This is a genomic window from Bacteroidales bacterium, assembly GCA_012519055.1.
Classification (GTDB): domain Bacteria; phylum Bacteroidota; class Bacteroidia; order Bacteroidales; family Salinivirgaceae; genus JAAYQU01.
Map to the genome: position 1 here is coordinate 1 of JAAYQU010000035.1, position 91,198 is coordinate 91,198.

Annotated in this window: 71 protein-coding genes, 1 tRNA gene and 1 pseudogene; 48 read left to right on the forward strand and 25 right to left on the reverse strand. The window is 34.3% G+C overall.

The window, feature by feature from the left end; translation table 11 throughout:
* Positions 1–97 (reverse strand): annotated as a pseudogene (locus GX311_06165) (bclB domain-containing protein).
* Between the two features lie 798 nt (positions 98–895).
* Entirely contained in the window at positions 896–1,897 is a 1,002-nt protein-coding gene (locus tag GX311_06170; protein ID NLK15963.1) for a 5-methyltetrahydrofolate--homocysteine methyltransferase, read from the reverse strand.
* Positions 1,898–2,096: 199 nt separating this feature from the next.
* Here GX311_06170 and GX311_06175 point away from each other — a divergent pair, with 199 nt between their 5' ends.
* The 21 genes from GX311_06175 to typA all read left to right on the forward strand — a co-directional run bounded on the left by GX311_06175 (position 2,097) and on the right by typA (position 27,187).
* The gene (locus GX311_06175; GenBank protein ID NLK15964.1) at positions 2,097–3,407 is read left to right on the forward strand and encodes a glycosyltransferase family 4 protein; all 1,311 of its coding nucleotides are present in this window, start codon (positions 2,097–2,099) and stop codon (positions 3,405–3,407) included.
* Positions 3,404–4,588, forward strand: a complete 1,185-nt coding sequence (locus GX311_06180; GenBank protein ID NLK15965.1) for a DUF4271 domain-containing protein — start codon at positions 3,404–3,406, stop codon at positions 4,586–4,588. Before GX311_06175 ends, GX311_06180 begins: the two co-directional genes overlap by 4 nt.
* Positions 4,589–4,623: 35 nt before the next feature.
* On the forward strand, positions 4,624–5,373 hold the full coding sequence (locus GX311_06185; protein NLK15966.1) for a uroporphyrinogen-III synthase: 750 nt from the start codon (positions 4,624–4,626) through the stop codon (positions 5,371–5,373).
* A 294-nt stretch (positions 5,374–5,667) separates the two neighbouring features.
* Positions 5,668–6,447, forward strand: a complete 780-nt coding sequence (locus GX311_06190) for a cell division protein FtsX (GenBank protein ID NLK15967.1) — start codon at positions 5,668–5,670, stop codon at positions 6,445–6,447.
* 19 nt (positions 6,448–6,466) lie between these two features.
* Positions 6,467–6,724, forward strand: coding sequence for a DUF3098 domain-containing protein (locus GX311_06195; GenBank protein ID NLK15968.1), 258 nt, complete (start codon positions 6,467–6,469; stop codon positions 6,722–6,724).
* Between the two features lies 1 nt (position 6,725).
* Positions 6,726–7,508: an undecaprenyl-diphosphate phosphatase gene (locus GX311_06200; GenBank protein ID NLK15969.1), complete on the forward strand. Its 783-nt coding sequence runs from the start codon at positions 6,726–6,728 to the stop codon at positions 7,506–7,508.
* A gap of 51 nt (positions 7,509–7,559) precedes the next feature.
* Positions 7,560–8,285 (forward strand): tRNA pseudouridine(55) synthase TruB, encoded by a 726-nt coding sequence (gene truB, locus GX311_06205; protein ID NLK15970.1) that lies wholly within the window; start codon positions 7,560–7,562, stop codon positions 8,283–8,285.
* Positions 8,286–8,327: 42 nt separating this feature from the next.
* On the forward strand, positions 8,328–9,377 hold the full coding sequence (queA, locus tag GX311_06210; protein ID NLK15971.1) for a tRNA preQ1(34) S-adenosylmethionine ribosyltransferase-isomerase QueA: 1,050 nt from the start codon (positions 8,328–8,330) through the stop codon (positions 9,375–9,377).
* 83 nt (positions 9,378–9,460) lie between these two features.
* Complete coding sequence (locus GX311_06215; protein ID NLK15972.1) at positions 9,461–10,159, forward strand: hypothetical protein; 699 nt, start codon at positions 9,461–9,463, stop codon at positions 10,157–10,159.
* A gap of 433 nt (positions 10,160–10,592) precedes the next feature.
* Complete coding sequence (nadA, locus tag GX311_06220) at positions 10,593–11,570, forward strand: quinolinate synthase NadA (GenBank protein NLK15973.1); 978 nt, start codon at positions 10,593–10,595, stop codon at positions 11,568–11,570.
* Between the two features lie 10 nt (positions 11,571–11,580).
* The gene (locus tag GX311_06225; protein NLK15974.1) at positions 11,581–13,074 is read left to right on the forward strand and encodes an oligosaccharide flippase family protein; all 1,494 of its coding nucleotides are present in this window, start codon (positions 11,581–11,583) and stop codon (positions 13,072–13,074) included.
* A complete protein-coding gene (dut, locus tag GX311_06230; GenBank protein NLK15975.1) occupies positions 13,046–13,483 on the forward strand; it encodes a dUTP diphosphatase in 438 nt (145 codons plus the stop codon). Before GX311_06225 ends, dut begins: the two co-directional genes overlap by 29 nt.
* Positions 13,484–13,493: 10 nt before the next feature.
* Complete coding sequence (locus GX311_06235; protein ID NLK15976.1) at positions 13,494–15,230, forward strand: tetratricopeptide repeat protein; 1,737 nt, start codon at positions 13,494–13,496, stop codon at positions 15,228–15,230.
* Between the two features lie 153 nt (positions 15,231–15,383).
* Entirely contained in the window at positions 15,384–16,025 is a 642-nt protein-coding gene (locus GX311_06240; GenBank protein NLK15977.1) for a DUF4292 domain-containing protein, read from the forward strand.
* Between the two features lie 11 nt (positions 16,026–16,036).
* Positions 16,037–17,236 (forward strand): peptidoglycan DD-metalloendopeptidase family protein, encoded by a 1,200-nt coding sequence (locus GX311_06245; GenBank protein NLK15978.1) that lies wholly within the window; start codon positions 16,037–16,039, stop codon positions 17,234–17,236.
* Entirely contained in the window at positions 17,215–20,451 is a 3,237-nt protein-coding gene (locus GX311_06250) for a hypothetical protein (GenBank protein ID NLK15979.1), read from the forward strand. The genes GX311_06245 and GX311_06250 overlap by 22 nt, the downstream gene beginning before the upstream one ends.
* Positions 20,452–20,610: 159 nt before the next feature.
* Entirely contained in the window at positions 20,611–21,018 is a 408-nt protein-coding gene (locus GX311_06255; protein ID NLK15980.1) for an ATP-binding protein, read from the forward strand.
* Positions 21,015–21,431 (forward strand): rRNA maturation RNase YbeY, encoded by a 417-nt coding sequence (gene ybeY, locus GX311_06260; GenBank protein ID NLK15981.1) that lies wholly within the window; start codon positions 21,015–21,017, stop codon positions 21,429–21,431. Before GX311_06255 ends, ybeY begins: the two co-directional genes overlap by 4 nt.
* A complete protein-coding gene (gene mnmG / locus GX311_06265; GenBank protein NLK15982.1) occupies positions 21,431–23,284 on the forward strand; it encodes a tRNA uridine-5-carboxymethylaminomethyl(34) synthesis enzyme MnmG in 1,854 nt (617 codons plus the stop codon). Before ybeY ends, mnmG begins: the two co-directional genes overlap by 1 nt.
* Before the next feature lie 89 nt (positions 23,285–23,373).
* The gene (ade, locus tag GX311_06270; protein ID NLK15983.1) at positions 23,374–24,996 is read left to right on the forward strand and encodes an adenine deaminase; all 1,623 of its coding nucleotides are present in this window, start codon (positions 23,374–23,376) and stop codon (positions 24,994–24,996) included.
* 385 nt (positions 24,997–25,381) lie between these two features.
* On the forward strand, positions 25,382–27,187 hold the full coding sequence (gene typA / locus GX311_06275; GenBank protein ID NLK15984.1) for a translational GTPase TypA: 1,806 nt from the start codon (positions 25,382–25,384) through the stop codon (positions 27,185–27,187).
* A gap of 195 nt (positions 27,188–27,382) precedes the next feature.
* Here the strand turns inward: typA and GX311_06280 are convergent.
* Positions 27,383–27,457 (reverse strand) — tRNA-Ile (locus GX311_06280).
* 67 nt (positions 27,458–27,524) lie between these two features.
* Positions 27,525–28,205 carry a hypothetical protein gene (locus tag GX311_06285; GenBank protein ID NLK15985.1) on the reverse strand — a complete coding sequence of 227 codons (681 nt, stop codon included), beginning with the start codon at positions 28,203–28,205 and terminating at the stop codon, positions 27,525–27,527.
* 470 nt (positions 28,206–28,675) lie between these two features.
* Here GX311_06285 and GX311_06290 point away from each other — a divergent pair, with 470 nt between their 5' ends.
* Positions 28,676–29,566 (forward strand): hypothetical protein, encoded by an 891-nt coding sequence (locus GX311_06290; GenBank protein ID NLK15986.1) that lies wholly within the window; start codon positions 28,676–28,678, stop codon positions 29,564–29,566.
* A 79-nt stretch (positions 29,567–29,645) separates the two neighbouring features.
* On the opposite strand, the gene GX311_06295 is transcribed toward GX311_06290, so the two are convergent.
* The 5 genes from GX311_06295 to GX311_06315 all read right to left on the reverse strand — a co-directional run bounded on the left by GX311_06295 (position 29,646) and on the right by GX311_06315 (position 34,122).
* Positions 29,646–30,788, reverse strand: coding sequence for a glycosyltransferase family 4 protein (locus GX311_06295; protein ID NLK15987.1), 1,143 nt, complete (start codon positions 30,786–30,788; stop codon positions 29,646–29,648).
* Positions 30,789–30,792: 4 nt separating this feature from the next.
* The gene (locus GX311_06300; GenBank protein ID NLK15988.1) at positions 30,793–31,611 is read right to left on the reverse strand and encodes a radical SAM protein; all 819 of its coding nucleotides are present in this window, start codon (positions 31,609–31,611) and stop codon (positions 30,793–30,795) included.
* A 58-nt stretch (positions 31,612–31,669) separates the two neighbouring features.
* On the reverse strand, positions 31,670–32,587 hold the full coding sequence (gene deoC, locus GX311_06305; protein NLK15989.1) for a deoxyribose-phosphate aldolase: 918 nt from the start codon (positions 32,585–32,587) through the stop codon (positions 31,670–31,672).
* Positions 32,588–32,663: 76 nt separating this feature from the next.
* Positions 32,664–33,203, reverse strand: a complete 540-nt coding sequence (locus GX311_06310) for a hypothetical protein (protein ID NLK15990.1) — start codon at positions 33,201–33,203, stop codon at positions 32,664–32,666.
* A 106-nt stretch (positions 33,204–33,309) separates the two neighbouring features.
* The gene (locus GX311_06315; GenBank protein NLK15991.1) at positions 33,310–34,122 is read right to left on the reverse strand and encodes a universal stress protein; all 813 of its coding nucleotides are present in this window, start codon (positions 34,120–34,122) and stop codon (positions 33,310–33,312) included.
* 429 nt (positions 34,123–34,551) lie between these two features.
* Here GX311_06315 and GX311_06320 point away from each other — a divergent pair, with 429 nt between their 5' ends.
* Positions 34,552–35,775: an alanine dehydrogenase gene (locus GX311_06320; protein NLK15992.1), complete on the forward strand. Its 1,224-nt coding sequence runs from the start codon at positions 34,552–34,554 to the stop codon at positions 35,773–35,775.
* Positions 35,776–36,087: 312 nt separating this feature from the next.
* Here the strand turns inward: GX311_06320 and GX311_06325 are convergent, their stop codons facing one another.
* Complete coding sequence (locus GX311_06325) at positions 36,088–37,146, reverse strand: hypothetical protein (protein NLK15993.1); 1,059 nt, start codon at positions 37,144–37,146, stop codon at positions 36,088–36,090.
* 166 nt (positions 37,147–37,312) lie between these two features.
* Here GX311_06325 and GX311_06330 point away from each other — a divergent pair, with 166 nt between their 5' ends.
* Positions 37,313–41,287, forward strand: coding sequence for a response regulator (locus GX311_06330; protein ID NLK15994.1), 3,975 nt, complete (start codon positions 37,313–37,315; stop codon positions 41,285–41,287).
* A gap of 114 nt (positions 41,288–41,401) precedes the next feature.
* On the opposite strand, the gene GX311_06335 is transcribed toward GX311_06330, so the two are convergent.
* Positions 41,402–42,841 carry a T9SS type A sorting domain-containing protein gene (locus GX311_06335; protein ID NLK15995.1) on the reverse strand — a complete coding sequence of 480 codons (1,440 nt, stop codon included), beginning with the start codon at positions 42,839–42,841 and terminating at the stop codon, positions 41,402–41,404.
* A gap of 365 nt (positions 42,842–43,206) precedes the next feature.
* Here GX311_06335 and polA point away from each other — a divergent pair, with 365 nt between their 5' ends.
* From polA to GX311_06355, 4 genes are all read left to right on the forward strand, one after another.
* Complete coding sequence (gene polA / locus GX311_06340) at positions 43,207–45,972, forward strand: DNA polymerase I (protein NLK15996.1); 2,766 nt, start codon at positions 43,207–43,209, stop codon at positions 45,970–45,972.
* A 145-nt stretch (positions 45,973–46,117) separates the two neighbouring features.
* Entirely contained in the window at positions 46,118–46,771 is a 654-nt protein-coding gene (locus GX311_06345) for a hypothetical protein (protein ID NLK15997.1), read from the forward strand.
* Positions 46,768–47,496, forward strand: coding sequence for a tRNA threonylcarbamoyladenosine dehydratase (locus GX311_06350; protein NLK15998.1), 729 nt, complete (start codon positions 46,768–46,770; stop codon positions 47,494–47,496). Before GX311_06345 ends, GX311_06350 begins: the two co-directional genes overlap by 4 nt.
* A complete protein-coding gene (locus GX311_06355; GenBank protein NLK15999.1) occupies positions 47,493–47,945 on the forward strand; it encodes a D-tyrosyl-tRNA(Tyr) deacylase in 453 nt (150 codons plus the stop codon). Before GX311_06350 ends, GX311_06355 begins: the two co-directional genes overlap by 4 nt.
* Positions 47,946–48,135: 190 nt before the next feature.
* On the opposite strand, the gene GX311_06360 is transcribed toward GX311_06355, so the two are convergent.
* Positions 48,136–50,475, reverse strand: coding sequence for a TonB-dependent receptor plug domain-containing protein (locus GX311_06360; protein NLK16000.1), 2,340 nt, complete (start codon positions 50,473–50,475; stop codon positions 48,136–48,138).
* Positions 50,476–50,747: 272 nt separating this feature from the next.
* Between GX311_06360 and GX311_06365 the strand changes: the two genes are divergently transcribed.
* Positions 50,748–51,467 (forward strand): UMP kinase, encoded by a 720-nt coding sequence (locus GX311_06365; protein ID NLK16001.1) that lies wholly within the window; start codon positions 50,748–50,750, stop codon positions 51,465–51,467.
* A gap of 361 nt (positions 51,468–51,828) precedes the next feature.
* On the opposite strand, the gene GX311_06370 is transcribed toward GX311_06365, so the two are convergent.
* Together GX311_06370 and GX311_06375 are read right to left on the reverse strand one after the other, a co-directional pair.
* Positions 51,829–52,527 (reverse strand): hypothetical protein, encoded by a 699-nt coding sequence (locus GX311_06370; protein NLK16002.1) that lies wholly within the window; start codon positions 52,525–52,527, stop codon positions 51,829–51,831.
* A 128-nt stretch (positions 52,528–52,655) separates the two neighbouring features.
* Positions 52,656–53,402, reverse strand: a complete 747-nt coding sequence (locus GX311_06375) for a hypothetical protein (protein NLK16003.1) — start codon at positions 53,400–53,402, stop codon at positions 52,656–52,658.
* Between the two features lie 138 nt (positions 53,403–53,540).
* Here GX311_06375 and GX311_06380 point away from each other — a divergent pair, with 138 nt between their 5' ends.
* The 7 genes from GX311_06380 (at position 53,541) to GX311_06410 (ending at position 60,368) form a co-directional block, all read left to right on the forward strand.
* The gene (locus GX311_06380; GenBank protein NLK16004.1) at positions 53,541–54,005 is read left to right on the forward strand and encodes a hypothetical protein; all 465 of its coding nucleotides are present in this window, start codon (positions 53,541–53,543) and stop codon (positions 54,003–54,005) included.
* A complete protein-coding gene (locus tag GX311_06385) occupies positions 53,993–55,249 on the forward strand; it encodes a Y-family DNA polymerase (GenBank protein ID NLK16005.1) in 1,257 nt (418 codons plus the stop codon). The genes GX311_06380 and GX311_06385 overlap by 13 nt, the downstream gene beginning before the upstream one ends.
* 215 nt (positions 55,250–55,464) lie before the next feature.
* On the forward strand, positions 55,465–56,379 hold the full coding sequence (gldA, locus tag GX311_06390) for a gliding motility-associated ABC transporter ATP-binding subunit GldA (protein ID NLK16006.1): 915 nt from the start codon (positions 55,465–55,467) through the stop codon (positions 56,377–56,379).
* 19 nt (positions 56,380–56,398) lie between these two features.
* Positions 56,399–57,706 carry a methionine adenosyltransferase gene (locus GX311_06395; protein ID NLK16007.1) on the forward strand — a complete coding sequence of 436 codons (1,308 nt, stop codon included), beginning with the start codon at positions 56,399–56,401 and terminating at the stop codon, positions 57,704–57,706.
* A 65-nt stretch (positions 57,707–57,771) separates the two neighbouring features.
* Positions 57,772–59,163, forward strand: a complete 1,392-nt coding sequence (locus tag GX311_06400) for an aminopeptidase P family protein (GenBank protein NLK16008.1) — start codon at positions 57,772–57,774, stop codon at positions 59,161–59,163.
* A 180-nt stretch (positions 59,164–59,343) separates the two neighbouring features.
* On the forward strand, positions 59,344–59,841 hold the full coding sequence (locus tag GX311_06405; GenBank protein ID NLK16009.1) for a hypothetical protein: 498 nt from the start codon (positions 59,344–59,346) through the stop codon (positions 59,839–59,841).
* A complete protein-coding gene (locus GX311_06410) occupies positions 59,838–60,368 on the forward strand; it encodes a hypothetical protein (protein ID NLK16010.1) in 531 nt (176 codons plus the stop codon). Before GX311_06405 ends, GX311_06410 begins: the two co-directional genes overlap by 4 nt.
* A gap of 90 nt (positions 60,369–60,458) precedes the next feature.
* On the opposite strand, the gene GX311_06415 is transcribed toward GX311_06410, so the two are convergent.
* Positions 60,459–61,859 (reverse strand): T9SS type A sorting domain-containing protein, encoded by a 1,401-nt coding sequence (locus GX311_06415; protein NLK16011.1) that lies wholly within the window; start codon positions 61,857–61,859, stop codon positions 60,459–60,461.
* 323 nt (positions 61,860–62,182) lie between these two features.
* On the opposite strand from GX311_06415, the gene GX311_06420 reads away from it, so the two are divergent.
* Positions 62,183–62,656 carry a hypothetical protein gene (locus GX311_06420; GenBank protein NLK16012.1) on the forward strand — a complete coding sequence of 158 codons (474 nt, stop codon included), beginning with the start codon at positions 62,183–62,185 and terminating at the stop codon, positions 62,654–62,656.
* Positions 62,657–62,807: 151 nt separating this feature from the next.
* Here the strand turns inward: GX311_06420 and GX311_06425 are convergent, their stop codons facing one another.
* The 4 genes from GX311_06425 to bcp all read right to left on the reverse strand — a co-directional run bounded on the left by GX311_06425 (position 62,808) and on the right by bcp (position 67,582).
* The gene (locus GX311_06425) at positions 62,808–64,904 is read right to left on the reverse strand and encodes a S9 family peptidase (GenBank protein NLK16013.1); all 2,097 of its coding nucleotides are present in this window, start codon (positions 64,902–64,904) and stop codon (positions 62,808–62,810) included.
* Positions 64,905–64,944: 40 nt separating this feature from the next.
* Positions 64,945–65,976, reverse strand: a complete 1,032-nt coding sequence (locus GX311_06430) for a tetratricopeptide repeat protein (protein NLK16014.1) — start codon at positions 65,974–65,976, stop codon at positions 64,945–64,947.
* A 25-nt stretch (positions 65,977–66,001) separates the two neighbouring features.
* Positions 66,002–67,033 carry a recombinase RecA gene (gene recA, locus GX311_06435; GenBank protein NLK16015.1) on the reverse strand — a complete coding sequence of 344 codons (1,032 nt, stop codon included), beginning with the start codon at positions 67,031–67,033 and terminating at the stop codon, positions 66,002–66,004.
* Positions 67,034–67,111: 78 nt separating this feature from the next.
* Positions 67,112–67,582, reverse strand: a complete 471-nt coding sequence (gene bcp, locus GX311_06440) for a thioredoxin-dependent thiol peroxidase (GenBank protein ID NLK16016.1) — start codon at positions 67,580–67,582, stop codon at positions 67,112–67,114.
* Between the two features lie 265 nt (positions 67,583–67,847).
* On the opposite strand from bcp, the gene GX311_06445 reads away from it, so the two are divergent.
* Positions 67,848–70,430, forward strand: coding sequence for a S9 family peptidase (locus GX311_06445; protein NLK16017.1), 2,583 nt, complete (start codon positions 67,848–67,850; stop codon positions 70,428–70,430).
* A 35-nt stretch (positions 70,431–70,465) separates the two neighbouring features.
* Complete coding sequence (locus tag GX311_06450) at positions 70,466–71,440, forward strand: polyprenyl synthetase family protein (protein ID NLK16018.1); 975 nt, start codon at positions 70,466–70,468, stop codon at positions 71,438–71,440.
* Positions 71,441–71,660: 220 nt separating this feature from the next.
* On the opposite strand, the gene GX311_06455 is transcribed toward GX311_06450, so the two are convergent.
* Positions 71,661–73,553 (reverse strand): ABC-F family ATP-binding cassette domain-containing protein, encoded by a 1,893-nt coding sequence (locus GX311_06455; protein NLK16019.1) that lies wholly within the window; start codon positions 73,551–73,553, stop codon positions 71,661–71,663.
* A gap of 213 nt (positions 73,554–73,766) precedes the next feature.
* Between GX311_06455 and GX311_06460 the strand changes: the two genes are divergently transcribed.
* From GX311_06460 to GX311_06475, 4 genes are all read left to right on the forward strand, one after another.
* Positions 73,767–74,207 carry a dCMP deaminase family protein gene (locus tag GX311_06460; GenBank protein ID NLK16020.1) on the forward strand — a complete coding sequence of 147 codons (441 nt, stop codon included), beginning with the start codon at positions 73,767–73,769 and terminating at the stop codon, positions 74,205–74,207.
* Between the two features lie 31 nt (positions 74,208–74,238).
* Positions 74,239–75,831: a S41 family peptidase gene (locus GX311_06465; GenBank protein ID NLK16021.1), complete on the forward strand. Its 1,593-nt coding sequence runs from the start codon at positions 74,239–74,241 to the stop codon at positions 75,829–75,831.
* Between the two features lie 14 nt (positions 75,832–75,845).
* Positions 75,846–77,264 (forward strand): adenosylhomocysteinase, encoded by a 1,419-nt coding sequence (locus tag GX311_06470; GenBank protein ID NLK16022.1) that lies wholly within the window; start codon positions 75,846–75,848, stop codon positions 77,262–77,264.
* A gap of 163 nt (positions 77,265–77,427) precedes the next feature.
* Positions 77,428–78,807, forward strand: a complete 1,380-nt coding sequence (locus GX311_06475) for an MFS transporter (protein NLK16023.1) — start codon at positions 77,428–77,430, stop codon at positions 78,805–78,807.
* A gap of 121 nt (positions 78,808–78,928) precedes the next feature.
* On the opposite strand, the gene GX311_06480 is transcribed toward GX311_06475, so the two are convergent.
* Positions 78,929–79,387 (reverse strand): 6-carboxytetrahydropterin synthase, encoded by a 459-nt coding sequence (locus tag GX311_06480; protein ID NLK16024.1) that lies wholly within the window; start codon positions 79,385–79,387, stop codon positions 78,929–78,931.
* Between the two features lie 312 nt (positions 79,388–79,699).
* Here GX311_06480 and GX311_06485 point away from each other — a divergent pair, with 312 nt between their 5' ends.
* Both GX311_06485 and GX311_06490 read left to right on the forward strand, forming a co-directional pair.
* Positions 79,700–81,661 (forward strand): tetratricopeptide repeat protein, encoded by a 1,962-nt coding sequence (locus GX311_06485; GenBank protein ID NLK16025.1) that lies wholly within the window; start codon positions 79,700–79,702, stop codon positions 81,659–81,661.
* A complete protein-coding gene (locus tag GX311_06490; protein ID NLK16026.1) occupies positions 81,585–82,184 on the forward strand; it encodes a SpoIIE family protein phosphatase in 600 nt (199 codons plus the stop codon). Before GX311_06485 ends, GX311_06490 begins: the two co-directional genes overlap by 77 nt.
* A 4-nt stretch (positions 82,185–82,188) precedes the next feature.
* Here GX311_06490 and GX311_06495 read toward each other — a convergent pair whose 3' ends face one another.
* The 4 genes from GX311_06495 to GX311_06510 form a co-directional block, all read right to left on the reverse strand.
* Positions 82,189–83,388: a DUF2029 domain-containing protein gene (locus GX311_06495; protein NLK16027.1), complete on the reverse strand. Its 1,200-nt coding sequence runs from the start codon at positions 83,386–83,388 to the stop codon at positions 82,189–82,191.
* A 160-nt stretch (positions 83,389–83,548) separates the two neighbouring features.
* Positions 83,549–84,421, reverse strand: a complete 873-nt coding sequence (locus GX311_06500) for a DUF3575 domain-containing protein (protein ID NLK16028.1) — start codon at positions 84,419–84,421, stop codon at positions 83,549–83,551.
* Entirely contained in the window at positions 84,418–85,134 is a 717-nt protein-coding gene (locus GX311_06505) for a hypothetical protein (GenBank protein NLK16029.1), read from the reverse strand. The genes GX311_06500 and GX311_06505 overlap by 4 nt, the downstream gene beginning before the upstream one ends.
* A 226-nt stretch (positions 85,135–85,360) precedes the next feature.
* On the reverse strand, positions 85,361–87,790 hold the full coding sequence (locus GX311_06510) for a TonB-dependent receptor (GenBank protein NLK16030.1): 2,430 nt from the start codon (positions 87,788–87,790) through the stop codon (positions 85,361–85,363).
* A 238-nt stretch (positions 87,791–88,028) separates the two neighbouring features.
* On the opposite strand from GX311_06510, the gene thiL reads away from it, so the two are divergent.
* From thiL to GX311_06525, 3 genes are all read left to right on the forward strand, one after another.
* Complete coding sequence (gene thiL, locus GX311_06515) at positions 88,029–89,081, forward strand: thiamine-phosphate kinase (protein ID NLK16031.1); 1,053 nt, start codon at positions 88,029–88,031, stop codon at positions 89,079–89,081.
* Positions 89,082–89,132: 51 nt separating this feature from the next.
* Positions 89,133–90,926 (forward strand): excinuclease ABC subunit C, encoded by a 1,794-nt coding sequence (locus GX311_06520; GenBank protein NLK16032.1) that lies wholly within the window; start codon positions 89,133–89,135, stop codon positions 90,924–90,926.
* Positions 90,927–91,033: 107 nt separating this feature from the next.
* Positions 91,034–91,198 (forward strand): hypothetical protein (locus GX311_06525; GenBank protein ID NLK16033.1); only part of this gene is annotated, 165 nt, incomplete at its 3' end.

Below are 91,198 nucleotides of genomic sequence, written 5' to 3' on the forward strand. Positions count from 1 at the left end.
CTTGTTGCCCAGCAGGTCCAGTAGGTCCCTGAGGTCCTTGTTCGCCTTGTGGTCCAGTTGGTCCAATAGGTCCTTCTGGTCCTTGATTACCTGTTGCTGCGTACATGGCGTATGGTACAGACATAACTGGGGATGTTCCCATATGAACGTAATCGTTGTTACTAGCTTTTAATTCAATTTTTATCAGTACTACTTCACTGCCCCAGGGAATATCTGCGAAATTGCCAGATAGTATTTGGCCTTGTCCTATTGTTAAGTTAACAATACCTAGATTGTTAGTTGTACTGTTGTGTGTTTCAGAGTAATAAACGGAGTTGTTTTGAGCAATCAGACTTATCCGTAAATTAACCTCTTTGTTTTGAATCATTGTGCCATCTTGTTTTTGTATGGCGGCTTGATAGTTAAAGCCTTGTTGTTGTGCGCTAGCTGATACAAATACAGCTATGCACAATAAAATCGAGAATAAATATCGTTTCATAACACTTGACTTTTAATTAATTATATGTTTTCAATTTTCCGCAATGTAAATTAAAACAAAATAAATTAAAAATGCAATAGGTGTTTTTATAAAATGGGGTAGTTGTTTTTCATCGTATTTATAATGCGGTGATTATTGACGACGCATGTTGTATATATTGGCGAAAGTGAATGACAATTACTTTTAAAAATTAGAAATTAAGTTTAAAAGCACTCTATATTTTCTCTCATTTTTTGCAAATAATAAACAATAAAAACCTTTTGTAAAGGTCTGAGAAACAGAATTTCTATAATAGCAAAACGACAAAAGCGCCAAGACTAATAAGTTGTTTTGTTTCCAAACAGAGTAAGAAAATATTGAAGACAACACCCTTTCCCACCTCTCGAGAACCTTTGCAAAGAATTAACAGAAAGACAATTAATATTTAAACACTTTTCTCGGTTTATATTTAGCAGTCATATTAGCAATAGCCGCAATATATTCGGGTGTTGTTCCGCAACACCCGCCTACAATATTTACCAACCCTGCACCACATAGCTCCTCAATAATGTTTGCCATCTCAGTAGCTGATTGAGCGTACTGACCAAATTCATTTGGCAATCCTGCATTGGGATAAACAGTTATAAATGTTGATGATATTTTTGAGAGTAGTTTGACATAAGGCTTTAAATACTCGGCTCCGAAAGCGCAATTTAAACCAAAACTCAAAGCTTCTGAATACTTGAGAGAAACATAAAAGTCTTCTAGCGTTTGACCAGATAAAATGCGACCTGCTTTGTCTATTGTCGCCGACAAAATTATAGGCATTTCGTTTTCTGTTTGGCTATACAATCTTTTTATAGCAGATATTGCAGCCTTGGCATTTTGAATATCGCAAATTGTCTCTATAAGAAAAATATTTATCCCGCCATCATACAAACCCCTTACCTGATCGTAATATGAATCAACTAGCATATCAAATGTAATCCCTTTGGAGATAGGATTGTTAACAACTATAGAATAACTCAACATTTGACTAGTAGGACCTATACTGCCAGCAACAAATCGAGGTTTCGCTGGAGTATTATATTCTGCGGCAACAGAACATGCAAGCTTTGCTCCCTTATAATTGATCTCATAAATATGATTTTCTAAACCGTAATTTGTCTGTGATATTGAGTTTGCGTTAAATGTATTTGTTGTAATAATATCAGCACCTGCCTCAAGATATTGTTTATAAATATTTTTAACAATTTCTGGCTGATATAAATTCAAAATATCATAATTTCCCTTAATATTCTGGGAATGACTTACAAACAGATCTCCACGAAACTCCTTCTCAACAAGATTTAATTGCTGTATCATGGTTCCTATTGCTCCGTCAAGAATAAGAATTTTTTGTTCTAACTGTTTGATAAGCAATTGACTTCTACTACTCATGTCACTCAATAATAGATGCAAAATTCTACTAATGTAATCTAAATTTTTCAACAAAAAGTCACACAAAACATATGTGTCTGACAACCAACCACTTATACGTCTGTTTAATTTTGATACATTCGTTTCTTATTTGATTATTAACTCCTTTAAATCTATAATTGCTATTTTTGCCTTTTAATTCAAGGGCAAAATCTGACAAATGGATTTAAAAGAGAAAAAGAAAGTTCTAATAATAACATATTATTGGCCCCCTTCAGGTGGTGTTGGTGTCCATCGTTGCTTAAAGTTTGCTAAATATCTACGTGACTTTGGGTGGGAACCTGTGGTTTATACTGCTGAAAATGCTCACTATCCATATTTTGATGATACAAACTTTGTTCACATCCCGGAAGGAATAACAATATTAAAGCAACCTATTTGGGAGCCCTACAATATGTTTAAATTAGCGTCTGGACGTAAGCCTTCAAGTGCAATGAACAATCCTGTTCATGTCAGAGACAAACGCACGTGGGTTGATAACCTTGCTATTTGGATACGTGGTAACTTTTTTATACCAGATGCCCGTAAATTTTGGATTAAACCTTCGGTAAAATATCTCTCTAAATGGTTAAAAGAGAACCATATAGATGCTATTTTAAGCGATGGTCCTCCACACACAAATACTGTGATAGCCTGTCGGTTATCTAAAACATTCAATATCCCTTGGTTAGCTGACTACCAAGACCCCTGGACACAAGTAGATTACTATAAGCTGCTGAAACTCACACGTTGGGCACATAAAAAACATGTAAGAATGGAGCAAGAAGCCTTTAATACCGCAGCTAAAACCACCATTGCAAGTCCTACATGGAAAAAGGATTTGGAATCGATTGGCGCAAAAAATGTAGATGTGATATTCTGGGGCTACGACGAACAAGAGTTCCAGGCAGTAACATCTAACTTAGATGCCAAATTTTCAATAACACACGCTGGCATGCTTGGCTTTGATCGTTTACCTGAAACTTTTTTTAAGGTTTTAGGTGATATGAAAAAAGAGACAGAAAGTTTTTCAGAAAATTTAAGCATTCAATTCCCCGGAATGGTCGATTACAGTATTGTTGAAGAATTAAGAAAGAATAACCTTTTAGAAAATTGTTGGTTACCCGGCACCATTAGTCGTACCGATGCCATTGAACGTACATTTAACAGTCAGGTTCTGTTTCTTCCATTAAATAAAGCAGAAAACGCACAAGGACGTATTCCCGGCAAGCTGTTTGAATGTTTAAGAGCACGTCGCCCTATTTTAGTATTGGGTCCTAACAACTCTGACGTCAAAAAAATTGTTGAACAAAACTTCTCTGGAAATAGTTTTGAGTATGATGATTATAAAGGAATACGTACCTTTGTCGAAAATAGATACAATCTGTTCTTAAATAACAACAACAGTGTTCAATCCGCTAATATTGAACAATATTCGGTAAAAAATCAAGTTGGCAAAGTGGCTGAGTATCTAAATGAAATTAGCAAATGATTATGCCCCAAACAGACCTAAATATTAATCCAACCGATTCGGTAAAACCTGCCGAAAACAATGATACAGTCGATAATTTGCTGACACAACCATCAGACATTCCTGTTTATGATGTTTTAGCAAAAAAACAGTTTGCTTCACCCGAAAAAATCGAACTTATTAAAGAATCATTTATATTAACACCTTTAAAAACAGTAAACAAAAGAGCCTCTTTTAAAGAGTACGACCCTATTACAAATAAAATAGTTGTATCAGGAAGTAAACAAATTGAAGATATTAAGTCCCCAAAAATAACTCCTCGAGAGAAAATTACGACCCCTACGGAAACAATATCAGACATTGAAAAAACTGATACAGTCAAGTTAACAGAAAAAACTCAGTTTACTTTTGATATATTTTCAAACAAAATTATCAAAGAAGGCGACACACCGCAATATACTATTTTCCCTATTGTAGAGCCTATACAAAAAGCAGACACTCACCTTATTAGCGGACAACTCATTAACAGACGACCCAAATCTGAGATAAAACAGTTTACCAATATTGATTGGGTTACAGGATTTAATATCATTATTCTTATTCTTATAGTGTATACCAGAGTTGTTTTCGGCAAGTTTTTTAAACCTATGTTCCAATCCACGTTTGTGTATAACCTATCAGTTCGTATTTTTAACGAAAAAAACTTAGTTTTCAACCGATTCTTTAATATTTTAAACATACTTTTTTTACTTTCTTTACCAGCCTTTATAACACTTTCTTTAGATTTTTATGGGTTCAGAATTTATAATTTTAATTTTTGGCAACACTATTTAATTTTTTTAGCTCTACACCTTGTTATAATATTTATTAAAAAGTCTATAAATTTATTTATAGGTTCATTATTTCGCATAAACAATATTATTGCAGAATACACTTTTCAGGGAAATCTGTTCCTTAAAATTTCTGGATTACTAATAATTCCAATAATTATCATTATTCCTTACTTGCCTGAAAAAATCGTTGAATTTTTTATTATAGCCATTGTTACAGTTTTATTGCTGTTATATTTTATACGAATTCTTCGTCTTTTTTTAATTACAATTCGCAAAGGATTTTCTATTTTCTATTTGATTTTGTATTTTTGCACCCTAGAAATTGGTCCCTGCTTAATTATTTTTAAAATTCTTAACAAATCAATTTAAAAACGGCTGGACATTAAACTTAAAAAACTAAGGCCTTGAAAATCAAACGAATTTTAGTCTCGCAGCCAGCTCCCGAGACAGAAAAAAATCCATACTCTGAGCTTGCAGAAAAACATGGAGTAGCATTCGAATTTCGACAATTTATCCGCGTTCAGGGCGTTTCTGCCAGAGATTTTCGCAAGGAACGTATAAATTTTCAAGATTATGGAGCCATAATTTTCACATCTCGTGTAGCAGTGGATCACTATTTTCGTTTGTGCGAAGAGTTGCGGTTCTCTGTACCCGATTCAATGAAATATATGTGTATTTCGGAATCAGTAGCTGTATATCTGCAAAAATATATTGTTTATAGAAAACGAAAAATCTCTTTCGGAAACGGACAATTTGAAGATTTAATTAAAACTATACAAAAAAATAAAAACGAAAACTTTTTAGTTCCACTATCCGATATACACAACCAGGAAATACCAAACCGACTTAAGGAAGAAAAAATAAAATTTCAACCTGCTGTATTATACCATACTGTTTCAAGCAATTTATCAGACATTAATTTGGACGACTACGACGCCATAATATTCTTCTCTCCCGGAGGAATAGCCTCATTGTTTGAAAACTTTCCCGATTTTGTTCAAAACAATAAAATTCTCGGAGCATTTGGACCAACTACACATGCAGCAATGCGTGAAGCAGGATTGACACTTAACATTGAAGCACCAACACCAGAAGCTCCTTCAATGATTATGGCAATCGACCATTATATTACAGAAGTTAATAAAAAGAAGTAGAGACAGCACATATCTCTTCTTTATAATCCCTTGTATTCAAGGTTGTTGGACATAATTCGATGTTATTTTGTTAATAATTGCTGATTGTTAATTGAACACAACTATTGCTTTTTGCTGTAAAAAGCACTATTTTTGTAGCTTCTGATAGTTATTTTTAATACTATTTGGAGATAATATTTAATAACTTTATTTGTTATCGGGGTGAGAGAAGATAAACAATCTGTAAGGCGATTACAAACATCATATATAACCACGATAGTTTCCATAACTTTAGTTCTTCTCTTGTTAGGAATAATGGGCTTTTTAATCATCAACGCCCGTAAAATTAGTGTACACGTAAAAGAAAACATAGGAATAAGCATAATTTTACATGAAAATGTAAAAGAGGCCGATATTTTACGAATGCAAAAGGGCTTTGAAACACAATCGTATGTACGCTCAACTCGATACATAAGCAAAGAACAAGCTGCTAAAGAATTACAGGAAGATTTGGGTGAAGATTTTGTTCAATTTATTGGTCACAATCCTCTGCCAGTTTCAATAGAAATTAAGCTTACAGCAGAATATGCAAACAATGATTCAATAAAAGCCATTGAAAACAGGTTAAAAAAATCTGATCAAATAAAAGAGGTATGGTATCAAAAAAATCTGATTGCCTTAGTTAATGACAATATTCACAAAATCAGTCTCATAATTTTAGGATTTGCATTGGTACTGTTTTTTATATCATTAGTACTGATTAATAATACGATACATTTGGCAATCTACTCAAAACGGTTTTTAATTAAAACCATGGAATTGGTCGGTGCTACTAAACAATTTATACTAGCGCCTTTTATTAGAACTGGAGTTTTTCACGGTATAATTAGTGGACTTATTGCAATAATACTACTTAGTGGTATTATATACGTAGGAAATAATCAATTCCCTGAATTACATATATTTGATAATTTTACAGCAATATCAATATTATACGTATTTGTAATAATTCTAGGTGTAATTATTAGCTTGTTTTCTACTTTGTTTGCAGTTAATAAATATCTAAAAATCAACACGGATAAATTATATTTTTAACATATAAAACTAAAAACATATGAAAGAAGAAGATTTTGCTATCTCACGTAAAAATGCACGTCTTTTACTGTTAGGATTTGGCATAGTTGTTTTAGGATTTATTTTAATGATAGGGGGTGCTCCCTCATCACCAGAAGTTTGGTATCCAAACAACGATCCTAGTCAAACTCCCGAGATGTTTTCGTTCGTTAGAATTACCCTTGCTCCAATTATTGTTATAGCTGGATTTGTTTTCAATATTTGGGTAATAATGCGAGATCAAACAGCAACAAAATAGTATGGATATTTTAAAGGCTATTATTTTGGGTGCAATTCAGGGAATTACTGAATTTTTACCCATATCAAGCTCTGGGCACTTAATGATAGGCGAAACTTTGCTTAACACAAAAGGCGAAGATAGTTTACTGTTTACCGTTTTAGTACATGGAGCAACGGTTTTAAGTACATTAGTGGTTTTTAGAAAGGAAATTTTAGAAATTTTTAAAGGACTTTTAAAATTTCGATGGAACGAAGAAACCAAATACACTGTAAAAATTTTTATATCCATGATTCCGATTGCTATTGTGGGGTTGTTTTTTAAAGATTATGTGGAAAATATTTTTGCAAGCAAGAGTATCGCTTTTATTGGATATATGTTGTTAATTACAGCAGCATTACTATTTTTTGCATGGCTAAATAAAAGTAATAATAAAAAGGATGTTGGATTTTTCAATGCATTTATAATAGGAATTGCACAAGCAATTGCAGTTATACCTGGTATCAGCCGAAGTGGTGCAACTATTTCAACAGCACTTATTTTAAAAATAGATAGAGCTAAAGCTGCAAAATTCTCTTTCCTTATGGTAATAATTCCAATACTTGGCGAAAATTTCTTAGATCTAATGAAAGGAAATATTACAGCAGCAACACCAACATCATCACTTATTGCAGGATTTATTACAGCATTTGTAGTTGGACTATTCGCCTGTAAGTTCATGATAAAAATGGTAACAAATGGACGATTGCACTATTTTGCAATATATTGTGCCATAGTTGGTCTTTCTGTAATACTATTTTTGTAATCTATTTAATTTAAAAACCTGTTATTTACTTTTCTTAATAATTTGGGCTTAATGTATAACACTGATATTAATACAGTAAAAACCAATTTAATAAGTGGAGAAATTCTTCTTTTCGACAAACCATACAAATGGACCTCTTTTGATGTTGTCAACAAAGTTAAATGGACTGTAAGCAGATCTCTTAAACTAAAAAAACTTAAAATAGGTCATGCCGGCACGTTGGACCCTTTAGCAACAGGATTATTAATATTATGCACCGGACAAAAAACAAAAAATATTGAAGCGATTCAAAATCAACCTAAAAGATATATTGCAACTATAAGTCTTGGAAACACAACACCATCTTATGATTTAGAAACACAAATAACCCAAACTTGGTCTGTTGATAATATTTCCGAAATTGATGTACTTTCGGTATTAAAAAAACTAACAGGAACTATTTTGCAAGAACCCCCTTTATTCTCAGCAAAATGGGTAAACGGCATAAGAGCTTATGATTTAGCACGAAATGGCGACTCAAAAAAACTCGAACCTGTTGAAGTCAATATTTATGAAAACAAACTCTTAGAATATTCACAAAACGAGATAAAATTAGAGATACTTTGTTCCAAAGGAACTTATATAAGAGCAATAGCTCGCGATATTGGTACAATGCTTAACAATGGAGCATATCTTAAAGAACTTCAACGAGTTGAAATAGGAGATTTTAAATTAAGTAACGCTCAAGATGTTGAATCTTATTGTGACAAAATTAAACAACTTGCAAACACACAATAAAAAAATATCATTACTGTTAATAATTCTTAAAACATATATAGTATGAAGTTATCGCAGTTTCAATACAGCTTACCTGACAAACTGATTGCTTTAAACCCAACTCATAACCGTGATGAATCACGATTAATGGTGGTAAATAGAGCTACCGGTGAGATTGAACACAAAATTTTTCGCGAAATTTTGGATTATTTCAAAGAAAATGATCTCTTAGTGTTTAACGATACTAAAGTATTTCCCGCCCGATTACACGGAACCAAAGAGAAAACTGGCGCAGACATTGAAGTTTTTCTCTTACGCGAACTAAACCGTGATCAACGATTATGGGACGTTTTAGTCGATCCTGCACGTAAAATTCGGATAGGAAATAAACTCTATTTCGGTAAAGATAGCGAACTAGTTGCCGAAGTTATTGATAACACCACTTCACGCGGTCGTACATTACGTTTTTTATTTGACGGTACACACGAGGAGTTTAAAAAAATTCTGTATAAACTCGGAGAAACTCCTCTTCCAAAGTTTATCAACAGACAAGTAGAACCCGAAGATTCAGAAAGATATCAAACAATATTTGCAACTCACGAAGGCGCTGTTGCTGCTCCAACAGCAGGAATGCATTTTAGCAGAGAACTGTTAAAACGTTTTGAAATACTTGGGGCTAAACGAACATTTATTACCCTACATGCAGGCTTAGGAAACTTTAGAGAGGTTGAAGTAGAAGACCTTACTAGACACAAAATGGACTCTGAACAAATAGTAGTAAGCAATGAAACTGTAGAAATGGTTTGCGAAGCACACAAAAATAGAAATAGTATTTGTGCAGTAGGAACAACCGTTCTTAAAACTCTTGAAACTGTTACAACAACGACTGGTAATATCAAACCTTTCGAAGGATGGACAAATAAATTTATTTTCCCTCCATATGAAGTTACTATTGTTGACAAGCTGATATCAAACTTTCATCTCCCAAAATCAACATTATTGATGATGGTGGCTGCTTTTGGCGGTTACGATATTATTATGAATGCTTATAACGAAGCAATTAAAGAGAAATATAGATTTGGTTCATACGGAGACGCTATGCTGATTATATAATTGTAACGTCATAAAATAAATGGTTGTCTCAGTTTTGAGACAACCTCGCTTTTATTTTAAATACATATATCTAATATTTTGAAATGACTAGAGAATATATGCAAATTAATACTTTAATAATTATAATATTTAACTTATTGTTCTTTACATTTCCATTAGGCGCTCAAGAAGTTGATAATATCTCAATAGATAATAATCTATATTTTCCTGATAAGTTTTTTATTGACACAATAAACCCTGAAGCAGATGGTACAATACAAGGTAATGAATTTTACGAAAGACGAAAATATGCAGCTAATTACATAAACTTTATTCTCTCAATGGAACTTTCAAAGCTGAATGAACCAAAGCTGCATCATGAATATCCCTATGAAGTTTATAGATTTACATGGTCAGCCTATTTAAAAAATGCTCATAATCCATTAACGATAAGAATAGAAAATGACGGGAAAAAGGCTTATTTAATAGCAAAATACATACGTTATAATAGATTCTCCAATAAAGATAAATTGATAATAAAAGATACGATAACTATCGACAAAAATAAGTGGGTAGAGTTTAAAAACATAATTAACAGCATAAATTTTTGGAATATATCTCCTATCGAAAAAACGAGTATTGTTGTTTTCGACGGTTCAACTTGGATTTTAGAAGGAAGTATTGATAAATCTTATCATATGGTTCATCGCAAAATGGCAAAACATAAAGAAATAGGAGAAGTGTGTCTATATCTCTTAAAATTAAGCGGAATTAAGGTTAAAGAGAACGAATTTAATCCTTAAAATTATACTTTTGCTACAATTGTATTGTGTAACATTTATTGTTAAGTTTTTAATAATAAATTGTTAAGTTTTTGTGAATAAAAAATTAAAAAGTTAATTTGTGTTTTTCCAAAACTTATATATCACAAACACTTTTTTGTAAAGCAAAATATTTATTATCTATTTATTTAATTTTATCAACCAATTTTTAATGATTTTGGAACTAAAAAATATACCTTAACGTAAAAAGTATAAAAAAACTAATTTTATTAACAGTTGTGAATATAAATATTAAATCATTAGTTTTAAGAGATTTTACAAATCACCAACTGTTAATATCCTTTTAATAAAATATTAGAACGATATTTGCAACATATTTTTATAAAAATTATCAACGTTATTAACACTACATAATCATCATCATAATATTAAAATTAAAAAAATTATTCTTTTTATGATATATAATGAAATGTTTAAAAATGGATTTATAGAAGAGGAAATTCCGCATGGAATTAATTTAGTTAATGAGATTAATAAACTTAAAAAAGAAAAAAATGCAATTATATTAGGGCATTATTATCTTTCTCCTGACGTTCAAAATATATCTGATTTTCTTGGCGATAGCCTTGCACTTGCACAAGAAGCACAAAAAACCGAAGCTGACATTATTTTGTTTGCCGGTATTGTTTTTATGGCAGAAACAGCTAAAATATTAAACCCCTCTAAAAAGGTTTTAATTCCTGATTTAAATGCAGGTTGTTCATTATCTGATAGTTGTAATCCAAAAGACTTTAAAGAGTTTATTTCAAAATACCCCGATCATAAAGTTATTACTTATATAAATAGCTCAACACAAGTAAAAATTTTATCAGATATTATTTGTACGAGTAGCAATGCAGTAAAAATAGTCCAAAGCATTCCTAAAAGTCAAAAGATAATTTTTGCTCCGGACGAAAATTTGGGTAAATACGTGGAAATGATGTCAGGTAGAAAAATGGTTTTATGGAAAGGTGCTTGTCACGTTCATAAGAGATTTAGTTTACCGAAAATTTTACAACTGAAAAAAGATAATCCTGATGCATTAATAATTTCACATCCAGAATGTCAGCAAGATATAATACAACATTCTGATTTTGTAGGAAGTACATCAGCACTTCTAAATTATGTTACAACACATTCAGCACAGAAATTTATTATTGTAACAGAGCCGGGTATTATTCATCAAATGAAATTGAAAAACAAAAATAAGATATTTATTTCTGCACCTCCTGAGAATTCAGACCGTGTTTGCAATGAATGTAACTATATGAAATTAAATAATTTAAAGAAAATTTATTTGACTCTTAAATATGAACTTCCTGAGATAAATTTTTCTGAAGATATAAGGTTAAAAGCCTCGAAACCATTAGAAGAGATGATTAAATTGAGTTAATAACTATTGAATGAATCAATTTAAAAAGTTGGCTGGACAAACCGTAATTTACGGATTAGGTTCAGTTATACCAAGAATATTAAATTATATTCTTTTAACACCCTTTTATACACGTGTTCTACATTCGGTTGCCGATTATGGAACACACTCTTATCTTTATTCTTTTAGTGCTTTCATTATTATCCTCTTAACTTTTGGAATGGAGACAACCTTTTTCCGATATGCCAAAAATAGGGGAATAGAGAATGTATTTACAACATCATATTATTTTCTTCTCGCTAATGCTTTAGCTTTTAGTTTGTTAGTTTTAATTTTTCAAGTAGATATTGCTAAAGCTATTGGAATTAATAATATTAAATATCTATGGTATTTTATTGGAATTATATTTTTCGACGTTGTTACTGCAATACCATTTTCTGCGTTAAGATATAATGAGAAAGCAAAAACTTTTGCTCTTTTAAAGATTGTTAATATTATAATTAACATTGTTATTAATTTGATTTACTTGTGGTTAATACCTCTCTTAATAAACAAGTATGGATTTAATTTTGATAGAATCTTTTCCCAAGATAATCTACTTGAATATACATTTAGAGCAAATCTAATAGCTAGTTTTTGTACATTTCTTTTGCTAATCCCGCACACAAAATCATATTTTAAAAAGTTTCAATTACCTCTGTTCAAAGAGATGATTGTTTACTCGTTTCCTATAATGATTAGTGGTATTTTAGGTATGATTAATGAAGTGGCAGATAAAATCTTACTTAAATATTTGTTACCCAAAGATGTATCAGCTTTCGAACAAATTGGGATTTATGCAGCTAATTATAAATTAGCTGCATTGATAACAATTTTTAATTCAATGTTTAGATATGCGCTCGAACCCTTTTTCTTTAAAGTATATGGTAATAAAGATAGTAAAGATATATATGCCTTAATTTCAAAGTATTATTTGATTTTTGGTGCCTTCGTTCTTTTAGTAATAGTTTTGTATATAGATATTTTTAAATTTTTTATTGGGTCAAAATATCATGAAGGATTACATATTGTTCCTATCATTTTATTTTCTAATTTAATTTTTGGTTTATACTACACTATGGGTGTTTGGTATAAGGTTATTGATAAAACATATTTTTCTGCGTATTTTTCATTGGTAGGAGCAGTTTTAACAATTCTTGGTAACTATCTATTAATTCCAATTTTTGGTTATACGGGTTCTGCTTTAGCCACTTTGATTTGTTATAGTGCAATGTTATTTCTTACAATTTACTATGAGCGAATCTATTATAGAATAAATTATGATTATAAGTTTATGATTAACCTTATCTTAATTACGGTGTTAATTGTTATATTAAGTTATTTTGTTAAAACAGATAACCTTTATATAAAACTTCTGTTTAGTTCTATTTTAATAGTAGGTTATGTTATATTTGTAGTTTTGTCAAACAAAGAGATTAAAGATATCGTTTCGAATTATGTTAGAGGTAAAAATTCAAATAAGTGATGGCGCAATTTTGCCTGAATACAAAACTAGTGGTAGTTCTGGAATGGATTTATGTGCTTATCTTCCCGATGGTAGCGTTTGTATCAATCCAAATGAGGTTAAATTGATAAAAACAGGCGTTTTTATCGAACTTCCTGATGGTTATGAGGCACAAGTCCGTCCACGTAGCGGTTTGGCTTTAAAACAAGGTATAACAGTCTTAAATTCACCAGGAACTATTGACACCGATTATCGAGGTGAAATAGGTGTAATTTTAATTAATCACTCTAACAATATTTTTACTGTTAATAACGGAGATAGAATAGCACAAATAGTTTTTTCTAAGTTTGAGAAAGCTAAATTCAATGTTGTCGATTCTTTAAATTCGACTGAAAGAAACGACGGAGGTTTTGGTCACACGGGTATTTAAATAGCAATTAATGAACAAGATAAATTCAAATATTTATAAAGTTATTTTATATAGTTTTGTCTTTCTTTTTTCTTGTACTTCATCCAAGAAAAGTAGTAAAGAAATAGTTCATACTCCCGATCCTAAATTTAAAAGCTATATAATTGATTCCAAGATTAAAAACCTTTATGGTGATTTATCAAAAGCTAAAGATGCTTTAAATACCGTTATTACAGCTGATTCTTGTCATGCTACAGCACATTACGAAATAGCTAAAATATTATTATTCGAGAAAGATTACGAAAAGGCTCTTTTTCACGCTACAAAATCTTATGAACTAGATTCAGAAAACATTTGGTTCACAAAACTATATATCAATGTTTTAGAGTTAAATAACAAAACAAAAGATATTCCAAATATTTACGAAAATTTATTAAAGAAAGATTATTCTAATTTAGAAACATGGTATGAATACTTTTCCTTTTTAGATAGACAAGAAAAGTATAAAGAGTTAACACAAAAGCTCATACAATTCGAAAAGTATTTTGGTCTCAGTGATGAAATTATTATTAATCGCTATCAAACACTACTTAAACAAAAAAAGTTTAAGGAGATACCCAAATACCTGAATTCTATTTTATCAAAAGATCCTAATAATCATATTGCAAATTTGTTATTTGCAAATTTCTATTTCGTTGATAGAAAATTAGAAAAATCAAACGAGTATTATAAGAAAATTCTGGAAACAAATCCCAATGATGAGCAAGCTTTAATTGGCCTTTTGAGTAATCAAATACAATTGGGCAATGCCAAAGAGATTTTGGCTCTGGCTAAGGATATTATTAGCAATAGTGCTATTGAGTTAAATTTTAAACTTGGCTTTATTTTCGAGGTATTGGAAAAAATTAACCAACCAAATACAAAATCAGATTATCAGTTAGAAGAATTAGTTCAAATTCTCAAACTTCAATATCCCGAAAATCCAGATGTTCTAAATATTTATGGCAATTTACTTTTTAGAAAAGGTGAAAATGACCAAGCGTTAAAAGTGTTTTCAAAAGCTTTAAGTTTAGACCCTTCCAACCTACAATCTTGGGTCTTTACCCTGTATATATTAGAACAAGAAAAGAACTATTCAAGAATAATATCTGTTGCCGATTCAGCCTTAGTCTATTTTCCAAATCAAAAGGATCTGTTTTTATTCCGCGGGTTCGCCAATATGCAATTAGATAATAATGAAACAAGTTATCAAGATTTTCTTTTTGCTTTAAAACTAACAGGAGCTTTAGACGAAGATAGAACCCAAATTTTACATTTTCTTGCTGAAATTTGCCAAAAATTAAATAAATCAGAAGAGACTTATAAGTACTACGAAGAGATATTAAAATCAAATCAAAATGATTTAGTCGCTTTAAACAATTATGCTTATTATTTGTCACTTGAGAAGAAAGAACTAAATAAGGCATTAGAAATGAGTGCTAAAACTATTAAAGTTGAAGGTAAAAATTCAACCTATCTAGATACTTACGCTTATATTCTTTTTGAGTTAGAACGTTATGCTGATGCATTAAAATACATTGAATTGGCTATTTTAAACGGTGGTGGAAGCAACGGTGTAATATTAGAACATTACGGCGATATTCTTTATAAAAATGGTCAAACAGATTTAGCTATAACTACGTGGAAAGAAGCCTTAGAAAACGGTCAAGATACTGAAATTTTAAGGTATAAAATTGATAATAAAACCTATATAGATCAAATAGAATAGAGATTTTGGGAAATGAGAAATTTTAACTTTGTCATAATACTTTTATCCGTAATCATCGTCGTTTCTTGTAAATCTACCTCTAAAACCAGGGTAAATTTAAGGAAAATAGAGAAAAAAGAGTTAATTTCTATAGTAACTAATAATCATCCAGTATTGAATACAGTAAGTATTAAAAGCAATGTTACTTTTCAGCGAAGAGATGTCACAAATTCCTTTAATGCCAACATTCGCATCGATAATGACAGCTTGATATGGATCAGTATAACCGCACCGCTCGGGATAGAATTAGTTAGAGGATTGTTTGAACGTGATTCTTTCGCTATAATTAATTATCATGAAAAAACATATTATCAGGGAAGTTATTCAACAATAAAAAAATATACTAGCAGTGATCTGAATTTCAATTTTTTACAAAATATTCTTACCTCAAGTTTCATAAGTGAATATCAAAATAATTTTGATTCGTTACAAGATACGCTTTTCGTAAACGATGATGAAGAGTATGTTATGGAAAGTAAAATTGATGATTTTAATACAACTATAAAAATAGATGCTAAATCTTTTAAAATTAGTGAATTAAATATTTCAAAAGCCTTAAAAATTGTTCTAGAAATATGTTATGAAAAATATGTAAAAATAGATGGCTTTTTATTTCCTCACAAAATTATTGTTAGCAATAATAATGCTTCGAATCCTATCTCACTAACAATAAATTACAATAATGTTGTGTTCAACAAAGAGGTAAAAACTCCTTTTAGAATACCAAAGAAATTTGAGCCTGTAAAACTTAAATAATATCACACTAAATGTTCAAAGTAAGATACATTGTTTTATTATTGTTCCTTATCATACCGCTTTGCGATGTTTTATCTCAAAATCGTAAAGATCTTGAAGATGAAAGGAAAAAGACTCAAGACGAGATTGAATACACTAATAATTTACTTAAGTTAACTCAACAGAAAAGACAAAAATCTGTACAAGAATTTATTTTAACAAATAAGAAAATTGAATCTAGAAAAACAAATATCAGACAGATTAACAATGAAATAAACAAAATTGATACCGACATTGGTAAAGAACAAGAAGCGATAAACACTCTGCAAAATGATCTTGTCAAGCTTAGAAAAGAGTACGAAAAACTTATATATCAGGCATATAAAACTAAGCAGACAAGTGATAAATTAATGTATATTTTATCTAGTTCTGATTTTAATCAAGCCTTTCTTCGGCTAAAATATTTACATCAATACTCCAAGCATCGTAATAATCAGATTAAATCTATTGAAGCCACCAAACTACAGCTTGAAAAGCGAGTAAATGAATTAGAGGAATTGAAAAATGATAAAAATTCGCTTTTGTATGAAATATCAAGTGAAAACAAAAAGCTAGTTGTTGAAAAAAGACAAAAAGAGAAGCTATTAAAAGATTTAACAAACAAGGAGAAACAACTTAAAGCTGAAATTGACAAGAAACAGAGACTTGCAAGAGAACTAAATACCAAAATTCAAAAGCTTATAGCTGAGGAGATTGAAAAAAGTAAAAAAGGCTCTAAAACTTATAGACTAACACCAGAAGAGAAGCTTATTGATGATCAATTTTCTTCAAATGTTAAACGTCTCCCCTGGCCTCTTGAAAGAGGTATTGTAACTGAAAAATTTGGTGAACATAATCACCCTGTTTTGAAGGGAATAAAAGTTAGAAACGATGGCATAGACATTTCGACTGAAAAATCAAGCAAAGTAAGAGCCGTTTTTAATGGCACTGTACGCAACGTCTTCGTAATACCTGGATTAAATAAAGTTATTATTATCCGACATGGTAGTTATCTCTCCGTATATTCTAATCTCATAGAGGTTTATGTAAAACCAGGTCAAAACGTAAAAACAAAACAAAATATTGGGATTCTCGCTAACGACGACAAATCTGATGTATCTGTACTAAAATTTCAAATTTGGAAAGAAAACGAAAAACTTGATCCAGAAAGATGGTTAACAACAATGAACTAATATATAATAAGGATATATATTTACAGCTCAATCGTGCCAAAAACTATCTTTTTAGGAACGATTTGTTTGTTGGATTTGTTAATTCAATTTTATATTTAATTCCCGTAATTTTACTACTTTTTTTTATCGATATAGCTTTTGAGTTAAATCAATCATTAAGAGTTATTGTATTAATCTTTATTACACTTTATTTCCTCTATATTTTATATAAAAACCTGATACATTATATTCTAAAGTACTTTAACTTTTTCAAAGGATATGATAATTATTCCATAGCTCTAAGATTAATAGCAGATTCAGAAATTCAAGATAAGGTGCTGATTTATTTAGAGTTAAAAGAGTATGATCAAGCAAATATTTTAATTAATCAGGCACTTGAGCAAAAGATATTAGAGCTTAAAGATTTAAACTTCACAAGTAGGTTAAATATTATAATCCCAAGCAAACTTTTTATAGTAATTTCTCTATTCCTTTTAGCTTTTTTTGTTACTTCGTTATTGATTGAAACTCCTCTAAAGAAAGCGGCTTTAAGAGTTTTTTATCCTGCATACCAAATTTCTTATAAGACCTTAGATTACATACTTTTAAGTGATTCGCTCAATATAATTCAAAATCAGGATATTGAAGTTAAAGTTAAGATTAAAGGAACTTATATACCAGATCAGATTTTTCTTAGAATAGGCGACAAAGATATTTTTGCTAAAAATATTAATGATTCTATTTGGTCTTACAAGTTTGTAAAACTTAATCAATCAATACAATTCTATTTCCATGATAATTTAAATCAAAGTGAGATTTATAGAATTAACGTAAACCCACTTCCCGTACTTAAAAATCTTTCTGTTGAGGTTTTTCCACCCTCACATACCAATATTGAGTCATATTCACTTTCTGGTTTAGGAAATTTTAGTTTCCCCGAAGGGAGTAAAATAAAATGGTTTATTGAAGCACTTAATTCACAAGACCTTATATTTAAAATTGATGATAAAGAGCTAGATTTCAAAAAGTCCGAAAAAGGTTTTATTGTTGAAATAGTAGAGAGAAATAGTTTTAATTACTCTTTTAAATTATTCTCTGGTTATGTTTGGAATGAAGAGAGTTACGAATTTTCAACTAATTGTATAAAAGATGAATATCCAAAAATTGATTTGCAAGTAACTGAAACCGGAAACATCGTTGATCCCGTTATATTAAGTGGTTCAATCGGTGATGATTATGGCTTTACAAATTTTGAAATAGTTCATAAATATAATGATACGGTATTTATCATCCCTTTACAATACAATAAACAAAATTTAAATCAAACATTTTATTATCAACACAATATATATGAATTGTATTCTCACCTTAATACCGATAAAATAGAATATTATTTAAGAGTTACCGACAATGACGCTGTTAATAACTTTAAAAGCACAAACTCCCAATTTTTTACCTTCGATGTTCCTGATTCTAAGGAACTTGAAAACAGAATAGATAATATATCGACAGATCTAACTGACAAACTTGCTTTAGGTTTGGAAATGCTCAGAGAATTAAATATCAGGCAGAAAGATATTGAAGCCAAATTTAAAAATGAGAAACTTAATAAGTGGGAACAAAGTCAATTAACCCAACAATTAGAACAAAATAAATCAGATATTAATAAGCTTTTAAACGAGATAAATGCTTTAAATCAGCAAATCAAGTCCTTAAGTAAAATTAATAGCTCTGAAAACAAACTTTACGAAAAGCAATCTCAGATCAATGAATTGCTTGAAAAGTTGATGGATAATGAGTTGTCTGAATTGTTTAAAGAACTTGAAAGGTTAAAAAGTGAATTAAAGGATAAGCAAATTTCTAAATCGACAAATAAGCTCTCAACAGAAGAATTAGAAGAGCTTATGAACAGAAACTTAGAAATTTTAAAACGATTTGAAATTGAAAAAGGACTTTCTAAGGTTGTTGATGATTTAAAAGAGCAAGCACAAAATCTTGATACTGTGAGCGATAAATCTTCAAGAGAAAATATCGAAAAAGATGTTAAGGAAACATTAGACAAGCATTCTGAGTTATTAGATAAAAATAAAAAGTTAGATGACCCATATAAATTAGAAGATTTTGAGAAAGAGAAACAGGAGATAATCCAAAATTTAGAAAGCAATGATAATAACGAAAATCAGCGAAATCAAAACAGACGTAACTCTCAAAGAATTAGCCAATTAGCTGAAATGATAGGATCAAATCTATCAGATAATTTACAAGAACAAAATGTTGAGGATTTAAGTAATTTGAAACAAATTCGTTCAAATCTCCTGCAACTTTCGTTTATTCAAGAATTTTTAGTCGAAAACTTTAAAAACGCCAAAACAAATTCACCCGCTTTCAATACTTATAGAGTTAAACAAAAAGAGATAATATCCTCTTGGGAGTATATAAAAGATTCTATTAACACTTTAATTATCAGAAATCCAATGTTAGGTAATATAATGGCTGATGACCTAAGTGGAGTCGAAAATTTTAACAATATAATTCTCTCTTCAATATTCAAAGAAAACCCCACTAATCCAACTGTCCAAGAGTATAAAGTTCTTTCGCATTATAATACTTTGCTTCTTTTTATCGATGAAGCTATTCAAAGGTCCGAAAACGATATGAATAGTTCCGGGCAACAAGGTGGCAGCTGCTCAAAACCCGGGCAAGGTAAACCAAGTCCAGGCAACACGAAAAATGCTCTGCAAGGATTAAAACAACAGTTAAAAGACTTGATGAATAAAATGAAACATGCAGGTGAGGGTTCAAATCCTTCCGAGTCTTTAAGCGAGCAGCTTGGATCTATATTGTCACAACAAGAACAGATGCAAAAAATGATAAATGAAATTATGAATCAAGGGCAATTTGGTCAAGCTGCCAAACAATTAATGAGAGAGGTCAATCAATTAATCGATCAAAATATAGACAATATTTTAAATAAATCTATTAGTACTGAAACAATTGCACGTCAGGAACGTATAATTACCCGATTACTTGAATCTGAAAAAGCAGAGCAGGAGAGAGATAAAGATGAAAAACGGCAATCAATTGAGAATTTGCACGAATTTATTACCACTCCTAAAGAGATAGATATAGATGATATGAAAGAGGACAGCTTTAATGAATCTTTATATTTTAGACTTTTAAATTTAAATAAATATTATTTAGATTTGTACCAAAAGTATCTCAATGCTGCTAATTAATAGCTAATCTTTGTGTGCTTGGTTTGTAAGTCAATATAATATGAAATATATATGTTAATTTTAATGTTATCTATTTATAGCTACAATCAAGCATGCAAGTCTGTGATCCGATACTAATTAAATTATAATATTATGGCAACTAAAAAAGTAGTCAAAGAGATAATCATTAATAGCGAGATAAAAAATATAGCTATTGTTGAAAAGCTTGTTGAGGATATTTGTGCAGAAGTTAATGCTTGTTCAGATATTTACGGAAATGTATTGGTTACTGTTTTAGAAGCCGTTACAAATTGCATAATTCATGGTAATAAAAGAGATTCTTCAAAATTTGTTACAATTAAGATGAGCTACGATATTAGTGAAATTCTTTTCGAAATTTCAGATGAAGGTGAAGGATTCGACCCAAATCTTATACCCGATCCAACTAGAGAAGAAAACCTTGAAAACCCACATGGTAGAGGAGTTTTTTTAATGAAAAAACTTACTGATGACTTTTCATATTCGTCTGAAAGCAGAACATTTAATTTAAAATTTTATCCTCTTAAATCTCGAGAACGCGTACAATGATATTTTATCATATCGACAACACAAAATTTAAATTCCCTTACGGCTTTAAAAAACGTTGCTCTGATTGGATAAACAAGACAGTAATAAAGGAGAACAGCCAATTAGGAACTATAAATATTATTGTAACATCTGATGAATTGTTACTTGAGAAAAATATTGAATATCTCAATCACAATTTTTACACGGATATAATTACTTTCGACTACTCGTCAAAAGACAAAATATTTGGCGATTTGTTTATTAGCTATGATAGAGTAGTTGAGAATGCTAAACAATACGAGAACTTTACAATTGATGAGTTAAAAAGAGTTATTATACACGGTATTTTACATCTACTTGGTTATAAAGATCAAACACCACCAGAGAAGGCAATAATGACCCAAAAAGAAAACTTTTATTTGAAACTATTTTGATGCTCAATACCTACGATATTATAATTGTTGGAGCCGGACATGCCGGATGCGAAGCTGCTGTAACTTCTGCAAACATGGGTTGTAAAACCCTTCTAATCACAATGGATTTAGAAAAGATAGCATCAATGTCCTGTAATCCTGCTATTGGTGGTATAGCTAAAGGGCAAATCGTCCGAGAAATTGATGCCTTAGGCGGATTTATGGGTATTATTGCAGATAAGACAGCTGTTCAGTTTCGAATGCTTAATAAAAGTAAAGGTCCTGCAGTTTGGTCTAATCGTGTTCAATCAGATAAAAGATTATACTCCTGGGAATGGAGACGATTGCTTGAAAACACGCATAATTTAGATCTCTTTCAAGATAATGTTACCAGACTTCTTTTTAATGGTAATATCGTAACAGGAGTGATTACAGAAATCGGTGTTTCTTTTTATTCAAAAGCAGTTATTTTAACAAATGGAACATTCTTAAATGGTTTAATACATATTGGCGATAAAAAAATCGTTGGCGGAAGACTGGGCGAGAGAAGTAATACAACTATTACGGAACAATTAAAAGAGATTTTCCCAAATATACGAACTCTTAAGACAGGAACCCCTGTGCGAATTGACGCGCGCTCCGTCGATTTTACACAATTAGAGGAGCAAAAAGGAGACGCTGACCCCCAACTATTCAGCTATCTGCCTCATATGACTCCTCCAACACAACAACTTAGCTGTTGGATTGGATATACAAACGAAAATGTTCACGAAATTTTAAAAACCGGATTTGATAAATCACCCTTGTTTACCGGAGATATTAAAGGAATAGGACCCCGATATTGTCCTAGTATCGAGGATAAAATCGTAACCTTTTCAGAAAAAAAATCTCACCAACTTTTCTTTGAACCCGAAGGTTGGCAAACAAATGAATACTATTTAAACGGATTTAGTAGCTCTTTGCCTTGGGAGGTTCAAGTAAAAGCTTTGCACATAATACCTGGTTTTGAAAAGGCTAAGATTTACAGACCTGGCTATGCAATCGAATATGATTTTTTTGATCCATTAGACCTAAAACCAACATTAGAAACTAAGCAGATTGAAAATCTCTATTTTGCAGGTCAAATTAATGGGACAACCGGCTACGAAGAGGCCGCAGCACAAGGTTTAATGGCAGCTATTAATGCAGTTTTAAAAATTAATGACAAAGAGGAGTTTGTTCTCGGTAGAGATCAGGCATATATTGGCGTCCTTATAGATGATTTAATTACGAAAGGAGTCAACGACCCATACAGAATGTTCACAAGTCGTGCAGAATTTCGCATATTGCTCCGCTCAGACAATGCAGATGAAAGATTAACACATATTGGACATAAACTGGGCTTAGCTTCAAATAAGAGGTTGGAAATTACAGAGAGAAAATATGAGCGTATAAACAGCTTTCTTGAATATGCTAATAACAATAGCTTTAGTCCTACAGATGTGAAAGATATATTAGAAGCTTATGGATCATCTCCACTTCAACAAAAGACTAAAATTTCTAAAGTAATCGTCAGACCGGAATTAAAAGCAACTTATTTCAAAAATCTCTACACTCATGAAGAAACCCTTTCTGCATCAGAATTTGAAGTTATAGATATAAAATTAAAATACGAGGGATACATCGAAAAGGAGAGAGCTAATGCTGAAAAGATTAAAAAGTTCAATCACTTTAAAATTCCAGATAATTTTGATTACGATAAGTTATTAAGTATAAGTATCGAGGGGAGACAAAAGTTAAAGAAGTTTAAACCCAAAACTATCAGCGAAGCATTAAGTATTAGTGGAGTAAACCCAAACGATATTATTGTTATTCTGACACTTTTGGGCAGATAGTTAAAGTATTATATAAATGCTCCACGTGGAGCATGAAAATATTAATTAAACACAAATTATGCTTCACGTGGAGCGTAAAAACTTGAATTATGGTAATTAGTGGAACAATTGTAGACGTGCTAAGGCGTCAAACATTTAAAGGAAGACTATATATAACTAACGGTAAAATATCTGATATTCAACCAACAGAGACTGCAAATCCCGTCTATATTTTGCCCGGAATGATTGATTCTCATATCCATATCGAAAGTACAATGGTTACACCAGCACGATTTGCACAGAATGCTGTGAAATTTGGTGTGGTTTCTGCAGTTTCCGATCCACATGAAATAGCAAATGTATGCGGGGTTGATGGAATAAAATATATGATTGAAAATGCCGAAACTGTGCCATTCAAATTTTGGTTTGGAGTTCCCTCTTGTGTGCCCGCAACTCCTTTCGAACAAAGCGGTGCAGAAATTAATGCTCAGCAAATAGGAGAGCTGTTTGATAATTTTGGCTTAAAATATTTAGCTGAAATGATGAACTATCCCGGTGTCGTAAATCAAAATCACGATGTTATGGATAGACTTAAAGAAGCCATTGATAGAAATTTGCCCATTGACGGTCATGCCCCGGGTTTAGCAGGAGAACCTTTGGTGCAATATATAAACTCTGGAATCGATACCGACCACGAATGCACAACGTTAGCAGAAGCAGAAGAAAAAATTAAGTGCGGAATGAAAATCTTAATTAGGGAGGGCTCAGCTGAAAAAAACTTTGAAGAGCTTTATCCATTAATTGATATGTTCCCCGATCAAGTTATGTTATGCAGCGATGACCTTCACCCCGACAACTTTTCAAAAAACTATCTAGACAGATTAATTCGTGTAGGACAAAACAAGGGACTTGACTTTTGGAATCTTATGCAAGCTGTAACAATTAATCCCGTTGCACACTATAAGCTTGATGTAGGATTGTTGCAAAAAGGCGATAATGCTGACTTTATTTTAGTTGACAATTTGCAAAGCTTTAGAGTATTACAAACTTGGATTAACGGTAATTTAGTTTTCGACGGGGCAAGCTCTTTCGAATATGAAGGATCTAACGAAACAATTAACAACTTTAAAGCACAATCTATTTCACCTGACTCTTTAACTATAAAGGCAGAAGAAGGTATGCTTAACGTTATTCGCGCATTCGATGGAAAATTACTTACCGATCATTTACAACTCCCTGCAAAAATCGAAGACGACTGTTGTGTACCTGATATTGATAATGATATCCTAAAACTAGTTGTTTTAAATCGATACGAAGAGAACGCAACCCCACAAATTTCCTTTATTAACGGATTTGGTCTAAAGAAAGGAGCTTTTGCTAGTAGTGTTGCTCACGATAGTCACAATATAATAGCTGTCGGAACAGATGATAGAGATATTGCAACCGCAATTAATTCAATTATAGAAAGTAAGGGTGGGTTATCTGTAGTATCTGATAAAGGAGTAGAACTGTTGCAACTCCCAATAGCAGGACTACTCTCTGACGAACCTCTTGAAATAATATCGCAAAAATATCAGGAGCTTAACAAAATAGTTAAAGCCAACGGCTCAAAACTAGCAGCACCATTTATGACACTCGCATTTATGAGTCTGTTAGTTATCCCAAGGTTAAAGCTTGGAGACAAAGGTCTTTTTGATGTAACAAAATTGAAGTTTATTGATAACTTCGGTTAGAACACAGTTAATATAGATGAGATGGATTTATACTAATTTTTTATTTTATTTGTGTAAGTCTGTTTAATCTGTGTGCTACGTGTTCTAATAGATTGTTGAAAAAATAGCTTTCAACTTTATAAATTTTAATAATAACTATTAATTTTGCACCACGAAATTTTAAGCTGAACTTGTGATTATAAAACACTACCAAAATACTATAAGTACTATGCTACAATCAGCTTATTATCTTCAAAAACAAAGAACGTTACGCCAAAATGCAGAAAACCCATAATGCAGAATACGCAAATCGGCGACAAAAGCATTATGAGTCTTCAAAAGTTCAAATGTACAGCTTAATTTTTTAATATCCAAACATAAACTAAAAGGTAAACAAAATAGATATATGTCTTTAAATATTAGAAATATTGCCATAATTGCACATGTCGATCATGGTAAAACAACACTTGTTGATAAAATCATGCGGCAGTGCAAACTCTTTAAAGATCACGAAGTTCCGGGAGAACTTTTGTTAGACAATAACGATCTGGAGCGGGAAAGAGGCATAACCATATTTTCAAAAAATATAGCTGTTAAATATAAAAACACAAAAATTAATATCATCGACACCCCTGGTCACCACGATTTTGGTGGAGAGGTCGAGAGGGTTTTAAATATGACAGATGGCGTCCTCCTGCTAGTTGACGCTTTCGAGGGTTGTATGCCACAAACTCGCTTTGTACTACAAAAGGCAATCGACTTAAACCTAAAAATTATCGTTGTAATTAACAAGGTCGATAAGCCCAATTGCCGACCAGATATAGTTTACGAAGAGGTTTTTGATTTGATGTTCTCGCTCAACGCAACCGAAGAGCAGTTGAATTTTCCAATCGTTTATGGTTCAGCTAAAGAAGGCTGGATGTCAACCGATTGGAAAAAACGAGGAGATGACTTTACCCCATTGCTTGATAAAATAATAGAATACATTCCCGAACCCCGCGTTGAAGCAGGTGCAGCGCAAATGTTAATTACCTCTCTCGATTTTTCAAACTATGTCGGACGGATAGCAGTAGGAAGAGTAAAACGTGGAGCATTTAAAGAGGGAATGAGGGTGGCGTTAATCAAACGAGACAATTCCGTTAAAATGTCAAATATTAAAGAGTTATACGCTTTCGATGGACTTGGTAAACGTAAAGTAGAAGTCATGGAAGCAGGAGATATATGCGCTATTGTTGGAATAGAAGGTTTTGACATTGGCGACACACTCTGCGACTCAAACAAAATAGAGGCACTACCTACAATTGAAGTTGATGAGCCCACAATTAGCATGATTTTCGCTGTGAATGACTCCCCTTTTTTTGGCAAAGAGGGTAAGTATGTAACATCAAGGCAGATAAAAGAACGACTTGAAAAAGAACTTGAGAAAAACTTAGCTATGCGCTTGGAATACACTGACTCAGCCGATAAGTTTCTTGTTTATGGTAGAGGAGTTCTTCACTTAAGTGTTTTAATTGAAACCATGAGACGCGAAGGCTATGAGCTACTTGTAGGGCAGCCAAAAGTAATTATTAAAACTATCGATGGAGTTAAGCACGAGCCATTTGAGAACTTGAAAATAAACTCAGCCGAAGAATACAGTGGTAGGATAATTGAAACAGTTGCTCAAAGAAAGGGTGAAATGCTTTCAATGGAGAGGTCAGGAGATAGAATTAACCTCGAATTTGAAATACCTTCAAGAGGCATTATTGGATTAAACAGTCTGATACTTACGCAAACTGCAGGAGAAGCAATTATGGCTCACCGTTTTGTAGGTTTCAAACCTTGGAAAGGCGATATTGAAAGTCGTATAAACGGCTCACTGATAGCTATGGAAGATGGAAAGGCTATAGCTTATGCTATTGACAAATTACAAGACAGGGGAATCTTTTTTATTGAGCCAGGTGATGATATATACGAGGGTCAGGTTGTTGGCGAGAGCACACGTCAAGATGATTTAGTTTTGAACGTCACAAAGACTAAAAAGCTCACAAATATGCGTGCAAGTGGTTCTGACGATAAAGTACAAATAGCCCCAGCAGTTAAATTTAGTTTAGAGGAAGCATTGGAGTATATTCAGCGCGATGAATACGTTGAACTAACCCCAAAATCAATAAGAATACGTAAAATATTCCTTAAGGAGACAGACAGAAAACGGAAATCAATCAGCGATTAAGTTAAAAGTTTGCAAAGTTGAAAGTTGTAGAGACGGAGCATGCCCCGTCTCTTTATGTTTAATGCCTTTCAAGGCATTGAAAATCAATTAACAATTATCAGACAACAATGGTCAATAATTAATTGTTCATTGTTAATTGCACATTGCTAATTGCAAAAAGTAAAAAGCCACCTGAAAGATGGCTTTTTCTTTTTGTGGGCCCAGCTGGGCTCGAACCAGCGACCCCCTGATTATGAGTCAGGTGCTACTAACCTGCTGAGCTATGGGCCCTCGCTATATATAATGCGTTTTTTCGGGTTGCAATATTACTAATTATTTTGCAATTTATGAATTTTTCCTACCTTTTTTTCAAACTTTCTGTGAATGCGTCGTAATTGAGAAAATAATCACCCTTGGGAAGTCCTGATATGTCGATAGTTGTGCCTTTCCCGTGTAACACTCTTGCCCCAACCGAATTAAAAATTTCATAATCGGTTTCGGCACTAAAGGTAATAGAAGTTGTGGGCTTTTTGGGTTCATAAGATACAGGACGAACAGGAGACCGAATAACAACCTCTCTTGATAACCGATCTTCGTTACTAAAATCACGTTGACGAAATCTAAATTTATTTACTCCACTATGCATTGTAACAGGAACACTGTAAGTGTTGGATTCATATTCGCCTAGACCATCTATTGTACCAATCTTAACCCATTTGTTCCATCTGTACTGTTCAACTATATATGGTAGCGAACCCGACTCCTTAGTTGTCACCATATTTATTGTAGAGGTTTTAATATCAAATTTTAACGATTTAACCTCAAAAGTGCTGCTTGGTTTAATAACGTTCTCGTTTAAAACACGAGGCATACAACCCTCTTTGTGCTTAATTACAACAACTAAATTGTCACCAAGTTTTAATTGATGAGTTGATAAGTCTATCTCAAAAGCGCTGCTGTTAATATCATCATTAATTTTATGATCGTTTATTTTAACTTCTGTTACACAAAAACCCCCATTTGGTGAAAAGGGATTCATAATGAACAAATTCTTGCCTTGGTAAATGCCTTTAAGCACTATTTCACCGGCAAAAGATGAGGTAGAAAACAACAGACAAAGAGTTATAAATAAAAAATTCCTGTTCATTTTGATACACTACTGGTTTTATTTCTTGTCACTTACACAACCAAATTGTAAAATTAAAATTTTTATCCGAAAATAAAAATACAATTTGTTTATTAAATGGCAGAAGCCTAAAAATGTTTTTGTTACAAATGCATTATATGTATCACTCGTCAATTCTTTTTCATTTCAAGTAATTCTTTAAAAATTATAGCTATTTTACTTAATATCAAATATTAATTCACGTTTTGTTTTAAATATTAAGTGTCTCTTTGTCGTTTTAAATAAAAGCAAATTCTTAGTTTTATTATAAAATCATTTTAATCTATTATACAACAAATTACTATATTTGTCGCCTAAACATTAGTTAGATAAATTATATACGTATGAAAGGCGGAGCATCAAAACAATCATTAATTCAAAATATTTTAATAGGTGTTTTAACCCTAATGGTAGGGTTATTAGGAGTTCTATATTTTGTCGAAAAGAAGAAAAAAGTAGAACAAATTGAAATCAATGTAGAACTAACAACTACAAAGGATAGTCTCGAAAGTCGACTTGTTGAAATGATTTCAGAATACGAAATGCTTAAAACCGATAATCAGGAGATTAATCAACAGCTTCTCGAAGAAAAAGAGAGAGTAAAAGATTTACTTACTCGCTTGCGTAATGAACGAAACTATAATCGTGCAAAATCTGAAGAATACGAAAAAGAGTTGAGTACAATGAGAAAAATTATGCGTAGTTATATTGTTCAAATTGACTCACTTAATCAAAGTAACATTGCACTTCGTTCAGAAAATAGAGATGTAAAACAGAAGATTAAAAAAGTAGAAACCGAGCGTGCTGAGATTAATAAACGTTATCAAGAGGCTTCAGAAAAAGTAAGTATTGCAAGTGTATTACGACCTATAAATATTGTAGGCGAGGGTATAAGTAAACGAGGTCGTGACATAACACGTGCGCGAAATGTCGATAAAATTAGAGTCTGTTTTACGCTTGACCAAAATCCAATAGCAGTACCCGGTAATAGATTTATTTATCTTTCTGTAACTCAGCCAAATGGTAGTGTTATGGATAATGATATGAATGACACTCTTTTTATAGATGATTCTCCCATTTTATATTCAGCAAGACGTGAAGTTGATTACCAAAATGAAAGTCTTGATGTATGTATCTATGTTGATGTAAAAACCGAGATTTCAAAAGGTACTTATAGGCTTGAGCTATTTGCCGATAATCATAAAATTGGGGAAAGCTCTGTCAGTTTTAAATAAGAGTTGAACTTATACAAGAAATAATCAGTATAATTTACTGTATGTTAAATGGTAAAGTAGAGACAGGCATGCTCCGTTTCTACTTGTTAATTGTCTCTGTGGCTTTAACAAAAACCTTATCGAATTTATCTGCTGTTAAATCCCATGAGAAAAGCTCTTTTCTGTTCAACCCATTTTCAATCAATCGATTAACGGTGTCAGGGTCTTTATAGATTATATTCATAGCTTCAAATATCTCTTCTGGCTTGAACGGATCGACAATTAAAGCAGCATTACCTGCAACTTCAGGCATTGATGAGGTGTTAGACGTAATTACCGGAGTTTTTGACTCAAATGCCTCAATAATTGGAATTCCAAATCCTTCAAAAACAGAAACATACATTAGTGCAGTTGCAGATGCGGTAACCCTGCTTAACTCATCAGTAGGCAAATGTCCAATAAAAACCACATCATTTTTAAAATCCATTTTAGAGTAGGCTTCATCTAATTCTTTGTCCCATATCCACTTTGTTCCCACAATTAAAAATTTATGTGTGGAATCGCTATTTGCCTTCTTAAACATATCAAACGCCAAAAGTTGATTTTTAAGATTTTTACGTGGGTGAATAGTACCAATAAATAGAAAATAGTCGCAATTGTTGGCATATTGAGCCTTAATATTCAACTTTAAGTCATTATCAAGCGGCTCAAAATGATTGTTAATTCCATTATAAACAACTGATATTTTGTTTGAGTCAATTTGATATTTTGTAGCTATGTCGTTTTTTGAATACTCCGATACAGTAGCAATTTCGATGGCTTTATTTGCTCCCTTGGGTACGGTTTTTTTAAAATATTTTGTCATGTAAGAAGGAGTAAAACTTGGGTAATGTTCGAATGTCAAATCGTGTATTACTAATAACGACGGAACCTTAGATTTTGTAGTGTTTACTGTATCGCCAGAAATAAAAAGATCAATTTTATATTTTTTCAACACTTTGGGTAATTGAAAATCATACCAAAATTTGTAAAATAATGGATGATACCTACATTTTGGAGGCACAACAATTGGAACAATGTTTGGGGAAGTTATGAACTTATGACTATATGAACGGTCAAAAAAATAATAAAACGTATGCTCGGGATGTTTTGCAACTATTCGTTTCATGGTTTCAAAAATAAACCAACCTATACCGGTCATGTTGTTTTCGACAAGCATTCTTGTGTTAACTCCAATGTTCATAATCTCAGGGTGTAACTAATGTTTCTATTCCTAACTTATTAACCTTTTGTGCAACAGCTTCAAGTGTCTCTGCACTAATTTTTTCAACCTTAAACGAAGCGGGAATACGTGATATAGTGTATATTTGAATTAAACGTGGCTTTACTCTTTTTAAAATATTTAGCCATGCGTTAACCTCAAAATCTGTGGTATTGTCAACTATAACCCCATTACATTCAGCTCGTATAAACATGGTTTGCAAAATAAAATCAGAGTTCATTTTAACCAACGCTTTAATTAAGTTTTCCAGGTTATAATTAACTAATGGGGAATCCATTATTCGCACAGTCTCCTCGATAGCAGAGTCGAGTTTAATTATTGGATCATCGACAAGTGAAAGTGCTTTTACTACAACAGGATTATGCAATTGTGTGCCATTTGTGAGTACCGCTATTTTTGAGTCGGGGTAGTATTTTTGTCTTAAAATAATTAGCTTTTCTATTATTTCTAAAAAATCAGGGTGAATTGTTGGCTCTCCATTACCGGCAAATGTGATATGATCGATGGTGTTCCCTTTTTTCTTGTTGAGGATAAGAGAATTTTCTATTGCCATAATTACATCAGAAACACTTGGCAATTTACTTTTTTCTGTTGTTGCGTGAGTGAAGCCACATTCACAGTAAATACAGTTAAATGTACAAACCTTTTTATTTGCTGGTAATAGATTAATTCCTAAAGAAGATCCTAAGCGTCTGCTGTAAACAGGTCCAAATACAATGCTGTCGAACAAAAAACTACCGGGTAAATCCGGGTCAGTGCTTAGGGTTGATTGAATACTGTCCATATATTAAACCTTTTATTTAATTAAGATTAACTACTAATCTTATAATCAGGCAAATTGTTTAAAAATATAAAATGGGTTTGTCATTACCGGTTGACATTTTAGAAATTTCTGTTAATAGGTTATTAGCAAGCCTGCTAGCACCAAACCTAAATAGTTTCTTGTTTAACCAATCCTCTCCCAACACCTCTTTTACTATAGCATAGTAAATTATAGCATCGTCAGCTGTGGAGATACCGCCAGCCGGTTTAAATCCAATCTTTTTCCCAGTTAATTTATGGAATTCTTTGATGCAATTACACATAATGTATGCAGCCTCTGGCGTTGCAGCAGGAGTGATTTTGCCAGTGCTTGTTTTAATAAAATCAGCACCTGCTTCCATTGCAAGTAGTGATGCAATACGAATTTCTTTCATGTTTCGCATTAGTCCCGATTCTAAAATTACCTTTAAATGCGCTTCGTCTATAGAGTTTTTTTGTGCTGCAATTTCGCGAAAAACGTAGTCATAGTTTTTTTCAAAAAATTCACCCACAGAAATTACGGTGTCAACCTCTGTAGCTCCTTCAATAACAGCGCGTTTGCATTCTAAAGTTTTAATATCGAAAAAAGTTTGAGAAGCAGGGAATCCCGCACCAACCGCAGCTATTTCTACTCCACTAATGGAGAGGGTCTTTTTAACAACAGGAACTAATGCTGGATAAACACAAATAGCAGCAACATTTGGTAAGTTTGGGAAAGTTTTAGCAAACCAATTAACTTTTTCAGTCATATCTGTTATTTCAGAACGGGTATCGCTTACATTTAAAGATGTAAGGTCGATAATGCTGAACAAAAACTTTAGAGTTTCAATATCTTTATATTTACCCGACTCTTTAATGATTCTACTAACACTCTCTTTTATTTCAACTTCGTTGATTTCTAAATTGTATTTCTTTAATTGTTCCATAAATTGTGATTTTAAATTTTGATGTTGAAACATTGTTTTTATATGCAATTTTTATACTGTGTGTTAGCACACTTGTTTTATTTGTTTCTCTCGGTCAAATAAATGTTCGTTAAAAAATTGATTTTTTTACTTTCTGTCCTTTATCCGTGTTTGAGATTGAGAAATTACTAGTATTTCCATTCTTCTCACCAATCAAAAAGTATGTATCAAACTCTCTTTTTTCTATTTGCCCAAAAATCCTGTAAATCATAAAATGATTAATACTATCACTTTCTAAGACTTGTCGCTTTAATCCATGTGACTCAACAAAATATTTTGAATCCCATTCATAAAATGCTTTTATGAAATTGTATCCAGCTTCTGCACCATTCATATTAAACTCATACTTATCAAATCTACCAAATGAAATTGCAATAATAACTGAATCTTGATTTCTAAAAAACTGTTGTCTGCTAATTGAATTGTAGCTTGTCTTTTCCCAATGACCAGGAAGGGTTACTGAACCATAAGGAATAACAAAATAATCTGTCTCGTTTTTTGTTTCGTTATAATTTCCGCCAGTAATTGTGCTTGTTCTTTGGGAGACACAATTTGTCAAAAAAGATGCAATTGCAAGCAGAATAAATGTGTTAATAAAATTTACTTTCATTGAAGTTAATTAATAATTATTTTGTTTGACCTTTTAATCATGATTAAGTTGTTTTTATACTAGTGTTAGATATTGATCACATTCAACAACAATTAACATAGCCAGTTCAAATAGTAAGTAAATTATCTTTTTTTGGATTGAAACATATAACCGGAACCTTATGACAATTAGCAACTAACTGTTGTTTTGCAGTGTCATAAAAGTAGTCTTTTAATGAATTAATTTCATTTGTTGTTATAGCAATTAAATCAGCCTGTTTTTTGCCAACAAAGTCAATCGCGGCGTTATAAAAGTTGGTTTTATCTCTGTGTATGTGTTCAGTATAATTTATGTTATTACTTTGTAAGTTGTTAATAATGAAGTCGCATGTTAGATCTGTTTTAAAGTCTAACTTTAAGTTGTTAGTAATATTTTTTAAAACAATTACCTCACTCCTATAAAGATTGGCAAGATTTATTATAAAAGACACATTTTCTTTTGTTTCAGTATTTGAATCAATAGGGAAAATAATTCTTTTTAAATAAATTTGTTTTGGAGGAGCTTGTACAACAACAAACGGTGCGTTTGACTTTGAAAGGACCCTTTTTACGCGACTACCAATTATTTTTTGTATGCCACTGTAACCATGCGTCCCCATTACAACAAGCCTTGCTTGTATATTATTTGCAGTTTCGCTTATGGTAGTAAAAATATTACCTGTTTTAACTATAATTTTTGGTTCTATACCATGTTTTCTTTTACACTCTTTTGAAACTGTTTTTAGTTGCGAAACAACAGTTTCCTCTTCACTGTCGTTTTTTAAGATATGTAGTAAAACAATATTTTTCCCCGACATGCTAGACATTCGTACAGCATGTTCTAATGCATAGGCAGAGACATCAGTAAAATCCCACGTTACTAATATGGGTAAAATATCCATTTATCCTTGTTTTATTGAGCAAAGATAACAATTTGCAATGAACAAAGTGTTAAAAGTTAAAAGTTTGTAAAGTTGAAAATGGAGAAGAGCTTCATAATTGTCGGGCTTACTGATTTTTTAAAGCGTGCGACAAATGATAATTGAATTAAAAAAATGAAAATCAAAAATCCGCATAAAATCATGACATTTGTAATTAATTTTAATCATATAAGCAAAACAGATTGTCCGAAAAATAAGTAATTTCGTTTTTCATATTTATGTCTCACTATTTATTGCATAAATAATATAAATAGTTGTAGATAACTGTGTTTATTGTCGGTGATATTCATAGCACATGGTCTAAAAAGAAAAAGTTACTCTATTTTTTTGATAATTCAAACATAAAAACTAAATTGACACGTAAATTGATATTATTAAAATATTAGTCAGATGAAAGGCAGTTCAAAACCAAGGAAAAATATAACACTATCACAAAATGCTCTTCTGCCAAAAGAGGAGATGCTTGAAGTCGCGCGTGAAAAGAAACGATTAACCATCGGTGTACCCTTAGAGCGTGAAAATCTCGAGAATAGGGTTGCATTAGCTCCTCATGCAGTTGAATTATTGGTTGGCAATGGACACACTGTATATATTCAAAGCACAGCAGGTGACTCAGCAAACTTTTCAGACATTGAGTATTCGGAAGCAGGAGGATCAATCACTGAAGATGTAAAAGATATATACAATTCAGATATAGTTATTAAGGTTGCACCACCAACACAGGAAGAAATATCTTTAATGAAAGGTAGTCAAATTTTAATATCATCATTACTTATAGGAACACAAGAACCTGAGTATATTAAAGCCCTAATAGAGAAGAAGATAACAGCTATTGCATTTGAATACCTACGAGACAGAGAAAATAAATTTTGTCCGGTTACAGAATCTATGAGCGAAATATCGGGAGCTGCTTCAATTCTAATTGCAGCAGAATACTTGAGTAACGCAAATCGTGGAAAAGGCGAAATGTTAGGAGGTATTGCTGGGATAAACCCCACTGATGTCGTTGTTTTAGGCGCCAGCAGTGCAGGAGAGTGTGCTGCAAGGACAGCTTTGGGTTTAGGGGCAATTGTCCGTGTGTTTGACCATTCGATATATAAGCTCAGAGAACTTCAATATAAGCTTGGACAACCTATTTATACCAGTATAATACAACCTCGCGTTTTGCATAAAGCACTTAAAATTGCTGATGTTGTTATTGGAGCCTTGCCATTTAGCGAAGAGAGCAGATTTAAGGTAAGTCTTGACTCTATCATGCAGATGAAGCCAAATTCTGTTATTGTCGATATAGGTATGGATCATGGCGGTTGCTTTGAAACCAGTGAAGTGACAACATTAGAAGCTCCTACTTTTAAGAAGTTTAATGTTATACACTATTGTGTGCCAAATATTCCATCAAGGGTTTCAAGAACTGCCTCGTATGCTTTGAGCAATATATTTGGTCCTCTGTTAATAGATATAGCAGAAATGGGGGGGATTAACCATATAATTAGCGAAAATATAGGGTTTAGAAATGGAGTATATCTATATAACGGAATACTTACAAAAGAGGCAATAGGTCGGAAATTTGGATTGCCTAGCAGAGATATCGATTTACTTTTGGCCGCGTTTTAACAATTAGCAATTGAGATAAAAGGTAAGGGGGGCAAGGTAAAAGTGATAGTAGTTTCTGCTTCGTTCAATGATTAAACTAATAATCAATTAACAGTAATTTATTGACCTTTATTAATAGATTTCTTGTTAAAGCTTTACTTTGTGTAGTAATTTATAATTAACTTGTTTTCAATTTTTAACTTTCTACAACTTTTAACATTTCGACTTCGCTCTGCGCACCGTATTGTTAATTGCTAAAGCGCAAGCCTATAGGTGTGTAACATCGCACAACCCCACTCATAGGGTGGTATACTTTTACCTTTTATCTTGTACCTAGTTTAATTGTTCATTGATATACGTTTTGTTGAAACGAATAATTCCGAAACTGTCAAAAGAAATCCCTTTGATATTTGAATCGTGAATAATATATAAATCACTGTTTTTCATCTCTTCGGTTTGCATAAGTATGAAATCGGGGTTTTCTCCTCTAAATCTTTCAATATTTGATTCCATAAACTGAGTTACAACATTTTGACTTAAACCAAATATTAAACTAAGTCTTCCTTCACTCAACATTTGAAGCTCTTTGTCGATTGATTTGTTGAAAAATATACGAATTTTTGAAAATCCTAAATGCTCTGATGTGTCTAAAACATAATTTTCATTTTGTATTAGTATCCACTTATTCTCTTTCATTAAATTTTTAGAAATTTTGTAAGGTCCACAGCCAACTATTGTTTCAATCCCATATTTGGAGAGTGCTTCATGCGGCATAATTGCCATTTTTGGCATTGCTAAATGATATAGTAATGTAGGATAAGATTCTGACAACTCTATGACTAAAGTATGTTCGTTTGAAAATATAATACCCTCAATTCCAATATCTGGGACAACATCATCTGAACACGCGTCATAAAACACTTCAATGCCTTGTATTGAGGTCACAAAACCTAAAGGTCGATTGTATTTTTTACAAGTCCAGACATAATGCTTAATTGAGCTAACAACATCAATTGCCTGAACAGTACGATTTTTATCTTTCCCAAACACTTCATCTTCGTGAAACTTTACGTCATCGCGAAGATAAAATACAAATCTTGAATAGTCAGAGTTTACCATCCAATCGTATGCTATTGCAGGATAAGGCTCTCCCGTTTCCTTATCTATAGTAACTAATGTACTATGAATTTGTGATGATATTTGTGTCTCACTCTGTTTAGTCTCTAGATAGGGGAAAATTGTCTCAGGTTTATCGGACTCTGAGTAAGAAATCACACCAAGCACAGAGGCGTAATCGTTTTTACATGATAGGATTACGCTGCTGATTAATAAAACTATAGAAAAGAAAGTTATGCGTCTGTAAGCTATTGTTTTAGTATATACGATCTTCATTACTTTTGTATTTAGAATTTACAGTAAACTTAAAAAAAAATATCAAAATATCAAAACATCAATTAACTTTCAACTTTTAACTTTGTTTCTACTATTGTGAATGGCACCAAAATATTATATCTTAGCGTTGATTTTCACAAGCAAATAATGAAAAGATAGATCGAATATGTATATATTTCAAAAACAGAAACGGTTCTTGGTTTTGTTGTTTTTGCTCTGTTTTATTGTAATAATACCATGTGCGAATTCGTTATTTGCACAAACATATAACTTTGAGCGATACTCTTTGCCTGAAGGATTGTCGCAAAGTCAGGTATTAGACATTAAACAGGATACGCTTGGACGGATTTGGTTAGCCACAGAGCGAGGCGGAGTAACCATATTGTCTGGTGATTTTCCTTCTTATCTCGGAAGAAACGATAGTTTACCCGGAACAACCACTTTATCTTTGTTTTATGATCAGAAACACAGGATGTGGATTGGCACAAATCGCGGTGTTAGATATTATAATGGAAAAGTTTTGGTTAAGCTAGAAAATGGTGAGATACTCGATACTGTTACTGTTTATGATATTGTTCAACGCTCTGATGGTATTATCGTTTTTGCAACAAATTATGGTGTTTATGCTTATAATGATTCTATTGGCTGTTATAATCTCATTCCCCAGTTAGCAAACACAATAGTTACAAAAATAACTGCACGAACAAACAATCTGTTGTATCTAATTAGTAGAAATAATCCATTGTTAATTTTCGACGGGATTAATTTGGAAGAATTACGACTTCCTGTTTTAGAAGGAACAGAAATAACAGATTGCTTTTTCGATTCACAAGATAGGATTTGGGTTAGCACAACAGATGGGCTTATTACAAGAGATGGCTATGACTATAAAACTTATAGTTATGACGATGGTTTGATTGATGACCATATTGCATGCGTTGCCGAAGACCGTTTTGGTAATATATGGGTAGGAACTGATGCAGGAGGATTAAATATTTTTACTGATGAGGGGATTATTAATATTACTGCACAACAAGGAATTGGTCACAACTGTATTAAAGCTCTATATTGTGATAATTATAAAAACATGTGGGTAGGAACAGATGGTGCGGGTGCTTATGTTTTTAAAGGATTTCGCTTTACTAAGTTTGAAACGCCAGAGTTTATAGAGACAGTATCAATAACTGCAGTATATATTTCATCAAAAAACAAAATATTTTTAGGCACAAATGGATATGGACTGTTATATGTCGATGGAGGTAAAAGAAAGTTGTTTAATACTGACAATGGATTGAGAAGCAACATAGTACACACAATAGTTACAGATAAAAATGAAGTCGCCTATATAGGAACAGATAAAGGGTTAGATATTATAAGGAATACGAGAATTGACAAAAAATTAAGAAATGATATAAATGTTACATATCCTACAAATACAATTTTTATTGATAACAACGGATCTGTTTGGATAGGCACCGCTGGATATGGGTTAATTAACTACAGTAAAACCAAGAAAACAAGGTATTCAAAAAATAAAAATATTGCAGGAAACACTATCTACGATATCTTACAAAACCAACAAGGTGAAATAGCTGTTGCCACAGACGAAGGCCTATCAATAATTTCAGAATCAGGAGTAACAAACTATACCTACAAACATGGTTTGCCGGCCGAAAATATAACATCTTTAATTGTAGATAAAAACAACAAACTATGGCTAGTTTCAGAAAAAGGTGTTTCCCGATTTGAAGATGAGCGATTTTATAATATACCTTTAGAGAGTATAACTGATGCCAACATTATTTACTCTATTGTCAATGACCTTTTTGGCAACCTACTTATCGGTACAGAGCGTGGAATTGATATCATTACTTTAGATAATAAAAGTAATATATCTCTGATTAAAAAACTTAGACGTGAAGATGGTTTTTTTGGCATAGAGTGTAACTTAAATTCTGTGATGAAAGGTGAAAGGGGCGAGGTCTTTTTTGGTACTAAACAAGGTGTAACTATTTTCAACTCGTTAGCAGACAGTGTAAAAAACCCTGTTCCTCCTGCATATATTCGTGATGTTGAGCTGTATTACAGTAAAATAGATTGGTTAGCTTATACCGATTCTGTAATTAACTGGAGTTTATTGCCTTATAATCTTAAACTTCCGCACAATGAAAACAATGTTACTTTTTTCTTTGGAGCTAATGATTATCAGACGCCTCAAAAATTAATGTTCCAGTTTCGTTTGGAAGGATTCGATCAAAACTGGACAACTCCAACAAGTCAACGGTTTATTAACTATACCAACTTGCCTCCAGGTAAATATTCCATGAAAGTAAGATCTTGGTACTCAGCAGATCAATTTTCAAATAATCCAGGGGTTTTTCAATTTGAAATACTTAAGCCTTTGTGGTTTGAAACCTGGTTTATTCTTGCCTGTATAGTGCTTTTATTAACCTCTGTTTTAGTAATATGGAACTGGCGACTTAGAGTTATCAGGCGTAATGAGAGGAGACTTGAAGGAATTGTTAATGAAAGAACACTCGATTTGCAAAAACAAAAAGAGGAGTTGCATAAAGCAAACATTCAAATTAGCCAAAGCGCACAGATGAAAGAGCAGTTTGTTGCAAACACAAGCCATGAGATTAGAACACCTCTTAATGTTATTTCGGGCTATACTAACCTGTTGATTAACACCAAAGTAGATAATGTCCAGAACAAATATCTTAACTATATAAAAGAGAGTTTGGATAATCTTAAAGTTATAGTCAACGATATTCTCGACTTCTCAAAGATTGAAGCCGATAAGCTTGAATTTGAAAGCATTCCGTTTGATTTTGTAAAATCTATAAATTTCACGTGCAATCAGATGGAGATTGAGGCTGCAAAAAAAGCGCTGTCATTGGAATTAAACTTCTTTAATATACTACATTCTGTTGTTGTTGGTGATCCTGTAAGATTAAATCAAATAGTTTCAAATCTTGTTAGAAATGCAATTAAATTCACTCAAGAAGGAAAAATAGAAGTTAACATTAGTGACATTAGTAATAACAGTGACACAGTACTTTTAAAAGTGGTAGTTAAAGACAGTGGTATAGGTATCCCTGCCGAAAAACTCGACAAAATATTCGATAGTTTTTCTCAGGTAAGCAGCGAATCAACGAGAAAATATGGAGGCACGGGCTTAGGGCTTTCAATAGTTAAGCGTCTTGTTGATAGACAAGATGGATATATTTATGTCGAGAGTGAAGAAAACAAGGGAAGCCAATTTACAGTAGTAATTCCTTACGAAAAATCAGATGCAAACCCAGCAGAGGATGATAAACTAGATTACGCTATTTTCCAACATACTTTATCTAAAAATGTTAAAATTTTGTTGGTTGACGATAATCAAATTAACCTTGCACTTGCAGAAAGCACACTTACAAGTTATAGTACTCAATTTGAAATTCAAACTGCTTTGAATGGCAAAGAGGCTGTAGAGCTAGTACAAAAGGCTGATTATGATATAGTTATAATGGATATTCAAATGCCCGAAATGGACGGATATACGGCAACAAAAATTATCAGAGAACAGCTTCCTTCGCCCATAAATAAGGTTCCAATTTTAGGAATGACAGCTCACGCTTTAAGTCACGAACGTAAAAAGTGTTTGCAGTACGGCATGAATGAGTATATAGCAAAACCATTCGTCCCACGTATGTTTTTTGAATACATATTAAAACTAACTGACACTACTGCGGAGCCAGTAGAAGGAGTTGAGGTTCCCTCTACGCCAACAATGCCCGCATTTAATCTGATTGATCCAATACAGCTATGGAAAAACTCGGCAGGGAAAATAGACCGATTTGTCAGATATATCGAAATGTACTCAAAATCAATACCCGACCAGATAATCGAGCTGGGGAAAGGAATTAGAAATGCAAATAATGATGAAATAAAGTTATTGTCACACACTTTAAAAACCTCTTTTAGATATTTGGGAATGGGAAGGGCACAAGAATTGGCTTTTGAAATAGAAAAAACATCTATGGATAATATTCCTATTGACTATAGCCTACATTTAGAGGAGATACGCGAGCTATGGAATAAAGCATCGGTGGAGATAAATGCATTTATTGAGGCAAACAAGTTAACCCGAACTTGAAAACCATTAACTTAAGTCACGATCTTGGAACATGTGTAATATAAATTAAAGGAAAAAGTAGAGACGGAGTATAATCCGTCTCTACGACACTGACTTCAGTTTAACAATTGTAAATTACTGCTTTATCAATTTACCACTTATCCTATTTTCTTTTGAAACGATATTATAAAAATAAATTCCCGATTGTAAGTCACTTACAGAAACTTCTGTTTTATCTGAAAAAACAAGAGAGATTACTTTATTGCCTTTAATATCATAGAGTTCAAATACACCAATATCATCTGACAATAATGGTTGAATAATTATAAAAGATGAAGTTGGATTAGGATAGACATTAAAAATAGAATTGTTAATCTCATCGATGCCTGTTGTTAAATCTGAATAATAAAATCCTGCTGTACCAATAGGATGTTGTTGTTCATTATACCATTCGTAATACTTAATTTTGACTAAAAGATTGTTCATATTTGGCAAGTTGCTTTCACCAACAGGAAAAATGACATCAGAAAAAGAAAAGGATAAATCGTAAAAATATTCTTCTTCCCAAACACGTTCCCAACTGTTTTCATTGAGGTCCCAACTAAAACTTGTTTCTAAAGTAATATTGTTGTTGCTATCGTAAGAATATTCACTTTTGTTAGAATATTGCCATTGTTCAGTAATCTCATCATAGTCATGATTTATTAAAACTATCATATTGTTATAGTCATCATAACCATACTCTTTTTTCCAGACATTAAGCCATTGATTAGCAGACTCTTCCCAGCCACAAGCTGTTACTTGTGATAAATTTCCGTTTGTATCGTAGGTATATTCGACCTTATAATCGTAACTCCACAGACTTGAGTCAATATTCCAACTATATATAGATACTAATATTAAATTTGAGTTACTATCATACGATAATTCTTGTTTTGCTGTAAGAATCCAAACACTATTTGAAGGGTCCCAACTATAATAAGATAAAAGAAATAAGTTATAATTACTATCATAATTGTACTCGGACTTTATACCAACATCCCATCCATTATTTTCTGAGTTCCAATATTGAAATATAATATAACTTGCTACATTTCCATAAGTATCGTAAGTATAGTTCTCTTCACTTTCATTTTCCCATTTATTATTATTAGGATTCCACACATAACTAGAAGCTTTCAACAAATAACCATTATCATCAAAAGTGTGTTCTGATTTACCAAGAATTATCCATTGGCTGTTGTCGTCATATCTAGAATAATAATTTTGCTGTGTGTTTTTACCAGCTGAATCATAAATAAACTCAAGCTTTTCTTGTTGGACATCTATCATAATAAGACTGTCTAATCTTTTCTTTATATCACTTGTTGGAGTTTGAAGAAAATCAGGATTTGCTTGGTTATTTTTAAAGGTTAATGGTTTGTCGCTTATTCGATTAAACAAAATCTCAGATTGTTTTAAATCGTTATTAAAATAAGAAAACTGATAGTTTTTCTTTAAATTAATAGGGTTTTGTCCTTGTGTATTCAAGATTATTAAGAACAACACTATAAGAAATGTAACTTTAGATTTCATATTAATATAATTTTTGTTTTCCTACTCGTAAGGCTTTTCGATTCCGCCCCATTTATTTAAGTGGGTTCTGGTTCCCATTTGTTAATTTCATTAATAAGTTTTTGTTGTCACTTTGGGTGGTCAGCCCGTTGGCTTTCGCAGACCGTATCTGTATTTTAAATTATTCACTTTTCTGTTATGAGTTTGAATCAAAGATAAAGGTTTGTTGTTTGCAAGGTGTGACGTTTCTATGTCATTAAAGTTACATTCTAAACTATCTGTTTTTTATCTGTGATTATCCGTTTAATCTGTGTCATCAGTGTTCTTTGTAAATACAGAAAAAAACGTTAAAATTGTCGTATATAATCCAGATAAGTTTACAAACAATGAATAAAAAACTTTTTCTTATTGACGCTTATGCACTTATTTATCGTAGTTACTTCGCGTTTATAAAAAATCCACGAACGACTACAACAGGGATAAATACATCGGCAATATTCGGATTTACTAATACTCTTCTTGAACTCATAAAAACCGAAAAGCCTGATTATTTAGCCATAGGGTTTGACCTTAGTCAGCCAACATTTCGTCATGAAATGTATCCTGAATATAAAGCCAATAGAGACGAAACCCCAGAAGGTGTACGCGTTGCCGTGCCTTATGTAAAGAGGCTTGCTCAGGCAATGAATATACCTGTTGTGGCGAAACCCGGCTATGAAGCTGATGACGTTATCGGAACAATCGCCAAAAAAGCCTCTCAGCAAGGTTTTGATGTTTATATGATGACCCCCGATAAAGATTATGGACAGCTTGTTGAAGAAAACATAAAGATGTATAAACCAAAGAGTTTCGGGACTGGATTTGATGTAATCGGGATAAATGAGATTTGTAAAAAATATGGAATTAAAAACCCTGTGCAGTTAATTGATATTCTGGCTTTGTGGGGAGATACATCCGACAATATCAAGGGTGTTGACGGAATTGGCGAAAAAACCGCCTCAAAATTGGTGGCTGAATATGAAAGCGTTGAGGGTATATATCAAAATATCAACAATTTAAAAGGCAGAACTAAAGAAAACCTTTTAAACAGTCGTGATATAGTCAAGATATCCAAGAAGTTAGTTACTATAGTTACCGATATCGATATGGAGATTAACTTCGATGAGATGAAAATTAGTCAGCCCAATATGCAGGAGATAGACGAACTTTTTAACGAGCTTGAATTTAGAACACTGCGACAACGATTTGTACAAAACATTGAGCCTAAACAGGTTCACGTTCAAAAAACATTGTGGGACACCGGTTCTGATGATAAAGACGCTTTTAATCAGTTAACTACTCACAAAACCCTGAATGATATTGAGCATAACTATAAATTAATAACAGATAAAGATGATTTAGTTAAGCTTGTTAGTACTCTTGAATCGTTTGACACCTTTAGTTTTGATACTGAGACAACAAATATTGACGCCATAAAAGCAAAAATTGTTGGAGTCTCATTTTGCGCTGTTGAGGGTGAGGCTTACTATGTTTCGATAAATGAAAAGTTATCTGATGTTGAAATAGTTGAAGAAATCCGATGTTTATTAGAAGATGAAAGTAAAACTATTATCGGGCAAAACTTAAAGTATGATTTGCTTGTGTTGCGCGGATACGGTGTAAAGCCAACAGCAAAACTTATTGACACCATGTTGGCGCACTATTTAATAAACCCCGACCAACGACATAATATTGATTTTCTCGCACTTAATTACCTGAATTGGCAAAAAATCACTACCGATTCTCTAATTGGTAAAAAGGGAAGCGGGCAAATTAATATGGCGCAACTAAAACCCGAACAGGTTCGCGATTACGCTTGCGAAGATGCCGATGTCGCATTCCGCTTATGGAAAAAACTTTCCCCAGAACTCGAAAAACTTGAGCTTCAAAATGTTTTTGAAACCATTGAGATGCCTTTGGTTAAAGTTTTAGTTGAAATGGAGTTTATAGGAGTGAAAATCAATATTGAGGATCTGAGCACCCTTAGAGAGCTGTATCAGCAAGAAAATAAAGAGATAGAAAACAAGATATTTGAGTATGCAGGTTATCAGTTTAATATTGCCTCGCCAAAACAGCTTGGAGAGTTGCTTTTCGATCGACTAAAAATAACAGATAAGCCAAAACTTACCAAAACAAAACAGTATGCCACAGGTGAGGAGGTATTAATTGAACTGAAAGATAATCATCCAATTGTTGGTTTAATATTGGAATACAGAGAATTACAAAAGTTACTTAATACTTATATTGAAGCACTTCCAAAACTGGTTAATTCGGACAGTAGGCGAATACATACATCATTTAATCAGGCAGTTACAAATACTGGTCGTTTAAGTAGCACCAATCCGAATTTGCAAAACATACCTATTCGTGATGAGCGAGGAAAAGCGATAAGAAAAGCGTTCGTTCCGGCTACTGAGAATCATGTATTAATTTCTGCAGACTATAGCCAAATTGAGCTTAGAATAATGGCACATCTTAGTCAAGACAAAAACATGCTAGATGCTTTTGCCAAAGGTATGGACATACATCAAGACACTGCTGCCAAACTTTTTGGAATTAATCCTGATGAAGTTACACGCGAGCAACGTGGACACGCAAAGGGTGCAAACTTTGGGATTATTTATGGGATCTCTCCTTTCGGATTAGCTAAAAACACAGGACTATCTCAAAGCGAAGCCAGAACCCTTATCGATAACTATTTTAACACCTATCCGGGAGTTAAACAATATATGGACCACTCGATTGAATTGGCACGAGAGAAAGGTTGTGTTCAAACCATAATGGGACGAAAGCGCTTTTTGCCTGATATTAGATCGGCAAATGCAACTGTTCGTAAAGCAGCAGAACGAAACGCAATAAATGCTCCAATACAAGGCTCATCTGCCGATATGATCAAATTGGCAATGATTGATATTTATAATGAGTTTGAAAAAAAGAGGTTAAAAAGTAAAATGATTTTGCAGGTTCATGATGAGTTGGTTTTCGATGTTCCAACCGATGAGATTGAGATAGTTAAAATAATTGTCGAAGACAAAATGTTGAATGCGGTAAAACTCAACGTTAAACTAAAGGTCGATGTAAATGCTGGAAATAATTGGTTAGAAGCACACTAAAGCAATTAACAATTAGCAATGAACAATTAACAATTGGATGTAGAACACAGAAGACACGGATTAAACAGATTATCACAGATTTTTTCTGTGTAAATCCGTAGCATCTGTGTTATCTGTGTTCCATAACGTACAATAAGGTATTACAATGTATAAAATAATAAATTCACACTCACATATTCCATTGCCCAATGCAATATTTAATTGCAATATGTTTGGTGAATGTGATAGTGCTATTCTAAACAGAGACAATTTATGTTCAATCGGCGTTCACCCTTGGGATGCAGAACAAATATCGGTTGAAAAGATTAAACCACTGTTTGAGCAGCTTAAATTGTCGTGTAATGTTGTTGCAATTGGTGAATGTGGTTTAGATAGGGTGCGTAAAGTTGATTTGGAGAAACAGAGAGAGGTTTTTCTTGCGCAATTGGAATTAGCTTCAGAAAACAGTCTCCCAGTCGTTATTCACTGTGTAAGAGCGTGGAGCGATTTATTCCCCATTATGCAAAAGTTTAATAACCTTACATATATACTGCACGATTTTAGAGCAAACATTATTCAAATTGCAAAACTTTTAGAATTCAACACATATTTTTCTTTCGGGAAATCTGTATTTAATCCGTCAGATAAAACAAAAGAGGTTTTAGGAATAATACCTAAAGAGAGAATACTTATCGAAACTGACGAAGAAAAGATAGATATTGAATCGGTATTGGAATCAATTTGTTTAGTTTTGCAAACTGATAAGGAGTTGTTTAGAGAGCAACTTATAAAAAACACAAATAAAGCCTTTAATTTATGACCCCTAATTGGTTAAAACGCAATGAATTGCTTTTAGGACAAGAAGCTATTAAGAAACTTCAAGCAAGCCGTGTTCTATTAGCCGGTTTAGGTGGTGTAGGGTCGTGGACAGCAGAGTTTCTTGTACGTTCGGGCATTGGAAATCTTACTATAGTTGATTCCGATATTGTCGATGAAACCAATATTAACAGACAACTGCCTGCTACTCATGAAACTATAGGTTTGCTTAAAACCGACATAATGAAAGAACGGTTGTATAGTATAAATCCACAATTGAATTTAATGATTGTATGTAAATATATTAACGAGGAGACAAATACTGAAATATTACAGCCTGACTATGACGTAATTATCGATGCTATTGATACTTTGTCGCCTAAAGTTTGGTTTTTGAATTTCGCACTACAGAAAGGTTGCCCGGTTATCAGCAGTATGGGCAGTGGCGCGCGGCTTGATCCTACAAAAGTTGTTGTTGGCGATATTTCAGAAACGCAAAACTGTTCGTTAGCTAAAGCGGTGCGCAAGAGGTTGAGACGTATGAACGTAACAACACCATTTACAGCTGTCTATAGCACTGAAAATCAAATTAATGAAGCGGTTGTAGAGTGTGAAGGGCGCAACAAGAAATCGGTAATAGGGACAGCCGTTTTTGTTCCAGCTGCGTTTGCTTGCGCAATATCTGCGCAAACAGTTAAAATGTTAATAGAAAATAATAATCAGAGATGAGAGCAGTTATACAAAGATGTCTTAGTGCATCAGTAACCGTTGAAAACCAGGTTGTTGGAAAAATTGATAAGGGTTTTTTAGTTTTATTGGGAATAGAACATTCCGACACTTTGGAAGATGCCGAGTGGTTAAGTTCAAAGATTGCACAACTCAGAGTATTTGATGATAAGGAGGGTTTAATGAATCTATCAATTCAAGACATAGGTGGTAATATTCTGTCAGTCAGTCAATTTACGCTACATGCAAAAACAAAAAAAGGGAACAGACCCTCGTTTATTAATGCAGCTCCACCTGAGGTTTCAAAGCCATTGTATGAGAAATTTAACGAGCTACTTTCGCAAAAGATAGGTAAACCAATAGAGACAGGTATTTTCGGGGCGCATATGTTGATTTCGCTTGTTAACGATGGTCCGGTAACTATTTTTATTGATACAAAAAACAAAGAATAAGCTCTTAATCAATTAGCAATGTGCAATGAACAATGAACAATTACGAGTTACGAATTAATTGGGGATTGTTTTATCAATAGCCATGATTTTTAAGTCGTGGGTTAGGTTGACACACGTGCTTTGGGGCTTTAGCTCTAATCAATTAGCAATGCTGTGCACTTGGTCGCAGAGCGAAATTGAACTGCCAATTTTAAAAATATAATCTAAACATACCCCCTGGCATAATACCCATTTGATAATCAGTCTTAATTGTTTGTGTTTCGGCATCATAAGATTGTTGCCAAATGTTTTTTCGGTTTGTGATATTTGTTAGCTCGAAGCCACATTCGTAGCTCATTTTTTTTAAATTCACACGATAAATAAGTTTAACGTTTGCCTTGAAAAAATCGGGGTTTTTATCTTTATAAGCATTATCGTAATCGTAAATTGTGTAACCTTCAATTTTTGACTCTTCAAGATCTATAGGAATATTACGTAACCCACCAGCATAAACAATGTTCATATTTATCGCCAGCGTTTGCTGTTTCGGTAATTGAAACTCATAACCACCAAGCGCATTGAAAATAAAATTGCTATTATAAACCGTGCTTCGCCAAATATTATCAGATGACAAATATTTAGAATTAAACAACGATGTTGTTATCAAAAAATAGTAATTATTAGAAAAATATTTCTCCAATGTTAATTCAATTCCGTAATTTCTTCCTTTCCCTTTATTAACTAAGCTGTCGTTTATAACTTCGTAAAAATCAGCACCATAGTTTATAACCGAATAATGCGATTCTCTCATCTCTATCGGTATATTGAACAAATTTTGATAGTAAGCTTCTGTTTTCAGAATAAAATTTCTTGTAATATTTACATTATAACCCAACACAAAGTGGTGACTTTTAGAAAAATCCAAACCCGTATTGGTATGTTCGTATATTTGATTTGTAGAATTTGTTAATGTTTGGCAAAAATATACATTACCGGGCTGAGTTTGAGAATGTAAGCCATAAGCGAAACTAAAGTTATTATCTTCGTTTGGCGAATATTTAATTGCTGCTCGCGGCTCTACTGACAGCGAACCGTTTAGTAGCAAATATTGACTAAATGTTCCCAATGACAACTCAAGTTTTTCGTGAAAACTGTGTTGAAACTGAGCGTTGAACTGCGCTAATCCGAAGTTTCCACTGTTTTTAGTCATATAAAAGTATCGGTTTTCAATTTTCGCGCTATCAGCAAAATTTATAAAAGAATGTATGTAAGAGGCTCCTACAATTATTCTGTTTCTGGGGTTAAAGCGATACTTGTATTTAGTAGTTGCAATTAGCTTGTTTTCAGCATAATCGCCACCAAAGAAGTTAAAATCGTTACCACTTTTAAAAACGCTATCAACTGACATTATAGATTTGTAGTTTGTAAAAGCAACCGATGTTTGCAAATTTGACTTTGAGTTGATGATGTTTTTCATTGTTAACCCTGCCACATTGGTTTGCGACCCCATTAATGTTCTAAGATTTTTTGTAAAATTTAAAGTGTTTTTATCGGGTTCCAATTTCATTGAACAAAAACCACCTAAACCCCACAATGACAGAGAGGTTTTTCCAAATTTAAAGTCAGATTTGAATGTTAAATCCTGATATTTGGGTATAGCTGGTGTGTCGAAATTTATTCCAATTTTGCTGAAAAGTTCTAAAAAGGCGTAGCGGTAATTTATCATAAAACTGGAATTTTCCTTTTTGGAAAGAGGACCTTCGATACCCGCTTCCAAACCGCCTGTTCCCATTTGAAGTAAATATTCAAACTTTTCGTTATTCCCTTTCCGCATTGATAAATCAAATGCACCTGCAGTGGCGTTCCCATATTGGGCAGGAAATGCGCCTGTTAAAAAATCGGAATTTGATAGTTGATTATTATTTAGCATAGAAATGGCACCCCCGTTTGTTCCCATTGTGGCAAAATGGTTGGGACTAGGAATAGGAACCCCCTCGAGCATATATAACAATCCAAGTGGCGAATTTCCCCTGATTATTATATCATTACGCGAATCACCTGCTGCCTGAACGCCTGCGAAGTAAGAAGCCATTTTTGCGGGGTCACCGCTTGTTCCTGCATATCGCTCTGTCTCTTTAACATCAAAAGAGCGTGAACTTACATAAGCCAACTCGTTGTTTACTTCTCCTCGTTTTTTTGCAGCAACTGTCACTTCTGACAAGCTTTGAACAGCTTGCTCCATCTTTGCTTCAACTTCAAGTACTTTTCCACTTGCAAGTATCAAGTTATTAGAGAAATAGGGCTTGTAACCTAAATAATTAATTTGTAGGCTAACTCTTCCAGCCTTAACCTTTTCAAAACTAAATTTCCCTTCGCTATCGGAAGTTGTATAAAATTTCAGCGTGTCAACAGTAAGAGAGATTGTAGCAAACATTAACCTCTCATCTGTAAAAGCATCTTTAACTACACCTTTTACTTTATTTGTTAAATCCTGAGAATAAGAGATTAAACATAGCAGAGTAAGGGCAGTTGTTGAAAAAAAAATTCTCATTGTTTCTGTTTTAATTAAAAAACTCTCTCATATGAATAGTTTTGCTAAAAAAAGAAATTTTTATGCTTACAAATTTATGGTAAATATTGGGCGGTAAAAGCTGTTTTCAGTTAAGAATTCGTAATCGAAGTTAAAAGCTAAAGGTTTGAAATTATAATTTCTGAAAAACATCGTTTTTGTTGCGAGTATCCTAATATTACTTACATATATTTGATTGTCAAAAATATAGTTTAACTTTGTAATTACGATTTTGAAACTAAAAAATTACAGATATGTTAAAATACCGTAGAATACTGCTAAAATTAAGCGGAGAGTCCTTGGCAGGAAAGAATCAACAAGGGATTAATACCGATGCGTTGATGAACTATGCTAATCAGGTTAAAACAATTTCAGAGTTGGGAGTAGAGGTAGCCATTGTTATAGGTGGGGGGAATATTTTTCGTGGGTTACAAGGTGTTGGCAAGGGTTTCGATAGGGTAACAGGTGATCAAATGGGAATGTTGGCAACGGTTATCAACAGTTTGGCATTACAGTCAGGATTAAACTCTGTTGGCAAAAAATGTTCGGTTTTTACATCAATTCGTATGGAGCCGATAGGGGAGTTTTATTCCAAAAGAAAAGCAATTGATGCCTTGCAAAACGGAAACGTCGTTATTGTTGCCGGAGGAACTGGGAATCCATATTTTACCACCGACACCGCTTCGGCACTCAGAGCTATCGAACTTGAAGTTGACGGATACTTTAAAGCTACCCGCGTTGATGGTGTTTATAATGCTGACCCCGAAAAACATCCTGATGCAACTAAGTATGATACAATAACATATCAAGATGCAATTAAACAAAACCTTAAGATAATGGACATGACCGCATTTGCTCTTTGTAGCGAAAACAACATGCCTATTATTGTTTTTAATGGCGATAATCCTGAAAATATATTACGAATTATACGCGGCGAAAAGGTTGGAACGATTGTGAAACGGGGTTTCAATTAGCAAATTGAACACAGACGACGCGGATTAAACGGATAATCACAGATTTGTTGTAGTGGAGACCTTTGTTGTTGTCAGAACAATAATGAATAATTAGCAGGTAATTAGTTGATTATCGGCTCAATAGCCACGACTTTTAAGTCGTGGAAAGGAATGATGTATAATTTTGGGCTTTAGCCCAAATTTACTCTATCTTTGGTTTTGAAATTTTAATAGATTTCGGTTAAAGCCTTTTTATTTTTATACTATTTTCCGTGCCTTAAAAGGCACGGCTATTGATATTTTTATTTAGGTAAAATGTTGTAGTGAGCTGATTATCAGTTTTAACGCATTTAAAAAAGTGAAACAAGTCGGGAGAATAATATTAGTTAATATCTATTGCTCCTTTTCTAACGTTGCTGTGTAGCTCTGCAATTGCTCGTTGGTGGAAGAATGGATACAGATTACGATCACGAAATTTTGAACCACTTTGATAATATGTTGTGTGTATTATTTCTGTTTCAGTGTTTGATTTAGCAATAAATTGCAACAACTGTTTCCCTTCCGATTTCCCGCCACGCAAATATGTAAACTCGATTATCTTCTGCTTCGGATCTATTTTGGTAACTTTCAGGGCAGTAGGGAGATTAAAGAGCCCTTTTAAGAGCCGTAAGTTTATAAAGTATATCTGATTGGTATTCAGGCTGTTTTTGTTCAGATCAGAAGGGAAATATAGCTCGTCGTCATTGTTGTCGTAAATAAATGATAATGATAAGATTTTTCCTCTCCATATATCTTTAGGATTTGATGCTGACGCGCATTCCCACACCTTCTCTATTGGAGAATCGAAATAAAATTTACCTATATGAATACAATAACTGTCTAATGATGCAGTGTCACACAGAGACGCTTTAAGTTCACTGAATAAAGAAATCCCCTGTTTTTTGTATCCTTTGACATATTTGCGCGTTTTTTTAGTGCATTTATTTGTCTTAGAAATATCTGAAAGTTGGGTCTGTGCCGACAGGTTTGTCGATACTGTCCAAAGAACAAGGATAATAAAAATCTGAAAAAAAATACGCATTCCCTAAAAATAAGCACGCAAGATAGCGGTTTTTTAGGAAACGGGAGACTCTTTCACAAAAAATCTGAAGGGGCTAGAATCTATCTCTGTGTTACCAAATAAATACTGGCTATTGGCAGACAAGTTTTTTATTCACGTTTAGCAAAGTAATATCTCAACCCTATTTGATATAGAATAGCGTTTGATACACTTCTAGTAGCATGTACCGTTTCTGTTTCTGTGTAATGAGTAATTGTTTCGTAATATGTTGGATTAAAGCTTGCTATATAGATGCACTTCAAGTAAATATCTGCTTTCTTTTTAAAACGATAACCAAATGAAATGGCAGGTTCGATACTGAAATTAACTTTTGATGAAACATAGCCATCAATTCTCGTGGAATCCGAACCAGACGGAACAAAATAATTACTTCCTGGAAAAGGTGTAATGTTTTCGCCCGCACCCTTTATTAGCGGATTTTCAGAGTAATCACGCGAAATAGTAACGTTAAAACCTATCTCAGGCTTTATAAATAATTTTTCCTGAACCATTAGAAATTCCTTTCCAAAGCGTAGTGGAATCAGCCAGCTCTCTTGTCCACTTGTAAAAGAGAGAGTTTTCTCAGTTGAAAAGTTGCTGTAGTCATATTTGTTCAATGGTATCGAGGAAAACAATCCATAAAATCCTGTTTCAATAGTATATGTGTCATATTTGAATCCAAAATAGCCTCCCAAAATTTCGCCAATAGAAGATTGGGAAAATATTTTAGCTTTGCTGTTTACATAGTCATATCTTTCGGAGAAGAACCCATTTTCATAACCAAGGTAAAATCCGTTTTGAGCTATACCTGTTATTGAAAGAAGAACTGTCGTTGCAATTAAAAGAAATTTTTTCATGTCTGTTTTTCTTAAGTTTATTTTTTTTAATAAACTCATTTTACATTGAAAAATTGTTTTGTCTGTTAACTTTGATAGGTATAGAGAGATTTTCAGATGCCCCATTTTTCGTATCTTTGCATAAAAGTATTCTCGAAAATGCAACAACCGAAAAACGATAATTCAGTTGAAATATTCCATCCTACGGGCGAAAATTCATCTCAAGAGTTTCCCTTTGCGGGAGCAATTCCGGCGGGATTTCCCTCTCCGGCTGCAGATTTTTCTTTCGAGCAGTTGGATATTTTGGGCAGGTATCTGAAAAATAGTGAAGCTATATTTATTGGCAGGGCTTACGGCATTTCAATGGATACGTTTATAAGCGACGGCGACTACTTCTATATGGACAGGTCTTTGCGCTCGGAACCCAAAGATGGCGACATTGCAGTATGCGCTATTGACAATGAATTTACCCTGAAAAGGATTAAGTTTTCCAAACAGGGAATTGACCTGCTACCCTATAACGAAGATTTTCCAGTTATTCACGTTTCTAGAAACGATGATTTTACAATTTGGGCTATTGTTGTACTAATTATAAGACCAACTCCTACCAGATGTTTGCGTTAATTGACTGTAATAACTTTTATGCTTCCTGCGAACGGAACTTCGATCCTAAGCTTGTTGGAAAGCCTATTGTTGTTTTGAGCAACAACGATGGATGTGTTATTGCCCGTTCAGAAGAATCAAAGCGGTTAGGCATACCAATGGGAGCACCTGCCTTTCAGTGTCAGGAAATATTTGACAAACATGGTGTAGAGATATTTTCTGCAAATTTTCCGCTGTATGGCGATATGAGTAGGCGAGTGATGAACATACTTTCAAAATACAGCCCCGTACAGGAGATTTATTCAATAGACGAATGTTTTTTGGATTTGAACGGTATAGATGAAGACCTCTCTCAATATGGATTAAAAATGAAAAAGCAGGTCGATCTTTTTACTGGATTGCCAATATCGGTGGGTATTGCTCCAACAAAAACATTGGCTAAAGTGGCAAACAGGATTGCTAAGAAATATCCCAAACAAACCGGAGGAGTCCACGTGATAGACAGCGATGAGTTGCGCCTGAAAGCCCTAAAATGGTTAGATGTTGGTGATGTGTGGGGTATAGGAAGGCGTAGTGTGGCAAAATTAAATAAAATAGGGGTTTATAAAGCCGCCGATTTTGTTAAGCTACCTGAAAGTTGGGTGTTAAATAATATGACCGTAGTAGGGTTAAATTTGCAAATGGAGTTGAAAGGCTTGCCTGCTATAGAAATGGAGCGCGAGGAGAAACATAAAAGCATTTCTACAACCCGCACTTTTGAAACAGAATATCAAACCTTTGATCAACTAAAGGAACGGATAGTTACCTTTACAACACTGTGTGCCAATAAATTGCGCCGTCAAAATTCGCTTTGCAAACGTATGTCGCTTTTTATTAAAACCAATATTCATAAAGAGACAAGAACACAATATTCCAAGTCGATAGATATAAAGCTTCCTTTCCCCACATCATCGACCTTGGAGTTAATTGAGTTTGCAGTCGAGGGGCTTACTTCAATTTTCAAAGAAAACCTGCATTACAAGAGGGCAGGAGTAACGTTATCGGATTTTGTGGATGCTGACCAACATCAATTATCGCTATTTTTTAATTCAAACCCGAAGCACGAAAAGTTAATGCAAGCGGTAGATGAGATAAATCAAAAATACCATAGGAATCTTATCCGAGTTGCCACTACAGATACACAAACATTTAAAATGAAGCAAGCACGTCTATCTCCCTGTTACACAACGAATATAGATGATGTAATTAAAGTAAAGATTGGATAGGCTTCAGCAATTATCTATTAGCAATGAACAATTACTAATGAGTAATTGGAACACAGAACACACAAGATATTAAAACCTATAACCGCTCATAACAACGTGCATTTGGCGCGAGCAGAGGTCGAGAACAATTTTTACGTCATAATTTTACATATGTGAACGTTGTTATATTTATTGAATAAAATTTTGTTGTACATTTGTATCTCAAAATTTTTAAAATGTCAATAGAAGTAAAAAACGTAACAAAACTGTATGGCAAACAAAAAGCCTTGGATGATGTTTCTTTTAGCATTAATACAGGCGAAATAGTTGGTTTTATTGGTCCTAATGGTGCAGGAAAATCAACAATGATGAAGATTTTGACGGGGATAATACCTCAAACCTCTGGCGAAGCCTACATTAACAACATAAATGTTATTGAGAATAGCATGGCTATACGGGAAAAAATTGGATATCTGCCTGAAAATAATCCTCAATATGAAGATATGTATGTGGTTGAGTATCTGGAGTTTCTGGCAGGCATTTATTCTATTAAGAATTATAAGGAACGTATCAATGCAATTATCGAACAAATAGGATTGACGGTTGAGAAGCATAAAAAAATAGGACAATTGTCAAAGGGATACAGACAAAGGGTAGGGTTGGCACAGGCACTACTTCATGAACCTGAAGTATTGATACTAGACGAGCCGACAAGTGGATTAGACCCAAATCAGATTGTGGAGATACGTAATTTGATCTCATCGGTTGGGAAAAATAAAACTGTTATGCTTTCAACGCATATAATGCAAGAGGTTGAGGCTATTTGCGATAGAATTATAATTATCCACCGCGGAAAAATTGTCGCCAATGATACTACACAAAACATTAAACGACAATTGGCAGATGATAATCAGAAGGTTATCGTACAATTCGATAAAGAAGTTAATGTTGACGATATAAAAAAATATCTGAAAGCTGATTCCGTGAAAATCACAAAAGAGAAGCAAATAGAGATAACTGCGAAAAAAAATATCGACATTCAAACATCGATAATGAATTTTGCAAATTCAAATCAACTGACAATTGTACAATTAACTCAATATCAACGTACATTAGAAGAAATTTTTCAAGAACTAACAACTAATAATTAATAATTAAAAAAATAATAAAATGTCGTATTTATTTACATCTGAATCAGTATCAGAAGGGCATCCTGATAAAGTAGCAGATCAAATATCCGATGCTCTTCTCGATGAGTTTTTACGTAAAGACCCCGAGTCAAAAGTAGCATGTGAAACCTTAGTAACAACGGGTTTAGTTGTTTTAAGCGGCGAAGTCCGCTCACAAGCATACGTCGATGTTCAAACCATCGCACGTCAGGTTATTAAAAATATTGGTTACACCAAAGCAAGTTATAAGTTTGATAGCGAATCGTGTGGCGTTATTTCGTGTATTCACGAACAATCGCCCGATATTAGACAAGGCGTAGTGCGCGAGAGAGAAGAAGACCAAGGTGCAGGCGACCAAGGCATGATGTTTGGCTATGCAACAAACGAAACAGAAGACTTTATGCCTGTGTCTATAGAGCTTGCACACTTGATATTACAAGAGCTTGCAGAGATTCGCAGAGCAGGAAACCGTATGAAATATTTAGGACCCGATAGCAAATCGCAAGTTACAGTAGAATATGCTGATAATCACAAGCCTATAAGAATTGATACTATTGTTGTATCAACACAACATGACGACTTTATCACCCCTAAATCTGATACCCCAGAGGCGAGAAAAGAGGCTGACGAAAAAATGTTGGAAACAATACGTAATGACATTGAAAAATACGTTATTCAAAGATTAAAACGCAAATTACCTCGTCGCTTAAAAGCATTGTTCCAAGATGATATCAAACTGTTTGTTAATCCAACAGGAAAGTTTGTTATTGGTGGACCACACGGAGATACAGGACTTACAGGTCGAAAAATTATTGTTGATACCTACGGTGGTAGAGGAGCACACGGCGGTGGAGCGTTCTCAGGCAAAGATTCAAGTAAAGTTGACCGTTCGGCAGCTTATGCAGCACGCCATATCGCAAAAAATATTGTAGCGGCAAAACTGGCAAAACGTTGTTTAGTTCAAATATCATACGCTATTGGCATTGCCAAACCTGTTGGAGTGTTCGTAAATACTTATGGTACAGCTAAATTGCACGACGAAGATGGTCGAAGATACTCAGATGGAGATATTGCCAAAATAATTGAAGAGGTCTTTGATTTACGCCCATACGCAATTGTAAAACGATTTGGCTTGAAAAACCCAATTTTCTTGCCAACAGCATCATACGGGCACGTTGGAAGAACGCCATATACCGATACCGTAACTGTTTACGAAAATGGTAAAGAGGTAACTAAAGAGGTTGAGTTTTTTGGTTGGGAAAAACTTGATTACGTAGATAAACTGAAAAAAATATTTAGAGTAGATTAAAAAACAGGTGTTTTTTGTTTATCTTGTAAAATCAAATTTATAATAAACCTTAAAAATAAATCATTATGTTTAACGCAGAAGTATATAAACGTCGTCGTTCCGCACTAAGAAAACAAATGACAAGCGGAATAGCTCTTATTTTGGGAAACTCCGAGGCATCAATGAACTATCCTGCTAACACATATCACTTTAGACAGGATAGCAACTTTCTTTATTTCTTCGGTTTAGATTTCCCTGATTTCGCTGGAGTTATCGACTTTGAAACAGGACAAGATATAATTTTCGCAGACGATTTATCTATTGACGATATAATATGGATGGGCGACCAACCATCAGTTCGCGAAAGAGCGTTGTTGGCTGGTGTTGAAAATACTCGTCCCTTCTCAAAACTTGGCGAATATATAAGTGAAGCCATAAAAAAAGGGAAAAAAGTTCACTTTACTCCTCCTTACAGGGCAGTGAATAAAATGTTACTCGAATCTTTAACAGGTATCAGAGCTGCAGTAGTTCGCGATCATGCTTCTACACCACTTATTCGTGCAATTATAGCATTGAGAAGTGTGAAGGAGCCGTGTGAAATAGAAGAGTTAGAAAAAGCGGCTGCAGCTGGCTACGAAATGCAGGTTAAGGCAATGAAAATGGCTAAAGTGGGTAGATGGGAGCAAACAATTGCCGGAACAATCGAAGGCATCTCATTAGCACACGGTGGAGTACCATCATTCCCAATAATATTATCGCAAAACGGACAAATATTGCATAATCATAGCCACAACAATATTCTTGAAAAAGGGCGTTTGGTAGTTTGCGACTGTGGTGCTGAATCGTTATTACATTATGCGTCAGACCATACCAGAACAACGCCTGTAGGTGGCAAATTTACAGAAAGACAAAAAGAGATATATGAAATTGTGTTGGCTGCCAACAATGCAACAAATAAGAACACAAAACCAGGTATAACTTATCAGCAAGTTCACCTAATGGCGTGTAAAATAATTGCACAAGGATTGTCAGAACTAGGATTAATGAAGGGTAACGTTGATGACGCTGTACGCGAGGGAGCACATGCACTGTTTATGCCTCACGGTTTGGGTCATATGATTGGTTTAGATGTTCACGATATGGAAGACCTGGGGCAAACTTTAGTGGGATACGACGAAGAGACACGTCCCATTAAGCAGTTTGGAACCGAAGCACTACGTTTTGGACGTAAACTAGAGCCGGGCTTCTGTTTAACTAACGAGCCGGGCATATATTTTATTCCCGCTCTTATTGATGCTTGGAAAAAAGAGAATAAACATGCCGATTTTATTAACTATGATTTGGTAGAGAAGTATAAAGATTTCGGAGGCATAAGACTTGAGGATATGCTTTTGGTTACAGAAAATGGTTGTAGAATAATCGGAAAACGTCCTCCTATTACTGTAGAAGAGGTCGAAGCTATTGCAGCTACTGAATAAAAGTTAATTTAACAATAAAAGGAGCTATCTCTTTATGAGACAGCTCTTTTTTAACAACAGGCAAGTGCTTTAAAATCAATGAATTAACGATTGTGGTGGTGGCTTCGACAAGCTAAGCCACCTAACTGACGGGCGCTGAGTTTAAAGATACGACTTTCCCGAAATAATAACTAGTATAAAATGGACAAAACAAAGAAAATAACCTTACTATTAATACTTACAGTGTTGTTTCAGGTAAGTTTTGCTCAATATAATACCGTTCAAATCAACCTTGAAGTAGTTGACAATGAAACACAAAATTGCAAATTTAGAATATCGTTGTTTAAAGATGCCGATGAGTGTTTAGTTCCTGTAAAACATCAGCCCGTTCCTGACATTTATAATTACAAAGAATCTGATACCATTTTTACGGTTAATGAATCAGATTTCAACTTATTAGCTGATAGTGTTTTTCAATTATCTAATTCACAGATATTTAATTTTATTTCAGAGAAATCTGACGAAATTTGTAAATATACAGCAGTGCTAGAATTAAGAGTAGGTTTTTATGATAATATCGTTTATAAAACACCCTGTTTTGGTAATTATATCGAAAACAGAAATCTATATCCATTAATATCAATTGTTAAAAAAATATTTGAGTTTGCCAATATTGATTATAAAAAATACTCGTTATGAAATTTTTTTCAAAAACAATAAAAGCCAATATTCTTTTAATAGTTCTTGCTATTATTTGTCTTAAATGCTATTCTCAGCATAACTATATTAAGTCTGTCAAATTTTCGTTTGGAGAAGATCTTGAAAAAAATCCTATGAGATATGTAAAAATAAATCTTATAAACGAATTGGATAGTTGCGTAACGTGCAATTTAGAAACAATAACAACGCACAGGAAAAGAAGGGGAGTTGACACCACCAAAATAGATACTGTTTATAAGATTAATAGAAGTGATTTTGATAGTATTGTTGATATGTACTTGAATATTGACAAATATGCAATTACTAGCAGGATGATAGATACTTATTATTTTTTATTTCATACAAACTCTGTTTCATTGGGCATAGAATCACATTGCGGTCTTATAAACAGTATCACGCTTTATAATATAAATGAAAAAACAATGAAAAATCAAATAGAACCTTTTTTAACAATTTGTAGAAAAATATTATTGTTGGCGAAGTTAAAACCTAAAGATTATTTTTGACATAATGGAAACAGTTATAAAATATGCATAATAATAAAAAAAACGGAGCATGCTCCGTTTTTTTTATTGATAATTGCACATTGCTAATTGTTAATTGATTATCAGTTTTCCGCTCGTTCGGTTCTCTTTCGAAATGATGTTATAGAAGTAAAATCCCGATTGTAAATCATCAGTAGAAACTTGTGTTTTTTCTGAAAAAGTAAGCGAAATTATTTTGTTTCCTTTAATATCGTAGAGTTCAAAAACTCCTGTGTTATCAGATAATAGCGGCTGAATAGTTATATAAGATGAGGCTGGGTTAGGATAGACATTAACAGTGGTGCTGTTAACTTCCTCAATGCCAATATTTTGTTCTGAATAATAGAGTGTTACAGAGTAAAATTCAAATTCCAGCCCACCGTCCACCTCATAAATCTTAAATTGGGTAAGCATATTGTTCGTTTCTGGTAATTCCATTTCATAGGGTCCTTCATATAACTTAATCGGAAGTATTAAGTCGGAGAAATCATATAGTGTGTTGTAAATTAACTCTGCTTTCATATCATTAACCCATGTGTTTTCATTTAAGTCCCATTCATACCCGGTTATTTGTGTGATATTATTGTTGATATCATATGCACATTCAATTTTTGATGAATATTGCCATTGTTCAGTAGCCTCATCGTAATCCCAACCTATTGAAACTATCATGTTATTATATTCATCATAACTATAATCTTCTTTATAGTATTCAACCCATTTGTTTAAAGATTCAATCCACTCATAATCAATATATTGCAATAAGTTTCCGTTGAAATCGTAGCAATATTCGTATTTAGAACTATTTTGCCATTGGTTTGAGTTGCTATCCCAATAATAATAAGTTTCTAAAATTAATCTTGAAATGCTATCATAGGTGTATTCTATTTTACCATTAAGAATCCAATCCATGCCTGTGGATTCCCAATCATAATTAGTTTCTAAAACTAATCTTGAAATGCTATCATAACTGTACTCGTATTTATAACCATATTCCCAGTTATTACTAACGAGGTTCCACTCTTCGAACTCAATTTCACTTGTTAGATTTCCACAAGTGTCATAAGTAAAAGCCCGTTCTGAATATTTTACCCAATTATTGTCATAGTCTAAACTAGAGCCAAATATTTTTGACAAATAGTCATTGTCATCAAATATATTTTCAAACTTATGGCTAATCGTCCATTGATCAAAGTTCTTTTCTTTTATATTAACCTGTCTGTTTCTACCAATCGAATCATAAATATATTCCGACTTATAAAACATATCAAACATTGGATATTCGTTAACCGTACTATCCAACTTTTGTTTTGATACACTTGTCAATTTTTGCTGAAAATTGGAGTTTACGAGGTTGTTTTTAAAGATTAATTGAAGGTTTTTCTTTTGATTTATTAAATCAATAAAACTTTGTCCCTGCGTGTTCAAAACAGCGAAGAACAACACTATAAGAAATGAAATTTTTGTGCTCATACTATTATTTTTTAGGTTGTACTTAAAGAGGTTTTTACTGCGATGTAAACGTTGATATTTTAAGCTGCGAAATTAGAGAAAATATCTATCTGATGTTATAATGTTTAATATTATTTATGTTTTTTACCCTGAAAAAAGCTGTTTTAAAATTTTATCATAATTTCATCAATTTTTTTGAAAAACTTGTTGATTATAAAGTAAATCAATGTACATTCGTCTCCATAAAATTTAACAAAATAAATTTGTATTTAGTAGTACCAATACGAATGCAAAATTAGTTGAACAGTTAAAAACTAAAACTGAATATGATGAACAAATTGATAATGAGTACAATTATTACGAAGATTGGCCATAGTCTTTCCATTATCCTAATACTCTTAATGTTTTCGAGCTGTCGTTTGTTTGAGACAGACGATTTGGGAGATTATTGGTACGTGGCTAAGATTAAAAATAACACAAATGAAACCTTGTTAGTAATATTAGGCGAGGAACCACCCATTGTTGATTCATTATTTATTATTCCCGATTCATCTGTCTCTTGTAGAGGAGGAATGAAAGTTTATAAAGGGCAAGATGTAATTAAAGAATTACTATTTACAAGTGGCTATAGGCCTTTAGAAAGCAGAGCTAGAGTATTAAGAGGAGACTCGGTTTTGGTAGATTGGCATGGACCAGCAGAAGATAAAGGAGAACTACACCATTTTTATAACTATAATTCTTGGAAAAGTTGGTTAAAAAACGAAAGGGACGGAATAGTAGAGTTTACTATTTATGAATCTGATTTACAGGGTAATTAGCATTTAGTAAACTGTTAATAATCAATGTATTAAAAAGTATGCAAAAACTAAAAGAGACGGATTAAATTTCCGTCTCTTTTAGTTTTCAACTTTTTGTAGAGACGGAGCATGCTCCGTCTCTACTTTTAACTTTCTCCTTGTACCTTTTAACTTACTTAAGGTATTTGTCAAACCAAGCAAAAAACTCCCTCTGCCAAAGAACTGCATTTTGTGGTCTAACAACAAAATGTGTCTCTTCGGGGAAGATTAGCAATCGTGCTTCTACGTTGTTTAAACGAGCGGCTGTAAATGCTTGAAGTGACTCCGTATAAGGAATACGGAAATCGTATTCTCCGTGGATTATCAAAATAGGTGTATCCCAATTGCTTGCAAAACGGTGAGGAGAGTTGGCGTATGAACGTTGTGCAACTTTATTGTCTTTCTCCCAGTATGCTCCGCCAAGGTCGTTATTTGGGAAGAAAGTCTCTTCGGTAGCACCGTAAAAACTCTCGAAGTTAAACATACCGCAATGTGAAATAAAAGCCTTAAACCGTTTCTGGTGATGACCTGCCAAATAGAAGACTGAATAACCGCCATAGCTCGCACCAACGCATCCTAAGCGATTTTCATCAATACACTCATCTTTCTTGATTTCATCAATTGCAGTTAGGTAATCCTGTATGTTTTGTCCAGAGTAATCGCCAGATATTTGTGCGGTCCACTCCTGTCCAAACGATGGCACACCGCGGCGGTTTGGAGCAACAATAATGTAATCGTTGGCAGCCATAATCTGGAAATTCCAGCGGAATGAGAAGAATTGACTTACAGTACTTTGCGGACCTCCTTGGCAATAGAGCAGTGCTGGATATTTCTTAGATGAATCAAATTTTGGAGGATAAATAACCCAAACGAGCATCTTTTTGCCATCTGTAGTAGTTACCCAACGCTCTTCGGTTTTCCCCATTGCTATATGGTCGTAAATGGGCTTGTTTGTAAAGGTAATTTGTGTCTCCTCTTTGCTCTCTCGATTTACAGAGAAAATCTCGGTCGCCATGGCATGATTCATCTTTTTGCAAACAAGAGTATTGCCCGACACTATAACACTTTGATAGTCATGGTGTCCCTCGGTATATTTTTCGATATTGCTACTTTCGATATTGATTGAATAAATATGGTGTGTTCCTTTAGTTGGACTGACAAAATAGAGTGTCTTACTGTCTGAATCCCAAACCATATCTGAAACGTTTTGGTCAAAATTGGCTGTCAGATAGGTTGTCTCTAAGGTCTCTAAATTGAGAAGCATTAACCGCTCTTTATCAGCCTCGTAGCCAGGTGTTTCCATACTTTGCCAAGCCATATACTTGCCATCGGGCGAGAAAGTGGGATATTTATCGTATCCAAGGTTTTTCTCTGTCAGGTTTTTAGTCTCTTGGGTAGCAATATCGTAAAGGTAAATATCTGAATTAGTGTTTGTTGCAAACTCGGCTCCGGTATATTTTTTACAGGAATAAGCAATTCCTTTGCTGTCGGCTGTCCAAGAAACGTCAGCAGCGTCGAAGAATGGAGACATCGGAGCGTCCCATGCTTCGTTTGGCATAATATCTTTTCCCTCTGTAACAACCGTGCTACTAAGCGGAGCAACAAATATGTGGCTGTAATATACATCGTTCCAGTGATCCCAGTGACGCGACATTAAATCGGTGTAGATACGAGCGTTTGCCAATGGTAAATCGGGTTGAACGTCCGACAGCTCTTCGCCAATCTTAACTTCGGCTGTGTAGAGAATCTGTTGTTTGTCGGGAGATATTTTGAAAGCATTTGCACCACCCTTTATGTTTGTCATTTTTTCAACACCGCTTGCGTTTATTGTCGATTTATACACCTGTGATGAACCCTCGTGTGTGCTTATAAATGCAAATGTCTTATCATCAATCCATTGTGGGTCGAACTGTGAGCCTGAGAGGGTAACGGCTTTCTTAGCCTCTCCTCCGCTAACAGGAATTATAAAGAGAGATGTCCGACTTTTATTAGTTTCTAATTGATAATAAGTAATTGTGTAAAGTACATTTGTTCCGTCCGGTGAGAGTTGTACGCTACCAACACGACCAAACTTCCAAAGAATTTCGGGTGTAAGCACTCCTTTGGCTATTTCGGCTTCAGTAAGTTGAATATTGAATTCAAAGTCACTTTCGGCGGTCTTTTTTTGTTGTGGTTGACATGCTATTAATCCCATAATAGCAAGCAACAATGTGATTGTTAAATTTCTCATGTTAAAATCTTTATGCTTAAGGTTGTATAAAATTAAACTGTTATTTACGTGTAAGTTTTTCCAATGCGTCGAATGCCAAATCGAAGTTTGGCTCAATCTCCAAGGTTTTATCGTAATACTTTATTGCATTCTCCTTATCTCCAGATAGTTGATAGCTTAAACCCAATCTGTAAAATATTCTTGCCTCATAGGGATAATACTTGGCAGCTTTCTCGAAATATTTTATTGCATCTGCTTGTTGTCCAATATCTTGATATATATACCCAATATTAAAAAGAGGGTCTAAGGCTAAAGAGTCTATCTCGTTTAAAATTGCAAAATATTGATTCAGAGCCTGTTGCTCTCTTCCTGTCTCCTGATAATACATTCCAAGATTGTATCGTGGCTCAATATCGTGAGGTCTTAGGTTTATTGCATTACTAAAGAAATCAATTGCAATGTCTTCTCTTTCATTAGAATAGAGAAGACCAAGATAGTTTTGTGCTTCGTAAAACTTAGGATCAATAGTAACTACTTTCATCAAATCCTCGATTGCACTTTTGCTATCTCCCTCAAGATCGCTAACCATAGCACGCATTAACAGTGCCTGAGTATTATTCTCCTCACTTTTAATAATCATGTTGAGTATATTTCTGGACATAATGTACTCTTCTGTAATCATATATAAGTTGGCCAATTTTAAATTTGCCTCTAAGTGAGTAGGGTAGCGTTGTATGATTTTTGTTAAAGCCGTTTTTGCCATAACCACCTGACCACGCATAATCTCCATATCGGCACGTCTCAAAAGATATCCCATTTTATCGGGGGCAAGCCTATTGGCGATTTCAATGTCATTAATTGCGCTGTCTAAGTTCTGAAGTAAAAAATATGCATTCGAACGCTCACTAAAATAGGTGTCGTTTTGCGGGTCTTTTCTTATAAGAACTGTAAGGCTATCAATAGTTTTCTTAAATATCTGCGATGTAGAAATAGGTTTTTCTTCTGATACCTCCTTTTTAGGTTGTTTTGTCTCGCAAGAGCCTAAAAGAGATGCAAAAAACGATATTAAAACTATCTGTGTTACTCTTTTCATCCGGAAACTATAAGTTATTCGATTTTTATTCATCAAGAGGAGCTGTCTCTAAGGCTTTTACAACTTTTTCCTCTATTTCTGCCTGTAGCTCAGGATTGTCGGTCAGCAGTTGTCTTACAGCTTCGCGTCCTTGTCCAAGTCGAGTTTCTCCGTAGCTAAACCACGAGCCTGCTTTTTTGATAATATCAAAATCGACACCTAAGTCAATTATCTCGCCGGTTTTACAGATTCCCTCGCCATACATTATATCGAACTCGGCTTTTTTGAACGGTGGTGCCATCTTGTTTTTCACCACTTTGGCGCGTGTTCGGCTACCACGTGAATCTTCTCCATCTTTTATTGCTGATATTCGTCTAACATCAACTCTAACCGAGGCGTAGAATTTAAGAGCATTACCGCCGGTTGTGGTTTCAGGGTTGCCAAACATTATACCTATCTTCTCACGTAACTGGTTGATAAAGATACAGGTTGTGTTTGTTCTGCTGATATTTGCGGTCAACTTTCTGAGTGCTTGCGACATAAGTCGTGCATGCAAACCCATGCGTGAATCGCCCATTTCGCCCTCAATTTCTGCTTTGGGGGTCAGAGCAGCAACAGAGTCGATAACGATAATGCTTATCGAACCACTTCTGATTAGCGAGTCGGCTATCTCTAAAGCTTGTTCACCGTTATCGGGCTGCGATATATATAGTTGGTCTAACTTAATGCCTAAATTTTTTGCATAAACGCGGTCTAAAGCGTGTTCAGCATCAATAAAAGCAGCTAACCCACCATTTTTTTGCGCTTCGGCAATAGCATGCAGTGCTAAGGTTGTTTTTCCCGACGCTTCGGGACCGTAAATTTCTATAATTCTTCCGCAGGGGTAACCACCAATCCCAAGGGCTGCATTTAAGCCAACAGAACCAGATGATATTACAGGTACTTGTACGACTGAGGTATCATCAAGCTTCATTATGGTTCCTTTGCCGTATGTTTTTTCTATTTTATCGAGAGTAATTTTTAGAGCTTTTAGTTTTTCTTCGTTTACGCTCTGCTCTTCGGTTTTTTCTTTTGCCATATTGTTGAGTTATTTATTGTTTCTATTCGTTTTTATAATATGCTGATTTTGGTTTCGTCTAGTTGATTTTCTTAGCAACTATTTTGCTTCTTCCAACATCTTAAGGATTTGTGCTGTGTGGTTTTTAGTATCAACCTTGTTGATTATAAGTTTTATTTTACCCTCTTTATCAATTATATATGTTTTACGTAATACACCCTCGTATGTTCTGCCATACATCTTCTTTTCTCCCCAAGCGTTATAGCTTTTTAAAATATTTTTTTCGGTGTCGGCAATTAGGTTGAATGCCAAGTTGTGTTTTGCAATAAATTTTTGGTGCGATGTGGCAGAATCAGGGCTTACGCCGATAACCTCGAACCCTTGTTTTGTCAAACTTGCGTAATTGTCGTTTAAGTTACAGGCTTCGGCCGTGCAACCAGGGGTATTGTCTTTTGGATAGAAGTAAAGAATTAAATTTTTGCCGGCAAAATCGCTTAGTTTGATTGTTTTGCCATCTTGGTTTATTCCTTCAAAATTTGGTGCTTTTTGTCCTATTTCAAGAGTTTTCATAATGGTGTTATGTTATTGATTAATAGACAAATAATTATAAAAGATACAGTGCGTATCGAAATAGCAAATTTAACCAACATATTTACGAATACAAAATAAAGTAATAATGTTACTAAAAATTTTTATGGTCACATTGCATAAAAGCCTTAAATTTATGGGCTCTGTTTATGCAAAAATTATTTGTGTTACACTTTTTAGGATATTATCGTATGGTTACAAACAGAATGAATTTCATGTATAACTTTAAATAAAAAATTATAATCCAATGAAAACAACCTTATTATACATGTTTGTTTTTTTAGCGACAAGCCTGTCAGCTATGTCCGATACTTTATCAGTACAGTCGTGGTTGGTCTCTCAACCACAGATAGTAAAAAAACCTATTTTTTCGGATACTAAAAACACGCAAAACGAAACATTTAAAAACGCTGATTTGCTAAAATACGACAATTTCGATATTCAAAGTATCACTCCTAAAGAGAACGAGTTGTTTAATCAAACGGGTGTGTGGTCGGTAAAAATTTTAACTGACAATACGCTCAATATTGTAAATAGCGATACAAGTGAAATAGGGGTCAACTATGTGGGCACATATATTTGGGTTGAAAGATGGATGAAACTAAAATTGGAAATAAAAAGCCCCCAGATGATTCGCGCATGGTTAGATGATTCAGAAATAGGCACAAAGCAAACCTCCGAATCAAATATCGAAAAACAGGGAAAGATTTCGAAAGAGTTAAAGCTTGAAAGAGGGAAGCACAAACTTATGATAAAAACTTTGCATTTCCCTTCCGATTCATGCCAATGGTCAATCTCTGCATCGGTTATAATTGACAGTACTGTTGCTTCTGAAAATATTAGAATTGAGACAGACCCAACGGACAGAAAAAACATTTCGCATATAATGCACGGAACAAGATGTTCGGGGGTAAAACTGTCGCCTGATGCTAAATACTACTCTATATCTTACAGAATAACTAAGCCCGGAGGAGAAAATCCCGAGTCATGGACAGAGATAAAGCGTACCAACGATGATAACTTGATTTTTAGCTTTCAACATTCTAGGATTTCACAATTACAGTGGTTGCCAAAATCAAACAGGTTGTCGTATATTGTAAATGTTGGTAAAGATAAACATATGTATGTTTTTGATGTTGAGAAGTTAACATCTGAAAGACTGTTTGTTGAAACAAAAGATATGGGCTGGTGTACATGGTCACCAGATGAGTCGTATGTGATATACAATATTACCGAAAAAGATGACTTCACTTACACAACCACGAAAAGAGTTGATGGAATGAGCGACCGCTTATCTGGATATAGAGATCGATCGTTTATCCATAAATTTGATATTAAAACTTTAAGTAAAGAACGTTTAACATTTGGAAATCAGAGTACATATGTAAGTGACATAAGTCCTGATAGTCGCTATTTGGCAGTAAGCACAAGTTACCGTGACTATACCGAGCGTCCCTATTCTAAACAACAAGTTTATATAGTTGATCTTAAAACCCTGACAGTCGATACTTTATGGACAGATAAACGTTGGTCTGTTAGTGTTAGTTTTTCGCCAGACGGTAAAAAGTTGCTGTGTGCCGGAGGTCCTTCTGCATTTGGAGAGATAGGCGAAAACATAGGGGAATATAAAATCGCAAACAACTACGATACTCAGCTATATATTTACGATATTGTAACAAAAACAGTCGATCCTATAACTAAGGACTTTAACCCCTCGGTTGATAACGCAATATGGTCAAGCGCAGATAACAATATCTACATAAGCACTACAGATAAAGATAGTAAACGCATTTATAAATACGAAGTTAAGAAAAATAAATTTGTTCCTATAACTCAGAAAAACGAGTATGTTACAGGGCTCGATATGGCAAGTAAAGCAACTGTGATATCTTATAAATCATCAAAAACAAACCTATATGGTTCTTACAGAATATTAGATTTAAAAAGCAACAAGTTAAAAATTGTCGAAGAGCTTGAAAAGCAAAATTATAAAAATGTTGAACTTGGCGAAGTTAGAGATTGGAATTTTGTTTCATCGCAGGGAGTTGAAATCAGCGGTCGTTACTATCTGCCAGTCGGTTTTGATACAACAAAGAAATATCCGGTAATTGTTTATTACTATGGTGGCACTACTCCCGTAGGCAGAACTTTTGGAGGACGTTATCCATTCAACTTGTGGGCTGGAGCAGGTTATATTGTTTATGTGTTACAACCAAGCGGAGCTACAGGGTTTGGACAAGAGTTTTCTGCTGCACACGTCAACAACTGGGGAATTACCGTGGCTGATGAAATAATTGAAGGCACTAAAAAGTTTTTAGCGGAGCACTCTTTTGCAGACGAAAAACACGTTGGTTGTATCGGTGCTTCGTATGGAGGGTTTATGACCATGCTGCTAACCACTCGTACTGATATTTTTGCTGCAGCAATATCGCATGCCGGTATTAGCTCAATATCAAGTTATTGGGGTGTGGGAAATTGGGGATATGCGTACAGCGCCGAGGCAACGGCAGATAGTTATCCATGGAATGCAAAAGATTTGTATGTTGATCAAAGCCCACTATTCAACGCCGACAAGGTAACAACACCTCTGCTTCTGCTTACTGGTGACAGTGATACAAATGTTCCACCTGGTGAGAGCATTCAGCTATATACAGCATTAAAAATTTTAGGAAAAGAGGTGGAATTAGTGACGGTTAAAGACGAAGATCATCATATTTTTGGATATAAGAACCGAATAGAGTGGCATAATACAATTATGGCGTGGTGGGACAAATATCTTAAAAATCAAGAAGATTGGTGGAATGAATTGTACCCAACTAAAAATTATTAATTTTGGAGGTATTAACATAAAAACAAAACAACCCAATGTCGGACTTAGAAGATATCAAAAAGCCTATTGAGGCTGAACTTAAACTCTTTAATGAGATATTTAGAGATAATATACTTACTGACAGTGGGTTGTTGCGTTCTGTTATTAATTATGTTTTAAAAAGTAAAGGGAAGCAATTGCGTCCAATTATAGTTTTTCTTACAGCCGGAGCTTGCGGAAAAATTAACCCAAAAACACATAATGCCGCAGCATTAATTGAGTTAATGCACACAGCAACCTTAATCCACGACGATGTAGTTGATGACAGTCTCTTCAGACGTAATGCCTTTAGCATAAATGGATTATGGAAAAACAAAGTTGCCGTACTCATAGGCGATTATCTTTTAGCTCGAGGATTGCTTTTAGCGGTTAAAAACAAGGAGTTTGACCTGTTAGAGGCTGTCTCCTCAGCCGTAGATGAGATGAGTCGCGGCGAGATTTTACAGATAAAAAAGAGCAGACAGCTAAATATCACTGAAACAGAATATTTTGAGATTATTGAGAAAAAAACAGCTTCACTAATAGCTGCATGTGCAAAAATCGGGGCAGAGTCGGTTGACGCAGATGAACAGACAGTTGCAAAAATGCACGAGTTTGGAATTAATTTAGGAATCGCATTTCAAATCAAGGACGACCTATTCGATTATAAATTAGACAACAAAACAGGCAAACCAGCCGGCAACGACCTGAAAGAACACAAACTAACTCTACCCTTGATTTTCACAAAAGAGCGAGCCAACTACAAAGAAAGACGGAAACTTCTAAAAATTATTAAATCGAAAAACCATTCGTATTCCCAAATAGCCAATCTTGTAGAAATTGTTTCAAATAAAGGCGGTTTTGACTACGCCACACAACGTATGATAGACTATAAAAACTTAGCTTTAGATTGCTTAGAGGTACTGCCTGATAATGAGTATCGTAAGGCTTTGAAACAGCTGGTTGAGTTTGTTATTGATAGAGACGAGTAAAATATATAAGGAGAAAGGTAGAAAGTGCAAGTAGCAAGGTAAAAGTTGGCGGTCACTGAACTTGTCGAAGTGACCGACACTGGATCTTTTGCGGTGGATGAGTGCGCAGCAATCAAAGCCACCGAGAATAGTCAATGAGTTTATCGTAGTACATTGTTGTCTCTCGACATAGTTCAAGCAGCTTAGCTTTGCTTTCGCTCCTAAGAAGATTGTTAATTGCTCACTGTACTTTGTTAATTGATTCTTCTTTTTCGCACAGTTTTAGCCACCTGTCGCTTTTCTCATCTAAAAGTTTTATTATTTCGCCTATACGTTCCGACTTGGCTGTTAGTATTTCGTAATTGTCAGTGCTACTGTTTATTTCGGTTTCGAGTTGGCGTTTTTCGTTTTCTAATTCGTCAATCTCTACTGTCAGGGTTTCTAACTCTTTTTTCTCGGCATAACTCATTTTTTGAGGTTTTTGAGATGCCTTTTCCTGACGTTTTATTGTCTCCTTTTGGATTTGTCGTGCTTTTGCCTCTTCCTGTTTTTGTTGCTCTCGAGACCATTCGTAGTAATCGCTGTAGTTGCCAGGGAATCCGCTGATTTCTCCATTACCCTCGAAAATTAATAGTCCGTCAACAACTTTGTCTAAAAATCGGCGGTCGTGTGATACGGCTAAAACTACGCCTGCAAAACTTTCCAAGTACTCCTCTAATATTGTTAGAGTTTGAATATCAAGGTCGTTTGTAGGCTCGTCGAGAATTAAAAAGTTTGGGTTTCGCATTAAAACAGTGCATAAATACAACCTACGCTTTTCGCCACCGCTAAGCTTGTGGATAAACGAGTTTTGAACACTTGGCGGGAAAAGAAACATGGTCAAAAATTGTGATACTGACAATATTTTGCCATCGCCCAACTTTACAACCTCGGCAATATCCCGAACAGCATCAATCACTCGGCTGTTTTCGTCAAACGAAATACCCTCTTGTCGGAAATATCCAAACACGACAGTTTCTCCCGTTTCGATTTTTCCCTTATCGGGCTTGATGTTTTCGGTAATGATATTTAGAAAAGTTGTTTTCCCTGTTCCGTTGCTACCAACTATTCCAAGACGTTCGTATCGGCGGAAGTTGTAGGAAAAATTGTCTAATATTTTTAAGTCGCCAAACGATTTATGCAGACCGATGACTTCCAAAATCTTTTTCCCTAACCGTGCTGCTCCAACTTTTATATTGATATTTTTTTCGTCGAAACGTTGCGAAGCCTCGTCACGCAACTTATAAAAAGCATCGATTCTATATTTGGCTTTACCTGTGCGTGCCGAAGGTGTTTGGCGCATCCATTCAAGCTCGCGGCGAAGTGTGTTTGTTGCACGATCGACATTTGCTTGTCTGGTTTCTATGCGCTCCTCTCTCTTCTTTAAGAAATAGGAGTAATTGCCGCTGTACCAATATATTTGCTTTTCGTCTATCTCCATAATATCGGTGCAGATGCTATCTAAAAACTGCCGGTCGTGAGTAACCATTAGCATTGTGGTTTTTGTCGATGCCAAATATCCCTCTATCCACTCAACCATGTTCAGGTCTAAGTGGTTTGTTGGTTCGTCTAAGATTAAGAAATCGGGTTCGCTTATTAAAGTGGATGCCAAAGCAACCCGTTTTTGTTGACCTCCCGAAAGGGTATCAACCTTTTGTTTAATATCGGTAATGTTGAGTTGCATAAGAATCTGTTGCGCCTTGGTTTCCATATCCCATGCGTTTGCGGCATCCATAAGTTCGGTGGCAGCTTGCAGCTCATTTTTATCGCAACTTATTAGTGCTTGTTCGTATCGGTTGATTGCTTTTATAGCTTCACTGTCGCCCTTGAAAACGTTGTCGAGTATTGATAATTCGGGGTCTAAAAATGGATTTTGATCGAGATATCCAGCTGTAATATCGTTTCTCCGGACAACATTTCCCGAGTCGGGAGTATCCAATCCGGCAACTATTTTTAATAGAGTTGATTTTCCTGTTCCGTTTCGAGCTATTAGTCCAACTCGTTGATTTTCTGATATTGAGAAACTTATCTCAGAAAGTAAGATTAAACTGCCAAACGATTTTGTTAGGTTTTCGATTTGTAAAACAGGAGTCATAATATCCTTAATTTCAAATAGTGAACATTAGGCAAAAAATTAAAATAATGTTTTCTCTTCTTCAACGAGCAGGGTTGCGTTAAAACTCTAAGTTTACGCCCAATTTTGACCGCAAAGTTATAGAAATCTTATCATAAAAATACATATCTTTGTCAGTTCGTTAAAACAGTTCGGTATGTTTTATGCCGTAGTTCAGGGTTATTTCAAACAGTTATGGATAAACAACAAGATAAAGAGAAACAGTTATTATTAGACAAAAGATATTTGCAAATGGCTCATATCTGGGCACAAAATTCGTATTGTAAAAGAAGACAGGTAGGAGCTTTGCTCGTAAAAGATAAAATGATTATTTCCGATGGTTACAACGGAACTCCTTCGGGATTTGAAAATATTTGCGAAGACGAACAAGGCAATACAAAACCTTATGTATTACACGCCGAAGCAAATGCAATTACAAAGATTGCAAAGAGCGCAAACTCATCAAAAGGAGCAACTATGTACGTGACAGCCGCCCCATGTATAGAGTGCGCCAAATTGATTATACAATCGGGGATTGTCCGCGTTGTTTATTCAGATATGTATAGACTGGAAGATGGGAAGCGATTACTTGAGAAAGCTGGAATTGAAATGGTATATATACCCGATTTTCAATAAAATTTTTGAACGATATTATTATTTACACCGCATGCAAAAAAACAATAATTTTCATATTCTTCTGCCCTTAATAGTTTCAATAAGTATTGTTTTGGGAATGGTAATGTATAAATATCTGTTAGGCGGATATAGTACTAATAACAAAAAACAGTATAGCCCCGAAAAAATAAATATTTTTCTTAAACAATTGGAGGCAAACTACGTTGACACAATATCTTATGACTCATTAGTAGAAAGTGCGATTGCACCTATTTTAGAACAATTAGATCCCCATTCGGTGTATATTCCTGCTGTCGAGCGAGAGGTGTCTGATGAACCTTTGCGCGGCAATTTCGAGGGCGTTGGAATACAGTTTAACTTACGAAACGATACAGTTTACGTTATTCAAACGATATCGGGTGGTCCGAGCGAAAAAATTGGAATTCGTGGTGGCGACCGCATTGTAAGGGTTGATGATTCGGTAGTTGCAGGTGTTGGGATAAGCAATGAAAAAATCATGTCGAAGCTTAAAGGACCAAAGGGCTCAAAAGTTAAGGTAACTGTTGTAAGACCAGGTGTTGATAAAAAAATAGAATTCGATATTACTCGAGATAAAATTCCAATAAACAGCATTGATGTTGCCTATATGGTAACTAAAGATGTTGGATATGTTAAAATTGCGCGGTTTAGTCTTACTACATATCGCGAGTTTATGCAGAAAGTAGCAACTTTAAAACAGGAGGGCATGCGTAAGTTGATTTTGGATTTACGTGGTAATGGTGGCGGAGTGTTGCAAGATGCTGTCAGAATAGCTGATGAATTTCTACCTGCTGGAAATGTTATTGTTTATACCGAAGGTAAAGCGCGTCCACGTTTCGATTATTATGCGTCAGCACAAGGCTTTTTGCAAAACGATGATGTTGTTGTTCTGATTGACGAATGGAGTGCTTCGGCAAGCGAAATATTAGCAGGAGCAATACAAGATAACGACCGTGGTACCATTATAGGTCGCCGTAGTTTCGGTAAAGGATTGGTACAAGAACCATTTTACTTTGATGATGGAAGTGAGCTACGTCTTACTGTCGCAAGATATTATACGCCAACAGGTCGCTCAATTCAAAAACCGTATAGCAACGAAGAGGATTATGCTCAAGATTTAATACGGCGCTTCGAACGGGGAGAGTTTACCGCCGAAGATAGTATTAAACATGATGAGTCTCTTAAATATACAACCCCGGGCGGAAAAACAGTTTATGGCGGAGGGGGAATAATGCCCGATATTTTTGTTCCTGCCGACACATCACAAGGGTCGAGATTTTTTGCTAAAGTGCGTCAACGTGGTATTGACTACCAGTTTTCTTACGATTATGCAGACGCAAATCGCGATAAGCTAACTAAATTTAAAGATGCAAAAAAACTTGAGCAATTTCTTGATAAAGAAAATATTATGAATAGCTTTATTGAGTATGCCGAGAAAAAGGGGATTAAATACACCCAAAACGACAAAATGAAGAAAGATGAATACTTTAACAAACAGATAAAAGCACTTGTTATTAGAAATATTTTCGATGATGGAGGGTTCTATATGATTATGAATGAGATAGACCCCACATTTTTAAAAGCATTAGAAGTAATTAAAAAATAAAAATTATAAAAGAGATGACAAAGTTATTGAATTCAAATCTCCCTTATAAAGTTGCCGATATGTTATTGGCAAAATGGGGGCACAAAGAGATTGAACTTGCAGAAAACGAGATGCCGGGACTTATGTCTTTGAAAGAAAAATATGGCGCTGAGAAACCCTTAAAAGGTGCACGTATTACAGGTTCATTACACATGACAATCCAAACAGCCGTATTGATAAAAGTACTAAAAAGCTTAGGAGCCGAAGTACGTTGGGCAAGTTGCAATATTTTCAGCACACAGGATCATGCCGCTGCGGCAATCGCTGACCTCGGAATACCTGTGTTTGCATGGAAAGGCGAAACATTAGAAGAATACTGGTGGTGTACACTTCAAGCACTTAATTTTCCTGACGGTAAAGGTCCAAATCTTATAGTTGACGACGGTGGCGATGCTACGCTTATGGTTCATACAGGCGTTGCAGCAGAAAAAAACGCCTCAATATTAGATCGTAAAGCAGGTGGTCCTGACGAGGTTGAACTATTGAAATTGTTGAAAAACTTGTTAGCCGAATCTCCAAACTACTGGAGTAGCCGAATAAAAGAGCTAAAAGGCGTTTCGGAAGAGACAACCACAGGAGTACATCGTTTGTATCAAATGATGGAAAAAGGCGAATTACTATTTCCTGCAATCAATGTAAACGACTCGGTTACAAAATCTAAATTTGATAACCTTTATGGTTGTAGAGAATCGTTGGCAGACGGAATTAAGCGAGCAACAGATATTATGCTTGCAGGAAAAATTTCGGTTGTCTGCGGATATGGCGATGTTGGAAAAGGCTCTGCACGTTCGTTAAGAGCATACGGTTCGCGTGTAATCGTAACTGAAATTGACCCAATTTGCGCTCTACAAGCAGCAATGGAAGGCTTTGAGGTAAAACCAATTGAAGATGCTTTGAGCGAAGGCGATATTTTTGTTACTACAACAGGAAACAAAGATGTGATAACTGCCGAACATATGTCGAAAATGAAAGATCAGGCAATAGTATGTAATATTGGACACTTTGATAATGAAATTCAGGTTGCACAGTTGGAGAGCTGGAAAGGCATTAAAAAAGTGAATATTAAGCCACAAGTTGACCAATACTATTTCCCCGATGGGCACAGTATTATCCTATTAGCTGAAGGCCGATTAGTTAACTTGGGTTGCGCTACTGGACACCCATCGTTTGTGATGAGTAACTCATTTACAAATCAAACATTGGCTCAAATCGACTTGTGGAAAAACAAATATGAGATTGGTGTATATCGTTTGCCAAAGCATCTTGATGAAATGGTTGCACGTCTGCATCTTGACAAAATCGGTGTTAAGTTAACCAAACTTACTCAGGAGCAGGCTGATTATATTGGTGTTCCTGTTGAAGGACCTTATAAACCAGAACATTACAGATATTAGTTAAAAGGTAAAAGGTACAAGATAAAAGGTACAAGGAGCAAGGGTATTGTCCGTAGGACAATTTTTTTCGCCCGCAGGGCGAAACACTTGTACCTTGTACCTCGCTCCTTGTACCTTTTAGTTTAATGATTTAATATTAACAATACGTGCTAAATTGCTGTAAATGACGACAAAGCAAAACAAAAAGTCTGCACTTATAATTGCTACACTTAGCGCATTCTTAGGTCCTTATATGGGGTCGTCAATTAATATTGCTCTTCCTGATATTGGCGAAACTTTCTCAATGAATGCTATATCTTTGGGTTGGGTGGCAACATCGTATATTTTGACAGCGGCGGTATTTCTAATCCCATTTGGCAGACTTGCCGATATTTATGGCAGGAAAAAGAACTATATCATTGGTATATCGATATTTACTTTAAGTTCACTACTATGCGCTGTTGCACATTCACAAGCCTCAATCATAGTATATAGAGTAATTCAGGGTATAGGAAGCGCATTTATTTTTAGCACGGGAACTGCGATATTGGTTTCGGTTTATCCTCCTAATGAGCGTGGGAGAGTGTTGGGAATAAATGCGGCAGCGGTTTATATAGGCTTATCTATTGGTCCCTTTTTGGGTGGTATCTTAACTCAAGCATTTGGCTGGAGGTCGGTGTTTTGGGTTAATGTTCCGGTTGGGATATTACTTGTTTTGCTTTCAGCAATCCTATTAAAAGGCGAATGGGCTGAAGCTAAAGGCGAAAAGTTCGATTTAGTAGGAAGTATAATCTTAATTGCCTCATTAACAGCGCTTATTTTGGGAATGGGAAACTTGCCACATACCAACGGTGTAATCATGGTGATTGTAGGCATTTTAGGGGTGATTTTGTTTGTTGTGCAGCAGATGCGTGTAAAATATCCACTTGTTAAAATATCGTTGTTTACAAAAAACCGTGTCTTTGCTTTTTCTAATCTTGCAGCATTTATCAATTATAGTGCAACTTTTGCCATTACGTTTTTGTTGAGTTTGTATTTGCAATATGTTAAGGGTTTTGACGCTCATTATGCTGGAACGATATTGGTTGCACAACCTATTATAATGGCTCTGTTTTCCCCGATTGCTGGCAAGCTCTCAGATAAAACAGAGCCTCGTTTTGTTGCTTCCGTTGGAATGGCTTTGGTTGCCATTGGCTTGTTTTTACTGATTTTTGTAAACTCAGAAACAACAACTTTAACGCTTGTGTTATACTTAATGTTGCTTGGACTTGGTTTTGCTCTATTTTCATCGCCAAACACAAACGCCGTTATGACTTCCGTTGACAGAAAAACATACGGAATAGCATCGTCAATACTTGGAACAATGAGGCTGACAGGTCAAATGTTTAGTATGGGTATTGCAATGCTTGTTTTTTCAATTACACTCGGAAAAGCCAAAATTACTCCCGACTTATATGGACAATACTCAAATAGCATGAGTTATATATTTGTGATATTTACAGTACTTTGTGTTTTTGGGGTGTTCGCCTCGTTAGCCCGTGGAAAGGTACACGAGAGCAATTAGCAATAAATTAATTGAATGTAAAGGTGTTGTAGAGACGGAGCATGCTCCGTCTCTACGTTAAAAACGCAACCTGTGTTAATTCGTTTAATCCGTGTCATCTGTGTTCCAACACTTTCTGCTTTTATCTATTTAGTTCGTTGTCACTAGCATACCATTCGCAGTAGCTTGTCGAGGTTTCGTATAGCTTTATACTGTAAAGTTCAACATTTTTAGGCAACTCTTTACTGAGCTTATCTGCAAAATCGCTGACAAGGTTTTCGCATGTGGGTTCAAATGGTTTAACGATTATCTTGCCCTTATATTGCTCAAGAAAAGAGTTCTTAAAAGACATTTCCGAAACCATTAAAGAGTGATCCAACGGATCAATAATTGATTTGTTTACTATTTTTTTCAATTCTCCAAAGTCAATGAGCATGCCATATTGTGGGCTATCTGTATCGTTACAAGGATACCCGGAAATAGTCACAAAAAGTTTATAGCTATGACCGTGAATATTATTACATCCCCCTAAATGGTTTTTTAGGAAATGAGACATCTCGAAAGAGAACTCTTTTGTTATTCTAACTCTGTTTTTATTTATCACTTCTGCGTGTGTTAATTAGTGTATAGGCAAAAAATTATGAGACTTGAAAGTACTCATTTTTCGAGAAAACAAACTTTGTTTCGAAAAACTTTTTAAATTTATACTTTTTTACGATACTGTGTCCAAAATTTATAATAACAAATCAATTTTTTATATATTGCCAGATTGTTTGTCTAAGGAATAGGAGCAAAGCCTCTCTGTTCAAATTCAAATTTGTATAACGAATACGTAACTAAAATACAACACGCAATCCCTGATTGCCAGACAAATAAATGCCACGAGATTGTAAATAAAGAAAATTTTAAACATATGAGATGCTATCATTTTTCACTATTACTGTTTTTTGCAACATTTTTATCAATTGGTGTTTCAGGACAAAGTAGCACAATTGACAGCCTATTAAGATTGGTAACAATAGAAAAAGAAGATACTTCGAAAATCTCGCTTTATATTAAATTGGGAGACTGTTTTGAAAAATCAAATCCAGATTCCAATCGCTATTTTACCTCAAAGGCTTTAGAATTAATTAATAGGATAGCTAAAAAAAGACGCAACGACAAATATGGACCTATTCTTGGTCAATATCAAGCTCGTTTGGGGAAAATTTATTTTCAGCAGAAACAATATGAAAAAGCTGTAGAATATTACTACCAATCAATTAAAACGTTCAGGAACTACGAAAAATCGAAAAACATAGAAGTAGCTAATAGTTCGAAAAAAGGAGTGATAGACGGATATTTTTGTTTGGGCCTTGTTTTTTCAGAGAAAGAGAATTCCGATAAATCGATAGAATTTTATTCTGAAGCCATTAAGCTTATGGAACAAGTCTCTGATTTTCAGGGCATGGCGCGTTCTTTCAATAATGTTGGCACAGTCTATTACTATCAGGGAAATTTACAAAAAGCCATTGAGTCGTACAACAAGTCTATTGAAATTAGAGAACAAATAGGTGATTTTGATGGCATTGCTAATAATTATTTGAATATTGGAGTGCTTTACACCGATCAGGGAAAATTTGATTTGGCAATCGACAGCTATTTAAAAGCCCTGAAGCTTAAAGAAGAAATCAATGATAAGGTTGGAATAGCTCACTGTTACAACAATATAGGAAATTTACATGCTGAACAAAATAGTCCAAAAAAGGCTATAGAATATTATTTAAAGGCACTTGAAATACGTGAAAATATTGACGATAAAGAGGGAATTTCTGGTTGTTATACAAACATTGGAGCAACTTATTCAGAATTAGGTCAACATGATAAAGCCTTAGAATATTTCCAAAAAGCAATTCCGGTATACACCGAACTGTCAGACTATAGTGGATTAGCTGACAATTATAATAATATGGGGGTTGTTTATCGAAACAAAAGCGAGTTTTTTAAAGCAATGGAGTTCTTTAAAAAGACTTTAGCCATTAGAGAAAAAATTAATGATAGTCACGGGTTAGCTGCGGTTAATTCAAATATTGCCACAACATATTCTGATATGTCTAGCATTGTTAGTAAGGGAAAATCGGCTGAATATCTTAAATTATCACTTAAATACGGCCTAGATGCCTTACAATTAGCAAAAAAGATTGGTTCTGTAACGCTGCAAAGAGCAATTGTTGATGGATTAGTTACGTCGTACAAACTTAATAGTAATTATGTTAAAGCATTAGAATATGCTCAGCTTAGCATTGAGCTTCGTGACAGTTTGTTTAAGGAAGAGAAAGCAAGAGCTTTGGCTGAAATGGAAACTCATTATCTTTTCGATAAAAAGCAACAAAAAATTGACAAACAGAGTGAACAACTTGAAAGTCAACAACAAATAATTTCAAGTGTAGAGTGGGAAAATAAAAAGAAAAAAACTTATCTGATAATAGCAATAATAAGTACTTTGGGGTTGGCTTCCATTACGGTGTTTTACGTGTGTAAAAGCAGACAAAGACATTTTGAAACAAACAAACTGTTAGTGCAATTAAATACAGAAATATTACAGCATAAAAAGGAAATATTGACATTGAGAGATGAGATTGAACTAAAAAACAACAGTATCACAAATGGCATTGAATATATTGGTTGTGTTCAAAGAAGCATATCAACCAGCCTACAATCAATAAGCGAAATTTTTAATGACTTCTTTTTAATTTATAAACCGCGTAAAATATTAAGTGGCGTTTTCTATTTAGTAAGACAAAACGAGCGATCAATATATAGCGGTAGCCAACTCAATAGGGCATGGAATACAAAATTCATTTATCAGTTTGCTGGGATATTCGTTCTTAAATGAAATTGTACATAATAAAATTAGTTCACACACAAATTTGGCTTTGGATGAGATAAGAGAAAAAATTAAAAACAGCTTGCCTCAAGTCGAAAATACCGATAATCAAGATAATGGATTGGCGATAGCGTTTTGTATTATCAATAAAGCTTCAAAAAAACTTTACTATTCGGGAGCGAGAATACCCTTACAGTTAGTTCGTCATAAAGACGGCAAAACGGAGCCCGTTTCAGAGGTTTTTGAACCCGATTGCCAGCCCATTGGAGCTTATGTTGACGAGAAGCCATTTGTCGAGAAAGTTGTCCAGTTGCGCGAAAAAGATGCTCTTTATATTTTTGCTAATGATATTTTGCAACTTGAAGATAAAAATAGACAAGAGTTTGCCGAAAAGCAGTTAAAAGAAACTATTCTTGCTGAAAGCAACAAAAGCATGAAAGAGCAGGGTAAAAATATTGAAACTTTTATTTCAGAATTGCAAGGAAATAACGACGAAGCCGACGATATTTTAGCTCTCGGAGTTAGAATTTGAGACACTAATTGACGATTTGCTTTAATGCTCTTGCTGTAGGGAGCGGTCTTTCCTCTTTCAGTATCAATGTATCGTAGATAATTTTTATCCATATTAAAATACATGGAAATGCTTTTAATACATACGGTTTAACAAACTCCTCTCTCAAATATCTCGGGAAAATATCAGTTGGAGATAGTGTCGTTAATATAAAAGCAGTTACAAAGAGAATGATATTTAGTTTTGTTTTTTTGCATTGAATAAACCACAGTGCTACACCTGTCATGGCTAAAATAAACGTTGGAGATTCGGCTTTGTGATTAAAAATCACAATCCAAATTAATATTGAACTCATTATAAGATACTTGAATGTATATTCTCCGTACATTTTTATCTTATAGAAAGGTAATAGAAAAATTAATGCTCCTGTGGCAACAACAATGTTTTTGTTTATATCAATTGCAAACCAGGAATTTAGCCAACCCATAACTGAATATCCGTAAGATGCGTCATGATCATTTGCAAGTAAGTTTAAGTAGCTGTTAAATAATCTCGTATATTGCTCGAAATCAACGAAAATCAGTGGTAGAATTAGTAAAAGCCCTGTCCAAAACAATGCGTATAAAGCTGATCTCCATTTCTTGGGATAGAACAGGAAAAGTGCAAAACCTACAAGTCCAAAGAGTTTTATAAAAACCGAAAACACAATGCATAAAGTTGCCCAAAAAGATTTGTCCCTTTCCAGCAAACCAAAAGACAAAACAATTAAACCGGCTATTAAAGCGTTGGATTGCTGGTTTTGCATTGATGTCATAAGTTCTATCAGCACAATTAATAAAATCAACCCTTTTTGGTAAAGGCTTAATCTTGGCAAATAATAGATAGCGAATAGTAAAACTAATGCGTTTAAAAGATTCCACAAGCTCAATCCAAGCCAATCAGGAAGAATATTAAAACAAGCGAAAAAAACAGAGAAAGTTGGTGTATATTTATACAGGTCCCAGTGTTCTTCAGGGTACAAAACATATAAGTCTTGCTGGTTTTTAAGATGTTCAAAAGATTTTTCAAAAATGGTATAGTTGTTATATCTGTTGTAAACGATACCACCATCATGATAAGTCTTTGTTCCAATTAAAGATTGAACACTAGCGCCTAATGCAAATAGAATATATATAGCTATTATTATTCGCTTATCTGAGATTGTTTTTATTAATTTATCTTTCATTCGTTTGCAATTTTTCAGTTTCGGGTCGCGTGGAACTCACATGTTTAATAATCATTTGATTGTGTACCAAGTTAGGTTGGAATGTTCGTTTCATAACAATTCAAAATGTACGTCTTTAGAGCATATTACAAAGTATTTAAGCACAAATTTGAAATGCATTTTATTGATTAAACCTAAAACCAATAGAGAGATCAATACGACCTAAGCCCTCACGCTTATTTTTTTCTAATTCGACTGTTTGTGTGGTTACTCCATTATCAACTTTAATTCTGGATAAAGTCCCTGCAATAAACGAAATCTGAAATCCTACCGATGCTTTTTCTGATACTTTAATATCATAGCCAACATCTATGGATAATCCAATTGTGTTGCCAGTATATTTATAATTATTGATAAAAACAGCATTGTTTGAATATCCCATATAACCTAACGAATAGTTTATATAAAGGGCATTCCTTTTTTTCTTGTCAAAGTATCTTGTCGAAAACATTGGTCCAATAAATGAGGTAGTTATATCATCGCTCATCTTGCCGTACACTCTGCCGCCAGCTTCTTGCTCTACATATATGTTTACACTACTTGTAGTTGTTTTAAAAAAGTAGCATTTAGCCCCAACACCAAACTGTTCTTTAAAATAATAGGTTAAATCTCCACCAAAATGGAAGCCATTTTTTAAATCTTTTATATAACCTGCAAAATCGTTTGAAAGACCTTCCGGAGCTCCAGCTGTAAGGCGACTATATCCTACATTAAATGCAAATCTTAAGCGTTGAGAATTATTGTTGTCAACAAGATTATCTGTGGGTACTTCACTGGTAGGAAAGTAGTTTAATTGATGGGTTTTAATATCCGACTGGGGCAGTAAGGTGTTTCTAATCTCATCATTATGTTTAAAAGTGAAATATACTCTATCTGCTTCTACGGTTGTAATTTTACAGTTAATTGAATCTCCGTCGTTTGTAACTATCAAGTCCTGAGAGAATATTGATTTGGAAATGAAAATTAAAAGAGTAATAATAAATACTTGTCTCATTGGTTTTTAGCATTAAAAGATTCAAACTCAATTTTTCCTGTTTTATTGTCAACTAATTCAAGCTGGGGTCGTCCAACAAAAGCTCCCATTCCAATTGAGCAACGCAGATAATAGGTTTTACCCATTTTAACGTTAATTGGAACTTCCGATTTTGCTTCTGTCTTAGCCCATAGCGTATTTCTACCATCTTTTTTTATGTAGAGTGTAGTTTTAAAGTTATTAATGACCCGGCAAATTACAGAGTCTCCAAGATATAAATCAAAGTTAACCGCTGCACCATATCCACCGTATCTATATACGTTAAGAATTGCATAATCAACGTCTAATAACTCCTCTTCCTTTTGAGCAAAGTTTTCTATATCTTTAACTTTTAATATTTTAGCAGTAATTCTGTGGCACGAGCTCCCCATTGCGGTTGGAGGTTTATGTTCAATAATTTTAATTGCGTTTCCTCCTGTTTTTCGGGCTTCAAGTTTGGCTTTGTCAACAACAGTGCTAAAGTCGCAATTTGTGGTAAACCCTGTATCACCGATTTTTACTTGTCCCAAAACTTCTGAGTTGTCAGGTTCCGGTTGGTTCAAACCAATTACAACAACGTCTTGTTTATAGTCTATAGGAGGATAAGTTTTACTGATACTGGTTGAAACCCGAGGATTGCACGAATTGAGAAGGATTAGTGCAGAAATAATAGAAAATCCGATTAATTTTTTCACTATCTGTTAAATTGTTTATGTGAACTAGAACTTGTTCAAAATCAATAACGTAGTGAAAAAAGTTGTTCTCAGTATTTTGAATATTAAATTCCACTACGATTTACAAATGCAAACATACAGAGTTTTATTTTATAAACGATGAGTATTTTGAAAACAATTCGGAATCTATATTAACCATTAAGGGGTAGAGACGGAGCATGCTCCGTCTCTACAATATTCGTACAAGTTACATTTCCATATCGTCTGAAAAATCCTCGGTTTTTTCGCCGTTAGTTCTTTGTCTCTTGACTCCTTCGTTCAGTTTATAGCTAAATCCAATGGTAATTCTTGGCATATTAGGTTGACGATATGAGTAGTCGTAAAAATTAGGTCCTTCGGAAGTAAATTCCCAACGGAATTTTCCAAAAGGATTGCGCATTGATATTGATATAGTTCCTTTTCTGTCCAAAATGTGATGTCGGTAACTTAATCCATTGTTGTAAAATGCACCGCGTGTTCCTTGTGGGCTAACAGAAGGAGAGAAATACATTGCGTTAGCAGTTAAAGTGCCATTTTTGCTTACTCTGAATGTAAGATTTGCACGGAACGTATGATTCATTGAACTTGTATTAACAGGCATGTTGTTTGTAAAACCCTCAATTTTATAATGGAAAAATGAATAATTACCGTCGAATTGAAGCCATTTTGTAAACGAATGCCTTACGCTTGCCTCAATACCCAAAGACGAGTTTTTATTCATATTCTCAAATGTGTTAAGCATTAAACCTGGATTATTAACAGGATCGTACAAATATCTTACTCTCGAAATTGCATTATCGGTTTGTCTGTAAAACAGAGTTGCGCTTGCTGTTGATTGTCCAAAATATCTTAAATAGTTGATTTCCAAAGCATGGCTAAACTCAGGGTCAAGATTTGGGTTACCTCGTCTAACATTGTAAGCGTCTGAGAATGACTCATAAGGATTTAGAAAGAAAATAAAAGGACGATTTACCCTACGACTATATCCTGCCATAAATTTGTTGTTACCTGTTGAGTTGCTTAGGTGTATTGTCGGGAAAAAGTTAATGTCCTCCTTAACACTTTTCGAGCCATCAGATTCTTGATGTAAGTTAATTCTGTAATATTCGGTTCTCAATCCTAATTGGAATTCCCATCTTTCAATTTTACTGCTACCCATTATATATACAGCATGGATTTGGTCGTCGTACAGCAAGTGGTTAACACTGTTTGACAGCATATAGGGGTTGTTATAGTTAGTGTTTTCAAAATCAATCTGTCTAAATCGTGATTTTGCACCCGTTTCAAATTTGAAAAAAGTAAATGGCTTAGAATAGTCTAATTGAATTGTTTGAGCTTGCTCTGCTGTCCATGAGCTATCTTGCCATTCGATAGTTTTAATATTATCAACAAACTCATCATTATAACCAAAGTTGTTGAACTTGTTTCCCGACAAAGATCCCATTATTTGTAGTTCGTGACCCTCGTTGTCAAACTTGTGCAGAAATGTACTATTTACATCGTAATTGTCTCTTTTTCCGTTTGATTTATTGTTTGTTATTAGATTAATTGTTGAGTCGGGGCTTGAGTGAGATATTGTCTGTTTGTTCTTTGATTCAGATTCGTCTCCTCCAATACGTATTAAACCGTTTATACTTAGCGATGATTTTTTTGTTAAATCTACTTCATAACCTAGTCGGAATGTGTTGCCTATGTTGTCTGATAATCTTTCGCCCTTTTCGATACGTGTAATGGTGTCAGTGTTAATAAATGTTTTTCTTTCTCCTCCTCTCAACCCAGAGCGAGACGACCGGTGTAAGTCATAGCCAAATGTCAATGAGTGTCCTTTGTTTCTGTAATTGAGGTTTGCCGACACGTTGTAACGATCTATCATACCTATCCAGCCCGAGTTCCCTGCGCTTACATCGAGCAAGCCGTTCAAACCGCTTTTTGTATCTTTTTTCAAAGTCACGTTAATAATTCCGGTTAGTCCATCTGGTTCGTAACGAGCTGAAGGGTTTGTAATTACTTCAATATTTTCGATACTTGAAGCCGGTATCTGTTTCAGAGCGTCGTTACCTGTTAGAACTGTGGGCTTTCCGTTTATTAAAACCGTAAAATTATCGCTGCCACGTAAAGTAACATTACCCTCGTCGTCAACCTCAAAACCCGGTGTGTTTTCTAACACCTCTACAGCTGTAGTCCCGACAACATTGGCATTCCCGGCAACTTGAACAACTTTACGGTCAATTTTATAAATTATTTCGTTGCGCCTATCTGTAACTACTGCTTCCTGCAACGTTATAGCCGAAGGATTGATGGTAATAGGTTTTAATGTAATAGTTGGACTTTGTGGCGAAATTGTAATCCCTTGTAAGGTATATCTTTCATATCCAATAAACTGAACAACCATATAGTATTTCCCGGGACGTTTTGCTTCGATTTCAAAACCACCATCTTCGCCCGTAATAGTTCCATCGACCATAGAGCTGTCGCGTTGGCTGTATAATACAACATTTGCGTACATAACAGGCTTGTTGTTTTGGCTGTCGAGAATCGTTCCATGTAAATTAAACTTCATTCCTGGTTGTGGTTGTGCAAAAACCGATGTCAGTGTGATTATTGACAATATGGTGGATAAAAAAAGTGCTTTGTACATAAAAACTATCAATTAAAAATTAAAAACATTTCATATCATAGACAAAATGGGAGCCAAAAGGTTTATTCGTTGGGGTTAAATTTTTATTGTTTAATTTTAAACCGAATAATTTGATAATAAAAGTTGCGTGGGTAGAGACAGGGCATGCCCTGTCTCTACAATCGTCACAATTTTATCATATTAAAAATAAGCAATAGCAGGATGAATTGTTTATTTTTGTGCTTAAAACAACAATAATATGCAGAAAGAATTTACCGATATAAGTAAAATAGGCGAGTTTGGCTTGATAAATAAGATATCAGAAACCGTAAAACTTTATCATCCCGACTCGGAGAAAGGTATCGGAGATGATGCCGCAATATTAAACTTCAATGGCAGTAAAATTTTAGTTACTACTGATATGCTAACAGAGGGTGTTCATTTTGATTTAACATATATGCCGCTACAACATTTGGGATATAAGGCAGTTGCAATAAATCTCTCGGATATTTATGCAATGAACGGCGAGCCCAGGCAGATAACGGTTTCTATTGGCTTGTCGTCAAGGTTTTCGGTTGAGCATATCGAAGAGATTTACAAAGGAATAAATAAAGCGTGTGAGTTTTATAAGGTAGATATCGTGGGCGGTGATACCGTATCTTCACTCAGCGGACTTATAATTTCCATTACAGCCATCGGAGTAGCAAATGAAAAAGAGATAACTATGCGTAGTGGTGCTCAAGAGAATGATTTAATATGTGTTTCAGGAGATTTAGGTGCCGCGTACTTAGGACTAAAACTTTTGGCGCGCGAGAAGGCTGCGTTTGAGGTCGCTCCACATCAGCAGCCACAATTTGATGGATATGAATATCTGATTGAGAGACAGTTAAAACCAGAACCACGTCGTGATATTTGTAATAAGCTGAGAGAAGCAGGCATAATTCCAACCTCAATGATAGATATAAGCGACGGATTATCAAGTGAATTGATGCATTTAGCCCAAAACTCGGAAGTAGGTTGCCGTATATACGACGAAAAATTACCTATCCATCAGCAATCAATAAGACTTTGCGAAGAGTTTAATATCGACCCATCAATACCTGCCCTTAATGGCGGTGAGGACTACGAGCTTCTTTTTACTATCAAACAGTCTGATTACGAGCATATTGCAAAAATTGAAAATGTGTCAGTCATAGGGCATATAACATCGTACAAAGGATTGTGCGAGATTGTTTTCAGAGACGGAACAGCTGTACCCTTAACAGCGCATGGGTGGAATGCCTTTGTTAACGATGACGAAACAGATATGTGATAAAAGAGCAGAATTGTCTGCAAGTTGAGTTTCTAACTTGTAAACCTTAATATATTGGAAAGTCCAAAAGAAATAGCCTCTGTTTTACCTGAGAATCCCGGTGTTTACCAGTTTTTCGACGATAAAGGAGCGATTATTTACATTGGGAAAGCAAAAAATCTTAGGCGAAGGGTATTATCATATTTTACAAAAAATCATGATAATGCCAAGGTTCGTGTTATGGTCCGACGAATCAGTAGAATTGAGCATATTGTGGTTGATACTGAAATAGATGCCCTACTTTTAGAAAACAGCCTAATTAAGAAGCACCAACCTCGCTACAATATTCTGCTAAAAGACGATAAGACGTTTCCATGGATTTGTATTAAAAATGAGCCTTTTCCTCGCCTGTTTTATACACGCGAAATTGTTAATGATGGTAGCGAGTATTATGGTCCATTTACATCGGTTTACATGGTTAGAACGTTGATAGATTTTCTTCGGAAAACATACTCTATCCGTACTTGCTCTTTAAAGCTAACGCAAAAGAATATCGAAAGTAAAAAATTTAGTAGCTGTTTGGAGTTTCAGATAGATAACTGTAAAGCACCGTGCATTGGGTTACAGAGCGAAGAGGATTATTTGGAAGCCATTCCGCAAATTAGAAATATTTTAAAAGGTAATATCAGCGAGGCTATCCTGCACTTCAAAAATAGCATGATTTCGGCAGCAGAAAGTCTAAATTTCGAGGAAGCAGAGCATGCTAAACAGAAAATGCAACTGTTGGAAAATTATCAGAGCAAATCGACTGTGGTAAATTCCAAAATAAGTAACGTCGATGTTTTCTCGCTCGTTAAAGACGAGAAGAGTTGTTTTATTAACTATCTGAAAGTTGTGCAAGGCTCAATAATACAATCATATACTACTGAATTACAACTACATCTCGACGAGGACAAGGTAGATATTTTGCAAATGGCTATTATCGAGATTCGCGATAAACTAAAGAGTGTATCCAATGAGATTATTGTCCCGTTCAATCCTGAGTTGGAAATGGAAGGGATAAAATTTGTTATTCCCAAAAGAGGCGACAAACGCAAACTTCTTGAACTGTCGGAAAAGAATGCAAAATATTATAGGTTAGAGAGACTGAAAATGTCTGAAAAAGCCAATCCTGCTTTGAAAACCGAGCGACTGCTTGCTCAAATGCAAAAAGATTTAAGACTTCCCAAGCCCCCTGTACACATTGAGTGTTTTGATAATTCTAACTTGCAGGGAACGAATGCAGTATCGGCATGTGTTGTTTTTAAAAACGCAAAACCGTATAAAAGCGAGTATCGGAAGTTTCACGTAAAAACTGTTGATGGTATTGACGACTACACTACAATGCAAGAAGTGATTACACGTCGCTACAAGCGATTGTTAAGTGAAAATAAGCCGTTACCAGATTTGATTGTGATTGACGGAGGTAAAGGTCAACTAAACGTTGCTTACGAAGCATTGAAACGGCTTGGTATTGAAGAAAAAGTGTCGTTAATATCTATTGCCGAGCGACTCGAGGAGATATTTATACCACATGATTCAGTCCCTCTGTATATAGACAAAAATAGTTCAACGTTAAAGGTTATACAAAACATTAGAAACGAAGCTCACCGTTTTGGGATTACATTTCACAGAGACGTTAGAAGCAAAAACTTTGTACAATCCGAACTCGATAATATAAAAGGGATTGGTCCAGCTACAATCCGAACTCTTCTGTCGGCATATAAGTCAATAGATGGAATTAAAAAAGCCACCCATGAGCAGCTTGTCCACAAAATAGGTAAAAGCAGGGCAGATATTATTTTTGCACATATTCATAAAAAATAAAGTTGAACCTGCCAAGTTAATTAAACAGACAAAATTTATAAAACAAATAAAAAAACTTCTATTGCGATATTTTCAAACGCATCATAATAACACATAAATTTTAAAATATGAAAAACTTAACCCTCACAATAGCCCTTATTGCTTTCGCTTTTTCTTTGCAAGCGCAGTATATAACTCGCGGAACAGAGCCGGGCGAATTTTATTTATCATATTACTGGCACGTGAACGCACAAGATCAAATGGTTTGGGCTATATACCGTTCTGTTGACAAC

What these genes read in the sequence shown, in the direction of transcription:
- GX311_06510 (NLK16030.1), bottom strand. Translation starts at nt 87,790, where the DNA reads ATGTACAAAGCACTTTTTTTATCCACCATATTGTCAATAATCACACTG.
- typA (NLK15984.1), top strand. Translation starts at nt 25,382, where the DNA reads ATGTCTTTAAATATTAGAAATATTGCCATAATTGCACATGTCGATCAT.
- GX311_06375 (NLK16003.1), bottom strand. Translation starts at nt 53,402, where the DNA reads ATGAAAAAATTTCTTTTAATTGCAACGACAGTTCTTCTTTCAATAACA.
- GX311_06170 (NLK15963.1), bottom strand. Translation starts at nt 1,897, where the DNA reads ATGAGTAGTAGAAGTCAATTGCTTATCAAACAGTTAGAACAAAAAATT.
- GX311_06385 (NLK16005.1), top strand. Translation starts at nt 53,993, where the DNA reads ATGTTTGCGTTAATTGACTGTAATAACTTTTATGCTTCCTGCGAACGG.
- GX311_06300 (NLK15988.1), bottom strand. Translation starts at nt 31,611, where the DNA reads ATGGACAGTATTCAATCAACCCTAAGCACTGACCCGGATTTACCCGGT.
- GX311_06235 (NLK15976.1), top strand. Translation starts at nt 13,494, where the DNA reads ATGAACAAGATAAATTCAAATATTTATAAAGTTATTTTATATAGTTTT.
- truB (NLK15970.1), top strand. Translation starts at nt 7,560, where the DNA reads ATGTATAACACTGATATTAATACAGTAAAAACCAATTTAATAAGTGGA.
- GX311_06420 (NLK16012.1), top strand. Translation starts at nt 62,183, where the DNA reads ATGAGTACAATTATTACGAAGATTGGCCATAGTCTTTCCATTATCCTA.
- mnmG (NLK15982.1), top strand. Translation starts at nt 21,431, where the DNA reads ATGCTCAATACCTACGATATTATAATTGTTGGAGCCGGACATGCCGGA.
- GX311_06175 (NLK15964.1), top strand. Translation starts at nt 2,097, where the DNA reads ATGGATTTAAAAGAGAAAAAGAAAGTTCTAATAATAACATATTATTGG.
- GX311_06200 (NLK15969.1), top strand. Translation starts at nt 6,726, where the DNA reads ATGGATATTTTAAAGGCTATTATTTTGGGTGCAATTCAGGGAATTACT.
- GX311_06290 (NLK15986.1), top strand. Translation starts at nt 28,676, where the DNA reads ATGAAAGGCGGAGCATCAAAACAATCATTAATTCAAAATATTTTAATA.
- GX311_06250 (NLK15979.1), top strand. Translation starts at nt 17,215, where the DNA reads ATGGTTAACAACAATGAACTAATATATAATAAGGATATATATTTACAG.
- thiL (NLK16031.1), top strand. Translation starts at nt 88,029, where the DNA reads ATGCAGAAAGAATTTACCGATATAAGTAAAATAGGCGAGTTTGGCTTG.
- GX311_06495 (NLK16027.1), bottom strand. Translation starts at nt 83,388, where the DNA reads ATGAAAGATAAATTAATAAAAACAATCTCAGATAAGCGAATAATAATA.
- GX311_06460 (NLK16020.1), top strand. Translation starts at nt 73,767, where the DNA reads ATGGATAAACAACAAGATAAAGAGAAACAGTTATTATTAGACAAAAGA.
- GX311_06455 (NLK16019.1), bottom strand. Translation starts at nt 73,553, where the DNA reads ATGACTCCTGTTTTACAAATCGAAAACCTAACAAAATCGTTTGGCAGT.
- GX311_06295 (NLK15987.1), bottom strand. Translation starts at nt 30,788, where the DNA reads ATGAACATTGGAGTTAACACAAGAATGCTTGTCGAAAACAACATGACC.
- queA (NLK15971.1), top strand. Translation starts at nt 8,328, where the DNA reads ATGAAGTTATCGCAGTTTCAATACAGCTTACCTGACAAACTGATTGCT.
- GX311_06215 (NLK15972.1), top strand. Translation starts at nt 9,461, where the DNA reads ATGACTAGAGAATATATGCAAATTAATACTTTAATAATTATAATATTT.
- GX311_06465 (NLK16021.1), top strand. Translation starts at nt 74,239, where the DNA reads ATGCAAAAAAACAATAATTTTCATATTCTTCTGCCCTTAATAGTTTCA.
- GX311_06475 (NLK16023.1), top strand. Translation starts at nt 77,428, where the DNA reads ATGACGACAAAGCAAAACAAAAAGTCTGCACTTATAATTGCTACACTT.
- GX311_06380 (NLK16004.1), top strand. Translation starts at nt 53,541, where the DNA reads ATGCAACAACCGAAAAACGATAATTCAGTTGAAATATTCCATCCTACG.
- GX311_06345 (NLK15997.1), top strand. Translation starts at nt 46,118, where the DNA reads ATGTATAAAATAATAAATTCACACTCACATATTCCATTGCCCAATGCA.
- GX311_06245 (NLK15978.1), top strand. Translation starts at nt 16,037, where the DNA reads ATGTTCAAAGTAAGATACATTGTTTTATTATTGTTCCTTATCATACCG.
- GX311_06355 (NLK15999.1), top strand. Translation starts at nt 47,493, where the DNA reads ATGAGAGCAGTTATACAAAGATGTCTTAGTGCATCAGTAACCGTTGAA.
- GX311_06225 (NLK15974.1), top strand. Translation starts at nt 11,581, where the DNA reads ATGAATCAATTTAAAAAGTTGGCTGGACAAACCGTAATTTACGGATTA.
- GX311_06195 (NLK15968.1), top strand. Translation starts at nt 6,467, where the DNA reads ATGAAAGAAGAAGATTTTGCTATCTCACGTAAAAATGCACGTCTTTTA.
- gldA (NLK16006.1), top strand. Translation starts at nt 55,465, where the DNA reads ATGTCAATAGAAGTAAAAAACGTAACAAAACTGTATGGCAAACAAAAA.
- GX311_06325 (NLK15993.1), bottom strand. Translation starts at nt 37,146, where the DNA reads ATGAAGATCGTATATACTAAAACAATAGCTTACAGACGCATAACTTTC.
- bcp (NLK16016.1), bottom strand. Translation starts at nt 67,582, where the DNA reads ATGAAAACTCTTGAAATAGGACAAAAAGCACCAAATTTTGAAGGAATA.
- GX311_06310 (NLK15990.1), bottom strand. Translation starts at nt 33,203, where the DNA reads ATGAAAGTAAATTTTATTAACACATTTATTCTGCTTGCAATTGCATCT.
- ybeY (NLK15981.1), top strand. Translation starts at nt 21,015, where the DNA reads ATGATATTTTATCATATCGACAACACAAAATTTAAATTCCCTTACGGC.
- GX311_06350 (NLK15998.1), top strand. Translation starts at nt 46,768, where the DNA reads ATGACCCCTAATTGGTTAAAACGCAATGAATTGCTTTTAGGACAAGAA.
- GX311_06405 (NLK16009.1), top strand. Translation starts at nt 59,344, where the DNA reads ATGGACAAAACAAAGAAAATAACCTTACTATTAATACTTACAGTGTTG.
- ade (NLK15983.1), top strand. Translation starts at nt 23,374, where the DNA reads ATGGTAATTAGTGGAACAATTGTAGACGTGCTAAGGCGTCAAACATTT.
- polA (NLK15996.1), top strand. Translation starts at nt 43,207, where the DNA reads ATGAATAAAAAACTTTTTCTTATTGACGCTTATGCACTTATTTATCGT.
- deoC (NLK15989.1), bottom strand. Translation starts at nt 32,587, where the DNA reads ATGTTTCAACATCAAAATTTAAAATCACAATTTATGGAACAATTAAAG.
- GX311_06415 (NLK16011.1), bottom strand. Translation starts at nt 61,859, where the DNA reads ATGAGCACAAAAATTTCATTTCTTATAGTGTTGTTCTTCGCTGTTTTG.
- GX311_06450 (NLK16018.1), top strand. Translation starts at nt 70,466, where the DNA reads ATGTCGGACTTAGAAGATATCAAAAAGCCTATTGAGGCTGAACTTAAA.
- GX311_06315 (NLK15991.1), bottom strand. Translation starts at nt 34,122, where the DNA reads ATGGATATTTTACCCATATTAGTAACGTGGGATTTTACTGATGTCTCT.
- recA (NLK16015.1), bottom strand. Translation starts at nt 67,033, where the DNA reads ATGGCAAAAGAAAAAACCGAAGAGCAGAGCGTAAACGAAGAAAAACTA.
- GX311_06400 (NLK16008.1), top strand. Translation starts at nt 57,772, where the DNA reads ATGTTTAACGCAGAAGTATATAAACGTCGTCGTTCCGCACTAAGAAAA.
- dut (NLK15975.1), top strand. Translation starts at nt 13,046, where the DNA reads ATGTTAGAGGTAAAAATTCAAATAAGTGATGGCGCAATTTTGCCTGAA.
- nadA (NLK15973.1), top strand. Translation starts at nt 10,593, where the DNA reads ATGATATATAATGAAATGTTTAAAAATGGATTTATAGAAGAGGAAATT.
- GX311_06190 (NLK15967.1), top strand. Translation starts at nt 5,668, where the DNA reads ATGGGCTTTTTAATCATCAACGCCCGTAAAATTAGTGTACACGTAAAA.
- GX311_06485 (NLK16025.1), top strand. Translation starts at nt 79,700, where the DNA reads ATGAGATGCTATCATTTTTCACTATTACTGTTTTTTGCAACATTTTTA.
- GX311_06500 (NLK16028.1), bottom strand. Translation starts at nt 84,421, where the DNA reads ATGAGACAAGTATTTATTATTACTCTTTTAATTTTCATTTCCAAATCA.
- GX311_06320 (NLK15992.1), top strand. Translation starts at nt 34,552, where the DNA reads ATGAAAGGCAGTTCAAAACCAAGGAAAAATATAACACTATCACAAAAT.
- GX311_06370 (NLK16002.1), bottom strand. Translation starts at nt 52,527, where the DNA reads ATGCGTATTTTTTTTCAGATTTTTATTATCCTTGTTCTTTGGACAGTA.
- GX311_06395 (NLK16007.1), top strand. Translation starts at nt 56,399, where the DNA reads ATGTCGTATTTATTTACATCTGAATCAGTATCAGAAGGGCATCCTGAT.
- GX311_06180 (NLK15965.1), top strand. Translation starts at nt 3,404, where the DNA reads ATGATTATGCCCCAAACAGACCTAAATATTAATCCAACCGATTCGGTA.
- GX311_06430 (NLK16014.1), bottom strand. Translation starts at nt 65,976, where the DNA reads ATGAAAAGAGTAACACAGATAGTTTTAATATCGTTTTTTGCATCTCTT.
- GX311_06330 (NLK15994.1), top strand. Translation starts at nt 37,313, where the DNA reads ATGTATATATTTCAAAAACAGAAACGGTTCTTGGTTTTGTTGTTTTTG.
- GX311_06335 (NLK15995.1), bottom strand. Translation starts at nt 42,841, where the DNA reads ATGAAATCTAAAGTTACATTTCTTATAGTGTTGTTCTTAATAATCTTG.
- GX311_06365 (NLK16001.1), top strand. Translation starts at nt 50,748, where the DNA reads ATGTTAAAATACCGTAGAATACTGCTAAAATTAAGCGGAGAGTCCTTG.
- GX311_06445 (NLK16017.1), top strand. Translation starts at nt 67,848, where the DNA reads ATGAAAACAACCTTATTATACATGTTTGTTTTTTTAGCGACAAGCCTG.
- GX311_06470 (NLK16022.1), top strand. Translation starts at nt 75,846, where the DNA reads ATGACAAAGTTATTGAATTCAAATCTCCCTTATAAAGTTGCCGATATG.
- GX311_06425 (NLK16013.1), bottom strand. Translation starts at nt 64,904, where the DNA reads ATGAGAAATTTAACAATCACATTGTTGCTTGCTATTATGGGATTAATA.
- GX311_06410 (NLK16010.1), top strand. Translation starts at nt 59,838, where the DNA reads ATGAAATTTTTTTCAAAAACAATAAAAGCCAATATTCTTTTAATAGTT.
- GX311_06285 (NLK15985.1), bottom strand. Translation starts at nt 28,205, where the DNA reads ATGAATCCCTTTTCACCAAATGGGGGTTTTTGTGTAACAGAAGTTAAA.
- GX311_06360 (NLK16000.1), bottom strand. Translation starts at nt 50,475, where the DNA reads ATGAGAATTTTTTTTTCAACAACTGCCCTTACTCTGCTATGTTTAATC.